This window comes from Streptomyces sp. NPDC047085 (assembly GCF_040643735.1).
Classification (GTDB): Bacteria; Actinomycetota; Actinomycetes; order Streptomycetales; family Streptomycetaceae; genus Streptomyces.
In genome coordinates this window covers 56,060-168,644 of sequence record NZ_JBEYUW010000017.1, presented here as the reverse complement: position 1 = coordinate 168,644, position 112,585 = coordinate 56,060, and the positions used below count along the sequence as shown (strand labels likewise).

The window sequence follows — 112,585 nt, the reverse complement described above, 5'->3', positions numbered from 1 at the left end:
GACGGTGTGCGGGTCGTGGAGACCGACGGCCGCTGGGTGATGGTGCTGCCGGACCCGGCCGAGGCGGTCACGCACCTGTGGGCGGAGGGCCCGGACGACGCCTCCGCGCAGGCCCTGCTGGACGAGTGGTCGGCCGTCGTGGACAGCGCCGGACGGTAGACGGAGCGGCACCGAGCGGTGCGCCGAACGGTGGACGGCACGGCTCGGTGCGCAAATCCACCGCACGCGCGCGTGCCGGACAAGTGTCACTCTAAGGGGGCCTGTCCGGCACGCCGGTGGGGCCGTTCGGAGGTACGGCTCGCGACATGCGACGATGTGCGGCATGCCGCAGCAACCCCCCGTTCGGAGCAGCCCCGGGCGGCCGCCTCGCCCGGACGCGTCCATGTCGTTGATCACCAACGTCATGGACCACAGCCTCGACGACGGGTATGCCGAGGCCGCCGCCCGCAAGAAGTCCGAGGGCGAGGGCGGGCTGCCGAAGACCCTCAGGGCGAAGCTGGGCCTGGCGGGGGGTCTGGTCCTGGCGGCGCTCGTGGTGACCGTCGGCGCGGCACAGGCGCGCGTGGCGGCGCCGGTGGTGGCCAAGGAGCGCCAGGAGCTGATCGACCGCATCGACCGTGAGACCGCCTCCGCGGACAAGCTCGAGGGCGATGTCGACAAGCTGCGGGACGACGTGGGCGCGCGGCAGCGCGAGGCGCTGCGGGCGAGCGGTGGCGGCAGCAGTTCGGACGTGGTGGGCATCCTGTCCGGTGCCACGGCGGTGCACGGCCCAGGGGTCAGGCTCGTGGTGGACGACGCCAAGGAGGCCGACGCCGGCGGCGACGGCACCAATCCGCGCGAGACGTCCGGGTTCTCCGACACCGGGCGGGTGCGTGACCGGGACATGCAGCGCGTGGTCAACGGACTGTGGGCGTCCGGCGCCGAGGCCGTCTCCATCAACGGCCAGCGGCTGACCGCCCTGTCCGCGATCAGGGCCGCGGGTGACGCGATACTGGTCGACAACAAGCCGCTGGTACCGCCGTACACGGTGCTGGCCGTGGGGGACGGGCAACAGCTGAGCACCAGGTTCCAGAACAGCGCCGACGGGTTGTTCCTGCACGCTCTGGAACAGAACTTCGGCATCCGCGCCACCATCGCCACCGAGGGTGACGTTCGGCTGCCCGCCGCACCGAGCGTGACCGTACGTACTGCACAGCCGAACGCCGAGAAGACTGAGAAGGGCACATCGTGATCGCCGTACTGGGCCTCGTCGTGGGAGTCGTGGCCGGCCTGTTGGTCCGGCCCGAGGTTCCGGCGGTCGTCGAGCCGTATCTGCCGATCGCCGTCGTGGCGGCGCTGGACGCCGTCTTCGGTGGTCTGCGGGCCATGCTCGACGGCATCTTCGACGACAAGGTCTTCGTGGTGTCGTTCCTGTCGAACGTGGTCGTGGCCGCGTTGATCGTGTTCCTGGGCGACAAGTTGGGCGTGGGCGCGCAGCTGTCCACCGGCGTCGTGGTGGTCCTGGGCATCCGGATCTTCTCCAACGCCGCGGCCATCCGCCGGCACGTGTTCCGGGCGTGACACCGATGAGCGACCAGGACGAGCGGCCGGAGAACAGGCTGCGCAGGGAACTGCCCGACGAGGTCCCGGCGTCGGGGCCCGAGACCGAGCCGGCCGCGGCCGAGAGCGGTGAGCCGAAGCTCACCGGGCGTCAGCGGCTGGTCAAGGGGCTTTGGCCGCCGCGGCTCACCCGTGCGCAACTCATCGTCGCGGTGCTGCTGTTCGGGCTCGGCTTCGGGCTCGCGGTGCAGGTGGCGTCGAACAGCGACAGCGGCAGCGCCCTGCGCGGCGCCCGTCAGGAAGATCTTGTTCGCATCCTCGATGAACTCGACGACCGTACTCAGCGTCTTGAGGACGAGAAGCAGGGACTCGAAAAGCAGCGCCAGGAACTGCAGAGCAGCTCCGACCAGGCCGCGGAGGCCCGCAAGCAGACCGCCGAGAAGGAGAAGCAACTCGGCATTCTGGCGGGCACAGTCGCGGCGCAGGGTCCCGGCATCACCATGACGGTCGAGGACACGAAGGGGACGGTCAAAGCGGACATGCTGCTCGACGCGATCCAGGAGTTGCGCGCGGCCGGCGCGGAGGCGATCGAGATCAACGGGGTGCGCATCGTCGCGAACACCTATCTGACCGACTCCGGCAAGAGCGTGAGTGTCGACGGGAACAAGATCGACGCGCCCTATCGTTTCAAGGTCATCGGCAAGCCGCAGGACCTCGAGCCGGCGCTGAACATCCCGGGAGGCGTGGTGCAGACTCTGGAGAAGGAGCAGGCCACGGTGACTGTCGAGCGGTCGAGCAAGATCGTCGTGGATGCCTTGCGACAGGCGAAGCAGCCTGACTACGCTCGGTCGTCCTCCCGGTGAACCAGTGGTGCATGGGGGGCTTCCGGCAGGGGCATGAGGTTGCGGGGGGTCGGCGCACCGATGGGGAGGTGCGTGGTGGAAACTGTTTGGTGGAAACGGACGTTGTGAGGATGTCCGGGTCGACCGGTGTCGGCAATCAGGGTTCGTCCTGCCCCACGGGCGGGTCTGTTTCGGTCAAGGGGAATCGCCCGTGAAGTTGTTTGCGAAGTTGTTCGGCAAGAGCGCGCGAGAGGGCAGCGACAACGCGACCGCTCGCCATCGCGCACAGCCTGACGCGGAGGGCCAGCGCCCGCTGTTCCGGGACCAGGTCGCTGGTCCGGGCGGTGACATTTCCGGAGGCCAGGGCGCGGCGTCTGTTGACCCTGCCCAGTCCGGCGGCATAGGTTTCGGGCAACCGTCAACCTCAAGTGCGGGTGGAGGGTTTGCCTCTGACCCGTATGCGTCCAACGCCCCCGCGGGGCTTCCGCGGCAGGAGGATCCGTCCATGTCGGTCCTGGTGTGTACGAGGTGCGGTAACCGCAACGCGGAGAACGCCCGCTTCTGCTCCCACTGCGGTGCGCCCCTGCGTCCTGGTGTGGCGCCCGAGCGCGCCTCCGAGACCACGTCCACGATCTCCATCTCCGGCCTCGAGGCCTACGACGCGGAGGCGACCGGCCAGACGCCGATGCCGATGCTCTCGCCCGAGGCGCAGGCGGCCGTCGATGCGCTGCCGCTGGGCTCGGCGCTCCTGGTGGTGCGCCGGGGGCCGAACTCGGGCAGCCGCTTCCTGCTGGACGGCGACCTGACCACGGCCGGCCGTCATCCGCAGAGCGACATCTTCCTGGACGACGTGACGGTCTCGCGTCGCCACGTGGAGTTCCGGCGCTCCCCGGACGGTTCGTTCACGGTGGCCGACGTGGGCAGCCTGAACGGCACGTACGTCAACCGCGAGCGCATCGACCAGGTCGCTCTGTCGAACGGTGACGAGGTGCAGATCGGCAAGTACCGGCTGGTCTTCTACGCGAGCCGACAGGGCATCTGACCTCACCGGACGCCGTCCGGGGACCCCAGGGAAGGTCCATGCTTCAAACACCGAGCGGCGGTGCCGGAAGCGGTACCGCCGCCACGGACAGTGGGCTGATGAGCATCGGCACGGTGCTGAACGTGCTGCGCGACGAGTTTCCCGAAGTCACCATCTCCAAGATCCGTTTCCTGGAGTCGGAGGGGCTCATCGAACCGCGGCGGACCCCCTCGGGGTATCGCAAGTTCAGTGCCGGGGACGTCGAGCGCCTCGGTCACGTCCTGAGGATGCAGCGGGACCACTATCTGCCGCTCAAGGTGATCCGCGAGCATCTGGAGGCCATGGAGCGCGGTGAGGCCGTCCAGCTGCCCGTGGTGGGGCGGCAGCGCAGCCCGGAGGACGCGGAGTCGGAGCAGCCGTCCGACGGGCCCACGGTCGCCCGCGTCGGGCGGGCCGAACTGCTGGCGGCCGCCGGGGTCGACGAGGGTGACCTGAAGGAGTGGGAGTCGTACGGGCTGGTCGCTCCCCTGGAGGACGGGGCGTACGACGCCGAGGCCGTCACCGTGGCCTCGCTCGTGGCCGAGCTGGGCCGCTTCGGGATCGAGCCGCGCCACCTTCGGGTGATGAAGGCGGCCGCCGACCGCGAGGCGGGGCTCGTGGACCAGGTGGTGGCTCCGCTCAAGCGCCACCGCAACCCGCAGACCAGGGCACACGCCGAGGCCCGTACGAAGGAGCTGGCGGCGCTCACGGTGAAGCTGCACGCGGCGATGGTCAAGACCGCTCTCGGCGTGCGGCTGCCCTGAACGGAGGGGCGCCCGGAGGCCGGATCGGCCGCCTGTTCCCGGCCCGACTACCCAAACGTCCCGAGCACGGCCTAGGGTTGCTGTGTGAACGAGCTCGATGTCGTAGGTGTCCGGGTCGAAATGCCCTCCAACCAACCGATCGTGCTCCTGCGCGAAGTGGGGGGCGACCGTTACCTCCCGATCTGGATCGGGCCGGGAGAGGCGACGGCGATCGCCTTCGCGCAGCAGGGCATGGCCCCCGCACGACCGCTGACCCACGATCTGTTCAAGGACGTGCTGGAGGCCGTCGGTCAGGAGCTGACGGAAGTGCGCATCACGGACCTGCGTGAGGGCGTCTTCTACGCGGAGCTGGTCTTCGCCAGCGGGGTCGAGGTGAGCGCCCGTCCGTCCGACGCCATAGCGCTGGCCCTGCGCACCGGAACGCCGATCTTTGGCAGTGACACGGTGCTGGACGACGCCGGCATCGCGATTCCGGACGAGCAGGAGGACGAGGTGGAGAAGTTCCGCGAGTTCCTCGACCAGATCTCGCCCGAGGACTTCGGCACCAGCAGCCAGTGAGGCGCGGTCGGCCGCGCGTGCCGAGCCGCGCGGCCCCAGGGGCCCGGAACCGGCCGTTCAGCGGTGCGGCGACGGGCCGCCGCGACGGCAATTGCCAGCGGCCCGTGAGAGCGTCCTACGCCTTCCCACGACGGCATTCGGCTAGCCTTTCCCCGCGGTGGGGCACGGAAAACCACTCCTAGGGTGATTATCACTCGGCGTGCCGAGTGTGGCGATCGTTGACGCACCCCTGGTGACTGCCTACCGTCGAGAAGGCAGGTCAAGGACGGAGGTCGGCGTGAGCATCAGCGGCGACGGTACGGCTGGGGGTGCCCCCGGACGCGGTTTCGGGGAGAGCGGTCCGTACCCTCCCCCAGGCTCTCAGCTGCGTTCGAGCAGGGGATACGCTCATCCCGCCGGCGCGGCCGATCACGCCCCGCAGCGGCCGACGGTGGTGCCGAGCGGCGGAGGGGCGGCGTCCATGACGTCCGAGCAGATCGGGTATCGCGGCCCCACGGCTTGCGCGGCGGCCGGAATCACCTACCGGCAGCTCGACTACTGGGCCCGTACCGGGCTGGTCGAGCCGAGCGTACGGCCTGCCTACGGGTCGGGTACGCAGCGTCTCTACAGCTTCCGGGACGTCGTCGTCCTGAAGATCGTCAAGCGCTTTCTGGATACGGGCGTCTCGCTGCAGAACATCCGTACGGCCGTCCAGCACCTCAGAGAACGCGGTTTCCGTGATCTTGAGCGGATGACCCTCATGAGCGACGGTGCCACGGTCTACGAGTGCACCTCGCCCGACGAGGTGCACGCCCTGCTCCAGGGTGGTCAGGGCATCTTCGGGATCGCCGTGGGCGTGGTGTGGCGGGACGTGGAGAGCGCGCTCTCCCAGCTGCACGGCGAGCGCATCGACACCGGGGAGACCCTGGTGGGGCAGAACCCCGCGGACGAACTGGCGAGACGGCGCAACCGGGCGGTCTGACACCCCGGTCCGCCGGCGCCCCCACGGGGGCCGCATTGTCAGTGGCGTGGTGCAGCATCGGAGATGTGAGAAACGCGCCCACGATCCTGCATCTCGACATGGATGCCTTCTTCGCCTCGGTGGAGCAGGCGTCCAAGCCGAGCCTGCGCGGGAAGGCCGTCATCGTGGGCGGGCTCGGACCACGCGGGGTGGTGGCGACCGCGTCGTACGAGGCGCGGGTCTTCGGGGTGCACTCGGCGATGCCCATGGCCCAGGCACGCCGGCTCGCGCCGAACGCCGCGTACCTCGTGCCGCGCTTCGCGCTCTACCGGTCGGTCAGCGATCAGGTGATGGCGCTGCTGCGGGCGCTGTCGCCGCTGGTGGAGCCCCTGAGCCTGGACGAGGCGTTCGTGGACCTGGAGGCCGGGGGAGCGGCCTGGGACGAGGAGTCCGCGCTGCTGGCCGGGACCAAGCTGCGCGCGGACATACGGGCGGCCACGGGGCTGACGGGGTCGGTGGGGCTCGCCGCCTCCAAGATGCTCGCGAAGATCGCCTCGGAGCAGGCCAAGCCCGACGGCCTGGTGATCATCGAGCCCGGGACCGAGCGGGAGCTGCTGGGACCCATGTCGGTGCGGACCCTGCCCGGGGTCGGGCCGGCCACCGGGGATCATCTGCGGCGGGCCGGGATCACCACGGTCGAGGAGCTGGCCGAGGCGGGTGAGGACGAGCTGGTCCGGATGCTCGGCAAGGCACACGGGCACGCTCTGTACGCGATGGCGCTCGCGCGCGACGACAGACCCGTGGTGGCCGAGCGGGAGGCCAAGTCGGTGTCCGTGGAGGACACCTATGACGTGGACATCCATGACCGGCTCCGGGTCGGTCTGGAGGTCCAGCGGCTGGCCGACCGGTGCGTCCGGCGGCTGCGCGGATCCGGGCTGTCCGGGCGGACCATCGTGCTGAAGGTGCGGCGCTACGACTTCTCGACGCTGACCCGCTCCGAGACGCTCAGGGGGCCCACGGACGACCCCGCGGTGATCCGTGAGGCGGCCGCGCGGCTGCTGGAGTCCGTGGACACCACGGGCGGGGTGCGGCTGCTCGGCGTGGGCGTCTCCGGGCTCGCCGACTACACGCAGGAGGATCTGTTCGCGCAGGCGGCGCAGCCCTCGGGGGCGGCGGAGGCGCCGGACGGCGATGTGGCCGAGGCCGTGGAGCCGCCCCCGGAGCCCGCCGAGCGGCAGTGGCGTGCCGGGTACGACGTCCGGCACGCCGAGTACGGGCACGGCTGGGTGCAGGGCAGCGGCCTGGGACGGGTCACCGTGCGGTTCGAGACGCCGCAGTCGGAGCCGGGGCGGGTGCGGACGTTCTTGGTCGACGATCCTGATCTGGAGCCGGCGGAGCCGCTGCCGCTGGTGGAGGGTGTGGTGGAGACCGATGCTTAGGGGTCGCCGGCCGGTGCGGCTCAGGGGGCCGGCAGCCCCCTGAGCCGGGAAGGGTGCCTCAGGTTTCCTCCGTTCCCGCCAGCTTGCCGAAGTCGTGGTCGGGGATGTCGGTGGGTGGGGTCACGTCCAGACCGTAGTGGTGGTAGAGCTGCAGTTCCTGTTCGGGAGAGAGATGGCGGCCCACACCGAAGTCGGGGGCGTCCTTGATGAGCGCGCGGTCGAAGGGGACCCGGAGGGTGCCCTCGATCAGCTCGCTGGGCTCCAGCGGGACGAAGGCGTCCCGGGAGAACAGACCGGTGCGTATGGCCGCCCACTCCGGCACGCCGGTGGCGTCGTCGAGGTAGACCTCGTCGATGGTGCCGATCTTGGTGCCGTTGCGGTCGAGCGCCTTGCGGCCGATCAGGTTGCGCGGATCGATGTCGGTCTGCACGGTCCCTCTCCCTCCACTTGGTCGCAACTCATCCGTAAGCACTACAAAAGAGCAGATTCAGGGAGGCGGCCACTCGAGGCCCCGGGCGTTGACCTCGCTGGTAGTCTGGCAACGGCTGCTGACCCCGTGCGGGAGAGTCCTCCGAGCACTCGGAGGCGCCGAAGGAGCAACTCCTCCCCGGAATCTCTCAGGCCCCCGTACCGCACGGACGAGGTCACTCTGGAAAGCAGGGCGGGCGCCGACGGCTCCCGCCCTCACCGACGGTGAAAGCCGGGGCCCTCAGGGCGCCCGGTGAAGCTCTCAGGTTTGAGATGACAGAGGGGGAGGCCGTCTGGGCACCCACGCCGCGGTGCCCCTCGCAGGTCGTACAGACCAGGAGGCCTCCGTACATGACCGCCCATCGCATTCCGCTCTCCGAGCTCGAAGCGGGCATCCCCTTCGAGCAGCGCCACATCGGGCCCGACCAGGAGGCGCGGGCCAAGATGCTCGCGCACGTCGGCTACGGCTCGCTCGACGAGCTGACCGCCGCCGCGGTCCCGGATGTGATCAAGAACGCCGACGCCCTCGACCTTCCGGGCGCCCGCACCGAGGCCGAGGTAATCGCTGAGCTGCGCTCCCTCGCCGACCGCAACCAGGTCCTCGGGTCGATGATCGGGCTCGGCTACTACGGCACCTTCACGCCGCCCGTCATCCTGCGCAACGTCATGGAGAACCCCTCCTGGTACACGGCCTACACGCCGTACCAGCCCGAGATCTCCCAGGGCCGCCTGGAGGCCCTGCTGAACTTCCAGACGATGGTCGCCGAGCTCACCGGCCTGCCCACCTCCGGAGCCTCCCTGCTCGACGAGGGCACCGCCGCCGCCGAGGCGATGGCGCTGTCCCGGCGCATGGGCAAGAACAAGAAGGGCCTGTTCCTGGTCGACGCGGACACGCTGCCGCAGACCATCGCCGTCATCGAGACGCGCGCCGAGCCGACCGGCGTCGAGGTCGTCGTCGCCGACCTCAGCGAGGGCATCCCGGCCGACATCGCCGCACGTGAGATCAACGGCGTGCTGCTCCAGTACCCGGGTGCCTCGGGTGCCGTACGTGACCTCAAGCCGGTCATCGAGCAGGCGCACGAGCTGGGCGCCCTGGTCACGGTCGCCGCCGACCTGCTGGCGCTGACCCTGCTGACCTCGCCGGGCGAGCTGGGCGCGGACATCGCGGTCGGCACGACCCAGCGCTTCGGTGTGCCGATGGGCTTCGGTGGACCGCACGCCGGCTACATGGCGGTGCACGAGAAGTTCGCCCGCAGCCTCCCCGGCCGCCTGGTGGGCGTCTCCGTGGACGCCGATGGCAACAAGGCCTACCGCCTGGCGCTGCAGACCCGTGAGCAGCACATCCGCCGTGAGAAGGCCACCAGCAACATCTGCACCGCGCAGGTGCTGCTCGCCGTGATGGCCGGCATGTACGCCGTCTACCACGGTCCCGAGGGCCTGAAGGCCATCGCGCGGCGCACCCACCGGTACGCCACGATCATCGCCGAGGGCCTGAAGGCCGGCGGTGTCGAGATCGTCCACGGCGCCTACTTCGACACCCTCACCGCGCGCGTGCCCGGCAAGGCCGCCGAGGTCGTCGCCGCCGCCCGGGAGAACGGGGTCAACCTGCGTCTCGTCGACGCCGACCACGTCTCCCTCGCCTGCGACGAGACCACCAACCGGGCGCAGCTTGGCGCCGTCTTCGCCGCCTTCGGCGTCGAGGGCGACGTGGAGGCCCTCGACGCGGCCGCCGCGGAGGCCGTGCCCGAGGCGCTGCTGCGCACCGACGACTACCTGACCCACCCGGTCTTCCACGAGCACCGCTCCGAGACCGCGATGCTGCGCTACCTGCGCAAGCTGGCCGACCGCGACTACGCGCTCGACCGCGGCATGATCCCGCTGGGCTCCTGCACCATGAAGCTCAACGCGACCACCGAGATGGAGCCGGTCACCTGGCCCGAGTTCGGCCAGCTGCACCCGTTCGCGCCCGCCGAGCAGGCCGAGGGCTTCCTCACGCTCATCCACGAGCTGGAGGAACGTCTCGCCGAGGTCACCGGCTACGACAAGGTCTCGCTGCAGCCGAACGCCGGTTCCCAGGGCGAGCTGGCCGGTCTGCTGGCCGTCCGCGGCTACCACCGCGCCAACGGCGACGAGCAGCGCACGATCTGCCTGATCCCGTCCTCCGCGCACGGCACCAACGCCGCCAGCGCCGTGATGGCCGGTATGAAGGTCGTCGTCGTCAAGACCGCCGAGGACGGCGAGATCGACGTCGAGGACCTGCGGGCGAAGATCGAGCAGTACCGCGACGAGCTGGCGGTCCTGATGATCACCTACCCGTCGACGCACGGCGTCTTCGAGGAGCACGTCGCCGACATCTGCGCCCAGGTCCACGAGGCCGGCGGCCAGGTGTACGTCGACGGCGCCAACCTCAACGCCCTGGTCGGCCTCGCCAAGCCCGGCCACTTCGGCGGTGACGTCTCGCACCTGAACCTGCACAAGACGTTCTGCATCCCGCACGGCGGCGGCGGCCCCGGCGTCGGCCCGGTCGCGGTCCGCTCGCACCTGGCGCCGTACCTGCCGAACCACCCGCTGCAGCCGGCCGCCGGCCCGGAGACCGGCGTGGGCCCGATCTCGGCGGCGCCGTGGGGCAGCGCGGGCATCCTGCCCATCTCCTGGGCGTACGTCCGTCTGATGGGCGGCGAGGGCCTCAAGCGGGCCACGCAGGTCGCCGTGCTCTCGGCGAACTACATCGCCAAGCGTCTGGAGCCGCACTACCCGGTGCTCTACACCGGCCCCGGCGGCCTGGTCGCGCACGAGTGCATCATCGACCTGCGCCCGCTGACCAAGGCGACCGGCGTGAGCGTGGACGACGTGGCCAAGCGCCTGATCGACTACGGCTTCCACGCGCCGACCATGTCCTTCCCGGTGGCCGGCACGCTGATGATCGAGCCGACCGAGTCGGAGGACCTGGGCGAGCTGGACCGGTTCTGCGACGCGATGATCGCCATCCGCGCGGAGATCGAGAAGGTCGGCGCCGGCGAGTGGCCCGCGGACGACAACCCGCTGCACAACGCCCCGCACACCGCGGCCGCGCTCGGCGGTGAGTGGAAGCACGCCTACAGCCGCGAGGACGCCGTCTTCCCGGCCGGCGTCTCGGCCGCCGACAAGTACTGGCCGCCGGTGCGCCGCATCGACCAGGCCTACGGCGACCGCAACCTGGTGTGCTCCTGCCCGCCGCTGGACGCGTACGAGGACTGAGTGACGTCGTATGCCGTGATGCTGCCGTGATGCCGTTCGGCGGCACGCGGAGCGAGTGACGGGACGAGGCCCCGCCCGGACACCCGGGCGGGGCCTCGTCCGTGTCAGCCGGTGATCGGGCCTCACGGTGTCAGGCGGTGATCAGGGCCTCGTCCGTGTCAGGTGGTGGTCAGGGCCACCTCTGTCGACTTGATCAGGGCCACCACGCGGTCACCGGCCTTCAGCCCGAGGTCGTCCGCGGACTCCTGGGTGATCGCGGAGGTGAGGACGCCGCCGCCGTCGACCGCGACCTTGACGGTGGCCATGGCGGCGCCGGAGGAGACGTCGCTGACGGTGCCGGGCAGCTGGTTGCGGATCGAGATGTGCCGCGGGTGTTCGGTGGCGAGGGACACCTCGGTCGACTTCACCAGAGCGCGGACGGAGGTCCCCTCGGACAGCCCGAGGTCCCGTACGGCCTCCAGGGTGATCGCGGCGGTCAGGTCCTGGCCGCCGGCCAGCCGGATCTTCGCGGTCGCCATGACCTCGCCGGGGTGGACCGCCGTGACGGTGCCGGGAAGCTGGTTGCGGATACTCATGGTCATGGGCCCACACCGTAATGTGCGCGGCTGCTCACGCAGGGTATGCGTGCGTCTGCGTCGCCTTGACGGACGCCCAGACCGAAGCCCCCGGGTGCAGGTCGAGTTCGGCCGCGGCGACCGTGGTGAGGTCGGCGGCGAGCGGGAGTTCACCGGTGAGGTCGGCGCGGATCTGGTCGCCGTGCGTCTCCAGACCGGCGACCTCGCAGCGCCACAGGTTGCGGGCGCTGGCGCCGGTGGGCCGGTCCCGGAAGAGGGTGACGGCACCCGGCGGGAAGGCCACGAAGACCGGTCCGGAAAGGTCTTCCGTGGTCGTGATCGAGGGGCCCGCGTCGAGCCGTACGGTGTGCCGCTCGGCCTGGCCCCGGTAGAGGTTGAGGCCGACGAGCCGCGCGATGTAGTCCGTGCGCGGACGCCGGGCGATGTCGGAGGGGGAGCCTTCCTGGACGACTCGGCCATGCTCGACGACCACCAGCCGGTCGGCGAGCACCATGGCGTCCAGCGGGTCGTGCGTCACCAGGACGGCGACCGCCTCGAACTCGGCGAGGTGCCGGCGCAGCCGGGCGCGGACCTCCAGGCGGGTACGGGCGTCCAGGGCCGCGAGCGGCTCGTCCAGGAGCAGCAGCCGGGGCCGGGTGGCCAGTGCCCGGGCGAGCGCGACGCGCTGGGCCTGGCCGCCGGAGAGGCGGCGGGGCTTGGCGCCCGCGTGGTCGGCGAGGCCCATCCGGTCCAGCCAGGCGGCCGCCTGGGTCCGTGCCTCGGCTTTGCTCGCGCCTTGGCAGCGCGGGCCGAAGGCCACGTTGTCCAGGGCGGACAGGTGCGGGAAGAGCAGGTAGTCCTGGAAGACCACGCCGACGGGGCGGGACTCCGGGGGAGTGTGGTCCAGCGAGGTGCCGTCCAGGTGCAGGTGGCCGTCGGTGAGCGGGGTGAGGCCGGCGAGGGCGCGCAGGGCGGTGGTCTTGCCGGCGCCGTTGGGGCCGAGGAGAGCGACGACGTCGCCGGGGGCGGCGGTGAGGGTGACGTCCAGCCGGAAGGTGGTGCGGTCGACGACGAGGTGGGCGTCGAGGCCGTCGGTGTGGGGGGAGGCGGTGTTGGGGGTGGGCAGGTGCGTGTTCGGGCGCGTGTGTGGGTGCGGGTGCGTGGTGGGTAGCCGGCCTGCGGCCGGCTTTGGGTTCCCACCCGCACCACCCGTGCCACCTGCGTGGTCGGGTGCAGGTGGCACGGGTGGGGGTTCAGCGCCGTCGGCGGTTGCGGGCCGTGCGTGGAGGGGCTGGGGGCCGTCGGTGGTTGGGGGGTGGGGGTTTGTCATGAGGTGGTCATCCAACGGTCTCGCAGTCCCGCCAGCACCGCGATGGACACCGCGAGCAGGACCAGGCTGAGGGCGATCGCGGCCTCGGGGTCGTTCTGCAGGGCGAGGTAGACCGCGAGCGGCATGGTCTGGGTACGGCCGGGGAAGTTGCCCGCGAAGGTGATCGTCGCGCCGAACTCGCCGAGCGCGCGGGCCCAGGCCAGCACGGCGCCCGCGGCGATGCCGGGGGCGATGAGCGGCAGGGTGACCCGGCGGAACGCGGTGAAACGGGAGGCGCCGAGCGTGGTGGCCGCCTCCTCGAAGCGCGGGTCGGCGGCCCGCAGGGTGCCCTCGACGCTGATGACCAGGAAGGGCATCGCGACGAACGCCTCGGCGATCACCACCCCCGTGGTGGTGAAGGGCAGGGTGATTCCGAACCAGGAGTCGAGCCACCTGCCGATAACCCCGTTGCGGCCGAGGGCGAGCAGCAGCGCCACACCGCCGACCACCGGCGGCAGGACCAACGGCAGGGTCACCAGCGCGCGGACCAGACCACGGCCGGGGAACTCCGTACGGGCCAGCAGCCACGCCAGCGGCACCCCCAGCACCAGGGTGACCGCGGTCGCCGCCGTGGCGCTGATCAGGGACAGTTGGAGCGCCTGCCACACCTCGGTGCTGGTCAGCTGCCTCGGCAGGCTCCGCCAGGGGGCGCGCAGCAGCAGCGCGATCAGGGGCAGCAGCAGGAACGCCAGGGCCACCACGCCCGGCACGAGCAGTGGCAGCGGCACCCCGCGGGGGCTCGTGCGGGCAGGGCGGCGCCGCGGCCCGCCCGTGCGGGGGCCGGTCGCGGCGCCGGGCTTGTCGAGCGAGGTCACGGCTTCAGGAAGCCGGCCTCGGTCAGCACCTTCTGGCCTTCGGCGGACTGCACGAGGGCGATGAAGGCGTTGGCCGCCTGGGCGTTGGGCGCGTTCTTCAGCAGGGCGATCGGGTATTCGTTGATCGCCTTGGCCGACTCGGGGAACTCCACGCCCTCCACCTTGTCACCCGCGGCCATCACGTCGGTCTTGTAGACCACCGCGGCGTCGGCCTCCTTCAGCTCGACCTTGGTCAGGGCGCTCTTGACGTCCTGCTCGTAGGAGACCGGGGTGAGCTTGATCTTGGCGGCGTCCAGCGCCTTCTGCGCGGCGGCGCCGCAGGGCACTGTCTTGTCGCACAGGACAACCTTGATGCCGGACTTGGTGAGGTCCTTCAAGGAGGACACCTTGTCGGGGTTGCCCGGCAGGGTGGCGATCTCCAGCTGGTTGCGGACGAAGGTGGCCGGGGTGCCGTCCGCGTCGCTCTTGTCCGTCACGATCTTCATGGTCTTGGGGCTGGCGGCGGCGAAGACGTCGGCCGGGGCACCGCCGGTGATGCTGGCGGCGAGGGTGTCGCTGCCGCCGAAGTTGAAGCTGACCTTGGTGCCCGGGTGCTCCTGCTCGAACTGCTTGCCCAAGGCGGTGAAGCTCTCCTTCAGGGAGGCGGCCGCGAACACGGTGACCGTGCCCGAGAGCTTGGGAGCGGCGGAGCCGGACATGCCCGACGTGTCGGACTTGGTGGTCGACGAGTCGTCGGAGGAGGAGCAGGCGCTGAGGGCCATCAGGGCGGCGGCTCCCGCGCCGGCCAGCTGCAGCATCCGGGCCCGGCGCATGGAACGGGTCATCACGTGTCTACTCCTCGGGTCTGTGGAACAGCTGTCGCGCCCTTCCAGGGCCGGAATCCGGCCACGCGGCGATAATACTGCCGCATTTGCAAGACCTAAGGCACCTGTCACATCGCATGAGCTGGGATGTTCTTGCTTTGGGCTGGCATATGCGTTTCTACGAAGGTATCGCGCGGGTAGGCTCCAGCCGGAGGTGGTCGCAGGTGACGCTCGCGCACATCGCCCTGGCCGGCGATCTGGCCCGGCCCGCCCGGCTGACCGTGCCGGACCTGCTCCGCTGGCCGTAGCACCGGGCGGACGTCGCCTTCGAGTGCGCCACCAGCGGCATCGAGCACCACCGGTTCACCGGCCCACGCCTGTGCGACGTGCTCACCGGCGCCGGACCCGGCTTCGACCCCGCCAGGCGCAAGGACCGGCTGCGTTTCCTCATCGCCGTCACCGGTACCGACGGCCACCAGGCCCTGCTGTCCTGGGCCGAGATCGACCCCGACTTCGCCGCCGCCCCCGTGCTGCTCGCCGTCACGATCGACGACACCCCGCTCGACGCGGCCGGCCCCCAGCTGGTGCTCCCGCAGGACCGCTGCGGGGCCCGGCACGTCAGCGGGATCACCGCGATCCGGGTGGACGGCGGCTACCGCCCCGCCGCTCCAGCGCCGGCCACACCCCGTCGCGCGTCAGCGGCAACTCCGTGAACCGCAGCCCCGTCGCGTCCCGCAGGGCGTTGGCCAGGGTCGGCGCGACCGGGTTGAAGGGGCTCTCGCTCATCGACTTGGCGCCCAGCGGGCCGATCGCGTCGGCCGTCTCATGAAGTGCACCTCGGCGCGCGGCACATCGGCGTACTGGGGCAGCCGGTAGCGGCGGAAGGCGGCGGTGCCGACGGCCAGATCGAAGGTGCCGTCGGGCAGCAGGGCCACCCGGGCGTCGGCGATGTGGCCGCCGGGCGGGCCGGTCGCGATCATCGCCAGGGCCGCGCCCTCGCCGACCAGCCAGCCCTCGGGGCCTCGGCCCGCGGCTCCGCCTGAGCCCGGCGCACGATCGACAGGCACTGGTCGAGGCCGTAGCTCGCGATGTGCAGGTCCTCCTCGTGGCCGCCCGGCGTCTGCATCGGCTCGTCGGGGCCGATGATGTTGCGCGCCTTGAACTCCAGCGGGTCCAGGTCGAGGCGGCGGGCCATCGACCTGTGGGCGGCGCTGCTGTGCCGGTGAGGGGTACGACGGTGACGGCACCGAGCCGGCAACGGATCGGCACCGGGCCAGCACCGGATCGGCACCGTGCCGGCACCTCGGCACCGGGCGGTGCGGAGTCAGACGCGGTCGATGTGTACGTTCGTCGACTTCACGCGGGCGGTGGCCTCCATGCCGACCTCCAGGCCCAGTTCCTCGACGGCCTCCCGGGTCAGCAGGGAGACCAGTCGGTGCGGACCCGCCTGGATCTCCACCTGGGCGGCGACGTCGCCGAGCTTGATGGCGGTGACGATGCCGGGGAAGGCGTTGCGGACGGAGGTGTAGGAGGCGTCTTCCTCACCGGCGCTCGTCTGGGCCAGTTCGACCGAGAACGCGGCGAGGTCCTTGCCGGCGATCAGACGCCGGCCGGACTCGTCGCGATGGGTGGCCACCCGGCCGGCGTCGGCCCAGCGGCGGGCCGTGTCCGGGCTCACGCCGAGCAGCCGCGCGGCCTGCCCGATGGTGTAGGACTGCATGGTCGTCACCATAGATCGCGCGGCCGGAAACCCGGGACACGGGGTGTGAAACGAGTGGTGTGCGTCGGTGCTCAGCCGGTGTGGACGCGGGGACGGCGGGCACGGTCCGGTTCCGCCTCGCGCAGCACCTCGCGGGTGACCGGGGCGACCTCGCCCTGCCCGAAGAGGAAGAAGCGCAGGAAGTTGGCGAACGGGTTGCCCTCGGTCCACTCGAAGTAGATGTGCGGGGTGCAGCCCGTCATGTCCCGGACGTGGAGGAGCAGCGCCGCGAGGGCGTTGGGGATGGAGGAGGACTCCACCGTCAGGACGCGGTAGCGGTTGTGCAGGACGTCGCCGCGTACGATCAGACCCGCCTCGAACTCGGAGGGGTCGGTCACCGTGACCTCGACGAAGACGAAGTCCTCCTGCTCGGGCATCTCGTTGTCGGCCCGGATCTGCTCGATCTTGTCCCGGTACTCGGCCTTGTCGCGCCGGTCGGGCTCGTTGGCGATGAACCGCATCTTGCGGCTGGCCATGTCCCGGACGAATCGTTCCGCCATCGGGTCCATGGTCACGTGGGTCACGCGCAGCTCGAAGGCGCGGGCCAGCCGGGACATCAGCGAGACCAGGATGATGCCCGCGATGAAGCAGGCACCGATCTTCACACCGTCCGGGCGCTCGATCACGTTGACGACGGTGGTGTACAGGAACACCACGGAGATGATCCCGAACGTGACGGTCCAGCCGCGCTGGCCCGCCTTGCGCGCGGCGATGGTCACCGCGATCGCCGCGGAGCTGATCAGCACCAGCACGCCGGTGGCGTAGGCGCCGCCCTGCTTGTCGACGTTGGCGTCGAAGATCCAGGTGACCAGGAAGGCGACCAGGGTGAAGACGATGACCATCGGGCGGACGGCCCGCGCCCAGTGCGGGGCCATGCCGTAGCGCGGCAGGTAGCGCGGCATCAGGTTGAGCAGACCCGCCATGGCGGAGGCGCCGGCGAACCAGAGGATGGCGATGGTCGAGACGTCGTAGACCGTGCCGAAGGCACCGCCCAGGTACTCGTGCGCGAGGTAGGCGAGCGCGCGGCCGTTGGCCTGGCCGCCGGTCTTGAACTCGTCCGCCGGGATCAGCAGCGTCGTGATGAAGCTGGTGGCGATCAGGAAGGCGCTCATGATCAGGGCGGCCGTGGTGAGCAGCTTCTTGGTGTCCCGGATCCGGCCGACCGGCTGTTCCTCGGTGTCGCTGTCGTCCCCCTTGACGTGCGGCATCACGGCGACGCCGGTCTCGAAGCCGGACAGACCCAGGGCGAGCTTCGGGAAGACGATCAGGGCCACGCCGATCATGACGAAGACGTTGCCGTGCTCCGTGGTCAGGGCGCTGGACCAGTCGGTGATCACATGCCCGGCGGTGATGACGTGGTACAGGCCGACGATCACCACGACGACGTTGAGCGCGAGGTAGATGCCGACCAGCGCGACGGCGACGCCGATGGCCTCCAGGAAGCCCTTGAGGAACACCGCGCCGAGCAGGGCCACCAGCAACAGGGTGATCAGCATCTGGTGGCCGTGGAGCGTGCTGGTCAGGTGCGGGTTCTCCACCAGGTGGGTGGAGGCGTCGGCGGCCGACAGGGTGATGGTGATGAGGAAGTCGGTGGCCGCGAAGCCCAGCAGGGTCAGCACGAACAGCTTGCCCTGCCAGAACGACAGCAGCCGCTCCAGCATGGCGATCGAACCCTCGCCGTGCGGGCTCTCCTCGGCCACCCGGCGGTAGACCGGAAGGGCGCCGGCGAGGGTCACGATGACGAGCACGATGGTCGCGATGGGCGACAACAGTCCGGCCGCCAGGGCCGCAATGCCCGGCTGGTAGCCGAGGGTCGAGAAGTAGTCGACACCCGTCAGGCACATCACCCGGTACCAGCGCTGGCCCTTGTGCGGGGGTTCCGGTTCGGCGTGGGGTCCTGCGTGGCCGCCGTGCTTGCCCATGTCGGACAGCCCCTCCAGCATCCACGTGCGCAGACGACTGGGAGGGGGGTGCTCGGTCGTGGCCATCGGCGTGCTCCTGGTGTGCGGCTCAGCTGTTTCCGGCCATCACACGGACGGCGGCACCAGCGTAAGCAGAGCGTGACGCCTGGGCCCACGGATCCGGGGCCGGTGGGCGTCAATCTTGCGTTAAGAATGGCCCGACCGGGGGCGGCGACGCGTCAAGAAGCGGAGGCCCGGAGCCTGACGGGACGCGTCGGCAGGTGCGGGGGAGCGGCGGCCGCGGATTCCCGGTGCGGACACCGTGCGTCATCGCGTACGACACCTCCATGCTGCCCTGGGCAACGCGGATCCGCAGCCGCAGCGGGGGCGTTCAGTCGGGCTACTCCAGCCCCGAGGTCCTGAAGACGGCCAGCGCCGTCTCGCGGTCGATGCGTTCGGCGAGCCGGTGCAGGGCGGTCGTGCCGCACAGCAGGGTGCCGGCCGCCTCCGAGCGGCGGGTGCCCTCGTCGAGGAGGCACCAGAGGTCGGGGTTGTCGATGAAGATCTCGGGGTCGACCTCGACCCGGGCGCCGAGGGCGTCGCGCAGGACCAGGCGCTGCGAGACGCCGCCCAGCGGGCGGACCGCGACCAGGAGATCGGTACGAACGCGGCGGGTGCGCACCATGCGGCGCGAGGCCAGCCAGCCCTCACCGGCACAGACGCGTGCGGGGAACAGCACGAGGAAGAGGAGCAGAGCCAGCGCGATCCACAGAGCGCAGCGCCCCCAGGACAAGGTGCCGGCCGCCCAGTCGATGAACAGGAGCATGCCGAGCAGTCCGGCCGCGCACAGGGCCGCGGTGCGCAGGCCGGCGGCCCACTGGCGGTCGTACACGACGGCGCCGGTGCCGCCCGGGCGTACGGACGCCGGCTCGGCGCGTGTGTCGTCGCGGTGCTCCATGGGACCGACGGTAGGGAGGGGCGGGCTCCGCGGCGCGCGGTCGCCTCGCACCTTGATGATTCCCTGACGACGCACCGGCGGTTCTTGACGCGTCCGCAGCGCCGGACCCGTCGGGCCGGGCAGGGCCGAAGGAGGTGACCGGGAAGGGCCGGAGGTGGTGAGGACGGCTCGGCCGGGCCTCACAGATCGCGGGTGTCCATCCGCAGGTGCCAGGCGTTGCGCCGGTGGACGGCCACCAGGTCGGACTCGAGCGGCGACGGCGGCACCGCGAGGACCGGGCAGACGGCGTGGGCGAGACAGTGCCGTGAGACCCGGCCCGAGAAGGCGCGGTGCAGGCCGCGCCGGCCGGCGCCGACGACGAGGACGTCGTTCTCGCGGTCCGCGATCGCGACCAGCGCCCTGCCCGTCGCGCCGCGGACGACGAGGGCGCGCATGGGGACGCCCGGGCCGTCCTCGCCGAAGATCTCGTCGAGCACCGAGGCCAGCCGCTGCTTGGCGAGCCGCTGCCACTCCTCGACCAGCAGGCCGGAGGCGGGGGTGCGGCGCGCCGCCGGATCGCCGCCGGGCGGCTCCCACGCCAGCACCGGCCAAAGCTCGGCTCCCAGGCGCCTGGCCAGCGCGGCGGCCCGGCGCAGGGCCGTGACGCTGCCCAGGGAGCCGCTCACGCCGACCACCACCCGGGTGGCCGCCGAGGCGTCGTAACCGGACATGACTCCACCGTTCCTCACGGGCGCCCGCGGGCGACTCCCGCGGGTGAGCCTGTTCGCGGGCTTTCCTCCCATCCCACTCCCGCGCGGACGATTCGACCAGCCGACAGGACGGGACCGGTGGGAAGGGAAGGGAGGCGATGGCGGAGAGCAGGTCAGGGAAGCGATGGCGGGAGAGCGCGTCAGGAAAGCACGTCAGGAAGGCGATGGCGGAGAGCACGACAGGAATGCAATGGCGGGAGAGCGACGGCAGAAGAGGGCGGCGCCACAAAAGGTTGAGCATGCGATTACGGGCCGTAATCGTCGCCGGACACACGTCGGGGCCGGTGCGCACCGTGTGCGTGCGGCCGGCCCCTCGGGTCACCGGGCGGCGCGGCGGGCCGCCCGGGTTCGTGCTCAGGCTGCCGTCATCACCTGGTCCGTGCCGAGCGGACGGTGCGGCGCGATGACGCGACCGTCGGGCAGAAGCTCACCGGTGTCCTCGAAGAGCAGGACGCCGTTGCACAGCAGACTCCATCCCTGCTCGGGGTGGTGCGCCACGAGACGGGCGGACTCCCGGTCGGCGGACTCGGCTGGCGGGCACGGTGGCTGGTGCTGACACATGGGTGGGATCTTTCGCTCTGTCGTGGTCATGGCCGTCCCCCGTGGTGATTAGTCGGTCGGAAACCAGTGTTGCTCTCCGGGCGTCATTCCGCAGGGATTTCGCAGCACCGCTTGTCACCAGTTCAGGACGCATCACCCACGCGGACGGTTCATTCCAACTGCACTGTCCCTTTGGGTGGTTCTGGGGGGCCGGATAGGGCTAGTCCGCACGGCAGAGAGCCCTTTCCCGGCTCGTAGGAGCGGGTAATTGCTCGTACGAGCGCAATCCGGAAACAGGCGTACCCCGCTTCACATTCCGGAAGCGGGGTACGCGTGCGCGGGCGTCGTTCAGGCGGGTGAGCCGAGCAGCGGGACGGGGGTCGCCCGGTTCGTCAGGACGGGCAGCAACTCCGAGACGCGGTGCGGCCGGTGCGCGGAGATCCCGGGCGGCGCCGGGGCCAGCGGGATGAGCAGGTCGGTGGCGGCCGGATGACCCTCGGCGGGGTCGGCGCCGGCGTCTCCGTGCAGCCACAGGGTGAGCATGTAGAGGCCGGGCACCGACAGCAGGCGCGGCTGGTACGGCTGTTGTACCGCCTCCGCCTGCTGCAGTGCGTGCTCGGTGGAGGTGACGTAGGGGCCCTCGAAGAAGTGCGAGAAGGCCCAGCCGTCGGGTGTGAGCATCGTGTCGGCCGCGGCCACCGCGCGGTCCCCGCAGCGGATCAGGAAGCGCCAGCCGGCCAGTCGCGTGGCGGACAGGCCCTGCGCGGTGATCCGGTCCAACACGTGTACGGGAAGCGGGAGTTCAGGCGTCGCGGGTCCCTGGGCGGCTCGCAGGGACGGGGTTCGGGCCTCGCGGACCGCGGTGGGGGAACCGAGGGCCGTGAGGACGGAGCGCAGTGCGGGCGCGGGGGCAGGGGGCACGTGCAGCGGCATGTGGGTCGCCTCTCGTTCGACAGGCGCGGCGGCGCGAGGGGGTGGGGCGGACGACGCTGTCTGCTCACAGGTGGCCTGAGTGGTGGGCCCGGGGCGGTGTGGGTGGGTGCGGCTGAGTTCTGTCGTCCGTCACCGTGACGGCAGGAACACGACAGGACTCGGCGGGAACCGATACCGGAGCGCCAACCTTAAGCCTTGCCAGCGAAGTTTATACGACACGTGTTCAGACGCTGTTTCGTCTATCGGATTCCGGTGCACTGCGCAAGGGGTTATTCCGCCGTCGATTTCACGGGATTCATCCCGATTCTCGGTCGGAGCGTGCCGCTTGACCTCGTAAAACGCCGCCCTCGCGGTCGGCCGAATGTCGTCGGCGTTTTTCACGAGGTGCTCAGGGAACTCGTGGTTGCGCGGTGACGCATGCCCCGTGAATGTGCCCCCGGGCACATTCCGACAGACTAGTGGGCCGCGGCGTCGGATGGGGCGTTATCGATCGCTTCCGCTGGGCATCATCCCACCTGACCCGGGACCCCGGCGGCCGGTTCCTCGGCCCGCCCATCCGAGGAGGGACACTTCGATGGGGGAGAAGGTCGTGGCGGGGCAGTTCGACCTGTCCGATCGCCAGCGGTACCGCGAAAAGCTGCGAAAGTGTCTGGCGGGACTGGAGAGACTGCTGGCCGAGAAGCGGTTCGATCGCCCCAAGAACCTGATGGGGCTGGAGATCGAACTGAATCTCGCCGGGCGCGACGGCGCGCCGAAAATGCTGAACGGTCAAGTGCTGGAGCGCATCGCCAGCCGCGATTTCCAAACAGAACTCGCCATGTTCAACCTGGAAGTCAACATCGCCCCACACCGACTGGGCGGCCGGGTATTCGACCGGCTCGCCGAGGAACTGCGCACGGCTCTCGCGTACGCCGACCGGAAGGCCGGCGAGGTGGACGCCGGAATCGTGATGATCGGCATTCTGCCCACGCTCGACCGCGACGACCTGGTCTCCGCGAACCTCTCCGAGGTGGACCGCTACACCCTGCTCAACGACCAGATCGTGGCCGCCCGGGGCGAGGACTTCCGCCTCGACATCGAGGGCATCGAGCATCTTCTCTGCACCTCGAAGTCGATCGCCCCGGAGGCCGCGTGCACCTCCGTGCAACTGCATCTGCAGGTCACCCCGGGGCGCTTCGCCGACGTGTGGAACGCGGCGCAGGTGGCCTCGGCGGCGCAGATCGCCCTGGGCGCCAACTCGCCCTTCCTCTTCGGGCACGAGCTGTGGCGCGAGTCCCGGCCGCCGCTGTTCCTGCAGGCCACCGACACCCGACCGCCCGAGCTCCAGGCGCAGGGCGTACGGCCGCGCACCTGGTTCGGCGAGCGCTGGATCTCCTCCGCGTACGACCTGTTCGAGGAGAACCTGCGCTTCTTCCCGTCGCTGCTGCCGATCTGCGACGACGAGGAGCCGCTGGACGTCCTCGACGCCGGCGGCGTACCCCGGCTCGCCGAACTCGTCCTGCACAACGGCACGGTGTACCGGTGGAACCGGCCCGTCTACGACATCGCGGACGGCGTCCCGCACCTGCGCGTCGAGAACAGGGTGCTGCCGGCCGGGCCCACCATCACCGACGTCATCGCCAACGCGGCCTTCTACTACGGCCTGGTACGCGCGCTGGCCGAGGAGACGCGCCCGGTGTGGAGCCGGCTGTCCTTCCGGGCGGCCGAGGCCAACTTCGACGCGGCCTGCCGCCACGGCATCGACGCGCGGTTCGTCTGGCCCCGGCGCGGACGGTACGGCGGCACGGGCGAGGTCGACGCGGTGACCCTGGTCCGCGACGAGCTGCTGCCGCTGGCCTCGGCCGGGCTGGATGCGTGGGGTGTCGAGGCCGCCGACCGTGATCTCTACCTGGGCGTCATCGAGGAGCGGTGCCGCCGACGGGTCAACGGGGCGTCCTGGCAGGCGGCGACCTTCCACCGGGCCCTGGAACAGGGGATGAGCCGGCACACCGCCCTCGCCGCGACGACGCGCCGCTATGCCGAGCTCATGCACGCGGGGGAGCCGGTGCACACCTGGCCGGTGGGCTTGCCGGAGACGGTGCCGCTGGGATGAGGGCCGCTGCCGGGGGAGGACCGGTCGGGAAGGGGGAGGTCGGGGAGGGGGTGGGGTGGGCTGAGCGCCGTCCAGACCGCCGGTCCGGGCCGTGGGGGCTGAGCGCCGTTGCGGCGGAATGAAGGGACCGGCCGGTTGGTGGTGGGCTCGGGCGGTTCGGTTCGGGGTGCACAGTGGCCCGGTGGCCGGTGGGTTGCGCTGGTTCTGCGATGCTTGCGGGAGGAAGGTGAGGCAGGGGGCTTGGGAGCCGCCTGACGGTTGGAGTGCAGGTGGAGGCTGACCCGGTGGCCGAGTCCATTCCGTCCATGCCGCGGGAGCGGCTTCCGCGGCGGATGCTGCGGGACGAGACCCTGCTCGTCCTGGCGCTCTCGCTCGGGGCGAGCGGAGTGTCCGCCCTCATCAGCTTCATCGGCTCGGTCACCAAGCCCGGCGGCCTCAAGGACCAGGCGGCCACCCTCAACGCCTCGGCCGCGCCCGGCCGCCCCTGGCTCGACCTCGCCTGGCAGCTCTTCGGCATCGCCACCGCACTGGTCCCCGTCGCCCTCGTCGCCCACCTGCTGCTCCGCGAGGGCGAGAGCCTGCGCACACTGGGCTTCGACCGCACCCGCCCCTGGCCCGACCTCGCCCGGGGCGCGGCCATCGCGGCCGTGATCGGCAGCACCGGCATCGCCTTCTACCTGGCCGCCCGGGGTCTCGGCTTCAACCTCACCGTGGTGCCCGAGGCCCTGCCCGACGTGTGGTGGAAGTACCCGGTCCTGATCCTCTCCGCGCTGCAGAACGCGATCCTCGAAGAGGTCATCGTCGTCGGCTACCTGCTGCGCAGGCTGGGGCAGTTGGGCTGGACCCCGGGGACCGCGCTGGTGGCCAGCGCGGTCCTGCGCGGGTCGTACCACCTCTACCAGGGCGTCGGCGGCTTCCTCGGCAACATGGTCATGGGCGTGGTGTTCGTCTGGCTGTACCGCCGCTGGGGCCGGGTCGGTCCGCTGGTCGTCGCGCACTCCCTGCTCGACATCGGTGCCTTCGTCGGCTACGCCCTGCTCGCGGGCAAGGTGGGCTGGCTGCCCACGGCCTGAGCATCCGGGAGTGCAGTGCGCCGGTACTCAGGCGAGCAGCTCGCCGTCGATCACCGTCACCGCGCGGCCGACGAGCAGCGTGCGCTCGCCGCGCAGTCCGGTGCGGACCAGGCCGGTACGGCGGGAGGCCTGCAGCCCGGTCAGGTCGTCCCGGCCGAGGCGGGCGGACCAGTGCGGGGCCAGCGCGGTGTGGGCGCTGCCGGTGACCGGGTCCTCGTCGATGCCGACGTTCGGGAAGAAGCAGCGGGAGACGAAGTCGTAGCCCCGGGCCGGGTCCTCGGCGCGGGCCGTGGCGATGATGCCGCGTGCGGAGTAGGCGCCCAGGGCCCGCAGGTCGGGGGCGAGACCCAGCACCGTCTTCTCGTCCGCCAGCTCCACCAGCAGATCACCGACGTGGGGACCGGTGTCGTAGGCGACCACGGGCTCGGCGCCCAGCGCGTCGGCGACGCCGGCCGGGACCTCGACCCGGGCGAGCGGGGCGGTCGGGAAGTCCAGGGTGATCCAGCCGTCCGCGCCGGGCGTGGCGACGAGCACGCCGCTGCGGGTAGCGAACCGCACCGGTCCCTCGTGGGCGCCGGTGCTGTGCAGGACGTGTGCAGTGGCGAGCGTGGCGTGCCCGCACATCGCCACCTCGGCGGCGGGCGTGAACCAGCGCAGCGCCCAGTCCGCCTCACCGCCGTCCGGGAGTCGGTGCGCGAAGGCGGTCTCGGCGTGGTTGACCTCCTGGGCGACGTGCTGGAGCCAGTCGTCCTCCGGGAAGGCGTCGTCCAGGAGCAGGACTCCGGCCGGGTTGCCGGCGAAGGGGCGGTCCGTGAAGGCGTCGACGATTCGGATGCGCATGCCGCAGACGCTAGAGCCGCGACGAGCAGCGGACCAAGGCCAATTCACGACCGCTGGCCCTCTTGCCGTACGGCGGTCCTGCCGTACGGCAGCCACGGCGCGAGCTGGGCCACGCCGAACGCCACCTCCACGACGAGGAACGGCCACAGCACTCCCGGCCCGCCGTGCGCGAGGGCGTACGCCTGCCACAGGGCGAACAGTGCGCGGGCGACGCCGTCGAGGAGACCGTGCAGCGGCAGCGGTCGTACGACACGCAGGACGGACCAGACGACCACGACCGAGCCCATCAGGTTGGCGTAGAGGGTCTGGACGGGGGTGAGCGCGGGCATGCCGCCGAGCCCGGTCGCGTCCCCGGTCGCCGACAGCAGCCGGTGCACCAGGGCGTACGTCCACGGCGTAGCGAAGCCCGCGGTGACGAGGAGGTCGTACCAGCCACTGGCACGCACGAGGCGCAAGTAGCCGGGGCGGGACGGGGCGGACAGGGGCATGGCGGGCTCCAGGGGTGGGTTCGGTTCCGGCGCGCTCACGCTAGAGAGCGGAGTACGCTCCAAGGTCAAGTCCGGCGATCGGCGGGGGAGTCATGCGCATCGGGGAGCTGGCGGCGCGGACGGGTCTGTCCAAGGACACCGTCCGGTTCTACGACCGGATCGGGCTGATCGAGGGCAGACGCCTGCCCAACGGCTACCGCGACTTCGCGCCCGAGACGGTGGTCTGGCTGCACTACGTCCGCACCGCCCAGAGCCTCGGCTTCACGCTCGCGGAGATCGGCCGCATCGGGGCGGATCTGCGTGAGGCACCCGACAGTGCCGAGGCCCTGTCCACGCTGTTCGAGGACAAGATCCGGATCATCGACACGCGCATGGCCGAACTGGCCGCCCTGCGGGCCGACCTCACCTCCCGCGTCGGCACCGGCTGCCCACTGAGGGCACCCCACTGAAGGCCTCCCGCGCCTTGCGGCAGGTCGCCGGGTCGGAGCGGGCTCAGCAGCCTCGGTGACGGTTAAGCTCACCGCATGGACGTCCAGGTGGACATTGTCAGGGAAGCGAGCCAGGAACTCGTGGACGCCTTCGGCCGGTTGTTGCCGTAGCTGTCCTCGACGGCGAAGCCACTCGACCATGACGCGGTCGAGCGGATGGTGACCTGCGATGCCAACACGGTGCTCGTCGCCCGGACGGCCGGGACGATCGTCGGAACCCTGACTTTGGTGATGCTGCCCTTGCCGTCCGGATTGCGGGCCCGCGTCGAAGACGTGGTCGTGGACAGCGCGGCGCGAGGCCGGGGAGTCGCCGGTCTTCTCACCGAGGAGGCCTTGCGGATCGCCCGGGAGGCGGGCGCCCGGACGGTGGATCTCACCTCACGGCCGGACCGTGCGGCGGCGAACCGGCTCTATGAGCGCCTCGGCTTCCGGACCAGGCAGTCGACCGTCTATCGCTTCTCGCTCGACGGCTAGAGAACCGAGCCGGGCGCATGCCGGCGGGTATCAGGGTCAGGGCAGGCTGAGGGGCTACCCGTCCGGGGAGTCCTCGCGCAGCGAACGAGCCACCTCGGAGACGTGTCGCGCCTGGAGGCGGACAACCGTCGCACCTCCCACAGCAGCGCCGCAGCGTCCACGGCCTCCGGGGAAGGAGGAGGCGGTACCTCACGCAGCAAAACGCCCGTGAACAACGCCAGTTCGCGGGCGTCGATCCCCAGCAGGCAAGCGAAGTCCGTCACCAAGCGGGGGGTCAGCTCCTTGCGCCCGGAGGCAATCACGCCGTACGTGGCCGCCGACAGGTACGTGGGCGTCACGAACGCAAGCGCCCTCGCCATGCCCATCCAGTTCAGGTTGCTGCGGCCGTCGCGACGGCGACGGTGCGAGTCGGACGCGAGCGGCCACGAACGGATCCCCCCATGGACCCGGTCGACCTGGGTCTCGGGAAGGGCATTGTCATGCGATCGGTTCCGATATATCGTTGAGGCATCGCGTAAGAGACGCGAGTGGCACGTGACAGATCGACGATGGAATGGAGTGATCGCAATGCGTACCCATGGATTCGAGCGTGAGCACGGCCATGAGGGCCCGGGCCGTCATGGCCGGGGCGGGTTCGGTGGATTCGGTGCGTTCGACGGGCGCCGGGCCGCCTTCGGTCCCTTCGGGCCGGGCGGACCCGGGTTCGGCCCGGGCGGGCCGGGCTTCGGGCCGGGCCCCTGGGGTCCTCGAGGGCGGGGCGGACCGAGGGGACGGGCGCGGCGCGGTGATGTGCGGGCCTCGATCCTGGCCCTGCTCAAGGACCGGCCGATGCACGGCTACGAGATGATCCAGGAGATCGCCGAACGCAGCGGTGGCGCGTGGCGGCCCAGCCCCGGCTCTGTCTACCCCACGCTGCAACTGCTGGAGGACGAGGGTCTGATCGCCAGCGCGACCGAGGGCGGCAAGAAGCTATTCTCCCTCACCGAGAGCGGCCGCAGCGCCGTCGAAGAGGGTCCGGACGCGCCCTGGGAGGAAGCCTCCCGGGGGGTCGACTGGGAGGCCCTCGGCGAGATCCGCCAGGCCGGTTTCGGGCTGATGGAGGCCTTCGGGCAGGTCTGGAAGACCGGCACCAAGGAACAGCGCGACAAGGCGCTGGCCGTCATCAACGACGCCCGCAAGAAGCTGTACCTCATCCTCGCCGACGAGCACTGAACGCCGAGGCCGAGTACCGAGGCCGTACGGTCGCGAAGGCGCCCCGTGGAGTTCCGCGGGGCGCCTTCCCGCGTCCGGGTTCGGGCCACGACGGTGGCCGCGGTCAGGCGACGAGCCCGCCCAGCTTGCGCAGCGACTCGTTCAGGGCCGCCGTCGCCGAGTCCTTGAGCTTGCCCGCCATCAGCGACACCGCGGCGCCGGTGAACTCGCCGTCGATGCGGACCGTTGTCGCGTCCCCGTCGGGGGTGAGCGTGTAGCGGGTGGCGACGGTCACCGCCATCGGGCCTTTGCCGCGGATCGCCAACACCCGCGCCGGCTCCAGCGCCTCGATGGTCCAGTCGACCTCCGCCGGGAAGCCCATCAGCTTCATGTTCTCCTGGAAGGTCCCGCCCACCGTCAGGTTCTCGGGTCCGCCCGCGGGAAAGCTGGTGTGGGTCGCGTTCCACTCCCCGTACGCCGACCAGTCGACGATCTGGGCCCATACCTTCTCGGCCGGTGCCTGGATGCGTGCCTCCGCGCTGACTTCGGCCATGCGACCACCCCTTCGTATCGGGCTACGGTGTCGCGGAACGTAGCCGCAGGGCCTCGAACATTCAATACTGATGAACCGTCAGGAATGGGGGCGGGAACAGATGGCGGGGGCTGCAGCGCCACGAGCCAGCACTCGCATGCACCCTCCACACTGATGGCGCAGAGCAAGGCGGCGCGCGCCCCCAGGGCCGAATTCGGCCTGATCTCCTCCGTAAGGATGAGATTCCGGCCGGGGATGTCCACTCTGTGTGGGACGCGAAAATGGTTCCCCTCGCGGATGCCACGCCCCGTCGGGGCTGATGGGGTGGAGGGTGTGCAACCCCGTATAGCCCGCCAGCCCGCCCGTGACCAGGACGGCCCGCGTGCGGACGACCGCGCGGACGACGCTGCCGGGCTCAGTGCCGAGCTGGCAGCGGTGGTCGCCGGTGCCCGCCGCCGGGCCCTGCGGGACGGGGACCGGCAGATCGACACCGCCCATCTGCTCCACTCGCTCCTGGAGGCCGACCCCCAGGTCCGTGCCGTCGTCGGCACCAGCGCGCAACTCGCCCGTCTGCTCGGCTACCTCGTGCAGCGCAGCATCGGCTACGGGCTGCGCTGGCAGAGCAGCGTCGAGGACTCCGGCGCCATCGCCGTCGTACCCCGCCCCGCACGCCACGGTGGCGAGGCCAAGGACGCCCCGGGCTGGTCGCCCGCCGCGGCGGCCGCCATGGAGGACGCCCGCCGGCGTGCCCTGCACCGCGGCGAGCACCGAGCCACCGGCATCGATCTGCTCGCCGCGCTCGTCGGCGACCCGCAGTCCCGCGCCGTCGAGGTCCTCGAACGCGCCGGCATCACCGCACCCGGCCTGCGCGCGCGGATCGAGTCCGGCACGGCGGAGGTAGCCGACGGCGGGGCGGTCTGCTGAGCGGGGCTGTCCGCCCACGTACGCGCTGCCTTTTATAGGGGAACTTGTCTGCGCCCCCGCCCAGTCAGGGGTGCTTGCGTGCGTCCCTGGCCCCAGTTGTAGGGGAATTGCCTGCGCCCCCAGCCCCGGCGCGGCACGCCCGTTTTTCCCGTCCATCCCCTGAGACAGGTGTCAAAGGAGGTGACGCTCATGTCATCGCCTGTCATCATGTGCCCGTGCATATGTCTGAGAGCAGTCAGGGGAGCCACGGCAAGGGCGTCGGGCTCGGTCTCGCGCTGGCGTCGGCGCTGGCCTTCGGCGGGTCCGGGGTGGCGGCCAAGCCGCTGATCGAGGCGGGACTCGAGCCGCTGCACGTGGTGTGGCTGCGGGTGGCGGGCGCGGCCGTGGTCATGCTGCCCCTGGCCGTGCGGCACCGCGCGCTGGTGCGCCGCCGCCCGGCTCTGCTCGCCGGGTTCGGACTGCTCGCCGTCGCGGGTGTCCAGGCCTGCTACTTCGCCTCGCTCTCCCGCATCCCGGTGGGTGTGGCGCTGCTCCTGGAGTACTTCGCGCCCGCGCTGGTGCTCGGCTGGGTGCGGTTCGTGCAGCGTCGGCCGGTGACGCGGGCCGCCGCGCTCGGCGTGGTCCTCGCGGCCGGCGGACTCGCCTGTGTCGTGGAGGTGTGGTCGGGGCTGAGCTTCGACGCGCTGGGCGTGCTGTTCGCGTTCGGCGCCGCCTGCTGCCAGGTCGGCTACTTCGTCCTGTCCGACCAGGGCGGCGACGCGGGCGACGAGGCACCCGACCCGCTCGGTGTGATCGCGTACGGCCTGCTGGTCGGCGCCGTCGTGCTCACCGCCGTCGCCCGTCCCTGGACCATGGACTGGTCGGTGCTGGCGGGCTCCGCGCACATGGACGGCACCGAGGTCCCGGCCCTCGCGCTGATCCTCTGGATCGTCCTCGTCGCCACCGTCGTCGCGTACGTCACCGGCGTACTGTCGGTGCGGCGGCTGTCGCCGCAGGTCGCGGGTGTCGTCGCCTGCCTGGAGGCGGTCATCGCGACCGTGCTGGCCTGGGTGCTGCTCGGCGAGCACCTCTCGGCGCCCCAGGTCGTCGGCGGCGCGGTCGTGCTCGTCGGCGCGTTCATCGCCCAGTCCTCGACGCCCGCCAAGGGGTCCCCGGAACCCGTCGCGGCCGGCCGCGCGGACCGGGAGTTGTCCGCGCGCGGCACGGCCGCCTAAGGTGCTGATCATGCATTCGAACGCACTCGTCCTTCCGCCCCCGGCCGCCTGAGGCGGGCCTCCGGGAGTACACGCCCAGCGCCGTGCGGCGCAGGGCGGGACGGTGCTGCCCGCAGATGAAGTCCACGCGCCCCGCCGAGCGGGCCGCCATCCCACTTCCGCACTTCCTCAGTGCGCTTCTGCGGAGAAAACCTCGTGTCGAACGCTGTCTCCGGCCTGTCCGTCGGACGTGGCCTGCTCTATCTGATCGTCACCGGTGCCACCTGGGGCACCGCGGGTGCCGCCGCCTCCCTGGTCTACCGGGCCGGCGACATGGGCCCCTTCACCCTGTCCTTCTGGCGGTGCGCCGTCGGACTCGTCCTGCTGCTGGCCGGCCGGCTGCTGCGCCGCCCGGCCCGCCCGGCCGCCCCCGAACCCCTGCGCCGCCGGGTCGCGAAGGCCGTCGCCACCGGCATCGGGCTGGCCGTGTTCCAGACCGCCTACTTCGCGGCCGTCGAGTCGACGGGGCTGGCCGTGGCCACCGTGGTCACGCTCGGCGCCGGCCCGGTCCTCATCGCGCTCGGCGCCCGGATGATGCTGGGGGAGCGGCTCGGCGTGGGCGGTCTCCTCGCGGTTGTCGGGGCGCTCGCCGGGCTGGTCGTGCTGACCCTCGGCGGCTCGGACGCCACGGTCCGGCCCGCGGGCGTGCTCCTGGCGCTCGTGTCGACGGCCGGCTACTGCGCGATGACGCTGCTGACCCGGTGGTGGGGCCGCGACGGCGGCGCCGACGCCTCCGACACCACGATCTGGGCCTTCGGGGTCACCGCCCTGTGCCTGCTTCCGCTCGCCCTCGGCGAGGGGCTGTTCCCGCACACCGACCATCCCGTACGGCTGCTGGCGCTGATCCTCTACATCGCGTCCGTCCCGACGGCCCTCGCCTACGCCCTGTATTTCGCCGGAGCAGCCGTCGTACGGTCCGCGACCGTCTCCGTGATCATGCTGCTGGAGCCGGTGACCGCGGCCGTGCTCGCGGTCGTCCTGCTCGGTGAGCGCCTCACGACGGCCACCGTGACCGGCACCCTGCTGATGCTCGGCGCCGTCGCCGGACTCGCGGTGAGCGAGACCCGCGGGGCCGGGCGCCGGGAGCCGGTCTCCGTGTGACCGTGTGGGTGACGGTGCCGCCGCGCACGTCATGGGTCGGCGCTTTCAGATGGTCCGGCTGCCGCGCACGCCCGCTTACGCCGGCGCCTTCAGGTGGTCCGGCCGCCGGGCGCGTCTCCTACACCGGCGCCTTCAGGTAGTCCGGAAGTTCGGTGCCCGGCGCCAGATCGGCGTTGGCGACGGGGGTGCCGTAGGCCCTGCGGACCGGGACGACGCCGGCCCAGTGCGGCAGGGCGAGGTCCTCGGGCTCGTCGTTCGCGCCGCCGGTGCGGGTCTTCGCCGAGACCTCGTCGAGGTCGAGGCGGATCACCGCGGTGGCGGCCAGCTCCTTCTTGTTCGCGGGCCGGGAGTCGGCGGCCCGGCCCGGTACGACGTGGTCCACCAGCGCGTCCAGGGCCAGCCGCCGCTCCTCGGGGTCGGTGACGTCGTGGGCGGTGCCGTGCACCACCACGGAGCGGTAGTTGATCGAGTGGTGGAAGGCGGAGCGGGCCAGCACCAGCCCGTCGACATGGGTGACCGTCAGGCACACCGGCAGGCCCGGGTCACCCTGGCCGGTCATCCGCAGCGGGCGCGAACCGGTGGACCCGTGCACGTAGAGCCGCTCGCCTACGCGGGCGTACAGCGTCGGCAGCACCACCGGGGCGCCGTCGCGGACGAACCCGAGGTGGCAGACATAACCCTCGTCGAGTATCGAGTGCACCAGTTCCTTGTCGTACGACGCCCGCTCCGCGGACCGGGTCGGCACGGTGCGGTCGGTCGGCGTGTAGGCGGAGGCGGTGGACTGCGCCGGTACTTCCTGGGTCCCCTGCATGACGGGCCCTCCTTTGCGCTCTGCATTGCACTAGTGCATAATTGCTTTTGTGCTAGGAGAGTATCCGATTCATGGGCGCGGCGCAGCCGAGATCGCGGCCAGCGTCGAGCGCGCGGTCGGCGCCGGAGAGCTGGAGCCGGGCCAACCCCTTCCTCCCATGCGGGAGTTGGCGACCAGGCTCGGGGTGAACCCCAACACGGTCGCGGCCGCCTACCGCACCCTGCGCGAGCGCGGGGTGATCGAGACCGCCGGGCGCCGGGGCAGCCGCGTCCGGTCCAAGCCGGCCACGACGGGGCGCGAGGGCCTGCGCCTAGAGGTGCCTCCCGGTGTACGCGACCTGTCGACCGGCAACCCCGACCCCGCTCTGCTGCCGAGCCTGGCCCCGGCCTTCGCCGCGTCGGCCGCACAGGCGGACCGGGAACCGGTCCTGTACGGCGACGACCCGATCGACCCGGACCTCGCCCGGATCGCCCGCGCCGAACTCGAGGCCGACGGCGTCCCCGACGGCCCGCTGACCGTCACCTCGGGCTCCCTCGACGCCATCGAGCGCGTCCTCGCGGCCCACCTCAGACCGGGGGACGCGGTCGCCGTCGAGGACCCCGGCTGGGGCAGCGTCCTGGATCTGATCCCGGCGCTCGGACTGCGCACGGTCCCCGTGGGGCTGGACGACGACGGTCCCCTGCCCGACGAGCTGCGCGCCGCCCTGCGGGCCGGGGCGCGCGCCCTGATCGTCACCGACCGCGCCCAGAACCCGACCGGCGCGTCGATGAGCGCCACACGCGCGCGTGCCCTGCGCGCGGTGCTGCGCGAGCACCCGGGGACCCTGCTGATCGAGGACGACCACGGCCACGCCATCGTCGATCTCCCGCTGCATCCCCTGGCGGGAGTGACCCGTCACTGGGCCTTCGTCCGCTCCGCCTCCAAGGCGTACGGCCCCGACCTCAGGGTCGCCGTCCTCACCGGGGACCCCGTCACGCTGGACCGGGTGCGTGGCCGCCAGCGGCTCGGCCCGGGCTGGGTGAGCCTCCTGCTCCAGCGCGCCGTGGCCCGGCTGTGGGCCGACGGCGCGGTGGACAGGGCGGCGGTGGCGGCGGCGTACGGCGCGCGCCGGCAGTCCCTGATCGACGCGCTCGCGGAGCAGGGCGTCACGGCGTACGGCCGCAGCGGCATGAACGTCTGGATCCCGGTCCCCGACGAGACGGCCGCGGTCGCCCGCCTTCTGCAGTCCGGCTGGGCCGTGGCCCCGGGGGCCCGCTACCGCCTCACCACCGCACCGGGCATCCGCATCACGGTCTCTCCGGTCACGCCACGGGAGATCGCCCCGCTTGCTGAGGCGGTGGCGGCCGCGATCCGTCCCTCCCCGGACCGCTCGTACCGCTGAGGGAGCCTCGGCCGGGGGATGCTCACGGCCGAGGGGGCGGAGTGCCGGCCGCACGCACCCGGCGCGCCCCACCACCGTGGGCGTGCCACGCCCTCGGGCGCACCACTCCCTCGGCGTGCTGGCTCGGGCGAGCCCCCCGGGCGCGTCACCCCCTCGGGCGCCCCGCCCCCCTTACGTCTTCGGCTTCACCTGGGTCAGGGCCGCCCCCGCGAGCACGATCACGGCCCCGACCGGCGTGGTCCACCGGAGCGACTCCCCGAGGATCGCCACGCCCGCCGCGGTGGCGATGACAGGGATGAAGTACGTGACCATCTGCGCCGTCGTGGGCCCGACCTCGGCGACCAGCCCGTACTGGATGAGCACCGCGAGCCCCGTCCCCAGCGCCCCCAGCGCGGCGATCGCCAGCAGCGGGACCAGCGAGAAGTGCGCGGGGAACGAGGTGAACAGCGGCGTGACGACGGCGAGCTGGACCGTCGCGATCATCAACTGCGCACCGGTCATGGACAGATGCGAGTTACCGGTGCCGGCCAGCGTCCGCCGGACATAGATCCACCCGACCGGATAGCTCAGCGAGGCCAGCAGCGCCATCGCCGTACCCGTGGCGTCCAGCCCGTGGAACCCCTGCCACGCGCCGAGGACCGTCAGGACCCCGAGGAAGCCCAGGCCGAGGCCGGCGAACCGCACCCGTGTCGGCCGGTCCTCGGAGAGGGCGACCAGGGACAGCGCCATGCCCCACAGCGGCGAGGTGGCGTTGCAGATGCCGGCCAGCGTGGACGGGATGGTCAGCTCGGAGTAGGCGAAGAGGGAGAACGGCAGGGCGTTCAGGAAGAACGCGGCGACCGCCATGTGCCACCACAGACGCGCCCCGCGCGGCAGCCGCTCCCGCTTCACGGCCATCGCCGCCACCAGCACCGCCGTACCGAACACCAGTCGGCCCAGGGTGACCTGGAAGGGCGCGTAGCCCTCGGTGCCGACCTTGATCAGCAGGAAGCTGAAGCCCCAGATCAGGGACAGGAGGCCGAAGCGGAGCCGCCAGTCGAGGCGGGTGCGGGGGTGGGCCGGTGCCGGGGAGTGGGTGCGGGGTGCGGTGACCGTGCTCATGCCCCAACGATGCCGGAAGCAACCTCGTAGCACAATCGAGAAATCTCCCTGGATACCTCTTAGAATCGCTTACATGTTGAACCTCGAGCGCCTGCGCACCCTGGACGCCCTCGCCCGGCACGGCTCGGTCAGCGCCGCCGCCGACGCGCTGCACGTCACCACGTCCGCGGTCTCGCAGCAGCTGGGCAAGCTGGAGCGGGAGGTCGGCCAGCAGCTCCTCGCCAAGAACGGCCGGGGCGTACGGCTCACGGACGCCGGACGGCTGCTGTCCGAGCACGCGGCCCGCATCCTCTCCCAGGTGGAGCTGGCCCAGTCCGACCTGGAGGCGCACCGGGGCCAGGTCGTCGGCGAACTCCGCCTCTCGGCGTTCCCGACCGCCGCCCGCGGCCTGTTTCCGGCCGCGCTGTCCGCCCTGCGCGCCCAGCACCCGGGACTGCGCGTGCGCTCCAGTGAACTGGAACCCGAGCTGGGCGTCGCCGGCGTCGTGCGTGGCGACCTCGATCTCGCGGTCGTCCTCGACTGGTACAACAAGCCGATGCCCGTGCCCGACGGCCTGGTCAAGGCGCCGCTGCTGGACGACGCCGCGGAGGTCGCCCTGCCCGCCGGGCACCGGTTCGCGGACCGCGAGGAAGTGGACCTCACCGAGTTCGCGGAGGACGAGTGGATCACCTGGGGCGAGGGCGAGTTCTGCCACGAGTGGCTCATGTTCACGCTCCGCTCGAAGGGCATCGAGCCGATCGTGGGCCATCGCGCCGCCGAGACCCACACCCAACTCGCGCTGGTGGCCGCCGGGTTGGGTGTGTGCATCGCGCCGCTGCTGGGCCGCGACCCGATGCCCCGGGGCGTGGTCGTCGTCCCGTTCACGCAGCGGGTGCGCCGGCACGTCTACGTCGTCTGGCGGGCGGACGCGGACCGCCGCCCCTCGATCCGCGCGGCGGTCGAGGCGCTGCGGGCGTCGGCGCGACAGCTCGGCTGAGGCGACGGCGGGCCGGGCGTACAGGGCGTACGGGCTTGCCGCCCGGGCCAGGGGCTGCCCCAGGAGCCCCATGCACGCCCCATGCGTCCCCCTGGGTCACACGAGCCCACCGTCCCAGGCGCCCCAGCACCCCAAGCGGCCCAGCCGGTGCGAGCCCCCGCGCCTCAGGCGCCGAGCTTGCGGAAGTCCCAGGAGACGATCTTCTCCGGGGTCAGCCGGGCCCAGGCGTGCCGGCCGTCGTGCGGCATCTCGTCCAGGCCGAAGTTCTTGCGGGCGAACAGCGTTTCCGGCGTGTCGAGTTCGGCGCACAGCTCGCCGGTGCGCGGCACCTCGCCCACGAACTCCACCCGCCCGGACAGCTCGACCCCGCGCAGCTGGTCGTACTCCTCGCCCGAGTCGACCACGACCGCCACCCGGGGATCGCGGCGCAGCTGGGCCCAACGCCGGCTGCGCACCACCGAGTACAGCCACAGCGAGGTGCCGTCCCAGGCGAACCACAGCGCGCTGACGTGCGGTGCGCCGTCCGCCGAGACGGTCGCGACCCGGCAGGTGCGCTGGCTGGTGAGGAACTCGTCCAGCTCGCCCGGCGTCATCATGATCTTCCGGCCCCGGCGCTGCTGAGTGACGGTCATGCGGCCCCCTCTTCTCCCACGTCGTGCCAGAGACTTCCGTACCGTGTTGATCCTCTGACATCACGTCAGAAAAGGGAATGGGTCGTGGTCCCGTCGCCTTCCCCTTCCACGCCGGGGTGGTTACGCTCGCCGCCCCGCACCTCGGCGAAAGGGGCGCCATGCCGTCGTACGAAGAACTCGGGGAGCTCCTCGACCCCGCGAGCACCGTCCTGCTCACCGTGGAGTGCCAGCAGGGGGTGGTCGGCCCGGACGCCGCGCTGCCCGAACTCGCCCGCCAGGCCCGCTCCTCCGGCGCCCTCGCCAACGTGGCCCGGCTGGTCGCCGCGGCGCACGAGACCGGGGTGCAGGTGATCCACGCCCTGGCCGAGCGCCGCCCGGACGGCCGCGGTGCCAGCCGCAACGCCCGCCTGTTCCGGGCGGCCGAACGACTGCCCGTCCAGCAGCTGACCGGCAGCACAGCGGTGCGCGTGGCGCCCCCGATCGAGGTCACCGAGGAGGACCTCGTCGTACGACGGCTGCACGGCCTGTCCCCGGTCCAGGGCACCGAGGTCGACGCCCTGCTGCGCAACCTCGGCTGTCGCACCCTGGTCGTCACCGGGGTCTCGGCCAACGTGGCCGTCCCCAACGCGGTGTTCGACGCGGTCAACCGCGGCTACACCGCCGTCGTTCCGGCGGACGCCATCGCGGGGGTGCCCGCCGACTACGTCCCCGCGATGGTCCGCAACACGCTCGCGCTGGTCGCGACGGTCACGACCACGGACGAGGTGCTCGGCTGCCTCAAGCGGCCGCGCCGACGGGCGTGACCGTCGCTCAGGCCAGCTTGATCTCGTCGCCCGAGACGGTGATCTTCTCGGCGGGCAGCGGCTGGGTCGCGGGCCCCTTCTTCACGCTGCCGTCCTCGACCGAGAACTCGCTCTTGTGACAGGGACAGGTGATCACGCCGTTCGTGATGCCGGTCACCGCGCACCCCTGGTGGGTGCACTTGGACGAGAAGGCCTTGTAGGTCCCCGCCGTCGGCTGGGTGACCACCACGCCCTGGTCCTTGAAGATCTTGCCGCCCCCTTCCGGGATGTCCGAGGTCTTGGCGAGCGTCGTGCCGGACGCGGCGCCACCGGCGGAACCGCTCGCGTCCTTCGAGTCGTCGCCCGACCCGCAGGCGGTCAGCGCGACGGCGAGCCCGGCCGCTCCGGCGGCCGCCATGACGGTACGGCGGGCCGGTCCCGCCGCGGGCTGGGTCGATGCGCTGGTCATGTGGAACCCCTTCGTCCAGGCCGTTTGTGATTCAACCAGGGGTACGGCCCGCCGGCCCGGACCGTTCAGCGGAGACCGGTCTGCCACCCGGACGAGATCCGATCGTTGCCGGACGGTGATCGGACGGCGGCGCGGCGCGATTGTGACGAGCCGTCGGCCCGCCCCCGTGCCGCCCCAGTAACCTGGGGCGATGCTCAAGGAAGTCACCGCGACCCGCTACATCACGCCGCTGCGTGAGGGCGGCTCGCTGCCGGGGCTCGTCGAGGCCGACGACTTCGGGACCTATGTCATGAAGTTCACCGGCGCCGGACAGGGCCGCAAGACTCTGGTCGCCGAGGTCGTGTGCGGCGAACTCGCGCGTCGGCTCGGATTCCGGATGCCCCGCCTGGTGACCGTCCGGCTGGACTCCGTCCTGGGACTCGGCGAGCCCGAGCAGCAGGTGCAGGACCTGCTGCGGACCAGCGGCGGCACCAACCTCGGCATGGACTTCCTCTCCGGCGCCCTCGGCTACGACCCGCTCGCCTTCCCGGTGAGCCCCGAGGAGGCCGGCCGGATCGTCTGGTTCGACGCGCTGATCAACAACGTCGACCGTTCCTGGCGCAACCCCAACCTCCTGGTGCACCGCGGCGAACTGTGGCTCATCGACCACGGCGCCACGATGATCTGGCACCACAACTGGCCCGCAGCGGAGGCCTCCGCGGGCCGCCGCTACGACGCCTCCGACCACGCCCTCGCCCGCTTCGCGCCGGACGTCACCGCCGCCGCGGCCGAGCTGGCCCCCCGGGTCACCGAGGACCTCCTCACCGAGGTCACCGCCGAGATCCCCGACGTCTGGCTGGCCGACGAGCCCGGCTTCGACACCCCGGACGACCTGCGCCGGGCCTACGCGCGGCCCCTGCTCGCCCGCGCGGCCGTCATCGCCGAGCGCATCACCGGCCTCGAGGAGGGCAAGTGAGCGAGACCCACATCCACATGGCCGGACATGTGACCGAGCGCCACATCACCCGGGCGGGTCAGGGCGGCGACCGCGACGTCTTCGAGTACGCCCTGCTGCGCGTCGTACCCCGCGTCGAGCGCGGCGAGTGCATCAACGCGGGCGTGGTCGTCTACTGCCGCGCCCAGGCCTACGTCGGTGCCCGCACCCATCTGGACGAGGCCCGGCTGCTCGCCCTCGACCCGGACGCCGACGTGGCCGGGGTGCGGGCCGCGCTCGGCGCGATCGAGCGGCACTGCGCGGGAGGCGAGGAGGCCGGGCAGGCGGCCCACGACGACGCCGGGCGCCGCTACCGCTGGGTGATCGCGCCCCGCTCCACCGTCGTGCAGCCGGGTCCCGTGCACACCGGACTGACCGCCGATCCGGCGGCCGAGACGGAGCGTCTGCTGGACCTCCTGGTGAGGTAATGGATCACACGCGCCCGGTGTGCCGTTGACACCGGGTGCCAGGGCTTCTAGCGTCACGGGTGCTGAAGGTACTAAGCGGTCGCTCACCGCACACCAGGGTCCCCTCAAGGACCACGAAGGTTCTCTCAAGGGCGAGGAGAAGCAGCAATGTCCACCACTGAACAGCGGGTCGCGATCGTCACCGGCGCGGCGCGCGGCATCGGCGCCGCCACCGCCGTACGACTGGCCGCCGAGGGCCGTGCCGTCGCCGTGATCGACCTGGACGAGGCCGCCTGCAAGGACACCGTCGAGAAGATCACCGCGGCCGGCGGCAAGGCCATCGCGGTCGGCGCGGACGTCTCCGACGAGGCGCAGGTCGAGGCTGCCGTCGCCCGGGTCGTCGAGGAGCTGGGCGCCCCGACCATCCTGGTCAACAACGCCGGCGTGCTGCGCGACAACCTGCTGTTCAAGATGAGCGTCTCCGACTGGGACACCGTCATGAACGTCCACCTGCGCGGCTCGTTCCTGATGACCAAGGCCGTTCAGAAGCACATGGTCGACGCGGGCTTCGGCCGGGTCGTCAACCTCTCCTCCTCCTCGGCGCTCGGCAACCGCGGCCAGGCGAACTACTCGGCCGCCAAGGCGGGTCTGCAGGGCTTCACCAAGACCCTCGCCATCGAGCTGGGCAAGTTCGGCATCACCGCCAACGCCGTCGCCCCCGGCTTCATCGCCACCGAGATGACCAAGGCCACCGCCGACCGTGTCGGCATGGGCTTCGACGACTTCAAGAAGGCCGCCGCCACCCAGATCCCGGTGCAGCGCGTCGGCGAGCCCGAGGACATCGCCAACGCCATCGCCTTCTTCACCGGCGAGGCGGCCGGCTTCGTCTCCGGCCAGGTGCTGTACGTCGCCGGCGGACCGCTGAACTAGGCAACTCGGGACCTCGGGGACATCGGAGAACACTGACATGACTGAACTCCCGGAGCTTTCCGGCAAGGTCGCGCTCGTCACCGGCGCGAGCCGCGGCATCGGCTACGGCGTCGCCGAGGCGCTGGTCGCCCGCGGTGACCGCGTGGTCATCACCGGCCGCAACGAGGACGCCCTGAAGGAGGCCGTCGAGCAGCTCGGCGCCGAGCGCGTCATCGGCGTCGCCGGCAAGGCACACGACCTCGCCCACCAGAGCGAGGCCGTCGAGCGCGCCATGGAGGCCTTCGGCCGCGTCGACTTCCTGGTCAACAACGCGGGCACCAACCCGGTCTTCGGCCCGATCGCCGACCTCGACCTGGACGTCGCCCGCAAGGTGTTCGAGACCAACGTGATCTCGGCGCTCGGCCTCGCCCAGAAGACCTGGCACGCCTGGCAGAAGGACAACGGCGGCGCGATCGTCAACATCGCCTCGATCGCGGGCCTCGCGCCCTCGCCGTTCATCGGCGCCTACGGCGTCAGCAAGGCCGCGATGATCAACCTGACCCAGCAGCTGGCGCACGAGTTCGCGCCCAGGGTGCGGGTCAACGCGATCGCGCCGGCCGTCGTCAAGACCAAGTTCGCGCAGGCCCTGTACGAGGGCCGCGAGGCGGAGGCGGCCTCGGCCTACCCGCTCGGCCGGCTCGGCGTGCCCTCCGACATCGGCGGGGCGGCCGCGTTCCTCACCTCCGAGCAGTCCGACTGGATCACCGGTCAGACGCTCGTCGTGGACGGCGGTCTCTTCCTCAACGCCGGCGTGGCCTGACCTAGGGGGTGTCGTCCGGATCATCCCGGCGTCGCGGAAGCTCGGTCGGCCGGAGCCGGCCTGATCCAGACGACACCCCCTAGCCCTCGACCGGATCGACCGGTCGTCTCGTTCGGGCGTCGTTTCCCAGCGGAACGGCGCCCGAAACGCGTTTCGGGCGCCGGACAGCGCGATGACAACGTCGTCATCGCTCAATCGATCAAGAAGGTGTGCTTCGGGGGAGGTTCAGGGGGCCGAACGCTGCGGTATGGTCTGCCGACCCTTGGTATGGCAGATCGAGGAGCGTGCGCGTGTTCAACCGGAACCGATTTCTGCGGAGGATCGCGGCGATCGCGTCCATATCCCTGGTGGCCGGCTGCGGTCTGTTCTCCAACGGCGACCCGAACGACAAGGGACCCATCGTCGTCGGGACGACCAGTGCCCCCAGCACGCTGGACCCGGCCGCTTCCTGGGACGGTTCCTGGGAGCTGTTCCGCAACATCTACCAGACGCTGGTCGCCTACCCGAGCGGCGCCACGACCCCCGAGCCCGATGCCGCCGAGAGGTGCCGCTTCACCGACTCCGGCAGCCGCACCTACAGCTGCAAGCTGCGCGCCGGGCTGAAGTTCGCCAACGGCGACACGCTCGACGCGAAGGCCGTCCAGCACTCCATCAACCGCATCCGCACCATCAACGCCCCCAGCGGTCCCGCCGGGCTGCTGGGCAGCCTGGACCGGGTGGAGACCGTCGGCGACCGCGAGGTCGTCTTCCACCTCAACAAGTCCGACGCCACCTTCCCCTTCGTGCTGGCCACCCCGGCCATGTCGATCGTCGACCCGAAGGACTACCCCGCCAACTCCCTGCGCAAGGACGGCGGCGTCGACGGCTCCGGCCCCTACCGGCTGGAGTCCTACGAGGAGGGCCAGAAGGCCGTCCTGGTCCGCAACGACCGGTACCAGGGCTTCGCCAAGCGGCAGAACGACGCGGTCACCATCCGCTACTTCCAGGACTCCGCGTCCATGGTCAAGGCGCTGCACGAGAAGCGGATCGACGTCACCTACCGAGGCCTGGCCGCCGACGACATCATCGAGCTGCAGAAGAACGGCAACACCGACCTGCAACTGGTCGACGGCGCCGGCACGGACATCAGCTACCTGGTGTTCAACCCCAAGGACGCCTGGGCCAAGGAGCCCGCGGTGCGCGAGGCCGTCGCCCAGATCGTCGACCGCGGCGCGATCGCGCACAAGGTCTACAAGGACACCGTGGACCCGCTGTACTCGATGGTCCCCAAGGGTCTGACCGGCCACGCCACCTCGTTCTTCGACCACTTCGGCGACCCGAGCGTCTCCAAGGCCCGCACGATCCTGTCGGAGGCGGGCATCCACCAGCGCGTCCCGCTCACCTTCTGGTACACCACCGACCGCTACGGCTCCGAGACGGCCCTGATGTTCCAGGAGCTGAAGCGGCAGCTGGAGGACTCCGGACTGTTCACGATCACCCTGAAGAGCCGCCCCTGGAAGACCTACGTGGTCGGCTACCAGAAGGGCGAGTACCCGGTGTTCGGCCGCGGCTGGTTCCCGGACTTCCCCGACGCGGACAACTTCATCGCGCCCTTCGTCGGCGAGCAGAACGCGCTCGGCACGCCCTACCCGTCCAAGCAGATCACCTCGGTGCTGCTGCCCCGCTCGCGCGCGCAGAGCGACCGGGCCAAGGTGGTGAAGGACCTGGAGGAGGCCCAGCAGATCCTGGTGACCGACGCCCGGCTGATCCCGCTGTGGCAGGGCCGGCAGTACGTGGCCGCCAGCGACGACATCTCCGGCGGCGAGCAGGCCCTCGACCCCTCGACGATCATGATGATGTGGACGCTGCACCGCAAGACGAGCTGGTGAGCGGCCTCGCGGCACCGGTTGTCAGTGGTCGCCTGTAGGTTCTGATACCTGGAAGTGACCGCACGCCGTAGTTGATTGACACCGTGAGGACGTTGACGTGACCGACATCTCCATGCTGCCCGAGTCCTGGCGCGGGGTTCTGGGTGACGAACTGCAGCAGCCCTACTTCAAGGAGCTGACCGAGTTCGTCGAGGAGGAGCGGGCGAAGGGTCCCGTCTATCCGCCGCGCGAGGAGGTCTTCGCCGCCCTGGACGCGACGCCGTACGAGCAGGTCAAGGTCCTCGTCCTCGGCCAGGACCCGTACCACGGGGAGGGGCAGGGCCACGGCCTGTGCTTCTCCGTCCGCCCGGGGGTGAAGACCCCGCCCTCCCTGCGGAACATCTACAAGGAGATGCACGAGGAGCTGGGCCTGCCGATCCCGGACAACGGCTATCTGATGCCGTGGGCCCAGCAGGGCGTCCTGCTGCTCAACGCGGTGCTCACCGTCCGGGCCGGCGAGGCCAACTCGCACAAGGGCAAGGGCTGGGAGAAGTTCACGGACGCGGTGATCCGCGCGGTGGCCTCCCGGCCCGACCCGGCGGTCTTCGTGCTGTGGGGCAACTACGCGCAGAAGAAGCTCCCGCTGATCGACGAGACCCGGCACGTGGTCGTGAAGGGCGCGCACCCCTCGCCGCTGTCCGCGAAGAAGTTCTTCGGCTCCCGCCCGTTCACCCAGATCAACGAGGCCGTCGCCCGGCAAGGCCACCAGCCGATCGACTGGCGCATCCCCGACCTGGGCTGACCGGGCCGTGAGGCGCGCGGACCGGCCCCCGGCCCGGTCCGCGCCGCCGACCGGGCACGGCGCCGATCCGTACGGGGCCGCCTGCCCGGGTTTGCCGGTACCTGCGGCTAGCGTCGAAGCAGACGGCCGACGAGACGGCCGGTGACACGGCCGGCCGGACGGACGGCCGAGGACACGGCCGACGACGGTCCGGAGGACGCGGTGGCGGAGCGACAGGAGCAGACGGCCCCGGATGCCGTGCTGACGCGGATCGGGCAGGTCGTGATGTTGCATCACGGCGGTGACCGCGAGGAGGCCAGGCGCCGCCTCCTGGACCTCTGGACGGAGATGGGCGAGGCCGGGGACCCGCTCCACCGCTGCACCCTGGCGCACTATCTGGCCGACACCCAGGACGACCCGGCCGACGAACTGGCCTGGGACCTCAGGGCGTTGTCGGCGGCCGAGGAACTGACCGACGGCCGGCCCGGTGCCGACCCCTCGGCGGTCCGCGGCTTCTATCCCTCGCTGTATCTCAATCTCGCCGCCGACTATCTGAAGCTGGGCCGCTGCGACGCCGCCCGCAGCCATCTCACTCTGGCCCGCCGCGCGTCCGGCGCGCTCGCCGACGACGGCTACGGCGCGGGCGTACGGGCGGCCATCAGCCGGCTGGAACTGCGCCTGCGGGAGGACGGCACACCGGAGGGCGACGGGTGGGGGCCGCCGAGGCAGCGGCCGACCCGGTAGCGGCCGGACACCCCGACGTGTTCGAGTGCTGCCGGGTCAATGGCCGTACGTCTGCTCGCAGATCACGGCCTCGGGGCTGTCCTTGCGCCAGCCTCCGTACTTCTTGCCGAGGGCGCACACGTCCGGTGCCTTCGGGACGGGCTGGGAGATGCCCGGAATGCCGGCCTTCTGCCGGCGGGCGTGGGCAGGGTGGTCCGGGCGGTCAGGGTGGTCGGGGTGCGGCCGGGAACGGGGCGCCGCGGCCAGGGCGGGCGGCCGGTGCGTGGCCGTCGGCGCCGCCGGCTCCCGGTGCGGGGCGTCCGGCTCGCCGGTCCGCGGGCGCCGGGACGGGCCGACCATCTTCAGTGCCTCCTGCGCGGGTGCCTGCACGACCCGTGGCTGTGCGCTGCCGTCCGGCCGGGGTGCCGTCGGCTGTGAGGGCACGGTGTCCGGTGGTGGACCGGGTGTCGCCGGGCGCTGTACCGTCACACAGCCGGAGAGGGCCGACACGGCCACGGTGACCAGGAGCGCTGCGGTGGTCGTCGTTCGATGCACCCGCGCAACTCTGCTGGGTCGGCCCCCGCCTTGGCACCGTGGACCGGACGGTAATGCCCCCACAGGAGTGATCTCGTGCCCCGCACGGAGGGACCTGGGGGACGGAAGGTGACGTTCAGTCGCCGGTGCTGCCGTCGAGCCGCTCGCGGACGAGGTCGGCGTGGCCGTTGTGCCGGGCGTACTCCTCGATCATGTGGGTGTAGATCCAGCGGAGATTGAAGGGCTCACCGGTGGACCTGCTCGTGCCCTTGGAGAAGTCGTCGAGCGCGAGGCCGGCGGCGTTGCGCCGGGCCGCGTCGACCTCGGCCTGCCAGGTGGCGTACGTCTCCTCCCAGGTGTCGGCCTCCGTGAAGTGGAAGTCGCCGTCCGGGTCCTCCTCGGTGCAGTACAGGACGCCCGGGTCCTCGCCGAGGAGCACCTCGTGGAACCAGAACCGCTCGACCTCCGCCAGGTGCCGGACCAAGCCCAGCAGCGACAACTCGGAGGGCGGTACGGACCTGGTGCGCAGCTGGGCGTCGGTCAGGCCCTCGCACTTCCAGACGAGGGTCTGGCGGTGGTAGTCGAGCCAACCCTCCAGCATGGTGCGTTCGTCGGCGTGGATGGCGGGCTCTTCCCGCTTGATCGTCATGTCCGCATCATGACCGACGCCGCAAGGCTGGGCCAGTCAATTCAGGGCCGGAGCATTCCCGCCAGCAGCTCCCGCAGCCCGGCCCGGATCTCCTCCAGCCCCGGCACCTCGGTGCTGAACGACCCCGCCGCGCACGAGAACATCAGCCCGTCCGCCCAGGCGACCAGGGACAGCACATGCCGGGCCGGGTCGGGGGAGCCGACGGCGGTGAGCATCGCGGCCAGCTGTTCCTTGAAGACGGCGCCGGTCCGGTCGTAGAAGGCCCGCAGCTCCGGACGGCGGGTGGCCTCCAGGGCCAGTTCGTAGCGGGCGATCAGCAGCTCGCGGCCCTGGGTCAGGGAGCGGTGCACGGCGAGGGCCAGGCCGTCGGCCAGCGCCTCGAGTCCGCCTGTCGGGTCCGGCATCTCCGCCACCGCCAGCACCCGCGCCTCCCGCTCGGCGTGCCGCCGTACCGCGAGTTCCAGCAGCGCCTGCCGGGTGCGCGCCACGTTCGACGTCGAGCCCTGCGGCAGCCCGGCCGCCTCGTCCACGGCCCGGTGCGTCAGCCCGCGCATCCCGCGCTCGGCGAGCAGGGCGAGGGCGGTGTCGGCGACGAGGTCGGCGCGGGAGGCGCTCGGAGTGGGGCTGGGCGTGAGGCCCGGGGTGCGGCCGGGCAGGGCGCCCGGGGTGTGTGCGGACATGAGGTGACCCTATCCGTCTCACTACGGCTGTAGTACAGTCGTGCTCACTACAGCTGTAGTACCGAGGATGAGGAGGAGTCATGGCACAGCAGCGGCGCGCGGTCGTCGTCGGCGGCGGGATCGGGGGCCTGGCCGCGGCGGCCGCCCTGCACCGGAGCGGCTGGGACGTCACCGTGCTGGAGCGGGCCCGCTCGCTGGAGCCGGTCGGCGCCGCCATCTCGCTCGCCCCCAATGCCCTGCGCGCCCTGGACGTCCTCGGCATCGGCGACGACATCCGCGACCTGGCCGCCTGGCAGGGCGACGGAGGCCTGCGCACCCCGAGCGGGCGCTGGCTCTCCCGCTCCAGCGCCGAGGCCGCCGAGGCCCGGTTCGGCGGACCGCTGGTCCTGCTGCCCCGCACCACCCTCGTCGACCGCCTCGCCGCCCTACTCCCGGCCGGCGCCGTCCGCACCGCCGCCGAAGCGCGCCTCGCCGACCCCGGCGACACTGCCCGGCCCGCCCGCGTCAGCACCGCAGACGAGGAGCTGGAGGCCGACCTGGTGGTCGGCGCCGACGGCATCAACTCCCGCGTGCGCGGCGCGCTCTTCCCCGCCCACCCGGGAACGGCGTACTCCGGGTTCACCACCTGGCGGGTCCTGATCCCGGTGCCCGGCGTCGCGTTCGCCTCGCACGAGACCTGGGGCCGGGGCCACATCTGGGGCACCCACCCGCTCAAGGACGGCCGGGTCTACGCCTACGCGGCCGCCATGACCCCGGCCGGGGAACGCGCACCCGACGACGAGAAGGCCGAACTCCTGCGCCGGTACGGCGACTGGCACGACCCGATCCCCGCCGTCATCGCCGCCGCCCGCCCCGAGGACGTGCTCCGCCACGACGTCCACCACATCGCCCAGCCCCTGCCCGCCTACCACGCCGGCCGGGTCGCCCTCCTCGGCGACGCCGCCCACGCCATGCCGCCGACCCTCGGCCAGGGCGGCAACCAGGCCGTCGAGGACGCCGTCGTCCTCGCCCACCACAGCCACGACCTCGCCGCCTACACCGCCGCCCGGCTCCCGCGCACCACCGCGATCGCCCGCCAGGCCGTCAAGGTGGGCCGCCTCAACATGGCGCGCGGCCGCGTCGCCTGCGCCGTGCGCGACACCGCGATCGCCGCGCTGTCCAAGGCCGGCCCCGCGCTGTTCCTGCGCGGATTCGACGGCATCGCCGACTGGCGGCCGCCGTATGCTTCCGAGGAGGCATCAGCAGGCAAGCGGTAGGGGAGTTCACGTGAAGGTCGGCTGCATCGGACTCGGCGACATCGCGCAGAAGGCCTACCTCCCGGTGCTCGGGGCACAGCCCGAGGTCGACCTCCACCTCCAGACCCGCACCCCGGCCACCCTCACCCGCGTCGCCGACGCGCTGCACCTGCCCGAGGAGCGCCGGCACGCCACCCTCGACTCCCTCCTGGACGCGGGCCTCGACGCGGCCTTCGTGCACGCGCCCACCACCGCCCACCCGGAGATCGTCACCCGGCTCCTGGAAGCGGGCGTGCCCACCTACGTGGACAAGCCGCTCGCCTACGAACTCACCGACTCCGAACGACTGGTGGCCCTCGCCGAACGGCAGGGCGTCTCGCTCTTCGTCGGCTTCAACCGGCGCTACGCCCCCGCGTACGCCCAGTGCCTCGACCACGCGCGGGACCTGATCCTCCTGCAGAAGAACCGGGTCGGGCTGCCCGAGGAACCGCGCTCGATGATCCTGGACGACTTCATCCATGTCGTCGACACCCTGCGCTTCCTGGCCCCGGGCCCGGTCGACGACGTCACCGTGCGCGCCCGCATCGAGGGCGGCCTCCTGCACCACGTCGTGCTCCAGCTCGCCGGTGACGGCTTCACCGCGCTCGGCGTGATGAACCGGCTCAGCGGCTCGAACGAGGAGATCCTGGAGGTCTCCGGACAGGACACCAAGCGCCAGGTGATCAACCTCGCCGAGGTCGTCGACCACAAGGGACAGCCGACGCTGCGCCGGCGCGGCGACTGGGTGCCGGTGGCCCGGCAGCGCGGCATCGAGCAGGCGGTCCTCGCCTTCCTCGACGCGGTCCGGGCCGGCAAGGTGCTCAGTGCCCGGGACGCACTGGAGACTCACGAACTCTGCGAGCGGGTCGTGCGAGCGGTCGTGGACCGCTCCGGCGCAGCCTGAGCGCCCGCACCCCCTCGGCCGCGGACCACCCGGCCAGCATCAGCAGCGCCCCGTGCACCGGCCAGTCGCCGTAGCGGACGTACGGCGTGACACCGTGCGCGAGCGGTACGTCGTACACCCGCGCGGTGCTCGCGCCGGTGCCGAGCCACGGGCCGAGGCGCTGTCCGCCGGGGCCGTAGACGGCGGAGACGCCGGTCAGCGTGGAGTGCACCATCGGGCGGCCGGTCTCGGCGGCCCGCAGCGCGGCCAGTGAGGCGTGCTGCTCCGGGGCCCAGCTGTGCTGGAAGGTCGACGTCGCGGACTGGCCGAGGAGGACGTCGGCACCGTCCTCGGCGAGATGCCGGCTCATGTCGGGGAACGCGGTCTCGAAGCAGATCATCGGTCCGACGCGCAGCCCGTGCCCGACGTCCATCACGACCTGCTCGGTGCCGCGCCGGCGGTCCTCGCCCGCCGCCTTGCCCACGGAGGTGGCCCAGCCGAGCAGGGAGCGGGCCGGGACGTACTCCCCGAACGGAACCAGGCGCATCTTGTCGTACCGGTCGCCGGTCGGTCCGTCCGGGCCGATCAGGACCGAACTCTTGTAGATGCCGGGCCGGTCCGAGCGGCGGGCGTCCACATTGACCAGGATGTCCGCACCGGTCGCCCGGGACAGCGCCGCGATCCGCCACGCCAGGTCCGGCCGCCGGCCCAGGTCGAAGCCGACGCTGCTCTCGCCCCAGACGACCAGGTCCACGTGCTGCCCGACCAGCTGCCGGGTCAGCTCCTCCTCGTGGTCGAAGCGCCGGTCCGCGCCGCCCATGACGCCGGGCTGTACGAGAGCGATCCGGACGCCTCCGTGCACGTCCGGGCGGGGTGACCACACCCAGGCCGCCGAGGTGGCGGCGGCCGTGGCGACGAGGGAGGCGAGGGCGGGTATCCGGAACTCGCGCACGGCCACCAGCATGGCGACCGCCACATTGACCGCCACCACCAGAAAACTGAGCAGCCACACCCCGCCCACCGAGGCCAGCCGCAGCGCCGGGCCGACCTGCCACTGGCTGGCACCGAGCATGCCCCAGGGCCCGCCGAGCCCCTGCCAGGAGCGGACCAGCTCCACCGCCAGCCACGCCGACGGCAGCACCAGCACCGCGGCCACGCCCCGCCCCGGCGAGGGTCTGCCGCCCAGGAACCGGCGGACCAGCCACCCCCAGGGCGCCCAGAGCGCGCCCAGCAGCGCGGCGATCAGGAAGATGAACACGTGCAGGCTCGGCAGCAGCCAGTGATGCATCGCCACCATGAACCCGAAACCGCCCCACCAGCCGTCGAACGCCGCCCGCCGCCCGGTCGGCGCCGAGCGGACCAGCAGGATCCAGGGGACCAGCGCCACGTAGGCGAACCACCACAGGGCCGGCGCCGGGAACGCGAGGACGGGCAGGGCACCCGCGAGGGCGGCGGCGCAGGAGCGCCGCCACAGGGAGGCCGGCCAGCGGTCGATCATCCTCATACGGAGTCTCCCTACCAGGGGGCTTCCTCCAGTGTGCGCGCCGGACGCGATCTCCGACAGAGGGCCTGGTACCGGGCCGGATCAGCCGGGCCGGCCGGTCGCGGCGGCCGGGCCGCCGTCGGGCAGGCGGCGCCACTTCTCGTGCACGACGACCTCGGTCAGCCGCCAGCCGTCCGCCGTGCGCAGCAGCCCGAAGTCGTACCGGCCGCCGCACACCAGGTCCGGCGCGCCCGAACCGTCGAACCGCATGGGGTTGAGGTAGTCGGCCCGGATCCGGGCGGTGTCCCCGGTGTCGTGATCCAGGATCCCGAACCGCACATGCCGGTTGACGATCAGATGCTGTCGCATCTCGAACATGTCCAGACTCTCGGCGAGCCACCCGGCCACCCGCTCCGCGTCACCCTCGATGCCGCCGGCCGAACGGTAGTCCGCCCGCCCGTCCGCCGTGAACAGTCCGCGGTACGCCACCCAGTCACCGTCGTCCACCGCCATCGCGTACGCGGTGACCAGCTCGTCCACGGCCAGCCGATCCATCACCGTCGCCAGCTCCACACGCTGCGTCATCGGCACAGTGTTGGGCACCGGCGGCCAGGAGCCAAGAGGCGTGCCGAGCATTCAGCCAAGAGGAGGGCGCCGTCACGCACTGCCCTCTCCCGGTATGGCGAGATCTCGGGCGGTCTCGGTACGAGTGCGCTCGTATTCCGCCGGGTCGAGAATCTCCCATACCGCCTGGCCGATGGCGAGAATGCCGCGCGCCGGCAGAGGCGCGTCACCGATGCGCGGGTTCTCCCTCAGCCGGACCGGGCGCCCGAGGTCGACGCCGTCGAATGTGGCATGCGAGTCGTCGACGAAGTACATCCGCTGTGGCATGAGCGTTCCGGTGTGACCGCTCGGCATCGTGCCGGACAGCTGGAGGTCCCCCATTCCCAGCGCACGGGCCAGACGCTCGCGCGCCCGGACCAGAAGTCGGGGGCGCCAGGTGGCGAGCGGCAGCGCCCCACTGATGCCATTGAGGAGACCGAGGAGTCGTGTCGCCGAGGCGGTGAGGGTCCAGTCCAAGGAGGGGGAATCCATCGTCACCCGCAAGGTGGCAGGGCCCGCCCACGTGAGCCCGATCCGGGCATGGCCTGTGTGGTCGCAGGCGGCGCCGTAGTACCTGGGGCACGCGGTGTCCAGTCGTGGCCCGTCGACGTGAATCGACCAGCCGGCACTCGGGTCGCGATGCCACAACGTCCGGTAGGGACCGAAGCAGTTCTCCGGAAAGACGCGCAGGGCGAGTGGCGCCCGGCCCCGGTCACGGCAGCGTCACGTCAACTCCGTTGGACGAGCCTGCCGAAGCGTGGATCATGGAGCCGTGATGAAGTGGACGAAGAAGGCGGCTCCCCTCGAGCAGTCGGAGTATGAGCCGGAGCTCTCGGCGTACCAGCGGGCGATGCGGAACCGGCTTCTCGCGGCTTCTGTGGTGCCCGCTCCTGAGCCCTGGCAGCCCGTCTTCGAGTCCTGCGTCCCTGTCGGCGGGCTTCTCGGGATCGGCTTCGCGACGCATCCCGAAAGTGGCCATGATCTCGTGATGGCCGTCTCCCACGACGGTCACGGACTGTTCGATGCCGTTACGGGGGCGAAGATCGCCAGGGATCGCGACCCCGACCCCGAGGACAGCACCCCTGACGCGGTTGCCGACCTGTCCTGCCCCGGACTGGGTCCGATCACCGGAAGTCGCGTACGCATCGCAGGACTCTTCGGCGGAGGGCTGCACACCACCACCGCGGACGGCTGGACCCTGGAGGTCGTCACCCCGGCCTGGCCGAACGATCGTGTCCTGCTGTCCACCGATGGTGGGCTGCCCCACGCCGGCCCACACGGAGAGCGGTGGTGGCACATCTTCCATTCCGATTACTCCGAACTCCGAGCAGTCGGGTTTTCGCCCTCCGGAAAGACCATTGCCGTAGCGACGAGTAGCGACATCTCCCTGTGGACACGCAGCACGGGCAACGACTAACCCGCCGGGTTTGAGACGTGCAGGACGAGCCCTGCCGGCTCGGCTCGCGGGCCGAAGCAGTTGGCTGCCTGGGCGAGCGGATGGCCCGTGGGTCCTGAGGTGAGAGGCTCCGTGCGGTCAGTCGAACGCAACGACGAGGCGGACCCCGTCATCACCGAAGCGGTCGGCCAAAGCCTTCATCACGGCGAAGACATGTTGCCAGTGCGTTTCAGCGACTTCGTGCGCCAGGTCAGCCGACCGATGAAGTGATCAGGCTCGGTCGCGAGATCCATCACAGCAAGCTCCGCCCAGCTGACCCAGCTGGCGCTGTGCAGGGCGCCCGCTGCGACCGAGGACCCCAAATGCGATTGCAACCCACTCGACAGATCGTCAGGAAGGCCACGGTCGGGTGCGAGCGGTCGAAAGCCTGCGTAGTTGCGCACTCCGAAGAGACAGCCGAAGGCCGCATAGTCGGTCTCGCGTCGGCTGGTCGATCCCATACTCACGGAGTTCACCGACCCGCGCTGCGATGGCCTGTCTCGATATCCACTCGGCTCGAACGGTCCGCTGCCGTGCCGGTCGGGAGGGGTGGCTCGGTCGTGCGGTGCGGCTGCTGCCCGAGGAGCGGCCGTATCCGGTGGCCGACGGGGTACTCACGCGTCTGCGGGCGTAGGCTCTCGATCTTGGGCGCGTTCGTCATGTCAGGAGGATTCGGTGCCGGCTCAGGAGGACCCGATGGCACGTTCGATCACCGTCGTCACGGGCGGCGGCCGGGGCATCGGTGCCGCGACCTGCCGTCGGCTCGCGGCGGACGGGCACGACCTGGCCGTCGGGTACGTGCGGGACGCGGAGCCCGCCGAAGGGGTCGCGGAGGAGGTGCGCGCGGCGGGCGCGCGCTGTGTGACCGTACGGGTCGACACCTCTGTGGAGGCCGATGTGGAGCGGCTGTTCGCGGTGGCCGAGGAGCAACTGGGCCCGGTGACCGGGCTGGTGAACAACGCCGGCGTGACGGGGCCGCTGGGGCGCCTCATCGACACCGAAACGGCCGTGCTGCGCCGGGTCGTGGACGTCAACCTGCTGGGCACGCTGCTGTGTTCACGTGCTGCCGCCCGGCTGATGACCGGGCGCGGCGGCGGCGCGATCGTCAACGTCTCCTCGGCTGCGGCCACGCTCGGCAGCCCGGACGAGTACGTGCACTACGCGGCGACCAAGGCGGCCGTCGACGCCCTGACCGTGGGCCTCGCCAAGGAACTGGGTCCCGACGGCGTCCGGGTGAACGCCGTGGCGCCCGGCGTGATCGACACCGAGATCCACGCGGCGATGGGCGACCCCGACCGTCCCCACCGAGCCGCCGCGATCACCCCTCTGCGCCGTCCCGGCCGGGCGGAGGAGGTCGCCGCGGCCATCTCCTGGCTGCTGTCGCCGGACGCGTCCTACACGACGGGGGCGGTGCTGCGCGTGGCGGGCGGACGCTGAGGGGAGGTCGCCCGCCGCCTCCCGAGGTGTGGGCGGTGGGGTCGGGGGAGCCCCTGGCGTCGTGGCGGAACTAGGCCGCCTCGATGATCTCCTCGCGGATGGCCGCCGCCCACTCGACCACCAGCAGCTCGTACTCCGCGCGCTCCTGGGCCGAGAGGGTTCCGCCCGCACGCAGCCACAACGCCCGGATCTGCTCGTTCACTTCGGCGGCAGACCGCACGGAACCAAGGGGCATGGAATCGGGGGACATGCGGACAAGCCTAGGGGCAAGCACTGACACTGCGCTACCGCGCGGCTACGCACACCGTAGGGGATCGGTCACTGTCGCGTCGGTCCCCGTGCGCGCGGCCACGACACCGGCGGTGGCTCAAGTCCCGCTTTGTCGCGAAGCCGTCCCTCCTGTCACGACTCCGAAACTCGCCTGCACAACCGGCCCACGGACACGCATGATTCAGTCGCACACCCTGGGGGATCCGTGGACGAACCGTACGGAGAACCGATGACGTTAACGAGAGTCGTCTGACGGCTGACAGAGAGAAGGCTGACCATGGTCGACCTGTGGATGCCCGGCGCGGCCCGGCATTCGCTCGGCAACACCGGGGCGATGAACGGCGGTCCCGCGCGGGCTGTCTGGCACACCACCAGCAACTCGAAGGACTGGACGTTCGCCAACGAGCTCGGCTGGTTCACCGGCGGCGGGGCAGGCGTGGCGCCGCACCTGTTGTGGGACCCGTTCACCGGGCAGATCGCCCAGTTCTTCCCCGCCAACTCCCGCTCCATGGCACTCCTGAACGACGGCGCGCTGAAGACGAACCGGACCGGCGCCTACTGCATCCAGATCGAGGTCGTCTTCACCGCCGGTGAAACCGTGAACGGCAAGCGCTACGCCTCCGTGCGCGAGACGCCCTGCAAGGGCCTCGGCGAGATCGTGACGTGGCTCCGCGGCTTCGGCATCCCGGACACCTGGCCCGGCGGCCCGCCGACCGCGTTCGCCCGCGACACCGTCCCCCTCGACACCTGGCTCCACCACGGTGGCCACTACGGTCATCACCAGATCCCCGGCAACGACCACGTCGACCCGGGCCCGATGCCCGACCTCTTCGAGACCGCGCCCCGCCCGCCGAAGCCGTCCACCTCGAAGGTGTCGCTGGCGCACGTGGTGGCGGCGGCGAAGAAGGACCCGGCCGCACCGCAGGGGCACACCACGCACAAGGCGGAAGTCCTGGTCGTGGAGCGGGCGCTGAAGGCGGAGAAACTGCTCGAGGCGGCGTACGTGGACGGCTCGTTCGGGACGCTGACGATCAGCGCGTACGCGCAGTGGCAGCGGCGCCTCGGCTACACGGGGAAGTCGGCCGACGGCATCCCCGGCATGACCTCGCTGAAGAAGCTCGGCGAGCGGCACGGCTTCCACGTCACCGAGTAGCCGCATGACGGAAAGGCCCCCGCGTTCAACACGCGGGGGCCTTCGAGTCGTTGGGGACGGGATGGAGGTCGTCCCGCCGTCTCAGTCGGCCGACTCGGCGGCGTGGGGGCTGAGCACACCCGCGCTGACCAGGGCGATGATGACGACGCCGAGGGCCACGCGGTACCAGACGAACGGCATGAAGCTCTTGTTGGAGATCCACTTCATGAACCAGGCGATGACCGCGTATCCCGACCCGAACGCGATCGCCGTGGCGAACAGGGTCGGGCCCCAGGCCACTTCGCCGCCGTCCAGCGAGTCCTTGACCTCGAACACGCCGGACGCGAGCACGGCCGGGACGGCCAGCAGGAAGGAGTAGCGGGCCGCGGCCTCGCGCTTGTAGCCCATGAACAGGCCGCCGCTGATGGTGGCGCCGGAGCGGGAGACGCCCGGGACGAGGGCGCACGCCTGGCAGAGGCCGTAGATCAGGCCGTCCTTGACGCTCAGGTTCTCAAGTGTCTTGCGCTGCTTGGGCGCTCGGTGCCGGCCGCCGGTCTCGTCGCGGGCCGCCATACGGTCGGCGATGCCGATCACCACGCCGACGACGACGAGCATCGTCGCCGTGATCCGCAGATCGCGGAACGGCCCCTCGATCTGGTCCTTGAGTGTCACGCCGAGCACACCGATCGGAATCGAGCCGACGATCACCAGCCAGCCCATCTGGGCGTCGTGGTCGTGGCGCATCGCCCGGTCGGACAGCGACCGGAACCATGCCGAGATGATCCGCCCGATGTCCTTGCGGAAGTAGATCAGCACCGCCGTCTCCGTGCCGATCTGGGTGATCGCCGTGAAGGCCGCGCCGGGGTCGTCCCAGCCCGAGAAGGCCGCGGTCAGCCGCAGATGCGCGCTGGAGGAGACAGGGAGGAACTCCGTCAGCCCCTGGACGAGTCCGAGGACGAGGGATTCAAACCAAGACATGGAGGTACGACGTCCAAGTGCTGAAGGAAAGACGAGGTGATCATGTGACGAAGGCAGCCTAGCGGGCCCTGCCGGCCTGCCGGGTACGGGGGTTGGGCAGCACCTCGAAGGGGCGGCGGAGCATCACGCCGCTGTGGGGCCGGTGATCGTCCAGCCGGGAGCCTGGGGGTGGGCCGTGAGGTCCGCGTGCCGTACCTCGTCGCCGCAGGACCGGCAGGTGACGACCGGGACCAGCTCGTTGCCGCAGCTGTGCTCGATGACCATGGGCAGATCGGCGCCCTTGCGCAGATGCCGGTCGCCCCACTCCTTCAGCGTCATCAGGACCGGCTCCAGCTCCAGCCCCGCCGGCGTGGCCCGGTACTCGAAGCGCTGCGGGCGCTCGCTGTAGGCGCGCTTGGTGAGGATCCCGGCGTCCACGAGCCGGCGCAGCCGGGCGGCTAGGACGTCGCGCGGGGCGCCGATGTTGCGCACGAGCTGGTCGAAGCGGCCGTTGCCCAGGAAGACCTCGCGCAGGACGAGCAGGGAGTACTTCTCGCCGACCAGTGCGAGGGCGTCGGCGATGGAGCAGGGGCGCGGGTCTTTCGTGGCGGCCATGGAGGCAGTCTAAATGAGGGTTTGATTTTCCAACCTAGGGCGTTATGGTGAGTTTGGATTTCCTACTCACCAGTAGCTGTCCTGGCCCGCTACGGACAGCCAGGCCGCCAAGGAGGCCCGCGCCATGCGCGACGCAGTGATCGTCGAAGCCGTACGCACCCCCATCGGCAAGGGCAAGCCGAACGGCTCCCTCGCCCACGTCCATCCCGTGCAGCTCCTCGCCCACACCCTGCGCACCTTGGTCGAGCGCTCCGGCGTGGACCCGGCGCTGATCGACGACGTCATCGGCGGCACCGTCGACCAGGTCGGCGAGCAGGCCATGAACACCACCCGGTACGCCGTCCTCGCGGCCGGCCTGCCCGAGTCGGTCCCGGCGACCACCGTGGACCGGCAGTGCGGCTCCTCCCAGCAGGCCGTGCACTTCGCCGCGCAGGGCGTCATCTCCGGCGCGTACGACCTCGTCGTCGCCTGCGGTGTGGAGTCGATGAGCCGGGTGCCGATGTGGTCCAACGTGCCTGCGGGCAAGGACCCCTTCGGCCCGGGCGTCGCCGAGCGCTACCCGGACGGCCTGGTCCCGCAGGGCGTCAGCGCCGAACTCATCGCCGCCAAGTGGTCCCTCACGCGCGCGGGCATGGACGAGTTCGCGGTCTCCTCGCACCACAAGGCCGACGCCGCGTGGCAGGCGGGCCTCTTCGACGCCGAGGTCGCCCCGCTGGACGGCGTGGCCCGCGACGAGTGCGTACGGCCCGGCAGCACCCCGGAGATCCTCGCCGGCCTCAAGCCCGCCTACTACGACCCCACCTTCGCCGAGCGCTTCCCGCAGATCGAGTGGAACATCACCGCGGGCAACGCCAGCCCGATCAACGACGGCGCCTCCGCCGTGCTGATCACCTCCAGCGAGACCGCGGCCCGGCTCGGCCTGCGCCCGCTGGCCCGCCTGCACAGCTTCGCCGTCACCGGATCCGACCCGCTGCTCATGCTGACCGGCGTGATCCCGGCGACCGAGAAGGTGCTGCGCCGGGCCGGGCTGAACCTCGACGACATCGACCTCTTCGAGATCAACGAGGCCTTCTCCAGCGTCGTCCTGGCCTGGCAGCAGGAGACCGGCGCCGACCTCGCCAAGGTCAACGTCCACGGCGGCGCCATCGCCCTCGGCCATCCCCTCGGCGCCAGCGGCACCCGCCTCACCACCACCCTGGTCCACGCGATGCGCGCACGCGGAGCCCGTTACGCCCTGCAGACCATGTGCGAGGCGGGCGGCCTCGCCAACGCGATGATCCTGGAAGGCGTCTGACGGATCACGGGTGGGACGACCGGTGTCACCTGACCCGGACTCGGACGTGATGCCCCGGACCCGGGCGCGATCACACCGGGGTGATCGGACGGGTGCGATCGCACCGGGGTGATCGGTCGGGCGCGATCACACCGGGCTGATCAGCGGCCGCGCAGGTGGTGGCGCTTGCGCCAGGCCACCACCGTGCCGGCGAGCGCCGGGACGGCGATGGCGGCCATCGCGATCAGGAAGGCGGGGGAGGTCGGCGCCGAGGCACGGGCGCCGGCGACCGCGTAGGCGGCCGTGTTCGGGATCGAGCCGAGCGCCGTGGCCAGCAGGAACGGCAGCCAGCGCATCCGGGACACGGCGGCGCAGTAGTTCGCCGCCCAGAACGGCACGCCGGGGAACAGCCGCGCCGCCAGCATCGACCGGAACCCGTGCCGGCTGAGCTGGCCGTCGGCCGCCTTCAGCCAGCGGCCGCGCAGCAGCGGGCGCAACGCGTCCTGCCCGAGCACCCGGCCGAGCCCGAAGGCCACCCCGGCGCCGAGCACCGTGCCCGCCAGCGCCGTGGTCAGCCCCAGCTGGGAGCCGAACAGCGCCCCCGCCGCCAGGTTGAGCAGGGGGCGCGGCACGAACACCACCGTGCACAGCCCGTACGCCACCCCGAACACCACGGCCGCCGCGGCCCCGCCGAGCCCCGGCGGCCAGCCGTGTGTCAGCAGCCGCTGCGGCTCGAACAGCAGCACGCACACACCGCCCCCCGCGAGCAGCGCGAACAGCAGCGACAGCCGGGCGTACGGGGACGACAGCGCGCGCGTGCAGCGGGCGGCAAAGGCCACGCGTGAGCGGGGCGGGACGGGCACGGCCGCGGGGGCGGCGACGGCGAGCTCCGTGGCGGCGGCCCGGGGAGAGGCCATGGCGGTGCCAGAGCGGTTGGCATCGAGCATCCGGTGACACTATCCGACGAACACGTGTGATCGCCGACGAGTGTGTCGCGGCACCGTCACAGCGAAGCGAGGTCCGGGCGCCTGTGCGCGCCCGGACCCGTGACTCACGCCGCGAGGGCGTGACCGGGATGCAGGACCACCTTGGTGTATCCCTCGATCCGCTTGTCGAACTTCTCGTACGCCTGCGGCGCCTCTTCCAGCGGCAGCTCGTGCGAGACCACGAAGCTGGGCTTGGCCCGCCCGGCGATGATCAGGTCGCGCAGCTGGCGGTTGTACCGCTTGACGTTGCACTGACCGGTGCCCATCTGCTGGCCCTTCTCGAACATCTTGCCGATGGAGACCAGCAGCTGACCGTGCTTGGCGTGCTCGTCGGGACCGCCCGGGTCCGAGGGCACGTACAGACCCGGCACGCCGAGCATGCCGGTGGGGCGTACGGTCATGACCAGCTCGTTGAGGACGATGGCGGGTTCCTCGTGGCTGGCGTCGTGTGCCTGGGCCTGGTAGCCGACGGCGTCCACGCCCTTGTCGGTTCCCTCTCCGTTCGTCTGTTCCTTGATCTGCTCCGCCGGGTCGCCCTTGGTGAAGTCGATCGGGATGGCCCCGATCTCCTCGGCCTTGGCCAGCCGCTCGGGCACCCGGTCGACCGAGAACACCTTCGACGCACCGCGCAGCAGCGCGGAGTAGGCCGCCATCAGGCCCACGGGTCCGGCGCCGAAGACGGCCACGCTCTCGCCGGGGGAGACCTGGGCGAGTTCGCATCCGTGGTAGCCGGTCGGGAAGATGTCGGCGAGCAGCACGAAGTCCGTTTCGAACTCGTTGCCCGGAGGCAGCTTCAGGCAGTTGAAGTCGGCGAAGGGCACGCGCAGCAGCTCGGCCTGGCCGCCCTTGTAGGGGCCCATCGCCACGTAGCCGTAGGCTCCGCCCGCGAATCCGGGGTTCACCGTCAGGCAGAAGCCGGTCTTTCCGGCAAGACAGTTCTTGCAGAATCCGCAGGCGACATTGAAGGGCATCACGACGCGGTCGCCCACGGACAGGGAGGTCACGCCGCTGCCGACCTCCTCGATGATGCCGAGGTTCTCGTGTCCGAAGACGATGCCCGCCTCGGCCGCCGTGCGGCCCTCGTACATGTGGAGGTCCGAGCCGCATATCGCGGACGACGTGACCCGTACGAGCACATCGTTCGGGTGCTGTATGCCCGGGTCCTGGACGTCCTTCACCACCACGCTGAAGGGTTCTTCGTAGACGACGGCTTTCACCTCTGTCACCTCCGCGTAGAGCGCCGGTTGAAGGCGGCGAGGGGGGCGAGGGAGGGACGGAGGGGCACGGCCGAAGACGCACGGGAGACGTGGGCCTCGGACATCTCCGCGGTCCCACAGGCGCTCGCTTCACCGCCGGTACTTCCAGGTAACGCCCGTACGGCAGCGGCCGCAACCCTCGTCACCACGCGTGCCAACCGGCACGCGGGGCGCAGCGTTGAAAGAAAAACCATTCGACGTGGGACAGCGCGTCCGCCATGATCGGCGTCATGTTCCGGCACGCCTTCCTCCTCGCAGCATCCGCGGTCGCGGATGCGCCGAAGGCTGCCGTTCCGGTTCTCCTGGCCGCTGTCGACGGCGCCCGAAGCTGACCCTCTCCGGATCGTCCGGCGGACCCCGCAGGGGGAGGGTCGGCGAGTCCTCGGGGTCCCCGCATTTCCGTACGGCTGAGAGGCTTCGAGGTACAGCCATGTCCAAAACGGCATACGTGCGCACCAAGCCGCACCTGAACATCGGCACGATGGGCCACGTCGACCACGGCAAGACCACCCTGACCGCCGCCATCACCAAGGTCCTCGCCGAGCGCGGCACCGGCGGCACCACCCGGTACGTGTCGTTCGACCGCATCGACCGGGCCCCGGAGGAGGCCGCCCGCGGCATCACCATCAACATCGCGCACGTCGAGTACGAGACCGACACCCGGCACTACGCCCACGTCGACATGCCGGGCCACGCCGACTACGTGAAGAACATGGTCACCGGCGCCGCGCAGCTCGACGGGGCGATCCTCGTCGTCTCCGCGCTCGACGGGATCATGCCGCAGACCGCCGAACACGTGCTGCTCGCCCGGCAGGTGGGCGTCGACCACATCGTCGTCGCCCTCAACAAGGCCGACGCGGGGGACGAGGAGCTGTCCGACCTGGTCGAGCTGGAGGTCCGCGACCTGCTCACCGCCCAGGGGTACCCGGGCGACGCGGTGCCCGTCGTACGGGTCTCCGGGCTGAAGGCCCTGGAGGGCGACCCGCGCTGGACGGCGTCCATCGAGGCGCTGCTGGACGCGGTGGACACCTACGTGCCCATGCCCGAGCGGTACCTGGACGCGCCGTTCCTGCTGCCCGTGGAGAACGTGCTCACCATCACCGGGCGCGGCACCGTCGTCACCGGCGCCGTGGAGCGCGGGACGCTCCGCCTGGGGGACCGGGTCGCGGTGCTCGGCGCCGACGTGGAGACCGTCGTCACCGGGCTGGAGACCTTCGGCAAGCCGATGGACGAGGCGCAGGCAGGGGACAACGTGGCCGTGCTGCTGCGCGGTGTGCCGCGGGACGCGGTGCGGCGCGGGCACGTCGTGGCGGCACCGGGGAGTGTGGTGCCCAGCCGTCGGTTCTCGGCACGGGTGTACGTGCTGTCCGGGCGCGAGGGCGGCCGTACGACGCCGGTGTCCACCGGGTACCGCCCGCAGTTCTACATCCGTACCGCCGATGTGGTGGGGGACGTCGACCTGGGGGAGGCGGCCGTCGCCCGGCCCGGCGAGACGGTGGAGATGAGCGTGGAACTGGGACGGGAGGTGCCGTTGGAGGCGGGCCTCGGGTTCGCGATCCGTGAGGGTGGCCGGACCGTGGGGGCCGGGACGATCACCTCCGTGGGCTGAGGCCCCGCACCCCCGAGGCATGCCTCCGCCTCCGGTGTCCGCCGGTACCGGTGACCACGGGTCGCCGGTACCGGTGACAATGGGTCTGTGAGTGAAGCCATACCTGTCACCAGGGACGTCGATTACGGCACCGCCAAGTTGATGCCCGACGTCGATCGGGAGCGGGCCTGGCTGCTCACGGTCGACGGGGCACCGCAGTCGTACGTCGATCTCGACGATCCGGCGTATCTGGAGTTCGAGTACGCGCGGCGGCTCGGATACGTGCTGGACACCGTCGCCGAGGAGGGGCGGCCGCTGGACGTGCTGCACCTCGGGGGCGGGGCGCTGACGATGCCCCGGTATGTGGCGGCCACCCGGCCCGGGTCCCGGCAGGACGTCGTGGAGGCCGACCGGGGGCTGCTGGAGCTGGTCGCCGAGCATCTGCCGTTGCCGCAGGGCTCGGGTGTCGCGCTGCACTCCGCCGACGCCCGGGCCTGGCTCGAGGCCGCCTCCGACGACTCGGCCGACGTGCTGATCGCCGACGTGTTCGGCGGGTCCCGCATCCCGGCCCACGTCACCTCGCTCGCGTTCGCCGGGGAGGCCGAGCGGGTGCTGCGCCCGGACGGGGTCTATCTGGCCAACCTGGCGGACGCGGCGCCGTTCGGCTTCCTCCGATCCCAACTTGCCAACTTCGCCGCCGTGTTCGAGGAGCTGGCGCTGATCGCCGAGCCGGGCGTGCTGCGCGGCCGGCGGTTCGGCAACGCGGTTCTCGTGGCCTCGCACCGGCCCCTCGACACGGCCACCCTGGCCCGTCGTACCGCCGCCGACGTCTTCCCGGCACGGGTCGAACACGGCCCGGGACTGCGGCAGTTCATCGGTTCCGCCCGCCCGGTCGACGACACGGACGCCGTACCGTCACCCGAGCCCCCCGGCGGGGCGTTCGGCGTCGGCTGACGCGGGCCGGGACGCGGCGACCCGCTCGGTGCGGCGGGTGAGCGTGCGGACGTCGGGGATGAGGAGCACCAGGGCGGTGACGAGGAGGACCAGCACCGCGCAACCCCACAGGGAGGCGGTGCGCCCGAAAGCCGTCTCGGCGGGCCCGGCCAGGGCCGTGGCGAGCGGCATCAGCGAGACCGAGCCGAACCAGTCGTACGCGGAGACGCGGGAGAGCTTGTCCTCGGGTACCTCCTGGTGCAGCGCGGTCATCCAGGAGACGCCGAACACCTCCACCGTCGTACCGGCGACGAACATCACCCCGCACAGCACACCCACCGGCACCGGCACGGCCAGCGCGGCCGAGGGCAGCGCCAGGGGGAAGACGCACAGGGTGCCGGCGAGGAGCAGGCGGCGTGGCTTCCAACGGGTCATCAGCAGGGCACCCGCCACCGTGCCCGCGCCGAACGCGCCCAGCGCGAGGCCCCAGGGTCCCGCGCCGCCGAGGCTGTCGCGGGCCACGAGCGGGCCGTAGACGGCGTCGGCCGCGCCGATCACCGCGTTGGCGAGCGAGAACTGGACGACGATGCCCCACAGCCAGGGCCGGCCAATGAACTCCCGCCAGCCCTCCCGGAGGTCGGCCAGCATGCCCTCGCCCGGGGCGCGCGGCGGGATGTGGCTGACGTCGAGGAACGAGCGCAGCGCCCCGGCGAGCGCGAAGGCCGCCGCGTCGAACGCGAGCACCCAGCCGGGGCCCACCGCCGCGACCAGCGCGCCGCCCAGGGCCGCGCCGCCGAGCGCCGCGCCCTGGGTGGCCATGCGGAAGAAGGCGAACGCCCGGCCCGCCTGCTCCCCCTCCACCGAGGACATCAGCATGCCCTCGGCCGCCGGGCTGAAGAACGCCTGCCCGGTGCCGCCGAGCGCGGTGAGCAGCATCATCTGCCACAGCCGGGGCTCACCGGCCAGCACGAGCAGCGCGAACGCCCCCTGCGAGAGGCAGTTGAGGGCGTTGGCGGCGACCATCACCCGGTGCCGGGGCAGACGGTCGGCGACCGCGCCGCCGATGAGCAGGAACACCACCAGCGGCAGCGTGCGGGACGCGGCGACCAGCCCCACGTCCCCGCCGTCCCCGCCGGCCTCCAGCACGGCGAACGCGGCCGCGATCAGCGAGCCGTTGGCACCGAGGCCGGTGATGACGGCCGCCGAGGTCAGCAGCGTGTAGTTGCGGCCCGCCCGGGCGGGTCTGCCTGGGCGGGCGGCGGAGGAGTCGCGGGTGTCGGCGGTGGAGGTCACCGGGCGACTATCGCCGTTCGCCGCCCGGCTTGCCAATCGGATTCCCGGCCGCCCGCGGCCCACCCCGTCCGCCGCCTGTCCGGTAGGCCGACCGTCCGGTCAGCTGTCCGTCCGGTGTCCGACCGGTGTCCGTCCGGTCAGCTGTCCGTCGGGTCGCCGTGCAGCCGCACCGAGCTGAGGATCTTCATGATCGTCGCGGTGTCGAGCTCCTGGCTCACGCCCTTGGCGCCGTAAAGGTCGAACGACACTATGTCGTCGGCCGAGTTCTTGAACGCGAACGAGATGGCCTTGCCGTCGCTCGCGCACTTGCCCTTCTGCGGGGTGTTGGTCGACCGCGCCCACGCGTAGGCGCCCTTGACGCCCGACTTGGTGGTGTACGCCGTGGCCTTCTTGTCGAAGGTGATGTGCTTCTTGTCGGGCTGGGTGTAGCCGCCGTAGACGTACCAGGGCACGCGGGTGACCGCCGCGTCTGCCTCGCTTTTCGCGCCGCTCTCGCCGCGCGTGCCGGCGACGGCCAGCGCGTTGTCGTCGGTCTTGCCGTCGTGGTCGGAGTCGTCCGTGCACCACTTCGACTTGTACACGGCCGGGGCGGCGACGGAGGTGATCAGCTTGTTGTCGTCGGCGCGGTCCTCCATGAAGCGGGAGGTGTCCGTCGACTCGACCTCCCAGTCCGCCGGGACGTCGAAGGCCGTGCCGAACCGCGGGTTGACGACGACCTTCCAGCCCGGGATGACCGGCTTCTCGGTCTCGTTGCCACGCGGGTTGTCCTCAGGCGTGGACGAGGACGCCGACGGGTCCGCCGACGGCGACTGACTGGCCGTGGACTTGCCCTTGCCGTTGCCGGCCTCGTCCTTCTTGGAGCCGCCGTCGCCGAGCACCAGGAATCCGGTCACACCCGCGGCGACGACGACCGCGGCGGCCGCGATGATGGCGATCATCTTCGTCCGGTTGCCCCCGCCTCCGCCCTGCGGCGGCTGCGCCGGCTGGGGCGCGCCGGCCGGGCCGGGCGCTCCCCACTGCGGCTGCTGGCCGTACGGGTTCGCCTGCGGGTACTGCTGGTATCCGGGCTGCTGGTACGGATTCGGCTGCTGGTAACCCGGTTGCTGGTACGGGTTGTTCTGCGGGTTCTGCGCGCCCCCGGGCGGCTGTTCTCCTGGCCACATGGCGAGTAACCCTAGTGGGCCCCAGGAAACGTTTCGGTCACCACCCCTTGTCAGGGACGTACCGAAGTCGGGGGTCTCGCATCAGGAGCCCGAGGGCTCGGCGTACAGGCGCACCGTGCGCATGATGGCGCGGACCGTCGCGTCCGGGACCTCCTCGGAGACGCCCTGGGCGCCGAAGAAGGACCAGGACAGAATGGCGCCGTCCGGATTCCTGAAGGCGAACGTGGTCGCTTTGCCGTCGGAGTCGCACTTGTGCTTCTTCTCGACCCCGGACGACCGGGAGGTGACGACGCTGCCGGTGAGCCCGGAGGCGGTGGTGTACGACGTGACCGGGCCGGTCGTGACCCTCTTGCGGTCCGGCTGCGTGAACCAGCCGTAGACCCAGTTCGCCGAGTCCTCACGGGCGACCTCCGCGGTGCTCTTCGCGCCCTTGTTGCCACGCGTGCCCACGTTCGCGAGCGAGGTGTAGTCGGTCGTGCCGTTCCTGTCGTCGTCCGAGCCGCACCACTTCTCCTTCAGCACGGCGGGCGCCTTCATGCCGACCAGGACCCTGCCGTCCTCGCCGTTGGGATCGGAGTCCTCGGTGACGTAGGTGATCCAGGTCCTGGAGCGCACCTGCCACTCGGCGGGGACGTCGAAGGCGATGCCGGTGACCGGGTTCACCACGACCTTCCAGCCGGCGACCGTCGGCTTCGGGTCGTGGCCCGTCGCGCGGGGGTTGTCCGTGGTCGTGGCCGTGGCCGAAGGGGCGGAGGCGGTGGGGGAGTTCGGGCCGGGGCCGGGCCCGGCCTGGTCGTCGCTCCCGCCGCCCAGCAGCAGGAACCCGGTCACGCCGGCCGCGACGACCACGGCCGCCGCCGCGAGGACCGCCACCAGCTTGGTGCGTCCGCCGCCGCCCGGCCGCGGTGCCGGAGCCCCGGCGCCGGGCCGGTCCCAGGGGGCGGGTGGCTGGTGCCCCGCGTACGGGCCGGGCTGCGGGTGACCCGGCTGTTGATGGCCCGGCTGCTGGTACGGAGGGGGCTGCTGGTAGCCGGGCTGCTGGTACGGGTTGTGCTGCTGGCCGCTCCCCGGCGGCTGTTCCCCTGGCCACATGGGCCGCAACGATACAGAGGTGATCACCGGGGTGGATCAGGGGGCGGATGCGGGACGTATGGCGGGCGAGGGCACTGGTCAGCTCTGCTACTCGCGAGTAACATGGCGGCATGAGCGCAGACCAGATGTCGATCGGCGAGATGCTCGCCGCCACCGTGCCGATGGCCCGGACGTTGAACCTGGAGTTCCTGGAGACCTCTCCGGACAAGGCCGTGGTGTCCCTGCCGGACCAGGGCGACTTCCACAACCACGTGGGCGGGCCGCACGCCGGCGCGATGTTCACGCTCGGGGAGTCGGCCAGCGGCGCGATCGTGCTGGCCGCGTTCGGGGACCAGCTCTCGCGTGCCGTGCCGCTCGCCGTGCGGGCCGAGATCGCCTACAAGAAGCTGGCGATGGGCGCCGTCACGGCGACCGCGACCCTGGGCCGCCCGGCCGCCGACGTGGTGGCCGAGCTGGACGCGGGGCAGCGCCCCGAGTTCCCCGTGGCGATCGAGATCCGGCGCGCGGACGGAGCGGTCACCAGCGAGATGCAGGTGGTGTGGACGCTGCGTCCCAACAACAAGGACTGACAAGGCCTTTGGGAGAGAGGGGCCCCGCTGCGGGCCCCTCTTTTTGCTGGAGGGCGAATTCGGTTGCCCGAATGTGAGGCCGAGTCATGAGGACTTCTTGTTTCCTGTGAGGCGTGTGTGCCAAGGTGAGCCACCCATGAGAAGGGCAATGGCCAGGGCCGAACCCTGAGGCCGCCCTTCAGGTGTGCACCGATCAGGCGCCGCTTTCCGACAGGACGCCCTTTCGTATGCCGTCCTGCGGCTGGAAAGGAAAAGGTTCCGTGCAGTCCTCCCACCCCCCACGCCCCCCGTTCCCGCCACACCCCGGTTCGAGCCCCGGGGAGTCCGACCGTGATCTCGTCGCCCGGCTCGACGGACCGCATGCCGGCCGGCACCACGCCGTCGCCCTGCTGCTGGCCCGGCACTGGCCCGCCGCCCGTGACTACGCGATCGTCTGCCTGGCCGCCGCCGGTCCCTCGGCCCACCTGGTGGCCACCGCCGCCTTCCATGACGTGCTCGGCCGGCTGAGCGGCGGGGCGGTCGGCGGCGCTCTGCGCCCGCAACTGCTGGTGGCCGTCCGTGAGATCGTCCGCGCCTGGGCCGCCGACGACGCGGCATGCGGCGTCATGCCGGAATTGCGCAAGCCGAACGGCGGTCGCGGTCTTCGCGCGACCATGCCCGGCACGCCCGAAAAGCGGCAACTCGCCGAGCGCGCATTCCGTGCCCTTCCCGGCGCCTCCCAATGCCTTCTGTGGCATACCGAGGTCGAAGCCGAACCCATAAACATACCCGCTGGTCTGTCGGGGGTCGACGAGGCCACCGCGACGACCGCCGTTGAACAGGCGCGCGAACAATTCCGGACGGGCTGCGTACGCGCCCACCGGGAACTCGCGCCCTCCAGGGAATGCCGTTTCTACAACCGTCTCCTCGACGTCCCCATGCGCCACGGCGGCGACCTGCTCCCCGATGTACGCCGGCATCTGACGGCCTGCGCCCACTGCCGTCACGCCGCCGACCAGTTGAGCCATTTCGACGGCGGTCTGGACGTCCTGCTCGCCGAGACCGTGCTCGGGTGGGGCGCCCGCCGCTATCTCGACTCCCGGCCCGGGCGCGGCGCCTCGCGGGCGCGGCCCGACGCCTCCGCACGCGCGCCGGAGGCGGCTCGGCTTCCGGCCACCGGCCGCCATCGGACGAGGCCGGCGAACCGCCACCGAAGGGTGATGGCCGCCGGTGTCGGCCTCACCGCGCTCGCGCTGCTCGCCACCGTGCTCGTGGCCAAGAGCTGGTCCGGTGACAACGGTGTCCCCGGACCCGGCGGTGCCACCCTCGCGCGTTCCCGGTCCTCCGCCGACACCGGCCGGCGGACCGCCTCCTCGTCCGCCGCCTCGGCCGGCGGCCGGATCGAGGTCGCCCACGGCCGGCTCCGCAGCCTCGTCTCCGGCCGCTGTCTGGACGTGCGCGGCGGCGAGATCGCGGCGGGCGCGACCGTGCGGCTGGCGGCATGCTCGTCCGCCCGGTCCCAGCAGTGGTCGTACGGGGACGACGGAGTGCTGCGCAGCGCCGCCGCTCCCACCGTCTGCCTCGCCGCCGACCCCGGGACGAGGCGCGTGGTGACGTCCGGCTGCCTGGTGCACGCGGGGGAGGTGTCGTACGACCTCACGGTCCGGGGCGAACTGGTGCTCCGCGGACACCAGGGCCTCGCCCTCGCCCCGGACTCCGGGCGCCTGTCCGTGGCCGTCCGCGACGGCTCGCCCGGACAGCGGTGGGACCTGGAGCCGGGGCCGGACGGGCAGTCGTGGCACACCGGCTCACCGGGCGAGCCGGACTCCGGGCTGGGGGCGCGGGACCCCTCGAAGGGGGGTGCCGAGCCGCCGTCCGGGCGGCCAGGCGAGGACGCTCCGGGCGGTCGGCTCGGGCGGGCTGGGCAGGGGGACGAGTCGTTCCCGCAGAAGTACGAGCCCCGGATCGCCCAGGTCGGGGCACACGACGATCCCGTTCCGGACGGACCGGTGGGTACGGGTGTTCCGGTCGGCTCTGGTGGTCCGGCGGGTGCCGATGATCGGGTGGCTGCGGCCGTGTCCTCCGTCAGGGGTGCGGTCGTCTCCGTGGTCGGCGGGGCGTCGGTCTCCGTGCGCCCGGAAGCAACGGCGTCAGTGCCCACGGAGGCAACGGCGTCCGTGCCTACGGAAGTGCGTTCGTTGCCGGGGTGATGGGGGCTCGCGACCGGTTGTGGTCCGTCCGCCGCCGCGATCGAGCCATGGGCCCCTGGACATGCGGAATTTACAGACATCGATTTCGTGTCCTGGGGCCTTGCGGTCGAGTGAGTGGGCGGTGAACGCTCCAGGCGTTTTGCCGGGCCTGTGGGGGTGTGTCGTGCGGGGGTCGGGGCGGCTGCATGGCAGCACGACTGAAGGGGATTGCTCGGATATCCGGTGCTTGGGTGGAATTCGGTGTGTTGGCCGAATCGATGCCACGGGCCCCGAAAAGCTCGCAGCGTTGTTGACCCGTGAGTAAGCACCTCGCTAGTTTCCGGTGCCCGCACCAGAGTGTCCTGCCGCACAAACCCCCCACCGTGCTGTCTTGCCGATTCTTCGGAGCATCATGACCTCCCCTGTGCGCGCCCACGACCTGATCCTGTGCATCACCCCCTTCGGAGAACCCGACGCCGTGCTGGCCGAGGCCGCCTGCCGTGCCGGCGGGCTCGGCGTCCTCGACCTGGGCGGCGGCTGCCGAAGATCCCGCGAAGAGCTGGACCGGCTGAAACGGGCGGCGCCGCGACCCTTCGGCGTGCGGGTGGCGGGCCGTTGCGCCCTGCGCCCCGGCGACCTGGACGGCGCTCCCGACATCGTGGTGCTGGCTCCCGACGCCCCCTGGAGCCCGGCCGAAGTCGCCTCGCGGTACCGGGTGTTGGTGGAGGTCACCGATGTGGCGCAGGCGAGGGAGGCGGTGCGGGCCGGGGCACGGGGGCTGATCGCGCGGGGCTGCGAGAGCGGTGGCCGGGTCGGTGCGACGAGCACCTTCGTGCTGCTCCAACAGCTCTTGCGAGAGGGTGAGTCGGGCGTCCCTGTGTGGGCCTGTGGCGGCATGGGGCCGCGTACGGCGGCAGCGGCCGTCGCGGGCGGGGCGGCCGGTGTGGTCCTCGACAGCCAGCTGGCGCTGCTGGCCGAGTCCCGGCTGCCCGAGGCGACCCGGGCCGTGCTGCGGTCCCTGGACGGCTCGGAGACGGCGGTCGTCGGAGGGCATCGGATCCTGCGCCGCCGGGGCCCGGACGCGCTGCGCCCGCCCTCCGACGACCCGGCCGGCGACCCCGACGCCATCGCGTCGCTGCTCGGCGCGCAGGACCTGCGTCGCCAACTCCTGCCTTTGGGTCAGGACGGGTTCCTCGCGGCCCGGTTCGCCGAGCGGTGGGGCGATGTGCGGCGGACGGTGCGGGAGCTGAAGGCGGAGATACGCGGGGCGGTCGGCGGTCCCGGAGGCGCGGAAGGCTCCGCGCGGGCTCTTCGGGCCGGCTCGTCGCCCATGAGCTGGGCGCTCGGCACCCGGTTGCCGGTGGCGCAGGGGCCGATGACCCGGGTCAGCGACCGGACGGCCTTCGCCGCGGCCGTCGCTGAGGACGGGGCGCTGCCCTTCCTGGCGCTGGCCCTGGCCGACGGTGAGCGGACCCGGGCGATGCTGACGGAGGCGCGCGCGGCGCTCGACGGACGCCCCTGGGGCGTGGGCGTGCTCGGGTTCGCGCCCGAGGACATCCGGAACGCCCAGCTGGACGCCGTACGAGAACTACGGCCCACGCACGCGATCATCGCGGGCGGACGGCCCGCCCAGGCCGAGGCGCTGGAGCGGGCCGGGATCCACGCCTTCCTGCACGTGCCGTCGCCGGGGCTGCTGGCGCAGTTCCTGCGGGCCGGGGCACGCCGGTTCGTGTTCGAGGGCTCCGAGTGCGGCGGGCACGTCGGCCCCCGTGCCTCCTTCCCGCTCTGGGAAGCCCAACTCGCCGTACTGGACGACTTCCTGGCCGAGTCCGGAGAGGCGACCGCGCCGCAGCTGGAGGTGTTCTTCGCGGGCGGCATCCACGACGAGCGCTCGGCCGCGATGGTCGCCGCCCTGGCCGCCCCGCTCACCGCCCGAGGCGCCGCCGTCGGCCTGCTCATGGGCACTGCCTACCTGTTCACCGAGGAGGCCGTCGCCCACGGCGCGATCCAGCCGCTCTTCCAACGACAGGTCCTGACCGCCACCGCGACCGCACTGCTGGAGACCGCGCCCGGCCACGCCACCCGCTGCGTCCCGAGCCCGTTCACCACCGAATTCCACGACCACGAGGCCCGGTTACGCGCGTCCGGCCTGCCCGACCGGGACGTGTGGGAGGCCCTGGAGCGCCTCAACGTCGGCCGGCTGCGCATCGCCAGCAAGGGCGTCGAGCGTTCGCCCGAGGGCGAGTCGGGGCCCGTCGGCCCGGAACGACAGCTCTCGGACGGGATGTTCATGGCGGGCGAGGTCGCCCTCCTGCGCTCGGCGACCACCACCCTCGCGGAACTGCACCACGCGGTCACCGACGGCGCCGCCGACTTCCTCACCACGCGCGCCGCACGGCCCGAGCCCCGGCCCGCCGCCGAGCCGGCCCCGCCCGCGCCCCTCGACATCGCTGTCGTCGGCATGGCCTGCATGTTCCCGGGGGCGCCCGACCTCGCCACCTTCTGGGCGAACGTCGTCGCCGGACACGACGCCGTCACCGAGGTCCCGCCCGACCGCTGGGACCCCGCCGTGCACCACGAAAGCGGCAGCACCGCCTCCAAGTGGGGCGGCTTCCTGCCCCCCATCCCCTTCGACCCGCTGCGCTACGGCATCCCGCCCGCCTCCCTCGGCAGCATCGAACCGGTCCAGCTGCTGTCCCTGGAAGCCGCGCGCCGGGCACTGGACGACGCCGGATACGGCGACCGGGGGCGGGAGTTCGACCGCTCACGCACCTCCGTCGTCTTCGGCGCCGAGGCGGGCAGCGACCTGTCCAACGCCGCCACCGTGCGCTCCGTCCTTCCCTCGTACTACGGCAGGGTCCCCGACGGGCTGGACGACCAACTGCCCCGGCTGACCGAGGACTCCTTCCCGGGCATGCTCGCCAACGTCATCTCCGGCCGGATCGCCAACCGGCTGGACCTCGGCGGCGCCAACTACACCGTCGACGCCGCCTGCGCCTCCTCCCTCGCCGCGCTCGACGTGGCCTGCAAGGAACTGGCCTCCGGGACGAGCGACGTCGTGCTGTGCGGCGGGGCCGACCTGCACAACGGCATCAACGACTACGTCCTGTTCTCCTCGGTGCACGCCCTCTCACCGACCGGCCGCTCCCGCGCCTTCGCCGCCGACGCGGACGGCATCGCCCTCGGCGAGGGCGTGGCCTGCGTCGTCCTCAAACGGCTCGCGGACGCGGAACGCGACGGCGACCGCGTGTACGGCGTGATCAAGGGCCTCGGCTCCGCCAGCGACGGCCGCTCCCTGGGCCTGACCGCACCCCGCCCGGAAGGACAGCGGGCCGCGCTGCTGCGGGCGTACCGCAACGCCGGTGTCTCCCCGGCCGAGGTCGGACTGGTGGAGGCGCACGGCACCGGCACGGTCGTCGGCGACCGCACCGAACTCACCGTGCTCGACGAGGTGTTCAGCGAGGCGGGCGCCGCGAAGGGTGGCTGCGTGCTGGGCTCGGTCAAGTCGCAGATCGGGCACACCAAGTGCGCCGCCGGACTCGCGGGCCTGATCAAGACCACGCTCTCCCTCTACACCGGGGTCAAGCCACCCACCCTGCACCTGGACCGGCCCAACCCCGCCTGGACGCGGGACGGCAGCCCGTTCGCCTTCCACACCCGCGCCAGGCCCTGGGCGGCACCGGCGCGTGAACGCCTCGCCGGGGTCAGCGCGTTCGGATTCGGCGGGACCAACTTCCACGTGGTCGTCGGGGCGTACGACGGCGCGGAGGTACCCGGGCAGACCCTGGACGCCTGGCCCGCGGAGCTGTTCCTGTTCCGGGGCAAGGACACGGCGGCCGCGCACCGGGACGTCGAGGCGATCCTGCAGGCCGCGGAGACGGACGGCCGCCCCTGGCGGCTCCGTGACCTCGCGCTCGCCGCCGCCCACCGCGCGGACGTCTCGCACGAGCCGGTGCGGGTGGCGGTCGTGGCCTGTGATGTGGAGGAGCTGGTCGGGCAGTTGAGGCGGGTTCTCGCCGGGGAGCACGATCCGGCGGCGGGGGTGCGGCTGAGCGTACCGGCGCGGCCGACGGCTGGTACGGAGGGTGACGGCGGGGCTGACGCCAGGGGTGACGGCGGGGGCGACGCCAAGGCGGACGGGCAGGTGGCCGACGGCAAGGCGGACGGGCAGGTGGCCGACGGCAAGGTCGCCTTTCTCTTCCCCGGCCAGGGCAGTCAGCGGCCCGGCATGCTCGCCGACCTGCTGATCGCCCTGCCCGAGCTGCGTCACTACCTGCACCTCGGCCGCGCCCACGCCGACACCCTGTACCCGCCCGCCGCCTTCGACGAGACGACCCGGGAGCAGCACCGGGCCGCCCTCACCGACACCCGCGCCGCACAGCCCGCGCTCGGCATCACGGGCCTCGCCGCGCACGCCTTCCTCACCGCCGCCGGCGTACAGCCGGACCTGGCGGCCGGGCACAGCTACGGCGAACTGGTCGCCCTGTGCGCGGCCGGTGCCCTCGACCCGGAGACCCTGCTGGAGCTGAGCACCGAGCGGGCCGCCGCGATCCTGGCGGCAGCGGGGGAGGAGCCCGGCGCCATGGCCGCCGTCGGCGCCCCGGGCGAGGCCGTCGAACGGGCCCTGCGCACGGCGGGCATACCCGAGTCGGTCGTCGTCGCGAACCGCAACTCACCGGAGCAGACGGTGATCTCGGGACCGACGGCGGAGATCGACACCGCCGTACGCCGGTTGCGCGAGGCCGGCCACGGGGCGCGGCGCATCCCGGTCGCGTGCGCCTTCCACAGCCCGGTGGTGGCCGCCGCCGGCGAGCGGTTCGGCAAGGTCCTCGCGGACAAGACGGTACGACAGCCCGAGTTCCCCGTCTGGGCCAACCGCACCGCAGCCCCGTACCCGGACGACCCCGACGCCGTACGCGCCGAACTCGCCGCCCAGATCGGCTCCCCGGTCGCCTTCGCCGCGCAGATCGAGGCGATGCACGAGGCGGGAGCGCGGATCTTCGTGGAGGCGGGCCCCGGCACGGTCCTCACCCGGCTCGTCGGCCAGATCCTCGGCGACCGTCCGCACCGCACCGTCGCCTGCGAGCCCCGGGCCGACGGCGGACTGCCCGGCTGGCTCGACGCACTCGCCCAACTGGCCGTCGCGGGGCTGCCCGTGCGCACCGCCTGGCTCCTCCGGGGCCGCGACGCCGTCGACGCGCTCCGGACACCGGCGCCGAAACGGCCCGGCTGGACGGTCGACGGACACCTCGTCCGCACCGCCGACGGAGCACTCCTCCCCGGTGCCCTCGCACCGGCCCGACGAGTCGTGGAGACGACTGTGACGACGAACCAGCCGGACGGCGCCCCGGCCGACCGCGACGCCCTGATCTCCGAATTCCTGCGCACCAGCCGCGAGATGATCGCCGCCCAGCGCGATGTGCTGCTCACCTACTTCGGGTCCACGGCCGGGGCCACGCCGGCAGCACCGGTCGCCGCCGTACCGTCGGCCCGGACCCTGCCCACGGCACCGGCCGAACCGGGCCTCTCCGCGTCCCTGTCGACCAGAGCCGCCGCACAGGAGCCACCGACGCCAGAGCCCCCGGCACCAGCCTCGGTACCAGCACCGGCACCGGCACAGGCCCCGGCCCCGGAGACCGACGTGCAGCGGGTCGTCCTGGAGATCATCAGCGAGCGCACCGGCTACCCGGCCGACATGATCGAGCCCGACCTCGACCTGGAGGCGGACCTGAGCATCGACTCGATCAAGCGGGCCGAGATAGCCGGTGAGCTCGCCAAGCGCCTGGGGATCGCGGGCGGTGCCGACGTCCTGGACGATGCCGAGCTGGAGGAACTGGCCAAGGCCCGCACGGCAGCCTCGGTGACGGCCTGGCTGACGGCACGCGTGGGCGGGGCGGGCGGGTCGGCGACCGCCGACCAGCGGCAAGCCGTCGCCGAGTCCGAGCAGACCCCCCTCGGCGTCGCCCCCCAGCGCTTCGAGCTTCGATCGGTGCCGCTCCCGGAACCGGAGGGCGATCCTGACCCGGCCGTCACGCTGTCCGGCCACCGGTTCGTCGTGCTCGGCGACGGTGGCGGAGCGGCCGCCGAGGTCGGCGCGCGGCTCTCCGCGCACGGCGCCGACGTGGTCGCCCTGCACCAGGGCCACCTCCTCGGTGAGGCCGACGGCAGGATCGACGGCGTGCTGTACCTGGGCGCACTCCCCGGCCCCGACCTCCCCGTCCTGCCGGACGCCTTCCCCGTGCTCCAGGCCGCCCTGGCACGCCGTCCGCGCCGGCTGCTGGCCGTGCGGGCCTCAGTCAGTGGCGGTGGCGGTGGCGGTGGCGGGGGCGGGGGCCGTGACGGTGCCAGTGCCGGTGACGGTGCCCTGGGGTCGGCCGGTCTGGACGGACTGTTCCGGACCGTCGGCCGGGAGTACCCGGACCTGCTCGCCCGGGTCGTGGCCGTGGCGGACACCACGCCCGAGGCCGTCGCCGACGCCCTGCTCGCCGAGCTGCTCGCGCCGGAGCCGGCGCCCGTCGTCCGGCGCACGGCCGCCGGGCTGCGGTACGGGCAGGAGCTGGTGCCCGCGCCCCTGGGACCGCTCGGCAGCACCGGCGCGGGCCCCGCCGGGGACGGCGTCGCCGAGGCCGCCGCGCTCGGGATCGACCGGGACTCGGTGGTGCTGCTGGTCGGCGGCGCCCGGGGCATCACGGCGAGGTTCGCGGCCACACTGGCCTCGGCGAGCCGCTGCCGGATCGAACTGTTCGGCCGTACTCCCGTGCCCACCGCACCGGAACCCCCGGCGACCGCCGCCGCCCGCACCCCCGTCGAACTGCGGGCCGCGCTCGCGGCGGACGGCGCGCTGCGGCCCGCCGAGATCAACCGCGCCGCCGAACTGATCCTCGCCCAGCGGGAGATCACCGCCACGCTCGCCGAACTCACGGAGCTCGGCAGCGAGGCCCGGTACCGCTCGGTCGACTTCCGCGAGCGGGACGCCGTCCTGCAGGCGGTGAAGGAGATCCACGCCGAACACGGTCGGCTGGACGGGGTCGTCTTCGCCGCCGGGGTGATCGAGGACCGGCTGATCGCCGAGAAGACGCCCGAGTCCTTCCAGCGCGTCTACGGCACGAAGACGGCCGGGGCCGCCGCTCTGCTCGCCGCGCTGGAGGAGCTGCCCAAGGGACCTGGTTTCACCGTGCTGTTCGGCAGCATCGCCGCCGTTCTCGGCAACCGCGGCCAGGCCGACTACGCCGCCGCGAACGACGCCCTGGAACGGATCGGCGCCGACTGGGCCGACCGCACGGGCCACCGCGCGCTCACCGTGCACTGGGGCCCCTGGGCACCGTCGGACACCCACACCGGCATGGTCGGCGCGGAACTCGGCCGGGAGTACGCCCGGCGTGGGGTGCGGCTGATCGACCCGGACGAGGGCACCGCGGCCCTGCTCCGGGAGCTTGCCTGGGGCGACCCGTCGGTCCGCGCCGTCGTCCAGACCGCCTCGGGCAGCTGGTGACATGACCGGACGTCAGACTCCCGTCGCCATCGTCGGGATGGCGGTCCTGCTGCCCGGAGCCCCTGGCCTCGACGCCTACTGGCGCAACCTGCGGGGCGGTGTGGACGCGATCGGTGACGTCCCCGAGGGGCGGTGGGACGCGGACTACTACCGCCCGGACTCCGCCGCCGGGCCCGCCGTCGCCGACCAGGTGTACTGCCGGCGCGGCGGGTTCGTGGACGGCCTGGCCGAGGTGGAGGTCACCCGGTACGGCATCATGCCCGCCTCCGTGCCGGGCACCGAGCCCGACCAGCTGATCGCCCTCGACGTCGCCGCGGCCGCGCTCGCCGACGCGGGCGCCGTGGCCGGTGTTACCGGTACGGGGGGCGAGGGCCGGTTGCCCGAACGGCACCGGATCGGCGTGGCCCTCGGCCGGGGCGGCTATCTCACTCCCGGCCTGGTCCGGTTGGACCAGCGGGTGCGGACCGCCGGACAACTCGTCCGCACGTTAGGCGAGTTGCTGCCCGATCTGTCGTCCGCCCAACTGGACCGGGTCCGGGCGGCGTTCACGGAACGGCTCGGCGGTCCGGACAGCCCCGAGTCCGCGATCGGCCTCGTTCCCAACCTCGCCGCCTCCCGTATCGCCAACCGCCTCGACCTGCGCGGACCCGCCTACACCGTGGACGCGGCCTGCGCCTCCTCCCTGGTCGCCGTCGACCAGGCCGTCACCGAACTCACCACCGGCCGCTGCGACATGATGCTGGCCGGGGGAGTGCACCACTGCCACGACATCACCCTCTGGAGCGTCTTCTCCCAGCTCCGCGCCCTGTCCCCGACCCAGCGCAGCCGCCCCTTCCACCGCGACGCCGACGGCCTCCTCATCGGCGAGGGCACCGGTGTCGTCGTACTGAAACGCCTCGCGGACGCCGAACGCGACGGCGACCGCGTGTACGCCGTGATCCGCGGGACCGGCGTGGCCAGCGACGGCCGTACCGCCGGGCTCGCCAGCCCCGATCCCGGCGGCCAGGCCCGCGCGGTGCGCCAGGCCTGGCGGGCCGCCGGACTCGACCCGGCCGCCCCGCACTCCCTCGGCCTGCTGGAGGCCCACGGCACCGCCACCCCGGCCGGTGACACCGCCGAACTCGCCACCCTGGCCGAGGTGTTCGGGCCCGGCGCGGCGTCCTGCGGCGATCGGCGGCCGGTGCTCGGCTCGGTGAAGTCGATGATCGGGCACACCATGCCGGCCGCAGGAGTCGCCGGTCTGGTCAAGGCCGCCCTCGCCCTGCACCACCGCACCCTCCTGCCCACCCTCCACTGCGACGACCCTCACCCCGCGCTCGGGGCCACGCGCTTCCGCACCCTGGAACAGGCGCTCCCCTGGGAGACCGGCCCGGAACAACCGGTCCGGCGGGCCGCCGTGAACGCCTTCGGATTCGGCGGGATCAACGCGCATGTGGTGCTGGAGGAGGCGCCCAGCCCGTCCGGCCCGCGCGTACGGTCGTCCGCCCGTCCCAGCCCCAGCACCCGTGCTCGCCGCCGGGAGCCCATCGCCGAGCACGGACCAGAGGCCGAGCCCAAGGCCGAGACTGGAGACGGAGCCACGGCAGGGAACGGTGCCGAGCGGATTCTCCTGCTGGCCGCCGAGAGTGTCGACCGCCTTGCCGCCCTCCTCGACACCGACGACTCCGGCGTCCTCGCCGCCGGTCTCGATCCCGCGCGACCGCGTCCCGACGCCGGTCCCGTACGGCTCGGCATCGTCGACCCCACCGCCAAGCGGCTCGCCCTGGCCCGCAGGGTCGTCGGCAGGGGGCGCGCGTGGCAGGGGCGCAACGACGTGTGGTTCCGGCCCACCCCGCTGCTCGGAACTGCCGACGGCAGACTGGCCTTCGTCTTCCCGGGACTGGAAGGCGACTTCGTGCCCCGCGTGGACGACATCGCCGCCCACTTCGGCCTGCCCCAGCTCACCGACACCGGCTCCGGTAGCGGCTCCGGCAACGGCAACGGCGCGGAGGTGCCGGTCGGGGACGTCGGGCGGCACGGATTCGGGGTGGTCGGTGTGGGCCGGCTGCTGGACGCCGCGCTGCGCCGCATGGGGGTCGTACCGGACGCGGTCGCCGGTCACAGCGTCGGGGAGTGGACGGCCATGGCGGTGGCCGGACTGTATTCGGCCGACCAAGTGGACGCCTTCATGGCCGAGTTCGATCCGGACATGGTCACGGTGCCCGGTCTCGCCTTCGCCGCCGTGGGCGCCTCGGCCGAACGGGTGCGCACCGCGCTGCAAGCCTCGTGGGCCGGCGCTGGGATCGTGCTGTCCCACGACAACGCCCCCCGTCAGTCCATGGTCTGCGGACCGGACGCGGCGGTCGAGGAGTTCGTACGGGCCTTCCGCGCCGAGGGCGTCCTGTGCCAGGTGCTGCCGTTCCGCTCGGGCTTCCACACGCCGATGCTCGAACCGTACCTCGCGCCGATCAAGCAGGCCGCCGACCACTTCCGGCTGCACCCGCCGACCGTGCCGGTATGGTCCGGGACGACCGCGGCGCCCTTCCCGCGCGACGAGGCCGCGGTGCGCGAGCTGTTCGTACGGCACCTGCTGGAACCCGTCCGGTTCCGCGAGCTGATCGAGGCCCTGTACGCGGCAGGCCACCGCACCTTCGTCCAGACCGGCCCCGGGCACCTGGCCTCTCTCATCGACGACACCCTCGGCGACCGGGACCACCTCACCGTGGCCGCCAACTCGCCTCACCGCACCGGCATGGCCCAACTCCGGTGCGCGGCAACGGCGTTGTGGGCGGCAGGGGCACAGGTGGCGCCCGCGATACCGTCCACTGCCGTACCCGTACCCGTACCCGAGCCCGCGCCCCGTACCACCGCGCCCCTGCCGACCCCCGCGCGCCCGCCCGTCCGTCTCGACCTCGACGGTGCCCTGGTGTCCCTGGCCGGACCGGACCTCGACGCCCTGCGGGCGGAGCTGCGGCAAGGCCGGCCGGAACCGGCGCAGGCGCCGGGTTCGCCCCGTCCCGGCACGTCCCCGCTCGACGACCTCGCCGCGCGCTTCCCTGCCGCCGCCGAGCTGTCCGCCCTGTTAAGGGACACGGTGGACACGGCGGCGGAACTGATCACGGCGAGCGCACTGCGCGGCCGTGCCCCGCGCCCCTTCACCTCCACGGACTTCACGGCCTCCACGGCCCCCACGCCCCCCGCCACCCCCACAACCCTCCACATCTCGCCCCACACCATGCCCCACCTCCTGGACCACTGCTTCTTCCCGCAACGCTCCAACTGGCCTGACGCGGAAGACCGTTGGCCGGTCGTCCCCGCCACGACCATCGTCCGGCACATGATGGACGCGGCGGAGGACGCGGTCCCCGGGATGCGCGCGGTCGCCGTGCACGGAGCCCGGTTCGACCGCTGGCTCACCGCCACACCCCCGGTCGACGTGACCGTCACCGTCACCCCCGCTCCCGGCCACCGGGACCGCGTCACCGTCACCTTCGGCCCCACCGCCCGCGCCGTGGTCGAACTCGCCCCCCGCCACCCCGCACCGCCCGCGTCGAGCCCCCTCCCCGACGCCCCCGAACGCACCCCCGATCACACCGCCGCCCAGCTCTACCGCGACCGCTGGATGTTCCACGGCCCGGCGTACCAGGGCGTGACCGAACTGACGGCGATCGGCGAGCGGCACATCCGGGGCGTGATCACGGCACCCGCGGCGCCCGGCGCGCTGCTGGACAACGTGGGTCAGCTCCTCGGCTACTGGATCATGGCGACCCGCACCGAGCGAACGGTGGTGTTCCCCGTACAGATGAGGCAGATGCGGTTCCACGGTCCCCACCCCGCCCCCGGCACACCGGTCGACTGCCTGCTCCGGATCACCTCTCTCACCGACGCGTTGCTGGAGGCGGACGCCGAACTGACCGTCGGCGGGCGGGTGTGGGCGGTGCTGACCGGCTGGCAGGACCGCCGCTTCGATAACGATCCGCACACCCGCCCCGTCGAACGCTTCCCGGAGCGCCACACCCTCTCCGAGGCCCGGCCCGGCGGCTGGGCGCTGGTGCACGAGCGCTGGCCGGACCTCGCCTCCCGCGAGCTGATCATGCGCAACTCGCTGGGCGGCGCGGAGCGCAAGGAGTACGCCGGGCGCCCGCCGCGCGGGCGCAGACAGTGGCTGCTCGGCCGGATCGCGGTCAAGGACGCCGTACGGCAGTGGCTGTGGCAGCACGGCGAAGGCCCCGTCTTTCCCGCGGAGATCCGGGTGCGCAACGACGAACTCGGCCGCCCGTACGTCACCGGCCTGCACGGACGCACCCTGCCCCCGCTGGACGTCTCGCTCGCGCACCGGGCCGAGGCGGGCGTGGCGGTCGTACGACCGCACACCTCCACTCCCGGTCCGGGCATCGACATCGAAGAGGTCATCGCGCGCGACCCCGCGACCCTGGCCACCGCCCTCGGCCCGGACGAACTGCGGCTGCTGCGGACCCTCTCCGAGGGCGACGGCACCGAGGACCTGTGGTTCACCCGCTTCTGGACCGCCAAGGAAGCGGTCGCGAAGGCGGAGGGCGTCGGATTCGGCGGCCGGCCACGGGACTTCGCCGTACGGGAAGCCGACCCCGACGGCTCCCGCCTGGTGGTCTCCGGCCGGCTGGAGCGCGCCTACACCGTGCATTGCGCGCCCGCCGCCAACCCAACCACCCTGCCGCAACGTTCCTACGTCGTGGCTTGGACGACGGGGCCCGGGTTGCGTGCCGCACCGGAAGAAGCGCCGTGACCGTGACCCACCACAGCCACGCGATCCACAACGGCCGACCTGACCAACCAGCCGAGGAGCACCCCCTGATGACCCCCACCCCGCCGGCCACCCCGCCGGCCCCCGCGCCGACGTCCTCTCCAGCCACCCCTCCGGCCTCCGCCGACGCCGTGCTCGCCGACATCACCGGCATGCTCCGCACCCTGCTCGCGGAGTACGGCGAGGACGACGTGGTGATCGGCATGTCGACGTCCTTCAACCACGACCTGGAACTGGAGAGCATCGACCTCGTCACCCTGGCGGGCCTGCTGGAGGAGCGGTACGGACGGCGGGTCAACCTCGCCGAGTTCCTGGCGGGCATGGAGTTCGACGAGATCATCGAGCTGACCGTCGGGCGGCTCGTCGAGTACGTGGTGTGGAGCCTGAAGACGACGGAGGCGGGCTGAGCCATGGCGATGGTCGACGCCGGCGGCATCCGGCTGCACGTCCAGCGCATGGGACCCACGGACGGCCGTACCCCGCACGCCACGGTCGTCCTGGTGCACGGGCTGCTCACCGACAGCCTGGCCAGCTACTACTTCACCGTGGCCCCCGTCTTCGTGGCGGCCGGCCTGGACGTCGTGATGTACGACCTGCGCGGGCACGGCCGCAGCGACCGCCCACGCGAGGGCTACACCCTCGACCACAACATCGACGACCTGGAGGCACTCCTCGCCCGGCTCGGGATCAGCGGCCGAATCCACCTCGTCGGCAACTCCTACGGCGGCACCATCGCCTTCGGCTACGCGGCCCGCCACCCCGAGCGCACCGCCGGCCTCACCCTGATCGAGTCCGAACCGGCGACCCCCGGCTGGGCGGCGAAACTCGGCCGCATTCTGCGCCGCGTGGTCGACGAACTGGCGTACAACCAGCCCGACGCGATCGCCTGGATCACCGCCCACCGCGGCCGGCACACCGCACGCCTGGCCAGGGGCGCGGCCCGGCTCGCCCTGGAGACCACGCTCGGCCGGGACATCCCCGCCAGCCGGGTGCTGACCGAGGAGCAGATCAGGGCCGTGCGCTGCCCGGTCCTCGGTGTGTACGGCGGTGACTCGGACCTGGTGGACCTGGTGCCGTTGATGGCGGCACGGCTGACGGACTTCCGGCCGGTCGTGCTGCCCGGGCACGAGCACTCGGTGCTGGTCGAGGCGGCCGGGACGGTCGGCGGGCACATCCTCGACCTGATCCACTCCGCCGGCGGCGCACGGGCCGGGGTCCGGTGAGCGGCTTCCTGTTCGTCGTCCCGCCGCTCGTCGGGCACATCAACCCGGCCGTCGGCGTCGCGGCCCGGCTCAGCGCGCGCGGACACCGGGTGGCCTGGGTGTGCGCCGACCCGGCGCTGGTACGGCGGCTCGCCGGCCCGGACGCGGACGTGTTCGCCTGCGCGGGGCCGGTGCCGGGTGCGGAGGGCGTCGTACGACCGCCGGGGCTGCGGGGCGCCGAGGCGCTGAAGTTCCTGTGGGAGTGGTACCTGGTGCCGCTCGCCGAGGCGATGGCGCCCGGCGTCCGGGCGGCCGTCCAGGAGGTCCGCCCCGATGTGGTCGTCGCGGATCAACAGGCCTTCGCCGGCGCCCTGGTGGCCGAGAGCCTGGGCCTGCCCTGGGCCACCTCCGCCACCACCTCGGCCGAGTTCACCGGCGCATACGACGGTCTGCCCAAGGTCGCCGAGTGGCTGCGGGAGCGGCTGGCCGGGCTGCGCGCCCGCATCGGCGACCCCGCCGGAACCGCCGACCCGCGCTACTCGCCCCACCTGATGCTGATCTTCAGCACCCCCGAACTGATCGGTCCCCAGGCGCCGTTGGGGGAGCGGATCCACTACGTCGGTCCGTCCCTCGCCGACCGGCCGTCGGGGTCCGGCTTTCCGTGGGAGTGGCTGGACCCCGGTCGGCAGAAGGTCCTGGTCACCCTGGGCACGGCCAACACGGACGCCGGGGGCCGCTTCCTCGCCGAGTGCCGTGCCGCCCTGCGCGAACGCGCCGACCGGGTGCAGGCGGTCGTCGTGGACCCCGGCGGCACCCTGGTCGCCGACGCCGCAGACCCCCTAGGACCCGCAGGCCCCGTAGATCCCCCAGGCCCCGCCGTCCCCACCCATCCCGCCGGTCCCGTCGACAAGGACGTGCTGATCCTGCCGTCCGTTCCCCAACTGCCGCTGCTGGAACGGATGGACGCGGTCGTCTGCCACGCCGGCCACAACACGGTGTGCGAGGCGCTCTGGCACGGCGTTCCGCTCGTCGTGGCGCCCATCCGCGACGACCAGCCCGTGGTGGCCGGCCAGGTGGTGGACGCGGGCGCCGGCGTGCGGGTCCGCTTCGGCCGGGTCACAGCTGCCCGTCTGGGCGAGGCCCTCGACACCGTGCTGCACGACCGCGCCCACCGGGTCGCCGCCGCCCGGGTCGGCACCGCGTTCCGCGCGGCGGGCGGCGCCCGCGCGGCGGCGGCCCACCTGGAACGACTGGCACACAGCAGCCCATGAGGGAGAGCCGATGAGCGACCACAGCACGAACGGCGAACGGATCGCCGCCCTGCGCCCCGCCTACCAGGCCGACCTGGCCGACGGCACGGACCGCTTCTTCGCGGCCCCGCGCACCACCTGCCCCTGGTGCGCCTCGGGCCGGCTGACCACCCGCCTGCGCACCACCGACCTGCTCCAGCACAAGCCGGGCCACTTCACCCTCGACCGGTGCGACGACTGCGGCCACACCTTCCAGAACCCTCAACTGACCGAGCAGGGCCTGGAGTTCTATTACCGCGACTTCTACGACGGCCTCGGCGAACAGCGCATGAGCGGCACCTTCGGCGGCCGTACCGCGATGTACCGGGGCCGCGCCGAGGCGATGCTGCCGCACGACCCCACCCCGAAGAACTGGCTGGACGTCGGCACCGGGCACGGCCACTTCTGCGAGGCCGCCCGGACAGTCCTGCCCGGCACCGCCTTCGACGGGCTGGACTTCACCGACGGCGTCGAACTCGCCGCCCGCGAGGGCCGCGTGGAGCACGCCTACCGTGGCGCCTTCCCCGACCTGGCCCCCGAACTCGCCGCCCGCTACGACGTGGTGAGCATGTTCCACTACCTGGAGCACAGCACCGACCCCGACCGTGAACTCCGCGCCGCCCACGAGGCGGTCCGCCCCGGCGGGCATCTCCTCATCGAGGTACCGGACCCGGAGAGCCGGTACGCCCGGCTCCTCGGCCGTTGGTGGCTGCCCTGGCTGCAGCCGCAGCACCTGCACTTCATGCCGGTCGCCAACCTGCGGGAACGGCTCGCCGCGCTCGGCTTCACGGTGGTCGCCGAGCAGCACACGGAACCGCACGACCCGGTCGACCTCCTGGCCGCCGTCTGGCTGGCCCTCGACCACACCGCCCCGCGCGAGGACGCGCCCTGGCTGCCCGAGCCGCCCGGCGCCCTCCGCCGGAGCCTGCGCACGGCACTGCTCCTTGCCGGGGTGCCGGCCCTGCTCTCGGCGGCCCTGCTCGACCGGTTCGCGGTACGCCCGCTCGCCCACCGCCTCGGCCTGTGCAACGCCTACCGTCTGGTCGCGCGCCGCCTGTGAGCGCCGCTCACAGCACCTTCGCGCGGAACAGCGCCGACAGCACGAGGGCGCCCGGCAGCAGCGGCAGCCAGTCGGTGAGCACCCGGTACCCGATGACGGTCGCCGTGGCCACGGCGGGCTCGGAGCCGAACGCGACCAGCGTCCACACCAGCGCCGCGTCCACCGCGAGCCCGCCGGGCGACGGCACGGCACCCACGGCGGTGCCCGCCGCCAGATAGGCGAGGACCACGTGCTCCCAGGGCAGCCCCAGCCCGAGCGCCGCCCCGACACAGACCAGGACGGCCGCCTGCACCAGCGGCATCGCCGCCGCCCCGCCCCACAGGGCCAGCACCCGGCCGGGCCGCGCGTGCACCTCCCGCACATCGGCGAGCGCGGACCGCACCAGCCCCGTCACCGGGCGCCGCAACGGCCGTACAACGATCACCAGCACCCCCGTCACCGTCACCACGGCACCCGCCACGACGGCGGCCGGCAGCAGCGCGCGCCCGTCCGGCACCAGCTCGCCGAGCCGTCGCCAGGCCGGGGACGCCGCGAGGAACACCAGCAGCACCAGCGTCTTCGCGACGGACTTGGCCAGCGAGTACAGGGCGATGGAAGCGGTGGCCCGAGCGGGCGGCACGCCCTGGGTACGCAGGAAGCGCAGCGTGACGGCGTGCGCGCCGAGGCCGCCGGGCAGCGCGTGGTTCGCGGCACCGGCGGCGACCTGCGAGGCCAGCAGCAGCCCCGGTGGCAACCGGTCCGGCAGCGCGCCCTGCCGGACACAGGAGGCGGCCACCCAGGTCAGACAGGTGAACCCGACGCCGGCCAGCAGCCACCAGGGATCGGCCGCTGCCAGCCGGGCAGCCCCGTCGTAGGCCATGGACCGATGGGTCAGCGCCCAGCCCGCGACGAGCAGGAGCGGAGACAGGCAGAGCGCGAGACGTACGGGCGGGGCCGCCAGGAGGGAGGCGCGGCGCGCCGGGGCCTCGGTCGGGGGACACGACGGCGAGGCGAGCGAGGGGGGAGAGGGGAGAGAGGAGCGCGAGGACAGCGAGGAGCCTGCGGAGAGCGAGGACAGCGAGGAGAGAGGGGTGACCGAGGAGAGCGGGGACAGTGAGGACACGGGGACGTGGTCCTTCCGCATCGGGCCCCGCGGCGGGGACCTGGGGGAGGCGGATCGGCGAAACCGCGGAGAGCCTCCCCCTCCCGCATGACATCGGGATGTCCGACAACCGAAGGAGCAGGGGCGGGACGGTGCCGCCGCAGGCACGGTCAGCCGCCGTTCACCGCCGACCAGGTAGCCTTCCCAGTGGGCGTGCCGCGCATGCGACGCCCCGGCAGGCAGCGACAGCGACAGGGGAGGAACCCGCGGTGCACGTCCAGGAATGGCTCGACACGGTGCCTGCGGCCGCCGTCTACGCCGTGGTCGGCCTGGTGATCGGTCTGGAGAGCCTGGGCATTCCGCTGCCGGGCGAGATCATCCTGGTCTCGGCGGCGCTCATGTCCTCCCAGCACTCCGGCATCAACCCGATCGTCCTCGGCGTCTGTGCCACCGCCGGGGCCGTGATCGGCGACTCCATCGGCTACGCCATCGGCCGCAAGGGCGGCCGCCCCCTGCTGGCCTGGCTGGGCAAGAAGTTCCCGAAGCACTTCGGCGAGGCCCACGTCGCCACCGCCGAGCGGTCCTTCGAGAAGTGGGGCATGTGGGCCGTGTTCTTCGGCCGCTTCGTCGCCCTGCTGCGCATCTTCGCCGGCCCCCTCGCGGGCGTCCTCCACATGCCGTACTGGAAGTTCTTCATCGCGAACCTCCTCGGCGGCATCTGCTGGGCCGGCGGCACCACGGCCGTCATCTACTACGTCGGCGTCGTCGCCGAGGACTGGCTCAAGCGCTTCTCGTACCTGGGCCTGGTGGCAGCGGTCCTCATCGGCCTGACGTCGATGCTGATCCTGAAGCGCAAGGCCAAGAAGACCCAGGCCGAGCACGAGGACCGAGAAGCGGAACCGGTCGGCGCCGGGGAGTAGCGCTCCCGCGAGCGGTCCTCCTACTGGTGCACGTCCTTGTGCGCCTTCGCCAGCTCCGCGTACATCGTGCCGTTGAGCGTGACCCCCTGCCGCTCCTCCTCCGAGAGCTCCCGCCGCACCTTCGCCGGCACGCCCGCCACCAACGACCCGGGCGGCACCACCATCCCCTGCGGCACCAGCGCCTGGGCGGCGACCAGCGACCCGGCCCCGATCACGGCCCCGTTCAGCACGGTCGCCCCCATGCCGATGAGGCAGTCGTCCCCCACGGTCGCCCCGTGCACCACCGCGTTGTGCCCGATGGAAACCCGCTCGCCGATGGTCACCGGAAACCCGGGATCCGCGTGCAGCGTGACGTTGTCCTGCACGTTCGCCTGAGCGCCCACGGTGATCCGCTCGACGTCGCCGCGCACCACGGCGCCGTACCAGACGCCGGCCCCCGCGTGCAGGGTCACGTTCCCGATCACCGAGGCCGTGGGCGCGACGAACGCCTCCGGATCGACCTGGGGTTCGTTCCCGCCGATGCCCACGATCAGCGCCTTGTGCGTCATCACGTCTCCCTGAGTCCGTAGTCCTGGGCACCGTACGTCACGACTGGGGCAAAGATCACAGGGGCCCACCCTCTCGCCGGAGGCAACCGGTGAGTAACGTGAGCCCGTGCCGAAGAGCAAGAACACGTTCTCATCCTGGAGACGGGGCCTCGCCCAGCGTGCCGTCCACGCGGCCTGGTCCTGGGTCCAGCGCACGGGATCGGTGTCGGCCGAGAACCCCGGCCGTTTCCGCTTCGGCTCGATCGGCGAAGCCACCCGGCTGGCCTTCCCGCTCGGCACGATCTTCGGCGAGCCCTGGATCCACCTCGGCTCGTACTGCATCGTCGGCGAGCAGGTCACCCTCACCGCCGGCCTGATGCCGGACCTGGACCTCGGGCCCGATCCGATCCTGCGCATCGGCGACGGAGTCGTCCTCGGCCGCGGCAGCCATGTCATCGCCGACACCAGCGTCACCATCGGCAGCGACTGCTACTTCGGGCCGTACGTCTACGTCACCTCCACCAACCACTCCTACGACGACCCGCACGAGCCCATCGGCAAGCAGTGGCCGCGGATGGAGCCGGTCGAGATCGGCCCGGGCTGCTGGATCGGCACCGGCGCGGTGATCCTGCCGGGCGCGCGGATCGGCCGGAACGTGGTCGTCGCGGCCGGTGCGGTGGTGCGGGGCACGGTCCCCGACCACGCCGTGGTGGCGGGGGCGCCCGCCCGGGTCGTACGGCGCTGGACGCCCGACGAGGGCTGGCAGCCGCCGCTCCGGACCCCGGCGCCGGTGCCGCTGCCGGACGGGATCACGCCGGAGCAGCTGCGGGCGCTGGCCGACCTCGACGAGGAGGCGGTCGAGGGACTGGCCCGGCTGGAGGCCGACGGCTGACTCAGCCGGTCGCCAGCAGCAGCGTGCCCAGCAGGGCGAGCCCCGCGCCCGCCGCCTGGATGCCGCGCAGCCGCTCGCTGAGGAAACCGCGCGCGGCGAGCGCGGTCACCACCGGGTAGAGCGAGGCGAGCACCGCCGCCACGGTGACCGGGCCGTGCTGGGCGGCGACCGCGTACGTGCCGTTGGCCGCCACGTCCGCGAGGCCGACGAAGGCCAGCGCCGGCAGCGCGGTCCGGGGCAGGCCCTCCGCCGGCAGCGCGGGAGCACCCCGCCGGACGGACGCGTACAGCGCGGCTCCGCCCACCGCGACGCTCGTCACGCGCTGCGCGAAGAGGGACAGGAACAGGCCGGTGACGTTGGTCGACGCCTCCGTGATCAGCGCGAAGACCGTGCCGAAGCCGAGCGCCGAGATCAGTGTGAGGACGATCGTCTGCCGCTGCACGGGCGCGCCCCGCAGCTGGGGCCCGCCCGCCAGGACGACACCGGCGACGGCGACCGCGATGCCCGCGACCTGAAGCGATCCGGGGCGCTCGCCGAGGACCAGCCCCACCCCCATGGGCACGGCCACGCTGAGCGTGGCGAGCGGGGAGACGACACCCATGGGGCCGAGGGCGAGGGCCTTGTAGAAAGAGAACACGGCGACCGGGCCGGCCAGGCCCGCCGCGACCGCGAACCAGAGGCGTGGTCCGGCCTCGCTCCAGCCGCCGGTGGCGACCACGATCACCCCCAGGACGGCCGCGGCGATCGCCTGCGACGCGACCACCACCGTCAGTGCGGGCGTGCGCCGGGTCAGCAGCCCGCCGCCGAAGTCGGCCAGTCCCCACAGGAGGCTGGTGGTCAGGGCGAAGAACGCGGTCACTGGTGCCTCGCAGTACAGTTTGATGAACGAACGGTGCACCCCACCGTAGTTCGGTCAGTTGAACTCTGTCATCCATAATATTGCACTCTGGCTCCCGGATATTGGACGGAACGTGTCGGACCTCGAAACCCTGACCCAGTCCCTGGCGCGCAACGTCAAGCACTGGCGCGCGGTGCGCGGCTTCACCCTGGACGTGCTCGCCGCCCGGTCCGGCGTCAGCCGCGGCATGCTCATCCAGATCGAGCAGGCCCGCACCAATCCGAGCATCGGCACCGTCGTCAAGATCGGCGACGCGCTCGGCGTCAGCATCACCACCCTGCTCGACTACGAGCAGGGCCCGAAGGTCCGCATCGTTCCCGCCGAGCGGGCGGTACGGATGTGGCACACCGACGCCGGCAGCTACAACCGGCTCCTGGCCGGCACCGAGGCGCCCGGACCGCTGGAGATGTGGGACTGGCGGCTGATGCCGGGGGACAGCAGCCCCTCCGAACCCCACCCCGCCGGCACCGTCGAACTGGTCCACGTCACCGCGGGCGAGCTGACGCTCACCGTGGACGGCGAGGACCACCGCGTTCCCGCCGGGGCGAGCGTGTCCTTCGAGGCCAACGTCCCGCACGTGTACGGCAACACCGGCGACGTGCCCATGGAGATGGTGATGGCGGTCTCGGTGCCGCCCGTGCACTGAGCTGCTTCGGCGCGGCTGTTAGCGTGCGGCCATGCGCGCACCCATCGGAGACTTCGACACCGCCATCCCCGCCCCGGACTGCCTGGACGAGCTGACCGCCCCGGTCGCCGACGCCGTACGCCACTGGCGGGGCGGCGTCCCCGCCGACCGGATCGTCTACGTCGACACGGACCCGCAGTGGGCCGACACGGCCGTCTTCGTCGAGCACTACGGCCGCGACCTGCTGGAGCGGTCGGCGAACTGCGTGGTGGTCGCGGGCAAGCGCGGCGGCGAGACCACCCTGGCGGCGTGCCTGGTGCTCTCCACCACCCGGGTCGACGTCAACGGCGTCGTACGCCGCCAACTCGGTGCCCGCAAGGCCTCGTTCGCCTCCATGGACACGGCGACCGGCGAGACCGGCATGGAGTACGGCGGCATCACCCCGATTGGACTGCCCGACGGCTGGCCGGTGCTGGTGGACGCGGCCGTGGTGGACCTGCCGTACGTCCTGGTCGGCAGCGGACGCCGGCGCGGCAAGCTGCTCGTGCCGGGCAAGGCGCTCGCCGAACTGCCCGGCGCGGTGGTGCTGGAGGGGCTCGGCGTCGCCTGAGGCCAGGCTGTCGGACGGCTGGGCGCCGGGATCAGGCCGTCGGATGGTTGAGTGCTGAGATCAGGCCGTCGGATGGTTGAGTGCTGACATCAGGCCGTCAGATGGTGGGCCAGTGCCAGATGCGGATCGGCCTCACCTGGAACGGGTGCCGGATCGGCGTGCACCAGGGCGGCCGTGAGTCTCGGTACGGCGTGCAGCAGCGCGTGCTCGGCCTCCACGGCGATCGCGTGCGCCTGGCGGACCGTCGCCTCGCCGTCCACCACGACCGCCAGCTCCGCCCGCAGCCGGTGCCCGATCCACCGCAGCCGCAGCTCGCCCACCTCGCGCACGCCCGGCACGGTGCGTACCGCCCGTTCGGCCCGGTCCACCAGCGCCGGGTCGACGGCGTCCATCACCCGCCGGAACACCTCCCGCGCCGCGTCCCGCAGCACGAGCATGATCGCGGCGGTGATCGCCAGCCCCACCAGCGGGTCGGCCAGTTGCCAGCCCAGGGCCGCACCGCCGGCGCCCAGCAGCACGGCCAGTGAGGTGAACCCGTCGGTCCGGGCGTGCAGCCCGTCGGCGACCAGTGCGGCCGAGCCGATCTCCCGGCCCACCCGGATCCGGTACCGGGCCACCCACTCGTTGCCCACGAAGCCGACCAGCGCGGCCACCGCCACCGCCGGCAGATGCTCGACCGGGCGCGGATCCAGCAGCCGATCGACGGCCGCCCAGGCCGCGAAGGCGGCGGACGCGGCGATGGTCAGCACGATCGCCAGCCCCGCCACGTCCTCGGCACGCCCGTAGCCGTAGGTGAACCGCCGGGTCGCCGCACGCCGTCCCAGCACGAAGGCGATGCCCAGCGGTACGGCCGTCAGCGCGTCCGCCGCGTTGTGCACCGTGTCGCCGAGGAGTGCCACCGACCCGGACACGGCCACCACCGCCGCCTGCGCCAACGCGGTCACCCCGAGCACGGCCAACGACACCCACAGGGCGCGCATGCCCCGAGCCGACGCCTCCAGGGCGGGGTCGAGCTTGTCGGCGGTCTCGTGGGAGTGGGGGGTGAGGAGGTGAACGAGCCGGTGGCGAAGGCCGGGGGAGGAGCGGGGGTGAGGGTGGGGATGGGCATGTGCGGGCGCCTGACCGTGGCTGTGGCTATGGCTGTCGCCGTGGCCGTGGCCGTGGCCGTGGCCGTGGTCATGGCTGTGGTCATGGCTGTGGGGCTGGTCGCCGTGCCGGTGCGTGTGCCCGGCGCCGGGGTCGGGTGCGTGCTCGTGCCCCGGGTGCCGGTGCGTGTGCCGCTCGCTCACGTGGATCCCCTTCCGGTGTGCGGGAGTGGACGCATGGCGCCCACGACGCCATTATGTGCGTATGAGCGCACGCATGCACCTATCACCTGCGCACCATGCGCAGCGGCGCACCCCGGGCGACGAGCAGTTCACGGTCGCCGCCGAACTCCTCGCCCTGCTCGGCGACCGCACCCGCCTCACCCTGCTGCACGCTCTGACGGCGGACGAGGCCGACGTCACCACGCTCACCCAGGCATGCGGCGCAGCCCGGCCCGCCGTCAGCCAGCACCTGGCCCGGCTGCGCCTCGCCGGACTCGTGACCACGCGCAAGGAAGGCCGTCGGGTGGTCTACTCGCTCCGCGACGGCCATCTGCGCCGCCTGGTCGAGGAGGCGCTGAAGGTGGCCGACCACCGGCTCGCCGAGAAATCCTCCGCCGAGACGGAGAGCCGGACATGACGGTGCCCCGTCGGCCGGGGACCGGCCGACGGGGCACCAGGGAGCGAGGGGCTCAGTGCGCGGGGGCGTCGGTGACGACGACCTCGTCGATGCTGCGCTCGATCGCCTCGGGCTTCGACGCGGTGGCCTTGGCCCAGTAGTAGATGCCGAGCGAGAAGGCGGCGACGACCAGGATGTCCCACCACAGCGGGATGTTGCCCTGGCTGCCCTCGCCGAAGCCGCCCTGCCAGGAGATCAGGCCGATGCCCAGCAGGTAGGCGGGCAGCCACTGCGCGGCCTTGAAGTCCATCCGGGGCGCGTCGGGCTTCTTCGTGGCGTTGGCCCACAGGGCGTAGGAGCCCAGCAGCAGGTAGCCGAGCAGGATGGCGAAGCCCAGGCGCCACAGCGTGTTCCAGCCGGCCCAGTAGATGATCAGGTTGGCGACCACGAACGACAGCGGCGCGACGACCTTGCCGGCGGGCAGCCGGTACGGGCGCTCGAAGTGCGGCAGCCGGTCGGCGAAGACGCCGTAGGCCAGCGGCGCACCCGCGTACATCAGCACGCTCGCCGAGGTGATGAAGCCGACCAGCTCCTGCCAGCTGGGGAACGGCATGAAGCAGACCACACCGGTGACGAAGGACATGATGAGGCCGACCCACGGCACGCCGCGCTTGTCGGTCTTGGCGAACGCCTTCGGTGCGTAGCCGTTCTTGGCCAGGCCGTAGGAGACGCGGGAGGTGGCGGTGGTGTAGATCAGGCCGGTGCCGCCGGGGGAGATGATGGCGTCGATGTAGAGGACCCAGCCCAGCCAGCCGAGGCCCACCAGGGTCGCGAGGCCCGCCCACGGGCCACTGATGCCCGGGAAGTCCAGCTTGGCCCAGCCGTGCGCGAACGAGCTGTGCGGCAGCGCGGCGATGAACACGACCTGCAGAAGGATGTAGATCGCGGCGCCGATCGCGACCGAGCCGAGGGTCGCGCGCGGCAGGTCACGCTTCGGGTTGCGGCTCTCGCCCGCCAGCTGGATCGCCTGCTCGAAGCCGAGCAGCGCGAAGATGATGCCGCTGGAGCTGATGGCGCCGAGCACGCCCTTGGCGCCGAACGGCGCGAAGCCCTCCGAGGTGAAGTTGCTGCCGTGGAAGTTGGTCGCGGCGATGACGAAGATCGCCCCGAGCGGGACGGCGATCTTCCACCAGGTGGCCGCGCTGTTGGTGTGGGCCAGGGCCCGGACACCGAAGAAGTTGACGCCGACGAACACGGCCATGAGGACGACGGCCGTGACGAAACCGCCGGTGGTCAGCGTTCCGTCGGCGTGCTGCAGGCTCTGGGCCCACTTCCAGTGACCGGCGTAGCCGATCATGGCCTCGACCTCGATCGGGGCCACGGTGGCCGCCTGCAGCCAGGCGAACCAGCCGAAGGACATGCCGGCCAGGCCGCCGAACGCGTAGTGCGGGTAGCGGGCGGTGCCGCCGGCCACCGGGAACATGCCGCCGAGTTCGGCGTGCACGAGTGCCAGCAGGACGATGGCGACCGTGCCGATCACCCACGAGATGATCGCCGCGGGGCCGGCCACGACGACCGCCTTCTCGGCTCCGTACAGCCAGCCGGAACCGATGATGGAGCCGACCGAGGCCCACATCAGACCGATCAGTCCGACGTCGCGGCGCAGGCCGCCGGTGTCCTTCGCGGCTGTCGGGGGCGCGGCATGGTCGAGTTTCACCATGTCAGGGTGGGCCTCTCAGATCGTTAACGCATTATTGACGAGCAATGAGGCCAAAGGCTAGGAACGCTTTCCGCCGCCGCAAAGACTGATTACCAAATCTTGACCCGGAATCTTGCCTGTCTTGGGGTGAGCCTTCACACAGGTCAGACGCCAAGTGAGAATGTCAATATTCAGCGGAGAATTGTGATGAAGACGCAGATACGCTAGGGCAAGAGGGGAATTTCGATCGCCGGGCAGCGATCCATGACCATGTCAAGTCCGGCTTTCCGGGCCCGTTCGTAGGCGGGCTTGTCGACGACTCCGAGCTGGAACCACACCGCCCTGGCGCCCTTGGCCACCGCCTCGTCGGCGACCGTTCCGGCCAGCTCGCTGTTGACGAACACGTCGACCACGTCCACCTCGAAGGGAATGTCCGCGAGGGAGGCGTAGCCCTGCTCGCCGTGCACCGTCTCCGCCTTGGGGTGCACCGGCACGATCCGCTTGCCGAACCGCTGCAGCACCTGCGCCACGCGGTACGCGGCCCGCTGTGGGTTCGAGGACAGGCCGACCACCGCCCAGGTGTCACCCAGCTCGGTCAGGATCCTGCGGATCGTCGCTTCGTCGCCGTACACGGCCGCCTCCTCGGGGCTTCGGGGAACTGTCGTGGGGGCAACATCGCCCACGGGACACCGATTCCCGCACCCTCCGACGACCCGCCCGGCATCCCGCCACGGCGTCCGGAATCGGCGCAAGGTGCCTGCGTACGGGCGTTCGCGCGCCTACGCTCGCCCCGTGCTGCGCATCCTCGACGCCCGAACCGGTGAGCCCGTCTCCGCCGCCCCCGCCCGCCGCGGTCTGACCCGGATCGAGGCCTACGCCTCCGGACTCGACCTGACATCCCTGCGCGTGTTGCTCACCGCCGACCTCCTCGTCCGCGCCCTGGAACTCGGCGGCACCCCCGTCTGGACGATCCTCACGGCCCCGCGCCAGCGCGCGGAACTCCGCACCGCCGCGACGACCCTGGGCATCCGCCCGTTCGAGGAGGGCCGCGACCTGGCCTCGGGGCTGGGTGAGGCGCAGACCCTCCACGTGATGGAGGAGGGGGAGACGACACCCGGGGGCGGGGTGGTGCTGACGGTGGCACCGGTGGCGGCCGGCGCCCCCCGGCTCCAGACCCTCCTGGCCGACTCCGACCCCTCCACCCTGCGCCTCGCCCTGCTCTCCGTTCCCCGGAACACGCCGGCACGGCTGGACGAAGCGGCACTGGACGACGCCGCGCGGACCCTCGCCCGCTGGCGTTCCGCGGTCGCGCGATGGGCGCGGTCGCCCTCGCGGCCGGTGCCGGACGACGTGCGGGCGCGACTGCGGGAGGCCTGGGAGGACGATCTGGATCTACCGGGGGTGTTGAATGTGCTGAGAGACGTCGAGAACGGCCCGGAGCCGGCCGACGGCGCGCGGTTCGAGACGTACGCGTACGCCGACCGCCTCCTCGCTCTCGACCTCGCCCGCGACCTGGGGAGCCTCGCATGATGGAGCGGTCGGGTGTGGGCCCGCTGCGCAGGCTGATCGTGCTGCGGCACGCCAAGTCGGCCTGGCCCGACGGCGTCGAGGATCACCGGCGCCCGCTGGCGCCGCGCGGCCTGCGGGACGCGCCGGCCGCCGGGCGCGCCCTCGCCGAGGCGGACGACCTGCCCGACCTCGCGCTGTGCTCCACCGCCGTACGGGCCCGCCAGACGTGGGAGCTGGCCTCCGCCCAGTGGGGCACACCGCCCCCGGTGCGCTACGACCACCGGCTGTACGCGGCTTCCGTGCCGGACCTGCTGGAGGTCGTGCACGAGACGCCGCCGGAGGTGGAGACGCTGCTGGTGGTCGGGCACAACCCGGGGCTGGAGCAGCTGGTCCTGGAGCTGGCGGGCGACGGCCTGGACGACACCCTGGAGCGGCTGCGCGAGAAGTTCCCGACCTCCGCGCTCGCCCTGCTGGCCTGGCACGGCACCGGATGGCCCGCGCTCACCGCCGGTACGGCGCTGCTGACGTCGTTCACCGTCCCGCGCGGCAAGAAGAACAAGGAGAAGTAGCCGGGCCCACGCGGCAGGGAAGAGCGGCCCGGCCCGGCCGAGGTGCGCGTACGGACCACCGCGGCACTCCGCATAGGCTGGCGGGATGCAGGACGAGTACCGCACAGTGGCCCGCGCGGGTGTGCACGAGACCGAGATCAACCGCTCCCGCTTCCTGTGCGCCCTCGCCCCGGCGGCCACCGAACAGGAGGCCCAGGAGTTCATCGCCTCCGTCCGCAAGGAGCACGCCGACGCCACGCACAACTGCTGGGCGTACGTCATCGGCGCCGACGCGGGCGTGCAGAAGGCGAGCGACGACGGCGAACCGGGCGGCACCGCGGGCGTCCCCATGCTTCAGATGCTGCTGCGCCGCGACATGCGGTACGTCGTCGCCGTGGTCACCCGTTACTACGGGGGCGTCAAGCTCGGCGCGGGCGGCCTGATCCGCGCCTACGGCGGCTCCGTCGGCGAGGCCCTGGACGCGCTCGGCACGATCACCCGGCGCCGCTTCCGGCTGGCCACGGTCACCGTCGACCACCAGCGCGCGGGCAAGGTCCAGAACGACCTGCGCTCCACCGGCCGCGAGGTCCGGGACGTCCGCTACGGCGAGGAGGTCACCATCGAGATCGGCCTGCCGGACGCCGACGTGGACGCCTTCCGCGCGTGGCTGGCCGATGTGACGGCGGGCACGGCGGGGTTCGAACTGGGCGGGGAGGCGTACGGGGACGCGTGACGTGCATCCCTTGCAGCGCAGGGATGTTCGTGGCTAATCGGGCATAACGGGCGCATGTGGGCAAGGTCGTGACGGTCTGATACGGGAGTAACCGCCCGTGATGTCAGACCCGGCGGTTAGTCTCGAGGATCATGAGACTCCTGCACACGTCCGACTGGCATCTCGGCCGAGCCTTCCACCGGGTGAACATGCTCGGGGCCCAGGCCGAGTTCATCGGTCACCTCGTCACCACCGTGCGCGAGCACGCCGTGGACGCCGTGGTCGTGTCGGGAGACGTGTACGACCGCGCGGTGCCCCCGCTCGCCGCGGTCGAGCTGTTCGACGACGCCCTGCACCGCCTCGCGGACCTCGGCGTCCCCACGGTGATGATCTCCGGCAACCACGACTCGGCCCGCCGCCTCGGCGTCGGCGCCGGGCTGCTGGACCGCGCCGGCATCCACCTGCGCACCGCGCCCTCCGCCGCCGGGACCCCGGTCGTGCTCACCGACGCCCACGGGGACGTCGCCTTCTACGGGCTGCCGTACCTGGAACCCGCGCTGGTCAAGGACGAGTTCGCGGTCGACAAGGCCGGGCACGAGGCCGTGCTCGCCGCCGCCATGGACCGCGTCCGCGCCGACCTCGCCACGCGCGCGCCGGGCACCCGTTCCGTCGTCCTCGCCCACGCCTTCGTCACCGGCGGCCGCGCCAGCGACAGCGAGCGCGACATCACTGTGGGCGGGGTGGCCGCCGTACCGGCCGGAGTCTTCGACGGTGTCGACTACGTGGCGCTCGGACACCTGCACGGCTGCCAGACCCTCACCGAGCGCGTGCGCTACTCCGGCTCCCCGCTCGCGTACTCCTTCTCCGAGGCCGACCACGTCAAGAGCATGTGGCTCGTCGACCTGGACGCCGCCGGCTCGGTCACCGCCGAGCGCCTCCCCTGCCCCGTGCCGCGCCCGCTGGCCCGCGTCCGGGGCACCCTGGACGACCTGCTCGCCGACCCGGAGCTGACCCGCCACGAGGACGCCTGGGTCGAGGCGACCCTCACCGACGCCGTCCGCCCGGCCGACCCCATGGCCCGGCTCACCGCGCGCTTCCCGCACACCCTCAGTCTGGTCTTCGCCCCCGAGCGGGCCCCGGACGACCCCGACGTGTCGTACGCCCGCCGCCTCGCGGGCCGCGCCGACCAGCAGATCGCCCAGGACTTCGTCGCCCATGTGCGCGGCGCCGGACCCGACGAGCAGGAGGCGGCCGTGCTCCGCGAGGCCTTCGACACCGTGCGCGCCGCCGACGCCGTCCGGGAGGTGGCGCGGTGAGGCTGCACCGGCTCGACATCACCGCCTTCGGGCCCTTCGGCGGCTCCCAGACGGTGGACTTCGACGCGCTGTCCGCCGCCGGGCTGTTCCTGCTGCACGGCCCCACCGGCGCCGGCAAGACCTCCGTCCTGGACGCCGTCTGCTACGCCCTCTACGGCTCCGTGCCCGGCGCCCGGCAGAGCGGCCAGGGCACCCACCTGCGCAGCGACCACGCGGATCCCGGCACCCGCACCGAGGTGCGCCTCCGGCTGACCGTCGCCGGACGTCGGCTGGAGATCGTCCGGCAGCCGCCGTGGGAGCGGCCCAAGAAGCGCGGCACCGGCACCACCCTCGACAAGGCCCAGACCTGGCTGCGCGAGTACGACGCCACCACGCGCGCGTGGAAGGACCTCAGCCGCTCCCACCAGGAGATCGGCGAGGAGATCACCCAGCTGCTCGGCATGAGCCGCGAGCAGTTCTGCCAGGTCGTCCTGCTGCCTCAGGGCGACTTCGCCCGCTTCCTGCGCGCCGACGCCGAGGCCCGCGGCCGGCTGCTGGGCCGCCTCTTCGACACCCAGCGCTTCGCCGACGTCGAGAAGCGGCTCGCCGAACGCCGGCGCGCCACCGAGGCCCGGGTGCGCGAGGGCGACGCCGCGCTGCTCGCCGACGCGCACCGGATGCAGCAGGCCGCCGGCGACGCCATGGAACTGCCCGAGCTGGCCCCGGGCGAGCCCGGCCTCGCCGAAGCGGTCCTCGGCGCCGCCGCCGTCGCCCGCAGCACCGCCCGCGAGCGCCTCACCGTGGCCCACTGCCGGCTCACCGCCGCAGAGTCCGCCCAGGCGCACGCCCAGCGGACCCTGGCCGAGGTACGCGAACTCGCCCGGCTGCAGAGCCGCTTCGCCGAGGCCCGGCAGCGCGCCGAGCGCCTCCAGGAGCGGTCCGGCGCCCACCGCGAGGCGCAGCAGCGCATGGAGCGGGCCCGCAAGGCGGAGACCGTGGCGCCCGCGCTGGAGCTGCGGGAGGACGCGGAGGCCGCGCACCGGCGGGCCGCGGCCGCCGAGACACACGCGCGCGGGATGCTGCCCGACACCTACGCCGACGCAGGCGCCGCCGGGCTCGCGGCCGCCGCCCGCCGCGCCGCCGAGGAACTGGGCGGCCTGGAGTCGGCCCGGCGCGCCGAGCAGCGGCTCGCCGACCTGGTCGAGGAGCGCGACGGACTGGACCGGCAGGAGCGCGCCGACGAGGACGTCCTGCGCGAGGCGGACACCTGGCTCGCCGAATGGGACGCCACACGCACGGCCCTGCAGAGCCGCGTCGAGACCGCCCAGGAGGCTGCGACCCGCGCCGAACAGCTCGCCGTCCAGCGCGAACCCGCCCGGCGGCGGCTCAACGCGGCCCGCACCCGGGACGAGCTGGCCGCGGACCTGGAGGAGGCGCAGCGCCGGGCGCTCGCCTCCGAACAGGCCGCCCTGGACGCCCGCGCCCACTGGCTCGACCTCAAGGAACAGCGGCTGAGCGGCATCGCCGCCGAACTGGCCGCCCACCTCACCGACGGCGAGCCCTGCGCCGTCTGCGGGGCCACAGAGCACCCCGCCCCGGCCCGCAAGGTCGCCGGGCACGTCGACCGCGAGGCCGAGGAGCACGCCCTCGCCGCCTACCAGCGGGCCGACGAGCGGCGCACCGAGGACGAACGGCGGCTCGGCCTGGTCCGCGAGGCACTGGCCGCCGCCACCGCCGAGGCCGGCGACACCCCCACCGCCCGGCTGGCCGCCGAGGCCGACGCCCTGGAGCAGGAGTACGCGCGCGCCCGCCGCGACGCCTCCTCCCTGCACGCCGCCCACGAGGAACTGCGGCAGGCCGAGCGCGAACGCGAGCAGCGCCTGGAGGCCCGCCAGCAGGCCGCCGTCCGCGCCGCCTCCCGGCTCACCCGGCGCGAGACCCTGGAACGCGAACAGAGCACTCTGGAAGCGGAGTTGGCGCAGGCGCGCGGGGCCGCCACGAGCGTCGCCGCCCGCGCCGCACAGCTGGAACGGCAGGCGGCCCTGCTCACCGAGGCCGCCGACACGGCACGCGCCGCCGAGGACGCCGCCCAGCACCTCAAGGACGCCGACGCCCGCCTCGCCGACGCCGCCTATCGCGCCGGCTTCGACACCCCGGCGGCCGCCGCCGACGCCCTCCTGGACGACGCCGCCCACCGCGAGCTCCAACACCGCCTGGACGCCTGGCAGTCGGAGGAGGCCGCCGTACGCGCCGTACTGGCCGAGGCCGACACCGCGGCCGCCGCCCAGCGGCCGCCCGCCGACCTTGGCGCGGCGGAGCAGGCCGCGGCCGAGGCGGAACGGCGGCTGCGCGAGGCCGCCTCGGCCCGCGACGCGGCCGCCCGCTGCCGCACCGAACTGGACCGCCTCTCCACCCGCGCCACGGCCGGCGCCCGCGCCCTCGCGCCGCTGCGCGAGGAGTACGACCGGGTGGCCCGCCTCGCCGCCCTCACGGCGGGCACCTCCGCCGACAACGAACGCAAGATGCGCCTGGAGTCGTACGTGCTGGCGGCCCGTCTGGAACAGGTCGCCGCCGCCGCGACGGTCCGGCTGCAGCGAATGTCGGCCGGCCGCTACACCCTCGTCCACTCCGACGACCGCACCGGACGCGGCCGCAGCGGGCTCGGACTGCACGTCGTGGACGCCTGGACCGGCCGGGAACGCGACACCGCGACCCTGTCCGGCGGCGAGACCTTCTTCGCCTCCCTCGCCCTGGCCCTCGGACTCGCCGACGTCGTCACCGACGAGGCCGGAGGCGTCCGCCTGGACACCCTCTTCATCGACGAGGGCTTCGGCAGCCTCGACGACCAGACCCTGGACGAGGTCCTCGACGTCCTCGACTCACTGCGCGAACGCGACCGCAGCGTCGGCATCGTCAGCCACGTCGCCGATCTGCGCCGCCGCATCCACGCCCAACTGGAGGTCGAGAAAGGGAGATCGGGGTCGACGCTGCGGCAGCGGGGCCTGTGACGGGTCGGTGGGCGCGCGCCCTCAGTGCCCGAGCGGACGCCGGGGCAGAGGAGAGGAGTACACCACGCTGGTGGTCACCGAGCCCAGCGCGCCGATCTTCCCCGATATCTCCTCCAGATGCGACATGGAGCGCGCGGTGACCTTGATGACGAAGCAGTCGTCGCCCGTGACGTGGTGCGCCTCCAGGATCTCGGGCGTCGCGGCCACCAGATCGTGGAAGGGCTTGTAGTTGCCGTTCGGGTACCTCAGGCGCACGAACGCGAGAATCGGCAGACCGAGCCGCTCGGGGTCGACGACCGCCGCGTACCCCTGGATGACCCCGGACTCCTCCAGGCGGCGCACCCGTTCGGTGACCGCGCTCGGCGACATGGAGACGGCGCGTGCCAGCTCGGCATAGCTGGCCCGTCCGTCCCGCTGCAGGACCTCGAGAATGCGCCAGTCGGTGGCGTCCGGGGAATACATGGTCATCCGGGATGGATAGCAGGGGAATCCCCGGCCGGACAAGAGGAAGCCCGGGATTCCCCACTTCAGGCAGCGGCCTGGCGCGCCTAGATTTCTGGCCATGATCACCGACACCGTGAACCCCGTCCTGCGCGTCGCCCCCGCCGCCCCGGCCGACGCCGCCGCCTACTTCCGGGCGAGCCTCGCCTTCCACGCCGACGTCTCCGACGTGGCCGCCGCGCTCGCCGCGGGCGGCGACCCGGGCTTCGTCGTGGTCGACTCCCGCTCCACCGAGTCCTGGGACCAGGGCCACGTCCCCGGCGCGGTCCACCTGCCGACCGCGCTCATCCCCGAGCAGGCCGAGCGGCTCCTCGACAAGTCCGTGCCGGTGGTGACGTACTGCTGGGGCCCCGGCTGCAACGGCGCCACCCGTGCCGCCCTCGCCCTGGCCGAACTCGGCTACCAGGTCAAGGAGATGCTCGGCGGCTTCGAGTACTGGGCGCGCGAGGGCTTCGCGTACGAGACCTGGCAGGGCAGCGCGCGGCGCGACGCCGACCCGCTGACGGCACCCGTCGAGGGCGACTGCGGCTGCTGACCGGCCGGTCCCGGGTGCCGTGTAGGTTCGCCCCCATGGTGCGATACGCGGATCCGGGTGCGCTGGAGTGGGTGGAGTCGGGCGGTGGCCCGCTGATAGCGGTCCCGGAGAAGGTGCTGCCGTTCTGGGCGGGCGCCGACAGCGAGGATCTGGACACCGACTACGACCGCGCCTGCGAGGTCGACGGCTACGTCGGCCTGCTCCCGGTCGGCGACAGCGCGGCCCTGGTCCTCGGCGACGAGCCCGCCGCCACCTCCTATCTGGCGGACCACGGCACCTTCGTACGATGGTCCGCCGCGTACTCGGAGGACGCACTGCTCGCCGGCGCCCGCGCCGCCCTGGACACCGCCGTCTGGGAGACCGAACTGCGCTGGCACGTGCCCGGCCCGGTCGTGCTGTTCGACTCGGCCTGGCCGGGCGCGGGAGCGGACCGCGCGGAGCACCTCTGCGTCCCGCTGGAACCGGGCACCTACGCCGTGCGGGCCGCCTACACCCGGCCGGAGCCGGAGACCTGGGTGGGTCTGGTCCAGCTCCGGCGGATCGCGAACTGACCCGGGCGCGGGCCGCCGTTCACGGCGCCGGACGCCCCGGGCCTCGACACAGGGCGTCTCACGGGGAGACCGCGCCTCAACGCAGGCCGCTGAAGGCGACGTTCAGATGGCGGGGACCGCGCAGCAGCGGGTTCTCCCGGTACGGCGGCGGGTCCTCGACGAGCCGGGGTTCCTCCAGCCGCCGGGCCAGTTCGGACAGCGCGAGCTGGGTCTCCAGCCGGGCCAGCGGGGCGCCGAAGCAGCTGTGGACTCCGCTGCCGAAGCCGAGGTGCCGGATGTCCCCGCGGTCGGGGTCGAACCGGTCGGGGTCGCGGAACCGCTCCGGGTCCCGGTTGCCCGCGGCGAGGACCAGCCAGATCCGCGAGCCCTTCGGGATCGTGACCCCGCGCACCTCGATGTCGGTGATGTTGGTGCGCTGCGGGACGAACTGCACCGGCGGCTCGTACCGCAGCAGCTCCTCCACGATCTTGACCGACAGGTCCGGATCCTCCCGCAGCCGCGCCAGGATCTCGGGGTGACGCAGCAGCGTCAACATGCCGTTGGTGATCAGGTTGACCGTCGTCTCGTGCCCGGCGATCAGCAGGAGCACCGAGGTGGCCAGCACCTCCATCGTCGACATCGAGCCGTCCGGCCCCCGGCTGCCCGCCAGATCGGACAGCATGTCGTCGCGCGGCTCCTTGATCCGCTGCTCCACCAGCCCGGCCAGATACATCCCGAGCTGCACCCGCGACTCCTGCGCCGCCTTCGAGGCGACCGGATCCAGCTGCGTCCGGGGATCGAGGCCGGCGACGATCGGATCGACCATGCTGCGGAAGCGCGGCTCGTCCTCCCGGGGCACGCCCAGCAGCCGGCAGATCACGGTGACCGGGAAGGGATAGGCGAACTGGTCCACCAGGTCGATCTGCCGGGCGTCCCCGAACGCGTCGATCAGCTCGGTGACGATGGCCCGCATCTCGTCCCGCATGTCGTTCACCCGGTGCGGCCGGTGCGGCGGCCCGAAGGCGCTGTTCGCGATGCGCCGCAGCCGGTCGTGCTCCGGCGGGTCCAGCCGGATGAAGGACGGCGGCAGCCCCGTGTCCTCGGCCTGGGAGAGCGTGTTGTCCCCGGCGGCGGCCAGGTTGGCGGCGTCGGAGCTGATCCGCGGGTCGTGGAGCAGGCTCTCGATGTCCCAGTACGAGCTGATGATGTACGGGCCGTCCGCCTCCTCGTGCAGCACCGGCGTCTTGCGTAGCTCCGCGTACAGCGGATACGGGTTGGCGCGGTTCGCGTAGTCGACGATCTGGCGCGCCAGTGAGGCTTGCGTCATGACAGGTCCTTGGAGCGTCGGGGCACAGGCGGCGGTCAGTGGCGGGCGGGGGTGAAGACCAGCCGGCGCTCGGCCGGCGAGTAGCCGCTGAGGGTCACGGTGGGACCGTGGGTGGGCAGGGCGGGGTCGGGGAAGTCGGACGGGACCGGCTGCCGGCCCTCGGGACGCCGGTCCACCGTGGTGTACTCGACCGGGAACGGTGCACCCCGCTCGATCTCCCGCTGGTAGAACTCCAGCCACTTGGCGTTGTCGAAGGCCACGGCCGCCACGATCCGGCCCTGATGCCCGTAGACACCGACGAACCGGCGCTCCGCCAGCGAACCCTGCGTGATCATCAGCTGCTCGCCCATGGGCGGCACGCCGACCGACTTGATGTTCACCCCGAACTGCGAGGACCAGAAGGCCGGCATCCAGATGTGCGGGCGGCGGTCGGCGGGCGGGCAGATCATGTTGTGCGCGGCGGTCTCGCCCTGGGAGACGGCGTTGCCCCAGTGCTCGAGCGAGAGGAACTGGTAGCCGAACATCGGGTGCGGGGAGCGCGCGACGTCACCCGCGACGAAGACGTTGTCCGTGACGATGCCCCGGAAGTCGAAGGCCCGGCAGCCCGCGTCGCAGGCGATGCCGCGCGGGCCCGCGCCCAGCCCCGACCCGGTCAGCCACTCGGTGTTGCGCAGCGAACCCAGCGAGACGATCACGACATCCGCCTCGACGACGCTCGCGTCGGACAGATGGACGGCGCGCACCCGGCCGGCCGAGTCGCCCTCCAGCATCGTCACCGTGACCCCGGTGCGCAGGTCCACGCCGTTCTCGGTCTGGATGTCGGCGGCGACCGCGCCGATCACTCCGCCGAGCGCGCCCACCAGCGGGGCACCGGCCCGTTCCGCCACGGTGACGGCGAGGCCCATCTCCCGGCAGGCCGAGGCCACCTCCGAACCGGCGAACCCGGCCCCGATCACGAACACCCGCCGCGCCCCGGCCTTCAGCCGTTCGACCAGCCCGACCGCGTCGTCCCGGGTGCGCAGCACGAAGACGCCGTCGAGCCGCGCCTCCGCCTCGTTCGGCCAGGGCCGGGCGCGCACGCCGGTCGCGATGAGCAGCCGGTCGTACTCCACCGCGTCCCCGTCGGAGAGCTGGACCCGCATGGCCGACAGGTCGAGTCCGGTCGCCGCGACACCGAGCCGCCACTTCGCGTCGACGTTCCGGAGACGGGGCAGATCCGTGTGGTTCGGGGACGCCTTGCCCAGCAGCACCCCCTTGGACAGCGGCGGCCGGTCGTACGGTTCGTACGGCTCGTCCCCGACGAGGGTGAGCGAGCCGGCGAAGCCCTCCTCGCGCAAGGTCTCGGCGGCCCGCAGTCCGGCCAGCGAGGCGCCGACGATCACGATCCTGCCCTCGCGCCGGAGCCAGTCCATGTAGTCAGCTGCCATCGGAGGACTCCCGTGCGGATTCCCCGGCAGGCCCGTGCGCGCCGTCCAGACCGTCGGCCGTGATCGCCTGTACCGGGCAGGCGGCGACGGCCCGGGCCAGCCGTTCCCGCTGTTCCTCCTGTGCCAGCGGGTTGTAGATCAGCGACTCCTCACCGTGCATGGCGAAGATGTCGGGAGCGAGGAACGCGCACTGGGCGTACCCCTGGCATTTGTTGAGATCGACGACGAGCCTCATCGACGCTGCGCCCTTCCGGTGGCCAGGTCCGGTGCACACGGCCCACTCTCCACAGGCGCTCCCGGACGGCGGTCGTCCCCCGTCCGCCAGCATGCGAGACCGGCACGGGACCCGCGCGCCCTGGCACGCCGATCGGGTGACCGGCCGGGGCCCGGCCGGTTCACGAGCCCGCTGCGGTACGGGGCCGGGTGCGGCGGGCCACCGTGAGGATGTGCAGGCTGAGCAGCAGCGACCAGGCCGGGAAGACCAGTTCCGCCCACGGCACGTTCGACGAGGCGAGGAGCAGCGTCAGCGCGGCGAGGAAGCCGATGGTCGTGAGCCAGCGTGGCAGTGTGCCCAGACGGTGCCCGATCACCGACATCGACGACACGAAGACGGCCGCCATCCGCATCGCGTACTCGGTCATCAGCCCGTAGGCGAGGTGCCGGCCGAAGTTCCGGGCGGCGAGCCCCGCGGTGCCGCCGGAAGGGGGCCCGAGATCGAGCACGCCGGTGGCCGCCGCGGCCGAACCGAACATGGTGGCCGTGAACACCAGCCCGCTGCCGAGGAAGACGGTGGCCAGGAACCTGTCCTCGACCTCGCCGACATGGGCCCGTACGGCGCCGACGAACCACAGGAAGAAGATGCCGGCGAACGGGACGAGCGCGATCGCCGTCCGCACCGCGTGGCGCTGCCCGGAGTCGGTGAACCCCTGGACGTCCGCCGCGTCGGCCCCTTCGGGAAGGCCCAGCCGGATCAGGACCATCGCCGCCGCCAGCAACAGCGCGAACACGACCCCGGACAGCCCGGCCGCCCGCGGAGTCTCCAACGCCTTCTGCCGCGGCTCCTTGCCCTCCACAGCCGGCCCACCTCCTCCACATCGCCCCTCTGCCCCAGCAAGCCGCGTGCCCTCCGCGTGCGCTACCGGGAGGGGGCCGTACGGCCGAGGGGGAGGGGGCAGGGGGTCGGTGGGGTGCTGAGCCGAGAGGGGGCAGGGGCCGGGGTGCGTGCTGTCACTCGCTCGCGCCCCGCCCCACCGCCTCCCTACCGTGACAGCCTTGAGCCCCGGGTGATCAGAGCCGGGACAGCTCGTCCAGCAGGTCGTCCAGGCCCAGCGAGCCCTGCGACAGGGCCGCCATGTGCCAGGCCTTCAGGTCGAAGGCGTCACCGTGCCGCTCGCGCGCCCGCTCCCGGCCCAGCAGCCACGCCCGCTCGCCGAGCTTGTAGCCGATCGCCTGGCCCGGAATCGTCAGGTACCGGGTCAGCTCGCTCTCCACGAAGTCCGCCGGACGGCTGCTGTACGTCCGGAAGAACTCCTCGGCCAGCTCCGGCGTCCAGCGCTCACCCGGGTGGAAGGGCGAGTCCGCCGGGATCTCCAGCTCCAGGTGCATGCCGATGTCGATGATCACCCGGACCGCGCGCATCATCTGGGCGTCCAGGTAGCCGAGCCGCTCCTCCGGGTCCGCGAGATAACCCAGCTCGTCCATCAGGCGCTCCGCGTACAGCGCCCAGCCCTCCGCGTTGGCGCTCACCCCGCCGACCGTGGCCTGGTAGCGGGAGAGGTCCTGGGCCACGTGCGCCCACTGCGCGAGCTGCAGGTGATGCCCGGGCACGCCCTCGTGGTACCAGGTCGACACCAGGTCGTACACCGGGAACCGGGTCTGCCCCATGGTCGGCAGCCAGGTCCGGCCGGGACGCGAGAAGTCCTCCGACGGACCCGTGTAGTACGGCGCCGCGGCCCCGCCGGGCGGGGCGATGCGCGACTCCACCCTGCGCACCCGCTCCGCGAGTTCGAAGTGCGTGCCGTCCAGGTCCTCGATGGCCTTGTCCATCAGGCCCTGCAGCCACACCCGGACCTCTTCGACGCCCTCGATGTGCCTGCCGTGCTCGTCCAGGTGCGCGAGCGCCACCCACGGAGTCTCCGCGCCGGGCAGCACCCTCTCGGCCTCCTTCCTCATCTCGCCGAGCAGGCGGTGGAACTCCGACCAGCCGTACGCGTACGCCTCGTCCAGATCCAGGTCGGTGCCGTTGAAGTAGCGGGACCAGCGCGCGTACCGCTCGCGGCCCACCGTGTTCGGGGCGCCCTCGACGGCCGGCGCGTACACGTCCCGCATCCAGTCGCGCAGCTCCACCACGGCGGCGGTCGCCGCGCGAGCCGCCTCGTCCAGCTCGGCCCGCAGTGCGTCGGGGCCCGCGGCGGCGAAGTCCTCGTACCAGCCGCGGCCCTGGCCGTCGGTGTCGGACCACTCGGTGAGCTGCTCGACGAAGGTCGTGGTCGGCCGCGGCGCCGCGTAGAGCTTGCGCTCCAGGCCCAGCTCCAGGCACTCCCGGTAGCCCGCGAGAGCGGCCGGCACGGCGCGCAGCCGCTCGGCGATCGCCGCCCAGTCCTCGTCCGTCTGCGTCGGGGTCACGGTGAAGATGTCCCGCACGGCGTGCCCGGGTGTGTGCATGTTGCCGACGGCGCGCAGATGTTCGTCCGCCTCGTGCACGGCGAGTTCGGCGGTCAGCCGCTCCCGCAGCAGCCGCCCGCACAGGCGCTCGACGTCGCTGTCCGCACCGGGCTGCCGCTCGGCCTCGTCCAGCCGCGCGAGCGTGGTCCGGGCCAGCTCCGCGAGGGCCTCCTGACCCGCCGGCGAGTAGTCGGGCAGCCTGCTCGAACTCTCCTTCACCCCGAGGAAGGTGCCGGTGACCGGATCGAGGGCGATGAGGTCGTCGACGTAGGCGTCGGCGACCTGGCGGGGCAGCGGGATCTTGGTCTCAGACATGCCGTCCATCCTCGTACCAGGACTGTGCCCGCGTCACCCATGCACCGGTGATTCAGCTCAGGGCGTGGCCCGGGGCAGCAGCGGACCGCAGTCCCACTGCTGGAAGATCAACCGGGTTTCCACCCGGGCCACTTCCCGCTGCGAGGTGAACTCGTCCAGCACCAGCCGCTGCAGATCGGCCATGTCCGCGACGGCCACGTGCACGAGGTAGTCGTCGGGCCCGGTCAGATGGAACACCGTCCGCGACTCCGGCAGCGACCGGATCCGCTCCACGAACGGCCCCACCAGCTCCCGCCGGTGCGGCCTGACCTGCACCGACAGCAGCGCCTCCAGCCCCCGGCCCAGCTTCGCGGGGTCCAGTCGCAGCTGGTGGCCGAGGATCACGCCCGAGCGGCGCAGCCGGGTCACCCGGTCCAGACAGGTCGACGGCGCCACGCCCACCTGCGCGGCGAGGTCGCGGTACGTGGTCCGGGCGTCGTTCTGCAACAGCCGCAACAGATGAAGATCCACCGGATCCAGTACGACGGATTCAGCCATTGGCCGAACGTAACACGGTGTTCGATCCAGGTCACCCGTCCGGTGTTCAACCTTCCGGCCATGGACTCAGCGAGCACTGGTGCCTACAACGCCGTACGCACCGCATCGAGAGCACTGGCCACCGAGGCCGTGCACGCCGGCCGCGACGACCTCGCCCGCCAAGGCCTGCACGCCCCGCCGATCGACCTGTCGACCACCTACCCGTCGTACGACAGCCGCGCCGAGGCCGCCCGCATCGACGCCTTCGCCACCGACGGCGCCGACCCGGCCGGACCGCCCATCTACGGCCGCCTCGGCAACCCGACCGTCGCCCGCTTCGAGACCGCCCTCGCCCGCCTGGAGGGCACCGAGTCCGCCGTCGCCTTCGCCAGCGGCATGGCCGCGCTCAGCGCCGTCCTCCTCGCCCGGTCGGCGGCGGGCCTGCGCCATGTGGTCGCGGTACGGCCCCTGTACGGCTGCAGCGACCATCTGCTCACCGCCGGGCTGTTGGGCACCGAGGTGACCTGGACCGACCCGGCAGGCATCGGCGACGCGCTGCGCCCCGACACCGGTCTGGTGATGGTCGAGACGCCTGCCAACCCCACGCTCGCCGAGGTCGACCTGCGCGCCGTCGCCCACGCCTGCGGCACCGTCCCGCTGCTCGCCGACAACACCTTCGCCACACCTGTCCTGCAGCGCCCCGCCGAGCAGGGCGCGCGGCTGGTGCTGCACAGCGCCACCAAGTACCTCGGCGGCCACGGGGACGTGCTGGCCGGTGTGGTGGCCTGCGACGAGGAGTTCGCGGGCAAGCTTCGGCAGATACGTTTCGCCACGGGTGGTGTCCTGCACCCGCTGGCCGGCTACCTGCTGCTCCGGGGACTGTCCACCCTGCCGGTGCGGGTCCGGGCCGCCTCCGCGACCGCCGCCGAACTGGCCCGCCGGCTCGCCGCCGACCCGCGCGTGGCCCGGGTCCGCTATCCCCGCCTGGGCGGCGCGATGGTCGCCTTCGAGGTGCACGGCGACCCACACGAGGTGATCTCGCGGGTCCGGTTGGTCACCCCGGCGGTCAGCCTCGGCAGTGTGGACACCCTGATCCAGCACCCCGCCTCGATCAGCCACCGCATCGTCGACGCCGACGACCGGCGCGGCGCCGGGGTGAGCGACCGGCTGCTGCGGATGTCGGTCGGCCTGGAGGACGTCGACGACCTGTGGGCGGACCTGGACCACGCCCTCGGCGTGCCCGCCCGTACGCCCGTGGCGCTCCAGGAGGCGATGAACTGACGGGCACGACGGCGCCGTTGACCAGCGCTGCGCCCTGAACCGAACGGCCGACGGCCCGGCGGGGGTCCGCCGGGCCGTCGGCCGTCCGTCGCTGTTGGCTCAGTCGCGGTGGGCGGGGCTGCCGATCCGGCCCGGCAGGGTGCCGTACGGAGGCCGGGAGACGACGGGAGTGGCGTCCAGGCGGGCCGTGATGACCAGCGTGCCCTCCTCGATCTGGTAGTCCAGGGGCAGCCCGAGGCCGCGCATCGCCGCGACCATCCCGGTGTTGGAGGACTGCGTCACGGCGTAGACGCTCTCGCAGCCCGCCTCCACCGCCATCGTCACCAGCCGGCCGAGCAGCTTGGAGCCGATGCCGCGCCGCTGCCACTCGTCCTCGATGAGCAGCGCGACCTCGGTCTCGTCGCCGTCCCACAGCAGATGCCCGAGGCCGACGATGCGGCCAGAGGTGGTCTGCGCGGCCAGGGTGCGCCCGAAGCGGGGGCTGAGCAGGTGCTTCAGATAGCGGTCCGCGTCGCCGACCGGTCCGTGGTAGCGCATGCCGAGGGTGCGCGGCGAGCACCGGTCGTGCATCTCCCGGGCCGCCGGCAGATCACCGGTGTCGACCCGGCGCACCATGATGTCGCTGCCCTCGGGCAGCGTCAGCACGTCCTGGCTGCTCGGGATGCGCGGGCCGAGCCGGCCGTCCAGGTCCACCAGCGCCCGCGCCCGAGCGAACTCGGTCGGCGTGAACGGCAGATACGGCCGCTCCACGGTCAGCACGCCGCCCTCCGGTGCCCGCAGCCGGATCACGGTGTCGTCGAGGACCCCCTCGGCCGGCACCGGCTCCGGCCCGCTGCCACCGCCGACCGGCCTGGCCGGCAGCGAGCGGATCGTGCACCGGCCCAGCAACTGCCTGAGCGCCAGCGGGAGTTCCGCCGCGTCCAGCGCGGTGCGGGTGGCGAGGCCGAGGACCCGGGTGGGGGCGTCGACCAGGTCGTGGGCGTCGGCCCGCTCGATCCAGGTGGACGTGCCGCCGGCCAGCGAGACCGCCCGGGTCAGCTCGGCCGCCGTCAGCGGCTCCGGCGCCCGCAGCAGGAACTCGTCCACCGTGCCCTCGGCCAGCGGGTGCGTCTGCAGGCTCAGGATGTCGACCCATTGTCCGGCCAGCGCCGTGCAGAGCGCGGCCAGCGAGCCCGGCTCGTCCTTCACCGTCGTCCGCATCCGCCACAGCGTGCTCGCCGCGGCCATCTCCGAGGAGGGCGCGGCGAGCCGCCCGGACGGCCCGGCCGGCCGCGCTGCCGCGGCCGGCCGGGCACCGGTATCGGAGGTCGGCGGTGCGTGTCCGTGGCGCCGTGCCCACCAGGTGTGGAAGGCCGCGGTCGCGGTCAGCACGATCGCCGAGATCACCAGCAGCGCCGGGCCGTCGGGCCCGTGTCCGATCAGGTTCGCCACCCCGTCCGCGACCGCGACGGCCGTGAACAGCGCGGCGAGCTCGACGAGGTCCCGCCGCCAGTGGTGGACGGGGCGTCCGTGCCTCGCCCGGTTCACATGAGACATGTCTGGAGTCATGTACCCACTGTGAAGGAACGGTGTTGCGTGATCACGAACTGTTTGTGACCGATGGGTAAAGCATGGCTATGACCTTTTTGCGCCACTTTTTACGGTCGGGGTCAGCGGACCCTCCGCCGGGGTCAGCGGGTGCTCCTACGGCTCAGGCGGCCACCTCCTCGACCAGGAGGTCCCGCAGGCGCCGGGCCTGGGTCACCAGCCGGGACGAGCCGCCGCGGGCCACGGTCTCCGCCAGGTGCGGCACGCCGCCCCGCGCCCCGGACCGCTCGGCGCAGTCCGCCGCCACGGCCAGCAGGTCCCCGAGGCCCCGGGCCGCCACGGCCGCCGCCTCCGGACGGGCGGTCGCGAGCCCGGCGAGCGGGACCGGCAGCGTGTGCCGGAGCACCTCCCAGATCGTCGCGTCGGCCCCGGTGGCCGCCGCCGTCCGCGCCGAGTCGGCCAGCCGCTGCGGCTTCACCGCGCCGCGTCCCACCAGCTCGCCCAGATCCGCGCCCAGCCGTGCCGCGTCGAGCTGCCCCCGCGAGGCGAGCACCAGCAGGGCGTCCACGGCGGCGAGCCGGTCCTCCTGGTGCCGCGCGCCGAGCCCGTAGGCCACGCACAGGTGCACGGCCTCGCCCGCCTCGCCGCCGGACTCGGCGAGCAGCGGCAGGACGGCGGCACCGCGGTCGTCCTCGACGGCCGTGTCCGCGAGATCGTGCAGCATCCGGGCCGCGACCAGCTCCCGTCGCTCCGGCAGCACGGCGAGCCAGTGCGGACGTATGGCCTGATTCCAGTGGTTGCAGCGCCAGCGGTCGGTGAAGACGGACATCGGATGACCGAGCCGCTGGAAGTCCTGCGGGAAACCGTCCAGCACCTCGGGCAGCTCGGCCGGCTCCAGCAGGATCCGCACGCCCTTGGTGCGCCGCCTGGTCGCGGGCAGGGTGTTGTCCGCGCTCAGCCAGCGGGCCAGCCGGGCCCCCTCCGGAGTGCCGAGCGCCCGGGCCCGACGCCCCGCCTCCTCGGCCGCCGCCCGGTCGTCCCGGCGGACCCGCAACAGGGCCTGGGCGAAGTCGGTCGCGCAGACCCGGGCGTCCAGACGCCGGTACTCGGCGAGGCGCGACACCAGTTCGTCCGGCTCCAGCAGGCCCGTGCTCCAGGTGGGCGTGGCCAGCAGCAGGGGCATCGGGTCCGTGCGCAGCCGGTACGCCACCTCGCGGATCCGGGCGTCGAAGGCCCGGGCGAGGGGGCTGTGCGGGCACTCGTGCTCCTCGGGACCGCGCCGTACCGCGTTGAGCAGCGTGGCCGTGCGCGCGGTGCCGTGCACGGTCGCGAGGAGCAGGTCGAGCGCCTCCTGGGCGCCGAGAAGGCCGTAGCGGGTGTTGCCGAACAGGTCGTCCGCGCGTGGCCAGCGCGGGTACTCGGCCGTCGCCCACCAGCGGTTCGCGATCACCGGCGCGAGCGCCTCGCGCAGCGCCGGGAGGTCCTGGTACGCGTGCCGCACCAGACCGTCCAGCGCCCGCTCGAACACGGCCACGTCACCGTCGGAGGCCAGCAGCGCCC

General features: G+C 72.4%; 104 protein-coding genes, 3 pseudogenes and 1 riboswitch (2 of these 108 cut by a window edge). Of the genes and pseudogenes, 58 read left to right on the top strand and 49 right to left on the bottom strand.

What is annotated here, in order from left to right; translation table 11 throughout:
• From ABZ865_RS38245 to ABZ865_RS38205, 9 genes are all read left to right on the top strand, one after another.
• Positions 1–159, top strand: partial view of a mannose-1-phosphate guanyltransferase gene (locus ABZ865_RS38245; RefSeq protein ID WP_361240855.1) — the 3' end only. It extends 2,337 nt beyond the left edge of the window; the window shows 159 of its 2,496 coding nt (coding positions 2,338–2,496); its start codon lies beyond the left edge, outside the window; the stop codon is at positions 157–159.
• Positions 160–313: 154 nt separating this feature from the next.
• Positions 314–1,231: a DUF881 domain-containing protein gene (locus tag ABZ865_RS38240; RefSeq protein WP_361240852.1), complete on the top strand. Its 918-nt coding sequence runs from the start codon at positions 314–316 to the stop codon at positions 1,229–1,231.
• Positions 1,228–1,560, top strand: a complete 333-nt coding sequence (locus tag ABZ865_RS38235) for a small basic family protein (protein ID WP_003988855.1) — start codon at positions 1,228–1,230, stop codon at positions 1,558–1,560. The genes ABZ865_RS38240 and ABZ865_RS38235 overlap by 4 nt, the downstream gene beginning before the upstream one ends.
• Before the next feature lie 5 nt (positions 1,561–1,565).
• The gene (locus tag ABZ865_RS38230; RefSeq protein ID WP_361240849.1) at positions 1,566–2,402 is read left to right on the top strand and encodes a DUF881 domain-containing protein; all 837 of its coding nucleotides are present in this window, start codon (positions 1,566–1,568) and stop codon (positions 2,400–2,402) included.
• 190 nt (positions 2,403–2,592) lie between these two features.
• Positions 2,593–3,423, top strand: a complete 831-nt coding sequence (locus ABZ865_RS38225) for an FHA domain-containing protein (RefSeq protein WP_361240846.1) — start codon at positions 2,593–2,595, stop codon at positions 3,421–3,423.
• A gap of 38 nt (positions 3,424–3,461) precedes the next feature.
• Positions 3,462–4,205 carry a MerR family transcriptional regulator gene (locus ABZ865_RS38220; RefSeq protein ID WP_361240843.1) on the top strand — a complete coding sequence of 248 codons (744 nt, stop codon included), beginning with the start codon at positions 3,462–3,464 and terminating at the stop codon, positions 4,203–4,205.
• 84 nt (positions 4,206–4,289) lie between these two features.
• Positions 4,290–4,763: a bifunctional nuclease family protein gene (locus ABZ865_RS38215; protein ID WP_037684412.1), complete on the top strand. Its 474-nt coding sequence runs from the start codon at positions 4,290–4,292 to the stop codon at positions 4,761–4,763.
• 277 nt (positions 4,764–5,040) lie between these two features.
• Positions 5,041–5,724 carry a MerR family transcriptional regulator gene (locus ABZ865_RS38210; protein WP_361240840.1) on the top strand — a complete coding sequence of 228 codons (684 nt, stop codon included), beginning with the start codon at positions 5,041–5,043 and terminating at the stop codon, positions 5,722–5,724.
• 65 nt (positions 5,725–5,789) lie between these two features.
• The gene (locus ABZ865_RS38205) at positions 5,790–7,142 is read left to right on the top strand and encodes a DNA polymerase IV (protein WP_361240837.1); all 1,353 of its coding nucleotides are present in this window, start codon (positions 5,790–5,792) and stop codon (positions 7,140–7,142) included.
• A 58-nt stretch (positions 7,143–7,200) separates the two neighbouring features.
• Here ABZ865_RS38205 and ABZ865_RS38200 read toward each other — a convergent pair whose 3' ends face one another.
• A complete protein-coding gene (locus ABZ865_RS38200; RefSeq protein ID WP_361240834.1) occupies positions 7,201–7,572 on the bottom strand; it encodes a PRC-barrel domain-containing protein in 372 nt (123 codons plus the stop codon).
• A gap of 119 nt (positions 7,573–7,691) precedes the next feature.
• Positions 7,692–7,785, top strand: a riboswitch (glycine riboswitch).
• A 176-nt stretch (positions 7,786–7,961) separates the two neighbouring features.
• Between ABZ865_RS38200 and gcvP the strand changes: the two genes are divergently transcribed.
• Positions 7,962–10,847 carry an aminomethyl-transferring glycine dehydrogenase gene (gene gcvP / locus ABZ865_RS38195; RefSeq protein WP_361240831.1) on the top strand — a complete coding sequence of 962 codons (2,886 nt, stop codon included), beginning with the start codon at positions 7,962–7,964 and terminating at the stop codon, positions 10,845–10,847.
• A gap of 158 nt (positions 10,848–11,005) precedes the next feature.
• On the opposite strand, the gene ABZ865_RS38190 is transcribed toward gcvP, so the two are convergent.
• The 4 genes from ABZ865_RS38190 to modA all read right to left on the bottom strand — a co-directional run bounded on the left by ABZ865_RS38190 (position 11,006) and on the right by modA (position 14,409).
• Positions 11,006–11,428 carry a TOBE domain-containing protein gene (locus ABZ865_RS38190; protein WP_361240828.1) on the bottom strand — a complete coding sequence of 141 codons (423 nt, stop codon included), beginning with the start codon at positions 11,426–11,428 and terminating at the stop codon, positions 11,006–11,008.
• A 28-nt stretch (positions 11,429–11,456) separates the two neighbouring features.
• The gene (locus tag ABZ865_RS38185) at positions 11,457–12,527 is read right to left on the bottom strand and encodes an ABC transporter ATP-binding protein (RefSeq protein ID WP_361240888.1); all 1,071 of its coding nucleotides are present in this window, start codon (positions 12,525–12,527) and stop codon (positions 11,457–11,459) included.
• Between the two features lie 200 nt (positions 12,528–12,727).
• Positions 12,728–13,585, bottom strand: coding sequence for a molybdate ABC transporter permease subunit (modB, locus tag ABZ865_RS38180; protein WP_361240825.1), 858 nt, complete (start codon positions 13,583–13,585; stop codon positions 12,728–12,730).
• Positions 13,582–14,409, bottom strand: coding sequence for a molybdate ABC transporter substrate-binding protein (gene modA, locus ABZ865_RS38175; protein ID WP_361240822.1), 828 nt, complete (start codon positions 14,407–14,409; stop codon positions 13,582–13,584). Before modA ends, modB begins: the two co-directional genes overlap by 4 nt.
• A 149-nt stretch (positions 14,410–14,558) precedes the next feature.
• Here modA and ABZ865_RS38170 point away from each other — a divergent pair.
• A pseudogene (locus tag ABZ865_RS38170) lies at positions 14,559–15,101 on the top strand (molybdopterin-dependent oxidoreductase).
• Here ABZ865_RS38170 and ABZ865_RS38165 read toward each other — a convergent pair.
• From ABZ865_RS38165 to ABZ865_RS38135, 7 genes and pseudogenes are all read right to left on the bottom strand, one after another.
• Positions 15,016–15,583 (bottom strand): annotated as a pseudogene (locus ABZ865_RS38165) (aldehyde oxidase); the annotation flags it as partial. The pseudogenes ABZ865_RS38170 and ABZ865_RS38165 overlap by 86 nt on opposite strands.
• Positions 15,584–15,712: 129 nt before the next feature.
• Positions 15,713–16,108 carry a helix-turn-helix transcriptional regulator gene (locus ABZ865_RS38160; protein ID WP_361240819.1) on the bottom strand — a complete coding sequence of 132 codons (396 nt, stop codon included), beginning with the start codon at positions 16,106–16,108 and terminating at the stop codon, positions 15,713–15,715.
• 71 nt (positions 16,109–16,179) lie between these two features.
• Positions 16,180–18,135, bottom strand: a complete 1,956-nt coding sequence (locus tag ABZ865_RS38155) for an amino acid transporter (RefSeq protein ID WP_361240816.1) — start codon at positions 18,133–18,135, stop codon at positions 16,180–16,182.
• A gap of 313 nt (positions 18,136–18,448) precedes the next feature.
• Positions 18,449–19,006: a hypothetical protein gene (locus ABZ865_RS38150; protein WP_361240813.1), complete on the bottom strand. Its 558-nt coding sequence runs from the start codon at positions 19,004–19,006 to the stop codon at positions 18,449–18,451.
• Positions 19,007–19,185: 179 nt separating this feature from the next.
• Positions 19,186–19,716 carry a universal stress protein gene (locus tag ABZ865_RS38145; protein WP_361240810.1) on the bottom strand — a complete coding sequence of 177 codons (531 nt, stop codon included), beginning with the start codon at positions 19,714–19,716 and terminating at the stop codon, positions 19,186–19,188.
• A 393-nt stretch (positions 19,717–20,109) separates the two neighbouring features.
• Positions 20,110–20,316, bottom strand: a complete 207-nt coding sequence (locus tag ABZ865_RS38140; protein WP_100825047.1) for a DUF5999 family protein — start codon at positions 20,314–20,316, stop codon at positions 20,110–20,112.
• A gap of 327 nt (positions 20,317–20,643) precedes the next feature.
• Positions 20,644–21,228, bottom strand: a complete 585-nt coding sequence (locus ABZ865_RS38135; RefSeq protein WP_361240807.1) for a hypothetical protein — start codon at positions 21,226–21,228, stop codon at positions 20,644–20,646.
• A gap of 574 nt (positions 21,229–21,802) precedes the next feature.
• Here ABZ865_RS38135 and ABZ865_RS38130 point away from each other — a divergent pair.
• Both ABZ865_RS38130 and ABZ865_RS38125 read left to right on the top strand, forming a co-directional pair.
• Positions 21,803–23,320 carry a glutamate--cysteine ligase gene (locus tag ABZ865_RS38130; protein WP_361240804.1) on the top strand — a complete coding sequence of 506 codons (1,518 nt, stop codon included), beginning with the start codon at positions 21,803–21,805 and terminating at the stop codon, positions 23,318–23,320.
• A 263-nt stretch (positions 23,321–23,583) separates the two neighbouring features.
• Complete coding sequence (locus ABZ865_RS38125) at positions 23,584–24,393, top strand: type II CAAX endopeptidase family protein (RefSeq protein WP_361240801.1); 810 nt, start codon at positions 23,584–23,586, stop codon at positions 24,391–24,393.
• Positions 24,394–24,420: 27 nt separating this feature from the next.
• Here the strand turns inward: ABZ865_RS38125 and ABZ865_RS38120 are convergent, their stop codons facing one another.
• Together ABZ865_RS38120 and ABZ865_RS38115 are read right to left on the bottom strand one after the other, a co-directional pair.
• Entirely contained in the window at positions 24,421–25,233 is an 813-nt protein-coding gene (locus ABZ865_RS38120; RefSeq protein ID WP_361240798.1) for a PhzF family phenazine biosynthesis protein, read from the bottom strand.
• Positions 25,234–25,277: 44 nt separating this feature from the next.
• Positions 25,278–25,721, bottom strand: a complete 444-nt coding sequence (locus tag ABZ865_RS38115) for a hypothetical protein (RefSeq protein ID WP_361240885.1) — start codon at positions 25,719–25,721, stop codon at positions 25,278–25,280.
• Between the two features lie 92 nt (positions 25,722–25,813).
• Here ABZ865_RS38115 and ABZ865_RS38110 point away from each other — a divergent pair, with 92 nt between their 5' ends.
• From ABZ865_RS38110 to ABZ865_RS38100, 3 genes and pseudogenes are all read left to right on the top strand, one after another.
• Positions 25,814–26,170 carry a MerR family transcriptional regulator gene (locus tag ABZ865_RS38110; protein WP_361240795.1) on the top strand — a complete coding sequence of 119 codons (357 nt, stop codon included), beginning with the start codon at positions 25,814–25,816 and terminating at the stop codon, positions 26,168–26,170.
• A gap of 75 nt (positions 26,171–26,245) precedes the next feature.
• Positions 26,246–26,683: pseudogene (locus ABZ865_RS38105) on the top strand (GNAT family N-acetyltransferase).
• Between the two features lie 567 nt (positions 26,684–27,250).
• Positions 27,251–27,895, top strand: a complete 645-nt coding sequence (locus ABZ865_RS38100) for a PadR family transcriptional regulator (RefSeq protein ID WP_361240792.1) — start codon at positions 27,251–27,253, stop codon at positions 27,893–27,895.
• A 103-nt stretch (positions 27,896–27,998) separates the two neighbouring features.
• Here the strand turns inward: ABZ865_RS38100 and ABZ865_RS38095 are convergent, their stop codons facing one another.
• Positions 27,999–28,427, bottom strand: coding sequence for an SRPBCC family protein (locus ABZ865_RS38095; RefSeq protein WP_361240788.1), 429 nt, complete (start codon positions 28,425–28,427; stop codon positions 27,999–28,001).
• A 312-nt stretch (positions 28,428–28,739) separates the two neighbouring features.
• Between ABZ865_RS38095 and ABZ865_RS38090 the strand changes: the two genes are divergently transcribed.
• The 3 genes from ABZ865_RS38090 to ABZ865_RS38080 all read left to right on the top strand — a co-directional run bounded on the left by ABZ865_RS38090 (position 28,740) and on the right by ABZ865_RS38080 (position 31,684).
• Positions 28,740–29,330, top strand: coding sequence for a Clp protease N-terminal domain-containing protein (locus ABZ865_RS38090; protein ID WP_361240785.1), 591 nt, complete (start codon positions 28,740–28,742; stop codon positions 29,328–29,330).
• A 221-nt stretch (positions 29,331–29,551) separates the two neighbouring features.
• The gene (locus ABZ865_RS38085) at positions 29,552–30,544 is read left to right on the top strand and encodes an EamA family transporter (protein WP_361240781.1); all 993 of its coding nucleotides are present in this window, start codon (positions 29,552–29,554) and stop codon (positions 30,542–30,544) included.
• 195 nt (positions 30,545–30,739) lie between these two features.
• Positions 30,740–31,684, top strand: a complete 945-nt coding sequence (locus ABZ865_RS38080; protein WP_361240778.1) for an EamA family transporter — start codon at positions 30,740–30,742, stop codon at positions 31,682–31,684.
• Between the two features lie 118 nt (positions 31,685–31,802).
• Here ABZ865_RS38080 and ABZ865_RS38075 read toward each other — a convergent pair whose 3' ends face one another.
• Entirely contained in the window at positions 31,803–32,495 is a 693-nt protein-coding gene (locus ABZ865_RS38075) for a pyridoxamine 5'-phosphate oxidase family protein (RefSeq protein WP_361240775.1), read from the bottom strand.
• Between the two features lie 49 nt (positions 32,496–32,544).
• Between ABZ865_RS38075 and ABZ865_RS38070 the strand changes: the two genes are divergently transcribed.
• The gene (locus ABZ865_RS38070; RefSeq protein ID WP_361240772.1) at positions 32,545–33,876 is read left to right on the top strand and encodes an aminotransferase class I/II-fold pyridoxal phosphate-dependent enzyme; all 1,332 of its coding nucleotides are present in this window, start codon (positions 32,545–32,547) and stop codon (positions 33,874–33,876) included.
• 171 nt (positions 33,877–34,047) lie between these two features.
• On the opposite strand, the gene ABZ865_RS38065 is transcribed toward ABZ865_RS38070, so the two are convergent.
• Positions 34,048–34,977 carry a DMT family transporter gene (locus tag ABZ865_RS38065; protein ID WP_361240768.1) on the bottom strand — a complete coding sequence of 310 codons (930 nt, stop codon included), beginning with the start codon at positions 34,975–34,977 and terminating at the stop codon, positions 34,048–34,050.
• Between the two features lie 73 nt (positions 34,978–35,050).
• Here ABZ865_RS38065 and ABZ865_RS38060 point away from each other — a divergent pair, with 73 nt between their 5' ends.
• Positions 35,051–35,953 carry a LysR family transcriptional regulator gene (locus tag ABZ865_RS38060; RefSeq protein WP_361240765.1) on the top strand — a complete coding sequence of 301 codons (903 nt, stop codon included), beginning with the start codon at positions 35,051–35,053 and terminating at the stop codon, positions 35,951–35,953.
• A 164-nt stretch (positions 35,954–36,117) separates the two neighbouring features.
• Here ABZ865_RS38060 and ABZ865_RS38055 read toward each other — a convergent pair whose 3' ends face one another.
• Positions 36,118–36,585, bottom strand: coding sequence for a pyridoxamine 5'-phosphate oxidase family protein (locus ABZ865_RS38055; RefSeq protein ID WP_361240762.1), 468 nt, complete (start codon positions 36,583–36,585; stop codon positions 36,118–36,120).
• Positions 36,586–36,743: 158 nt separating this feature from the next.
• On the opposite strand from ABZ865_RS38055, the gene ABZ865_RS38050 reads away from it, so the two are divergent.
• On the top strand, positions 36,744–37,388 hold the full coding sequence (locus ABZ865_RS38050; protein WP_361240882.1) for a cysteine hydrolase: 645 nt from the start codon (positions 36,744–36,746) through the stop codon (positions 37,386–37,388).
• Between the two features lie 7 nt (positions 37,389–37,395).
• Here ABZ865_RS38050 and ABZ865_RS38045 read toward each other — a convergent pair whose 3' ends face one another.
• Positions 37,396–37,836, bottom strand: coding sequence for a Rieske (2Fe-2S) protein (locus tag ABZ865_RS38045; protein ID WP_361240759.1), 441 nt, complete (start codon positions 37,834–37,836; stop codon positions 37,396–37,398).
• Between the two features lie 190 nt (positions 37,837–38,026).
• Between ABZ865_RS38045 and ABZ865_RS38040 the strand changes: the two genes are divergently transcribed.
• The 7 genes from ABZ865_RS38040 (at position 38,027) to ABZ865_RS38010 (ending at position 44,317) form a co-directional block, all read left to right on the top strand.
• Complete coding sequence (locus ABZ865_RS38040; protein WP_361240756.1) at positions 38,027–38,791, top strand: HipA family kinase; 765 nt, start codon at positions 38,027–38,029, stop codon at positions 38,789–38,791.
• Entirely contained in the window at positions 38,788–39,237 is a 450-nt protein-coding gene (locus ABZ865_RS38035; RefSeq protein ID WP_361240753.1) for a DUF3037 domain-containing protein, read from the top strand. The genes ABZ865_RS38040 and ABZ865_RS38035 overlap by 4 nt, the downstream gene beginning before the upstream one ends.
• Before the next feature lie 147 nt (positions 39,238–39,384).
• Complete coding sequence (gene fabG / locus ABZ865_RS38030) at positions 39,385–40,146, top strand: 3-oxoacyl-ACP reductase FabG (protein WP_361240750.1); 762 nt, start codon at positions 39,385–39,387, stop codon at positions 40,144–40,146.
• A 37-nt stretch (positions 40,147–40,183) separates the two neighbouring features.
• A complete protein-coding gene (locus ABZ865_RS38025) occupies positions 40,184–40,945 on the top strand; it encodes an SDR family oxidoreductase (protein ID WP_361240747.1) in 762 nt (253 codons plus the stop codon).
• Positions 40,946–41,235: 290 nt separating this feature from the next.
• Positions 41,236–42,813 carry an ABC transporter substrate-binding protein gene (locus tag ABZ865_RS38020; RefSeq protein WP_361240744.1) on the top strand — a complete coding sequence of 526 codons (1,578 nt, stop codon included), beginning with the start codon at positions 41,236–41,238 and terminating at the stop codon, positions 42,811–42,813.
• A 97-nt stretch (positions 42,814–42,910) separates the two neighbouring features.
• Positions 42,911–43,594, top strand: coding sequence for a uracil-DNA glycosylase (ung, locus tag ABZ865_RS38015; protein ID WP_361240741.1), 684 nt, complete (start codon positions 42,911–42,913; stop codon positions 43,592–43,594).
• A gap of 201 nt (positions 43,595–43,795) precedes the next feature.
• Entirely contained in the window at positions 43,796–44,317 is a 522-nt protein-coding gene (locus ABZ865_RS38010) for a hypothetical protein (RefSeq protein ID WP_361240879.1), read from the top strand.
• 36 nt (positions 44,318–44,353) lie between these two features.
• Here the strand turns inward: ABZ865_RS38010 and ABZ865_RS38005 are convergent, their stop codons facing one another.
• The 3 genes from ABZ865_RS38005 to ABZ865_RS37995 form a co-directional block, all read right to left on the bottom strand.
• Positions 44,354–44,851, bottom strand: coding sequence for a hypothetical protein (locus ABZ865_RS38005; protein ID WP_361240738.1), 498 nt, complete (start codon positions 44,849–44,851; stop codon positions 44,354–44,356).
• Positions 44,852–44,966: 115 nt separating this feature from the next.
• A complete protein-coding gene (locus tag ABZ865_RS38000; RefSeq protein WP_361240735.1) occupies positions 44,967–45,479 on the bottom strand; it encodes a DinB family protein in 513 nt (170 codons plus the stop codon).
• A gap of 41 nt (positions 45,480–45,520) precedes the next feature.
• Positions 45,521–46,159, bottom strand: coding sequence for a TetR/AcrR family transcriptional regulator (locus ABZ865_RS37995; protein WP_361240732.1), 639 nt, complete (start codon positions 46,157–46,159; stop codon positions 45,521–45,523).
• A gap of 80 nt (positions 46,160–46,239) precedes the next feature.
• On the opposite strand from ABZ865_RS37995, the gene ABZ865_RS37990 reads away from it, so the two are divergent.
• Both ABZ865_RS37990 and ABZ865_RS37985 read left to right on the top strand, forming a co-directional pair.
• Positions 46,240–47,415, top strand: a complete 1,176-nt coding sequence (locus ABZ865_RS37990; protein WP_361240729.1) for an FAD-dependent monooxygenase — start codon at positions 46,240–46,242, stop codon at positions 47,413–47,415.
• 10 nt (positions 47,416–47,425) lie between these two features.
• The gene (locus tag ABZ865_RS37985) at positions 47,426–48,337 is read left to right on the top strand and encodes a Gfo/Idh/MocA family oxidoreductase (protein ID WP_361240726.1); all 912 of its coding nucleotides are present in this window, start codon (positions 47,426–47,428) and stop codon (positions 48,335–48,337) included.
• Here ABZ865_RS37985 and lnt read toward each other — a convergent pair.
• The 3 genes from lnt to ABZ865_RS37970 form a co-directional block, all read right to left on the bottom strand.
• On the bottom strand, positions 48,255–49,820 hold the full coding sequence (gene lnt, locus ABZ865_RS37980; protein WP_361240723.1) for an apolipoprotein N-acyltransferase: 1,566 nt from the start codon (positions 49,818–49,820) through the stop codon (positions 48,255–48,257). The genes ABZ865_RS37985 and lnt overlap by 83 nt on opposite strands.
• Positions 49,821–49,901: 81 nt before the next feature.
• Positions 49,902–50,384 carry a nuclear transport factor 2 family protein gene (locus ABZ865_RS37975; protein ID WP_361240720.1) on the bottom strand — a complete coding sequence of 161 codons (483 nt, stop codon included), beginning with the start codon at positions 50,382–50,384 and terminating at the stop codon, positions 49,902–49,904.
• Between the two features lie 72 nt (positions 50,385–50,456).
• A complete protein-coding gene (locus tag ABZ865_RS37970; RefSeq protein ID WP_361240718.1) occupies positions 50,457–50,879 on the bottom strand; it encodes a hypothetical protein in 423 nt (140 codons plus the stop codon).
• 298 nt (positions 50,880–51,177) lie between these two features.
• On the opposite strand from ABZ865_RS37970, the gene ABZ865_RS37965 reads away from it, so the two are divergent.
• The gene (locus tag ABZ865_RS37965) at positions 51,178–51,819 is read left to right on the top strand and encodes a hypothetical protein (protein ID WP_361240716.1); all 642 of its coding nucleotides are present in this window, start codon (positions 51,178–51,180) and stop codon (positions 51,817–51,819) included.
• A 179-nt stretch (positions 51,820–51,998) separates the two neighbouring features.
• On the opposite strand, the gene ABZ865_RS37960 is transcribed toward ABZ865_RS37965, so the two are convergent.
• Positions 51,999–52,298, bottom strand: coding sequence for a hypothetical protein (locus ABZ865_RS37960; protein ID WP_361240713.1), 300 nt, complete (start codon positions 52,296–52,298; stop codon positions 51,999–52,001).
• A 235-nt stretch (positions 52,299–52,533) separates the two neighbouring features.
• Here ABZ865_RS37960 and ABZ865_RS37955 point away from each other — a divergent pair, with 235 nt between their 5' ends.
• Positions 52,534–53,274, top strand: a complete 741-nt coding sequence (locus ABZ865_RS37955; protein ID WP_361240710.1) for an SDR family oxidoreductase — start codon at positions 52,534–52,536, stop codon at positions 53,272–53,274.
• A gap of 70 nt (positions 53,275–53,344) precedes the next feature.
• On the opposite strand, the gene ABZ865_RS37950 is transcribed toward ABZ865_RS37955, so the two are convergent.
• Positions 53,345–53,524, bottom strand: coding sequence for a hypothetical protein (locus tag ABZ865_RS37950; protein ID WP_361240707.1), 180 nt, complete (start codon positions 53,522–53,524; stop codon positions 53,345–53,347).
• A 297-nt stretch (positions 53,525–53,821) separates the two neighbouring features.
• Here ABZ865_RS37950 and ABZ865_RS37945 point away from each other — a divergent pair, with 297 nt between their 5' ends.
• Positions 53,822–54,697 carry an endolysin gene (locus tag ABZ865_RS37945; protein WP_361240704.1) on the top strand — a complete coding sequence of 292 codons (876 nt, stop codon included), beginning with the start codon at positions 53,822–53,824 and terminating at the stop codon, positions 54,695–54,697.
• Between the two features lie 81 nt (positions 54,698–54,778).
• On the opposite strand, the gene ABZ865_RS37940 is transcribed toward ABZ865_RS37945, so the two are convergent.
• Positions 54,779–55,654: an undecaprenyl-diphosphate phosphatase gene (locus tag ABZ865_RS37940; RefSeq protein ID WP_361240701.1), complete on the bottom strand. Its 876-nt coding sequence runs from the start codon at positions 55,652–55,654 to the stop codon at positions 54,779–54,781.
• A 123-nt stretch (positions 55,655–55,777) separates the two neighbouring features.
• The gene (locus tag ABZ865_RS37935; protein WP_361240698.1) at positions 55,778–56,248 is read right to left on the bottom strand and encodes a helix-turn-helix domain-containing protein; all 471 of its coding nucleotides are present in this window, start codon (positions 56,246–56,248) and stop codon (positions 55,778–55,780) included.
• Positions 56,249–56,372: 124 nt separating this feature from the next.
• Between ABZ865_RS37935 and ABZ865_RS37930 the strand changes: the two genes are divergently transcribed.
• A complete protein-coding gene (locus tag ABZ865_RS37930) occupies positions 56,373–57,542 on the top strand; it encodes a thiolase family protein (RefSeq protein WP_361240695.1) in 1,170 nt (389 codons plus the stop codon).
• 140 nt (positions 57,543–57,682) lie between these two features.
• On the opposite strand, the gene ABZ865_RS37925 is transcribed toward ABZ865_RS37930, so the two are convergent.
• Both ABZ865_RS37925 and ABZ865_RS37920 read right to left on the bottom strand, forming a co-directional pair.
• Entirely contained in the window at positions 57,683–58,468 is a 786-nt protein-coding gene (locus tag ABZ865_RS37925; RefSeq protein WP_361240692.1) for a VTT domain-containing protein, read from the bottom strand.
• A gap of 104 nt (positions 58,469–58,572) precedes the next feature.
• Positions 58,573–59,724, bottom strand: a complete 1,152-nt coding sequence (locus ABZ865_RS37920) for a glutathione-independent formaldehyde dehydrogenase (RefSeq protein WP_361240689.1) — start codon at positions 59,722–59,724, stop codon at positions 58,573–58,575.
• A gap of 469 nt (positions 59,725–60,193) precedes the next feature.
• Here ABZ865_RS37920 and tuf point away from each other — a divergent pair, with 469 nt between their 5' ends.
• Together tuf and ABZ865_RS37910 are read left to right on the top strand one after the other, a co-directional pair.
• Positions 60,194–61,372: an elongation factor Tu gene (tuf, locus tag ABZ865_RS37915; protein ID WP_361240686.1), complete on the top strand. Its 1,179-nt coding sequence runs from the start codon at positions 60,194–60,196 to the stop codon at positions 61,370–61,372.
• An 87-nt stretch (positions 61,373–61,459) separates the two neighbouring features.
• Positions 61,460–62,305 carry a fused MFS/spermidine synthase gene (locus ABZ865_RS37910; protein WP_361240683.1) on the top strand — a complete coding sequence of 282 codons (846 nt, stop codon included), beginning with the start codon at positions 61,460–61,462 and terminating at the stop codon, positions 62,303–62,305.
• Here ABZ865_RS37910 and ABZ865_RS37905 read toward each other — a convergent pair.
• The 3 genes from ABZ865_RS37905 to ABZ865_RS37895 all read right to left on the bottom strand — a co-directional run bounded on the left by ABZ865_RS37905 (position 62,267) and on the right by ABZ865_RS37895 (position 65,832).
• The gene (locus ABZ865_RS37905; protein WP_361240681.1) at positions 62,267–63,577 is read right to left on the bottom strand and encodes an MFS transporter; all 1,311 of its coding nucleotides are present in this window, start codon (positions 63,575–63,577) and stop codon (positions 62,267–62,269) included. The two genes, ABZ865_RS37910 and ABZ865_RS37905, sit on opposite strands and share 39 nt — an antisense overlap.
• Positions 63,578–63,714: 137 nt before the next feature.
• Entirely contained in the window at positions 63,715–64,740 is a 1,026-nt protein-coding gene (locus ABZ865_RS37900; RefSeq protein ID WP_361240678.1) for a hypothetical protein, read from the bottom strand.
• Positions 64,741–64,821: 81 nt separating this feature from the next.
• Positions 64,822–65,832, bottom strand: a complete 1,011-nt coding sequence (locus tag ABZ865_RS37895; protein WP_361240675.1) for a hypothetical protein — start codon at positions 65,830–65,832, stop codon at positions 64,822–64,824.
• A 110-nt stretch (positions 65,833–65,942) separates the two neighbouring features.
• On the opposite strand from ABZ865_RS37895, the gene ABZ865_RS37890 reads away from it, so the two are divergent.
• The 8 genes from ABZ865_RS37890 to ABZ865_RS37855 all read left to right on the top strand — a co-directional run bounded on the left by ABZ865_RS37890 (position 65,943) and on the right by ABZ865_RS37855 (position 84,374).
• Positions 65,943–66,401, top strand: coding sequence for a DUF4442 domain-containing protein (locus tag ABZ865_RS37890; protein ID WP_361240672.1), 459 nt, complete (start codon positions 65,943–65,945; stop codon positions 66,399–66,401).
• A 260-nt stretch (positions 66,402–66,661) separates the two neighbouring features.
• Positions 66,662–68,590: a ricin-type beta-trefoil lectin domain protein gene (locus tag ABZ865_RS37885; RefSeq protein WP_361240669.1), complete on the top strand. Its 1,929-nt coding sequence runs from the start codon at positions 66,662–66,664 to the stop codon at positions 68,588–68,590.
• 391 nt (positions 68,591–68,981) lie between these two features.
• Complete coding sequence (locus ABZ865_RS37880) at positions 68,982–76,061, top strand: SDR family oxidoreductase (protein WP_361240666.1); 7,080 nt, start codon at positions 68,982–68,984, stop codon at positions 76,059–76,061.
• Position 76,062: 1 nt separating this feature from the next.
• Positions 76,063–80,805, top strand: a complete 4,743-nt coding sequence (locus ABZ865_RS37875) for a beta-ketoacyl synthase N-terminal-like domain-containing protein (RefSeq protein ID WP_361240663.1) — start codon at positions 76,063–76,065, stop codon at positions 80,803–80,805.
• A gap of 170 nt (positions 80,806–80,975) precedes the next feature.
• Positions 80,976–81,230, top strand: coding sequence for an acyl carrier protein (locus ABZ865_RS37870; protein ID WP_361240876.1), 255 nt, complete (start codon positions 80,976–80,978; stop codon positions 81,228–81,230).
• A gap of 3 nt (positions 81,231–81,233) precedes the next feature.
• Positions 81,234–82,046, top strand: coding sequence for an alpha/beta hydrolase (locus ABZ865_RS37865; RefSeq protein WP_361240660.1), 813 nt, complete (start codon positions 81,234–81,236; stop codon positions 82,044–82,046).
• On the top strand, positions 82,043–83,296 hold the full coding sequence (locus tag ABZ865_RS37860) for a glycosyltransferase (protein WP_361240657.1): 1,254 nt from the start codon (positions 82,043–82,045) through the stop codon (positions 83,294–83,296). The genes ABZ865_RS37865 and ABZ865_RS37860 overlap by 4 nt, the downstream gene beginning before the upstream one ends.
• 10 nt (positions 83,297–83,306) lie before the next feature.
• Positions 83,307–84,374 (top strand): class I SAM-dependent methyltransferase, encoded by a 1,068-nt coding sequence (locus ABZ865_RS37855; RefSeq protein WP_361240655.1) that lies wholly within the window; start codon positions 83,307–83,309, stop codon positions 84,372–84,374.
• A gap of 7 nt (positions 84,375–84,381) precedes the next feature.
• On the opposite strand, the gene ABZ865_RS37850 is transcribed toward ABZ865_RS37855, so the two are convergent.
• Entirely contained in the window at positions 84,382–85,476 is a 1,095-nt protein-coding gene (locus tag ABZ865_RS37850; protein ID WP_361240652.1) for a lysylphosphatidylglycerol synthase transmembrane domain-containing protein, read from the bottom strand.
• 248 nt (positions 85,477–85,724) lie between these two features.
• Here ABZ865_RS37850 and ABZ865_RS37845 point away from each other — a divergent pair, with 248 nt between their 5' ends.
• The gene (locus ABZ865_RS37845; protein WP_361240649.1) at positions 85,725–86,375 is read left to right on the top strand and encodes a DedA family protein; all 651 of its coding nucleotides are present in this window, start codon (positions 85,725–85,727) and stop codon (positions 86,373–86,375) included.
• 20 nt (positions 86,376–86,395) lie between these two features.
• On the opposite strand, the gene ABZ865_RS37840 is transcribed toward ABZ865_RS37845, so the two are convergent.
• Positions 86,396–86,923, bottom strand: coding sequence for a gamma carbonic anhydrase family protein (locus ABZ865_RS37840; RefSeq protein WP_361240646.1), 528 nt, complete (start codon positions 86,921–86,923; stop codon positions 86,396–86,398).
• A gap of 106 nt (positions 86,924–87,029) precedes the next feature.
• On the opposite strand from ABZ865_RS37840, the gene ABZ865_RS37835 reads away from it, so the two are divergent.
• Entirely contained in the window at positions 87,030–87,794 is a 765-nt protein-coding gene (locus tag ABZ865_RS37835; protein ID WP_361240643.1) for an acyltransferase, read from the top strand.
• 1 nt (position 87,795) lies between these two features.
• Here the strand turns inward: ABZ865_RS37835 and ABZ865_RS37830 are convergent, their stop codons facing one another.
• The gene (locus tag ABZ865_RS37830) at positions 87,796–88,653 is read right to left on the bottom strand and encodes an EamA family transporter (protein WP_361240873.1); all 858 of its coding nucleotides are present in this window, start codon (positions 88,651–88,653) and stop codon (positions 87,796–87,798) included.
• Positions 88,654–88,765: 112 nt separating this feature from the next.
• On the opposite strand from ABZ865_RS37830, the gene ABZ865_RS37825 reads away from it, so the two are divergent.
• Both ABZ865_RS37825 and ABZ865_RS37820 read left to right on the top strand, forming a co-directional pair.
• Entirely contained in the window at positions 88,766–89,338 is a 573-nt protein-coding gene (locus tag ABZ865_RS37825; RefSeq protein ID WP_361240641.1) for an XRE family transcriptional regulator, read from the top strand.
• 31 nt (positions 89,339–89,369) lie between these two features.
• Entirely contained in the window at positions 89,370–89,927 is a 558-nt protein-coding gene (locus tag ABZ865_RS37820) for a YbaK/EbsC family protein (protein WP_361240638.1), read from the top strand.
• A gap of 89 nt (positions 89,928–90,016) precedes the next feature.
• Here ABZ865_RS37820 and ABZ865_RS37815 read toward each other — a convergent pair whose 3' ends face one another.
• Positions 90,017–91,216, bottom strand: coding sequence for a cation diffusion facilitator family transporter (locus ABZ865_RS37815; RefSeq protein ID WP_361240634.1), 1,200 nt, complete (start codon positions 91,214–91,216; stop codon positions 90,017–90,019).
• 61 nt (positions 91,217–91,277) lie between these two features.
• Between ABZ865_RS37815 and ABZ865_RS37810 the strand changes: the two genes are divergently transcribed.
• Positions 91,278–91,652 (top strand): metalloregulator ArsR/SmtB family transcription factor, encoded by a 375-nt coding sequence (locus ABZ865_RS37810; RefSeq protein WP_361240631.1) that lies wholly within the window; start codon positions 91,278–91,280, stop codon positions 91,650–91,652.
• Positions 91,653–91,704: 52 nt separating this feature from the next.
• Here the strand turns inward: ABZ865_RS37810 and ABZ865_RS37805 are convergent, their stop codons facing one another.
• Positions 91,705–93,351, bottom strand: coding sequence for an APC family permease (locus ABZ865_RS37805; RefSeq protein ID WP_361240628.1), 1,647 nt, complete (start codon positions 93,349–93,351; stop codon positions 91,705–91,707).
• Between the two features lie 203 nt (positions 93,352–93,554).
• Complete coding sequence (locus tag ABZ865_RS37800; protein ID WP_361240625.1) at positions 93,555–93,962, bottom strand: CoA-binding protein; 408 nt, start codon at positions 93,960–93,962, stop codon at positions 93,555–93,557.
• Between the two features lie 160 nt (positions 93,963–94,122).
• Between ABZ865_RS37800 and ABZ865_RS37795 the strand changes: the two genes are divergently transcribed.
• The 5 genes from ABZ865_RS37795 to ABZ865_RS37775 all read left to right on the top strand — a co-directional run bounded on the left by ABZ865_RS37795 (position 94,123) and on the right by ABZ865_RS37775 (position 100,402).
• Positions 94,123–94,860 (top strand): hypothetical protein, encoded by a 738-nt coding sequence (locus ABZ865_RS37795; protein ID WP_361240622.1) that lies wholly within the window; start codon positions 94,123–94,125, stop codon positions 94,858–94,860.
• Complete coding sequence (locus tag ABZ865_RS37790; protein ID WP_361240619.1) at positions 94,857–95,408, top strand: histidine phosphatase family protein; 552 nt, start codon at positions 94,857–94,859, stop codon at positions 95,406–95,408. Before ABZ865_RS37795 ends, ABZ865_RS37790 begins: the two co-directional genes overlap by 4 nt.
• A gap of 85 nt (positions 95,409–95,493) precedes the next feature.
• Positions 95,494–96,120 carry a YigZ family protein gene (locus ABZ865_RS37785; RefSeq protein ID WP_361240616.1) on the top strand — a complete coding sequence of 209 codons (627 nt, stop codon included), beginning with the start codon at positions 95,494–95,496 and terminating at the stop codon, positions 96,118–96,120.
• Positions 96,121–96,251: 131 nt separating this feature from the next.
• Positions 96,252–97,415: an exonuclease SbcCD subunit D gene (locus ABZ865_RS37780; protein WP_361240613.1), complete on the top strand. Its 1,164-nt coding sequence runs from the start codon at positions 96,252–96,254 to the stop codon at positions 97,413–97,415.
• On the top strand, positions 97,412–100,402 hold the full coding sequence (locus ABZ865_RS37775) for an SMC family ATPase (protein ID WP_361240610.1): 2,991 nt from the start codon (positions 97,412–97,414) through the stop codon (positions 100,400–100,402). Before ABZ865_RS37780 ends, ABZ865_RS37775 begins: the two co-directional genes overlap by 4 nt.
• Positions 100,403–100,423: 21 nt before the next feature.
• Here ABZ865_RS37775 and ABZ865_RS37770 read toward each other — a convergent pair whose 3' ends face one another.
• On the bottom strand, positions 100,424–100,870 hold the full coding sequence (locus tag ABZ865_RS37770; protein WP_361240607.1) for an Lrp/AsnC family transcriptional regulator: 447 nt from the start codon (positions 100,868–100,870) through the stop codon (positions 100,424–100,426).
• 94 nt (positions 100,871–100,964) lie between these two features.
• On the opposite strand from ABZ865_RS37770, the gene ABZ865_RS37765 reads away from it, so the two are divergent.
• On the top strand, positions 100,965–101,438 hold the full coding sequence (locus tag ABZ865_RS37765; RefSeq protein WP_361240604.1) for a rhodanese-like domain-containing protein: 474 nt from the start codon (positions 100,965–100,967) through the stop codon (positions 101,436–101,438).
• 35 nt (positions 101,439–101,473) lie between these two features.
• The gene (locus ABZ865_RS37760) at positions 101,474–101,989 is read left to right on the top strand and encodes an immunity 21 family protein (protein WP_361240601.1); all 516 of its coding nucleotides are present in this window, start codon (positions 101,474–101,476) and stop codon (positions 101,987–101,989) included.
• Positions 101,990–102,065: 76 nt separating this feature from the next.
• Here the strand turns inward: ABZ865_RS37760 and ABZ865_RS37755 are convergent, their stop codons facing one another.
• From ABZ865_RS37755 to ABZ865_RS37730, 6 genes are all read right to left on the bottom strand, one after another.
• Positions 102,066–103,295: a cytochrome P450 gene (locus tag ABZ865_RS37755; protein ID WP_361240598.1), complete on the bottom strand. Its 1,230-nt coding sequence runs from the start codon at positions 103,293–103,295 to the stop codon at positions 102,066–102,068.
• A 35-nt stretch (positions 103,296–103,330) separates the two neighbouring features.
• Positions 103,331–104,722: an FAD-dependent oxidoreductase gene (locus ABZ865_RS37750; RefSeq protein WP_361240595.1), complete on the bottom strand. Its 1,392-nt coding sequence runs from the start codon at positions 104,720–104,722 to the stop codon at positions 103,331–103,333.
• Positions 104,712–104,957, bottom strand: coding sequence for a ferredoxin (locus ABZ865_RS37745; RefSeq protein ID WP_361240592.1), 246 nt, complete (start codon positions 104,955–104,957; stop codon positions 104,712–104,714). Before ABZ865_RS37745 ends, ABZ865_RS37750 begins: the two co-directional genes overlap by 11 nt.
• A gap of 160 nt (positions 104,958–105,117) precedes the next feature.
• The gene (locus ABZ865_RS37740) at positions 105,118–105,795 is read right to left on the bottom strand and encodes a hypothetical protein (RefSeq protein ID WP_361240589.1); all 678 of its coding nucleotides are present in this window, start codon (positions 105,793–105,795) and stop codon (positions 105,118–105,120) included.
• A 214-nt stretch (positions 105,796–106,009) separates the two neighbouring features.
• On the bottom strand, positions 106,010–107,701 hold the full coding sequence (locus ABZ865_RS37735) for a DUF885 domain-containing protein (RefSeq protein ID WP_361240586.1): 1,692 nt from the start codon (positions 107,699–107,701) through the stop codon (positions 106,010–106,012).
• A gap of 57 nt (positions 107,702–107,758) precedes the next feature.
• Complete coding sequence (locus ABZ865_RS37730) at positions 107,759–108,238, bottom strand: Lrp/AsnC family transcriptional regulator (RefSeq protein WP_361240583.1); 480 nt, start codon at positions 108,236–108,238, stop codon at positions 107,759–107,761.
• A 60-nt stretch (positions 108,239–108,298) separates the two neighbouring features.
• On the opposite strand from ABZ865_RS37730, the gene ABZ865_RS37725 reads away from it, so the two are divergent.
• Positions 108,299–109,498, top strand: a complete 1,200-nt coding sequence (locus ABZ865_RS37725; protein WP_361240580.1) for a PLP-dependent transferase — start codon at positions 108,299–108,301, stop codon at positions 109,496–109,498.
• 99 nt (positions 109,499–109,597) lie between these two features.
• Here the strand turns inward: ABZ865_RS37725 and ABZ865_RS37720 are convergent, their stop codons facing one another.
• On the bottom strand, positions 109,598–111,046 hold the full coding sequence (locus ABZ865_RS37720) for a GNAT family N-acetyltransferase (protein ID WP_361240577.1): 1,449 nt from the start codon (positions 111,044–111,046) through the stop codon (positions 109,598–109,600).
• Between the two features lie 142 nt (positions 111,047–111,188).
• Positions 111,189–112,585 carry the 3' portion of a DUF6493 family protein gene (locus tag ABZ865_RS37715; protein ID WP_361240574.1) on the bottom strand. Its footprint extends 1,267 nt past the window's final position, so the window shows 1,397 of its 2,664 coding nt (coding positions 1,268–2,664); the start codon falls outside the window, past its right edge — the gene reads right to left on this strand; it ends in the stop codon at positions 111,189–111,191.

Bases quoted from the DNA above. Each gene is read 5' to 3' on its own strand.
- ABZ865_RS37945 (WP_361240704.1), top strand. From the start codon at position 53,822: ATGGTCGACCTGTGGATGCCCGGCGCGGCCCGGCATTCGCTCGGCAAC.
- ABZ865_RS38110 (WP_361240795.1), top strand. From the start codon at position 25,814: ATGCGCATCGGGGAGCTGGCGGCGCGGACGGGTCTGTCCAAGGACACC.
- ABZ865_RS37790 (WP_361240619.1), top strand. From the start codon at position 94,857: ATGATGGAGCGGTCGGGTGTGGGCCCGCTGCGCAGGCTGATCGTGCTG.
- ABZ865_RS38230 (WP_361240849.1), top strand. From the start codon at position 1,566: ATGAGCGACCAGGACGAGCGGCCGGAGAACAGGCTGCGCAGGGAACTG.
- ABZ865_RS38130 (WP_361240804.1), top strand. From the start codon at position 21,803: ATGGGGGAGAAGGTCGTGGCGGGGCAGTTCGACCTGTCCGATCGCCAG.
- ABZ865_RS37995 (WP_361240732.1), bottom strand. From the start codon at position 46,159: ATGTCCGCACACACCCCGGGCGCCCTGCCCGGCCGCACCCCGGGCCTC.
- ABZ865_RS37810 (WP_361240631.1), top strand. From the start codon at position 91,278: ATGAGCGCACGCATGCACCTATCACCTGCGCACCATGCGCAGCGGCGC.
- ABZ865_RS37865 (WP_361240660.1), top strand. From the start codon at position 81,234: ATGGCGATGGTCGACGCCGGCGGCATCCGGCTGCACGTCCAGCGCATG.
- modA (WP_361240822.1), bottom strand. From the start codon at position 14,409: ATGACCCGTTCCATGCGCCGGGCCCGGATGCTGCAGCTGGCCGGCGCG.
- tuf (WP_361240686.1), top strand. From the start codon at position 60,194: ATGTCCAAAACGGCATACGTGCGCACCAAGCCGCACCTGAACATCGGC.
- ABZ865_RS38145 (WP_361240810.1), bottom strand. From the start codon at position 19,716: ATGTCCGGTTACGACGCCTCGGCGGCCACCCGGGTGGTGGTCGGCGTG.
- ABZ865_RS37900 (WP_361240678.1), bottom strand. From the start codon at position 64,740: ATGTGGCCAGGAGAACAGCCGCCCGGGGGCGCGCAGAACCCGCAGAAC.
- ABZ865_RS38120 (WP_361240798.1), bottom strand. From the start codon at position 25,233: ATGCGCATCCGAATCGTCGACGCCTTCACGGACCGCCCCTTCGCCGGC.
- ABZ865_RS38140 (WP_100825047.1), bottom strand. From the start codon at position 20,316: ATGTGTCAGCACCAGCCACCGTGCCCGCCAGCCGAGTCCGCCGACCGG.
- ABZ865_RS37805 (WP_361240628.1), bottom strand. From the start codon at position 93,351: ATGGTGAAACTCGACCATGCCGCGCCCCCGACAGCCGCGAAGGACACC.
- ABZ865_RS37780 (WP_361240613.1), top strand. From the start codon at position 96,252: ATGAGACTCCTGCACACGTCCGACTGGCATCTCGGCCGAGCCTTCCAC.
- ABZ865_RS37950 (WP_361240707.1), bottom strand. From the start codon at position 53,524: ATGTCCCCCGATTCCATGCCCCTTGGTTCCGTGCGGTCTGCCGCCGAA.
- ABZ865_RS37895 (WP_361240675.1), bottom strand. From the start codon at position 65,832: ATGTGGCCAGGGGAACAGCCGCCGGGGAGCGGCCAGCAGCACAACCCG.
- ABZ865_RS37770 (WP_361240607.1), bottom strand. From the start codon at position 100,870: ATGACCATGTATTCCCCGGACGCCACCGACTGGCGCATTCTCGAGGTC.
- ABZ865_RS37725 (WP_361240580.1), top strand. From the start codon at position 108,299: ATGGACTCAGCGAGCACTGGTGCCTACAACGCCGTACGCACCGCATCG.
- ABZ865_RS37855 (WP_361240655.1), top strand. From the start codon at position 83,307: ATGAGCGACCACAGCACGAACGGCGAACGGATCGCCGCCCTGCGCCCC.
- ABZ865_RS37935 (WP_361240698.1), bottom strand. From the start codon at position 56,248: ATGGCCGCCACGAAAGACCCGCGCCCCTGCTCCATCGCCGACGCCCTC.
- ABZ865_RS37990 (WP_361240729.1), top strand. From the start codon at position 46,240: ATGGCACAGCAGCGGCGCGCGGTCGTCGTCGGCGGCGGGATCGGGGGC.
- ABZ865_RS38025 (WP_361240747.1), top strand. From the start codon at position 40,184: ATGACTGAACTCCCGGAGCTTTCCGGCAAGGTCGCGCTCGTCACCGGC.
- ABZ865_RS38160 (WP_361240819.1), bottom strand. From the start codon at position 16,108: ATGCAGTCCTACACCATCGGGCAGGCCGCGCGGCTGCTCGGCGTGAGC.
- ABZ865_RS38135 (WP_361240807.1), bottom strand. From the start codon at position 21,228: ATGCCGCTGCACGTGCCCCCTGCCCCCGCGCCCGCACTGCGCTCCGTC.
- ABZ865_RS38055 (WP_361240762.1), bottom strand. From the start codon at position 36,585: ATGACCGTCACTCAGCAGCGCCGGGGCCGGAAGATCATGATGACGCCG.
- ABZ865_RS38045 (WP_361240759.1), bottom strand. From the start codon at position 37,836: ATGACCAGCGCATCGACCCAGCCCGCGGCGGGACCGGCCCGCCGTACC.
- ABZ865_RS37880 (WP_361240666.1), top strand. From the start codon at position 68,982: ATGACCTCCCCTGTGCGCGCCCACGACCTGATCCTGTGCATCACCCCC.
- ABZ865_RS38040 (WP_361240756.1), top strand. From the start codon at position 38,027: ATGCTCAAGGAAGTCACCGCGACCCGCTACATCACGCCGCTGCGTGAG.
- ABZ865_RS37960 (WP_361240713.1), bottom strand. From the start codon at position 52,298: ATGGGATCGACCAGCCGACGCGAGACCGACTATGCGGCCTTCGGCTGT.
- ABZ865_RS37745 (WP_361240592.1), bottom strand. From the start codon at position 104,957: ATGAGGCTCGTCGTCGATCTCAACAAATGCCAGGGGTACGCCCAGTGC.
- ABZ865_RS37840 (WP_361240646.1), bottom strand. From the start codon at position 86,923: ATGACGCACAAGGCGCTGATCGTGGGCATCGGCGGGAACGAACCCCAG.
- ABZ865_RS37965 (WP_361240716.1), top strand. From the start codon at position 51,178: ATGAAGTGGACGAAGAAGGCGGCTCCCCTCGAGCAGTCGGAGTATGAG.
- ABZ865_RS38075 (WP_361240775.1), bottom strand. From the start codon at position 32,495: ATGCAGGGGACCCAGGAAGTACCGGCGCAGTCCACCGCCTCCGCCTAC.
- ABZ865_RS38095 (WP_361240788.1), bottom strand. From the start codon at position 28,427: ATGGCCGAAGTCAGCGCGGAGGCACGCATCCAGGCACCGGCCGAGAAG.
- ABZ865_RS38220 (WP_361240843.1), top strand. From the start codon at position 3,462: ATGCTTCAAACACCGAGCGGCGGTGCCGGAAGCGGTACCGCCGCCACG.
- ABZ865_RS37750 (WP_361240595.1), bottom strand. From the start codon at position 104,722: ATGGCAGCTGACTACATGGACTGGCTCCGGCGCGAGGGCAGGATCGTG.
- ABZ865_RS38060 (WP_361240765.1), top strand. From the start codon at position 35,051: ATGTTGAACCTCGAGCGCCTGCGCACCCTGGACGCCCTCGCCCGGCAC.
- ABZ865_RS38115 (WP_361240885.1), bottom strand. From the start codon at position 25,721: ATGCCCCTGTCCGCCCCGTCCCGCCCCGGCTACTTGCGCCTCGTGCGT.
- ABZ865_RS37820 (WP_361240638.1), top strand. From the start codon at position 89,370: ATGCGCGCACCCATCGGAGACTTCGACACCGCCATCCCCGCCCCGGAC.
- ABZ865_RS37890 (WP_361240672.1), top strand. From the start codon at position 65,943: ATGAGCGCAGACCAGATGTCGATCGGCGAGATGCTCGCCGCCACCGTG.
- ABZ865_RS37785 (WP_361240616.1), top strand. From the start codon at position 95,494: ATGCAGGACGAGTACCGCACAGTGGCCCGCGCGGGTGTGCACGAGACC.
- ABZ865_RS37975 (WP_361240720.1), bottom strand. From the start codon at position 50,384: ATGACGCAGCGTGTGGAGCTGGCGACGGTGATGGATCGGCTGGCCGTG.
- ABZ865_RS37760 (WP_361240601.1), top strand. From the start codon at position 101,474: ATGGTGCGATACGCGGATCCGGGTGCGCTGGAGTGGGTGGAGTCGGGC.
- ABZ865_RS38240 (WP_361240852.1), top strand. From the start codon at position 314: ATGTGCGGCATGCCGCAGCAACCCCCCGTTCGGAGCAGCCCCGGGCGG.
- ABZ865_RS37765 (WP_361240604.1), top strand. From the start codon at position 100,965: ATGATCACCGACACCGTGAACCCCGTCCTGCGCGTCGCCCCCGCCGCC.
- ABZ865_RS37870 (WP_361240876.1), top strand. From the start codon at position 80,976: ATGCTCCGCACCCTGCTCGCGGAGTACGGCGAGGACGACGTGGTGATC.
- ABZ865_RS37755 (WP_361240598.1), bottom strand. From the start codon at position 103,295: ATGACGCAAGCCTCACTGGCGCGCCAGATCGTCGACTACGCGAACCGC.
- ABZ865_RS37735 (WP_361240586.1), bottom strand. From the start codon at position 107,701: ATGTCTGAGACCAAGATCCCGCTGCCCCGCCAGGTCGCCGACGCCTAC.
- ABZ865_RS37730 (WP_361240583.1), bottom strand. From the start codon at position 108,238: ATGGCTGAATCCGTCGTACTGGATCCGGTGGATCTTCATCTGTTGCGG.
- ABZ865_RS37720 (WP_361240577.1), bottom strand. From the start codon at position 111,046: ATGACTCCAGACATGTCTCATGTGAACCGGGCGAGGCACGGACGCCCC.
- ABZ865_RS38190 (WP_361240828.1), bottom strand. From the start codon at position 11,428: ATGACCATGAGTATCCGCAACCAGCTTCCCGGCACCGTCACGGCGGTC.
- ABZ865_RS37875 (WP_361240663.1), top strand. From the start codon at position 76,063: ATGACCGGACGTCAGACTCCCGTCGCCATCGTCGGGATGGCGGTCCTG.
- ABZ865_RS37930 (WP_361240695.1), top strand. From the start codon at position 56,373: ATGCGCGACGCAGTGATCGTCGAAGCCGTACGCACCCCCATCGGCAAG.
- ABZ865_RS38000 (WP_361240735.1), bottom strand. From the start codon at position 45,479: ATGACGATCAAGCGGGAAGAGCCCGCCATCCACGCCGACGAACGCACC.
- ABZ865_RS37940 (WP_361240701.1), bottom strand. From the start codon at position 55,654: ATGTCTTGGTTTGAATCCCTCGTCCTCGGACTCGTCCAGGGGCTGACG.
- fabG (WP_361240750.1), top strand. From the start codon at position 39,385: ATGTCCACCACTGAACAGCGGGTCGCGATCGTCACCGGCGCGGCGCGC.
- ABZ865_RS38100 (WP_361240792.1), top strand. From the start codon at position 27,251: ATGCGTACCCATGGATTCGAGCGTGAGCACGGCCATGAGGGCCCGGGC.
- ABZ865_RS38065 (WP_361240768.1), bottom strand. From the start codon at position 34,977: ATGAGCACGGTCACCGCACCCCGCACCCACTCCCCGGCACCGGCCCAC.
- ABZ865_RS38085 (WP_361240781.1), top strand. From the start codon at position 29,552: ATGTCTGAGAGCAGTCAGGGGAGCCACGGCAAGGGCGTCGGGCTCGGT.
- ABZ865_RS38150 (WP_361240813.1), bottom strand. From the start codon at position 19,006: ATGGAGCACCGCGACGACACACGCGCCGAGCCGGCGTCCGTACGCCCG.
- ABZ865_RS37955 (WP_361240710.1), top strand. From the start codon at position 52,534: ATGGCACGTTCGATCACCGTCGTCACGGGCGGCGGCCGGGGCATCGGT.
- lnt (WP_361240723.1), bottom strand. From the start codon at position 49,820: ATGAGGATGATCGACCGCTGGCCGGCCTCCCTGTGGCGGCGCTCCTGC.
- ABZ865_RS38155 (WP_361240816.1), bottom strand. From the start codon at position 18,135: ATGGCCACGACCGAGCACCCCCCTCCCAGTCGTCTGCGCACGTGGATG.
- ABZ865_RS38050 (WP_361240882.1), top strand. From the start codon at position 36,744: ATGCCGTCGTACGAAGAACTCGGGGAGCTCCTCGACCCCGCGAGCACC.
- gcvP (WP_361240831.1), top strand. From the start codon at position 7,962: ATGACCGCCCATCGCATTCCGCTCTCCGAGCTCGAAGCGGGCATCCCC.
- ABZ865_RS37925 (WP_361240692.1), bottom strand. From the start codon at position 58,468: ATGCTCGATGCCAACCGCTCTGGCACCGCCATGGCCTCTCCCCGGGCC.